The sequence below is a fragment of the Marinobacter sp. NFXS9 genome, from assembly GCF_040148665.1.
Classification (GTDB): Bacteria; Pseudomonadota; Gammaproteobacteria; order Pseudomonadales; family Oleiphilaceae; genus Marinobacter_A; species Marinobacter_A mangrovi.
In genome coordinates, this window is the sequence record NZ_JAGDDW010000010.1 from 1 (window position 1) to 113,556 (window position 113,556).

At 59.0% G+C, this 113,556-nt stretch carries 109 protein-coding genes, 5 tRNA genes, 1 rRNA gene and 1 riboswitch (1 of these 116 only partly in view); of the genes, 86 read left to right on the forward strand and 29 right to left on the reverse strand.

The features are described 5' to 3' along the window. The 54 genes from rrf to rplQ all read left to right on the forward strand — a co-directional run. Positions 1-102 (forward strand): 5S ribosomal RNA (gene rrf / locus J3364_RS15190); the annotation flags it as partial. Positions 103-505: 403 nt separating this feature from the next. Then, positions 506-1,696: a DUF6160 family protein gene (locus tag J3364_RS15195; RefSeq protein WP_349559159.1), complete on the forward strand. Its 1,191-nt coding sequence runs from the start codon at positions 506-508 to the stop codon at positions 1,694-1,696. A 25-nt stretch (positions 1,697-1,721) separates the two neighbouring features. Then, on the forward strand, positions 1,722-2,768 hold the full coding sequence (locus J3364_RS15200; RefSeq protein ID WP_349559160.1) for a hypothetical protein: 1,047 nt from the start codon (positions 1,722-1,724) through the stop codon (positions 2,766-2,768). Between the two features lie 56 nt (positions 2,769-2,824). Beyond that, positions 2,825-3,334 carry a hypothetical protein gene (locus J3364_RS15205; protein WP_349559253.1) on the forward strand — a complete coding sequence of 170 codons (510 nt, stop codon included), beginning with the start codon at positions 2,825-2,827 and terminating at the stop codon, positions 3,332-3,334. 11 nt (positions 3,335-3,345) lie between these two features. Next, positions 3,346-5,742, forward strand: coding sequence for a DUF6160 family protein (locus J3364_RS15210; RefSeq protein ID WP_349559161.1), 2,397 nt, complete (start codon positions 3,346-3,348; stop codon positions 5,740-5,742). Between the two features lie 98 nt (positions 5,743-5,840). Beyond that, complete coding sequence (locus J3364_RS15215; RefSeq protein WP_349559162.1) at positions 5,841-6,809, forward strand: biotin--[acetyl-CoA-carboxylase] ligase; 969 nt, start codon at positions 5,841-5,843, stop codon at positions 6,807-6,809. Then, the gene (locus J3364_RS15220; RefSeq protein ID WP_349559163.1) at positions 6,806-7,537 is read left to right on the forward strand and encodes a type III pantothenate kinase; all 732 of its coding nucleotides are present in this window, start codon (positions 6,806-6,808) and stop codon (positions 7,535-7,537) included. The genes J3364_RS15215 and J3364_RS15220 overlap by 4 nt, the downstream gene beginning before the upstream one ends. Then, entirely contained in the window at positions 7,534-8,265 is a 732-nt protein-coding gene (locus J3364_RS15225) for an SPOR domain-containing protein (protein ID WP_349559164.1), read from the forward strand. The genes J3364_RS15220 and J3364_RS15225 overlap by 4 nt, the downstream gene beginning before the upstream one ends. A gap of 31 nt (positions 8,266-8,296) precedes the next feature. Continuing rightward, positions 8,297-8,372 (forward strand) — tRNA-Thr (locus J3364_RS15230). Positions 8,373-8,410: 38 nt separating this feature from the next. Further along, positions 8,411-8,494, forward strand: a tRNA-Tyr gene (locus J3364_RS15235). An 11-nt stretch (positions 8,495-8,505) separates the two neighbouring features. Beyond that, positions 8,506-8,580: transfer RNA gene (locus J3364_RS15240), tRNA-Gly, on the forward strand. 22 nt (positions 8,581-8,602) lie between these two features. Then, positions 8,603-8,678 (forward strand) — tRNA-Thr (locus tag J3364_RS15245). A gap of 53 nt (positions 8,679-8,731) precedes the next feature. Then, positions 8,732-9,928, forward strand: a complete 1,197-nt coding sequence (gene tuf, locus J3364_RS15250) for an elongation factor Tu (protein WP_123634088.1) — start codon at positions 8,732-8,734, stop codon at positions 9,926-9,928. A gap of 21 nt (positions 9,929-9,949) precedes the next feature. Continuing rightward, a tRNA-Trp gene (locus J3364_RS15255) sits at positions 9,950-10,025 on the forward strand. 33 nt (positions 10,026-10,058) lie between these two features. Beyond that, a complete protein-coding gene (gene secE / locus J3364_RS15260) occupies positions 10,059-10,427 on the forward strand; it encodes a preprotein translocase subunit SecE (RefSeq protein WP_203143797.1) in 369 nt (122 codons plus the stop codon). A 13-nt stretch (positions 10,428-10,440) separates the two neighbouring features. Continuing rightward, entirely contained in the window at positions 10,441-10,974 is a 534-nt protein-coding gene (nusG, locus tag J3364_RS15265; RefSeq protein WP_123634090.1) for a transcription termination/antitermination protein NusG, read from the forward strand. A gap of 101 nt (positions 10,975-11,075) precedes the next feature. Next, the gene (rplK, locus tag J3364_RS15270; protein ID WP_123634091.1) at positions 11,076-11,507 is read left to right on the forward strand and encodes a 50S ribosomal protein L11; all 432 of its coding nucleotides are present in this window, start codon (positions 11,076-11,078) and stop codon (positions 11,505-11,507) included. Between the two features lies 1 nt (position 11,508). After that, a complete protein-coding gene (gene rplA / locus J3364_RS15275; protein ID WP_349559165.1) occupies positions 11,509-12,207 on the forward strand; it encodes a 50S ribosomal protein L1 in 699 nt (232 codons plus the stop codon). 246 nt (positions 12,208-12,453) lie between these two features. After that, positions 12,454-12,984: a 50S ribosomal protein L10 gene (gene rplJ / locus J3364_RS15280; protein WP_123634093.1), complete on the forward strand. Its 531-nt coding sequence runs from the start codon at positions 12,454-12,456 to the stop codon at positions 12,982-12,984. Positions 12,985-13,023: 39 nt separating this feature from the next. Continuing rightward, on the forward strand, positions 13,024-13,401 hold the full coding sequence (gene rplL, locus J3364_RS15285; RefSeq protein ID WP_123634094.1) for a 50S ribosomal protein L7/L12: 378 nt from the start codon (positions 13,024-13,026) through the stop codon (positions 13,399-13,401). A 202-nt stretch (positions 13,402-13,603) separates the two neighbouring features. Continuing rightward, on the forward strand, positions 13,604-17,680 hold the full coding sequence (rpoB, locus tag J3364_RS15290; protein ID WP_349559166.1) for a DNA-directed RNA polymerase subunit beta: 4,077 nt from the start codon (positions 13,604-13,606) through the stop codon (positions 17,678-17,680). A 78-nt stretch (positions 17,681-17,758) separates the two neighbouring features. After that, positions 17,759-21,973: a DNA-directed RNA polymerase subunit beta' gene (gene rpoC, locus J3364_RS15295; protein WP_349559167.1), complete on the forward strand. Its 4,215-nt coding sequence runs from the start codon at positions 17,759-17,761 to the stop codon at positions 21,971-21,973. Between the two features lie 139 nt (positions 21,974-22,112). Continuing rightward, a complete protein-coding gene (gene rpsL / locus J3364_RS15300) occupies positions 22,113-22,487 on the forward strand; it encodes a 30S ribosomal protein S12 (RefSeq protein WP_123634097.1) in 375 nt (124 codons plus the stop codon). A gap of 110 nt (positions 22,488-22,597) precedes the next feature. Then, on the forward strand, positions 22,598-23,068 hold the full coding sequence (gene rpsG / locus J3364_RS15305; protein ID WP_111498316.1) for a 30S ribosomal protein S7: 471 nt from the start codon (positions 22,598-22,600) through the stop codon (positions 23,066-23,068). A gap of 18 nt (positions 23,069-23,086) precedes the next feature. Beyond that, positions 23,087-25,192 (forward strand): elongation factor G, encoded by a 2,106-nt coding sequence (gene fusA / locus J3364_RS15310; protein ID WP_349559169.1) that lies wholly within the window; start codon positions 23,087-23,089, stop codon positions 25,190-25,192. A 34-nt stretch (positions 25,193-25,226) separates the two neighbouring features. Further along, positions 25,227-26,423, forward strand: coding sequence for an elongation factor Tu (gene tuf, locus J3364_RS15315; protein WP_123634088.1), 1,197 nt, complete (start codon positions 25,227-25,229; stop codon positions 26,421-26,423). A gap of 188 nt (positions 26,424-26,611) precedes the next feature. Further along, positions 26,612-26,923 (forward strand): 30S ribosomal protein S10, encoded by a 312-nt coding sequence (rpsJ, locus tag J3364_RS15320; RefSeq protein WP_004580743.1) that lies wholly within the window; start codon positions 26,612-26,614, stop codon positions 26,921-26,923. A 76-nt stretch (positions 26,924-26,999) separates the two neighbouring features. Further along, the gene (rplC, locus tag J3364_RS15325) at positions 27,000-27,638 is read left to right on the forward strand and encodes a 50S ribosomal protein L3 (protein ID WP_123634099.1); all 639 of its coding nucleotides are present in this window, start codon (positions 27,000-27,002) and stop codon (positions 27,636-27,638) included. Between the two features lie 11 nt (positions 27,639-27,649). Beyond that, positions 27,650-28,255: a 50S ribosomal protein L4 gene (gene rplD / locus J3364_RS15330; protein ID WP_123634100.1), complete on the forward strand. Its 606-nt coding sequence runs from the start codon at positions 27,650-27,652 to the stop codon at positions 28,253-28,255. Beyond that, on the forward strand, positions 28,252-28,545 hold the full coding sequence (gene rplW, locus J3364_RS15335) for a 50S ribosomal protein L23 (RefSeq protein ID WP_349559170.1): 294 nt from the start codon (positions 28,252-28,254) through the stop codon (positions 28,543-28,545). Before rplD ends, rplW begins: the two co-directional genes overlap by 4 nt. Before the next feature lie 17 nt (positions 28,546-28,562). Beyond that, a complete protein-coding gene (gene rplB, locus J3364_RS15340; RefSeq protein ID WP_349559171.1) occupies positions 28,563-29,390 on the forward strand; it encodes a 50S ribosomal protein L2 in 828 nt (275 codons plus the stop codon). A gap of 23 nt (positions 29,391-29,413) precedes the next feature. Beyond that, positions 29,414-29,689 carry a 30S ribosomal protein S19 gene (rpsS, locus tag J3364_RS15345; protein ID WP_123634102.1) on the forward strand — a complete coding sequence of 92 codons (276 nt, stop codon included), beginning with the start codon at positions 29,414-29,416 and terminating at the stop codon, positions 29,687-29,689. A gap of 16 nt (positions 29,690-29,705) precedes the next feature. Further along, positions 29,706-30,038, forward strand: a complete 333-nt coding sequence (gene rplV, locus J3364_RS15350; protein ID WP_123634103.1) for a 50S ribosomal protein L22 — start codon at positions 29,706-29,708, stop codon at positions 30,036-30,038. A gap of 11 nt (positions 30,039-30,049) precedes the next feature. Then, a complete protein-coding gene (gene rpsC / locus J3364_RS15355; protein WP_123634104.1) occupies positions 30,050-30,733 on the forward strand; it encodes a 30S ribosomal protein S3 in 684 nt (227 codons plus the stop codon). Between the two features lie 12 nt (positions 30,734-30,745). Continuing rightward, positions 30,746-31,159, forward strand: a complete 414-nt coding sequence (gene rplP, locus J3364_RS15360; RefSeq protein WP_092025516.1) for a 50S ribosomal protein L16 — start codon at positions 30,746-30,748, stop codon at positions 31,157-31,159. Then, entirely contained in the window at positions 31,159-31,350 is a 192-nt protein-coding gene (gene rpmC, locus J3364_RS15365) for a 50S ribosomal protein L29 (RefSeq protein ID WP_123634224.1), read from the forward strand. Before rplP ends, rpmC begins: the two co-directional genes overlap by 1 nt. A 1-nt stretch (position 31,351) precedes the next feature. Further along, a complete protein-coding gene (gene rpsQ / locus J3364_RS15370; RefSeq protein WP_123634105.1) occupies positions 31,352-31,618 on the forward strand; it encodes a 30S ribosomal protein S17 in 267 nt (88 codons plus the stop codon). A 58-nt stretch (positions 31,619-31,676) separates the two neighbouring features. Then, on the forward strand, positions 31,677-32,045 hold the full coding sequence (gene rplN, locus J3364_RS15375; RefSeq protein ID WP_123634106.1) for a 50S ribosomal protein L14: 369 nt from the start codon (positions 31,677-31,679) through the stop codon (positions 32,043-32,045). 16 nt (positions 32,046-32,061) lie between these two features. Next, positions 32,062-32,382, forward strand: a complete 321-nt coding sequence (gene rplX / locus J3364_RS15380) for a 50S ribosomal protein L24 (RefSeq protein WP_203143802.1) — start codon at positions 32,062-32,064, stop codon at positions 32,380-32,382. 24 nt (positions 32,383-32,406) lie between these two features. Continuing rightward, positions 32,407-32,937, forward strand: coding sequence for a 50S ribosomal protein L5 (gene rplE / locus J3364_RS15385; RefSeq protein ID WP_502882523.1), 531 nt, complete (start codon positions 32,407-32,409; stop codon positions 32,935-32,937). Between the two features lie 12 nt (positions 32,938-32,949). Next, positions 32,950-33,255, forward strand: a complete 306-nt coding sequence (rpsN, locus tag J3364_RS15390) for a 30S ribosomal protein S14 (protein ID WP_123634109.1) — start codon at positions 32,950-32,952, stop codon at positions 33,253-33,255. Positions 33,256-33,333: 78 nt separating this feature from the next. Then, positions 33,334-33,726, forward strand: a complete 393-nt coding sequence (gene rpsH / locus J3364_RS15395; protein WP_123634110.1) for a 30S ribosomal protein S8 — start codon at positions 33,334-33,336, stop codon at positions 33,724-33,726. Positions 33,727-33,735: 9 nt separating this feature from the next. Further along, positions 33,736-34,269, forward strand: coding sequence for a 50S ribosomal protein L6 (gene rplF / locus J3364_RS15400; protein ID WP_123634111.1), 534 nt, complete (start codon positions 33,736-33,738; stop codon positions 34,267-34,269). Between the two features lie 9 nt (positions 34,270-34,278). Beyond that, on the forward strand, positions 34,279-34,626 hold the full coding sequence (gene rplR / locus J3364_RS15405; protein WP_123634112.1) for a 50S ribosomal protein L18: 348 nt from the start codon (positions 34,279-34,281) through the stop codon (positions 34,624-34,626). 12 nt (positions 34,627-34,638) lie between these two features. Next, positions 34,639-35,139, forward strand: coding sequence for a 30S ribosomal protein S5 (gene rpsE / locus J3364_RS15410; protein WP_123634113.1), 501 nt, complete (start codon positions 34,639-34,641; stop codon positions 35,137-35,139). A 4-nt stretch (positions 35,140-35,143) separates the two neighbouring features. Beyond that, positions 35,144-35,329, forward strand: a complete 186-nt coding sequence (rpmD, locus tag J3364_RS15415) for a 50S ribosomal protein L30 (protein WP_123634114.1) — start codon at positions 35,144-35,146, stop codon at positions 35,327-35,329. 1 nt (position 35,330) lies between these two features. Beyond that, positions 35,331-35,765, forward strand: coding sequence for a 50S ribosomal protein L15 (gene rplO / locus J3364_RS15420; RefSeq protein ID WP_349559173.1), 435 nt, complete (start codon positions 35,331-35,333; stop codon positions 35,763-35,765). 17 nt (positions 35,766-35,782) lie between these two features. Next, complete coding sequence (gene secY, locus J3364_RS15425) at positions 35,783-37,102, forward strand: preprotein translocase subunit SecY (protein ID WP_123634116.1); 1,320 nt, start codon at positions 35,783-35,785, stop codon at positions 37,100-37,102. A gap of 36 nt (positions 37,103-37,138) precedes the next feature. Beyond that, on the forward strand, positions 37,139-37,252 hold the full coding sequence (rpmJ, locus tag J3364_RS15430; protein WP_004580765.1) for a 50S ribosomal protein L36: 114 nt from the start codon (positions 37,139-37,141) through the stop codon (positions 37,250-37,252). A 139-nt stretch (positions 37,253-37,391) separates the two neighbouring features. Then, the gene (gene rpsM, locus J3364_RS15435; RefSeq protein WP_123634117.1) at positions 37,392-37,748 is read left to right on the forward strand and encodes a 30S ribosomal protein S13; all 357 of its coding nucleotides are present in this window, start codon (positions 37,392-37,394) and stop codon (positions 37,746-37,748) included. A gap of 13 nt (positions 37,749-37,761) precedes the next feature. Continuing rightward, on the forward strand, positions 37,762-38,151 hold the full coding sequence (gene rpsK, locus J3364_RS15440) for a 30S ribosomal protein S11 (protein ID WP_007153992.1): 390 nt from the start codon (positions 37,762-37,764) through the stop codon (positions 38,149-38,151). An 18-nt stretch (positions 38,152-38,169) separates the two neighbouring features. Beyond that, positions 38,170-38,790, forward strand: a complete 621-nt coding sequence (gene rpsD / locus J3364_RS15445) for a 30S ribosomal protein S4 (RefSeq protein WP_123634118.1) — start codon at positions 38,170-38,172, stop codon at positions 38,788-38,790. A gap of 36 nt (positions 38,791-38,826) precedes the next feature. Continuing rightward, on the forward strand, positions 38,827-39,831 hold the full coding sequence (locus J3364_RS15450; RefSeq protein ID WP_203143804.1) for a DNA-directed RNA polymerase subunit alpha: 1,005 nt from the start codon (positions 38,827-38,829) through the stop codon (positions 39,829-39,831). A 37-nt stretch (positions 39,832-39,868) separates the two neighbouring features. Then, on the forward strand, positions 39,869-40,264 hold the full coding sequence (gene rplQ, locus J3364_RS15455) for a 50S ribosomal protein L17 (protein ID WP_123634120.1): 396 nt from the start codon (positions 39,869-39,871) through the stop codon (positions 40,262-40,264). A gap of 97 nt (positions 40,265-40,361) precedes the next feature. On the opposite strand, the gene uvrA is transcribed toward rplQ, so the two are convergent. From uvrA to pomA, 3 genes are all read right to left on the reverse strand, one after another. After that, a complete protein-coding gene (gene uvrA, locus J3364_RS15460; RefSeq protein ID WP_349559174.1) occupies positions 40,362-43,229 on the reverse strand; it encodes an excinuclease ABC subunit UvrA in 2,868 nt (955 codons plus the stop codon). 124 nt (positions 43,230-43,353) lie between these two features. Continuing rightward, positions 43,354-44,262, reverse strand: coding sequence for a flagellar motor protein MotB (locus J3364_RS15465; RefSeq protein ID WP_349559175.1), 909 nt, complete (start codon positions 44,260-44,262; stop codon positions 43,354-43,356). Positions 44,263-44,275: 13 nt separating this feature from the next. Continuing rightward, positions 44,276-45,049, reverse strand: coding sequence for a flagellar motor protein PomA (gene pomA / locus J3364_RS15470; RefSeq protein ID WP_349559176.1), 774 nt, complete (start codon positions 45,047-45,049; stop codon positions 44,276-44,278). A 532-nt stretch (positions 45,050-45,581) separates the two neighbouring features. Between pomA and J3364_RS15475 the strand changes: the two genes are divergently transcribed. Then, positions 45,582-47,027, forward strand: coding sequence for an MFS transporter (locus J3364_RS15475; protein ID WP_349559254.1), 1,446 nt, complete (start codon positions 45,582-45,584; stop codon positions 47,025-47,027). Between the two features lie 68 nt (positions 47,028-47,095). Next, positions 47,096-47,629, forward strand: coding sequence for a single-stranded DNA-binding protein (gene ssb / locus J3364_RS15480; protein WP_349559177.1), 534 nt, complete (start codon positions 47,096-47,098; stop codon positions 47,627-47,629). A gap of 63 nt (positions 47,630-47,692) precedes the next feature. Here the strand turns inward: ssb and glnG are convergent, their stop codons facing one another. The 4 genes from glnG to glnA all read right to left on the reverse strand — a co-directional run bounded on the left by glnG (position 47,693) and on the right by glnA (position 52,739). Beyond that, a complete protein-coding gene (glnG, locus tag J3364_RS15485) occupies positions 47,693-49,126 on the reverse strand; it encodes a nitrogen regulation protein NR(I) (protein WP_349559178.1) in 1,434 nt (477 codons plus the stop codon). Beyond that, positions 49,123-50,193 carry a nitrogen regulation protein NR(II) gene (gene glnL / locus J3364_RS15490; protein WP_349559179.1) on the reverse strand — a complete coding sequence of 357 codons (1,071 nt, stop codon included), beginning with the start codon at positions 50,191-50,193 and terminating at the stop codon, positions 49,123-49,125. Before glnL ends, glnG begins: the two co-directional genes overlap by 4 nt. Before the next feature lie 418 nt (positions 50,194-50,611). Beyond that, positions 50,612-51,145, reverse strand: coding sequence for a DUF4124 domain-containing protein (locus J3364_RS15495; protein ID WP_203143812.1), 534 nt, complete (start codon positions 51,143-51,145; stop codon positions 50,612-50,614). 190 nt (positions 51,146-51,335) lie between these two features. After that, positions 51,336-52,739, reverse strand: a complete 1,404-nt coding sequence (gene glnA / locus J3364_RS15500) for a glutamate--ammonia ligase (protein WP_203143814.1) — start codon at positions 52,737-52,739, stop codon at positions 51,336-51,338. Positions 52,740-53,299: 560 nt separating this feature from the next. Here glnA and typA point away from each other — a divergent pair. From typA to J3364_RS15525, 5 genes are all read left to right on the forward strand, one after another. After that, entirely contained in the window at positions 53,300-55,111 is a 1,812-nt protein-coding gene (gene typA / locus J3364_RS15505) for a translational GTPase TypA (protein ID WP_123634225.1), read from the forward strand. A 105-nt stretch (positions 55,112-55,216) separates the two neighbouring features. Then, on the forward strand, positions 55,217-56,188 hold the full coding sequence (gene pip, locus J3364_RS15510; RefSeq protein ID WP_349559180.1) for a prolyl aminopeptidase: 972 nt from the start codon (positions 55,217-55,219) through the stop codon (positions 56,186-56,188). A 193-nt stretch (positions 56,189-56,381) separates the two neighbouring features. After that, positions 56,382-56,825 carry a D-aminoacyl-tRNA deacylase gene (gene dtd, locus J3364_RS15515; RefSeq protein ID WP_349559181.1) on the forward strand — a complete coding sequence of 148 codons (444 nt, stop codon included), beginning with the start codon at positions 56,382-56,384 and terminating at the stop codon, positions 56,823-56,825. Positions 56,826-57,444: 619 nt separating this feature from the next. Next, positions 57,445-58,443: a porin gene (locus J3364_RS15520; protein WP_349559182.1), complete on the forward strand. Its 999-nt coding sequence runs from the start codon at positions 57,445-57,447 to the stop codon at positions 58,441-58,443. Between the two features lie 121 nt (positions 58,444-58,564). Next, positions 58,565-59,404, forward strand: coding sequence for a CYTH domain-containing protein (locus tag J3364_RS15525; protein ID WP_349559183.1), 840 nt, complete (start codon positions 58,565-58,567; stop codon positions 59,402-59,404). Between the two features lie 15 nt (positions 59,405-59,419). On the opposite strand, the gene J3364_RS15530 is transcribed toward J3364_RS15525, so the two are convergent. After that, positions 59,420-60,583 (reverse strand): potassium channel family protein, encoded by a 1,164-nt coding sequence (locus J3364_RS15530; protein ID WP_349559184.1) that lies wholly within the window; start codon positions 60,581-60,583, stop codon positions 59,420-59,422. A 105-nt stretch (positions 60,584-60,688) separates the two neighbouring features. Between J3364_RS15530 and glnE the strand changes: the two genes are divergently transcribed. The 3 genes from glnE (at position 60,689) to J3364_RS15545 (ending at position 65,108) form a co-directional block, all read left to right on the forward strand. Further along, the gene (gene glnE, locus J3364_RS15535; protein WP_349559185.1) at positions 60,689-63,613 is read left to right on the forward strand and encodes a bifunctional [glutamate--ammonia ligase]-adenylyl-L-tyrosine phosphorylase/[glutamate--ammonia-ligase] adenylyltransferase; all 2,925 of its coding nucleotides are present in this window, start codon (positions 60,689-60,691) and stop codon (positions 63,611-63,613) included. 93 nt (positions 63,614-63,706) lie between these two features. Then, positions 63,707-64,633, forward strand: a complete 927-nt coding sequence (locus tag J3364_RS15540; protein ID WP_349559186.1) for a branched-chain amino acid transaminase — start codon at positions 63,707-63,709, stop codon at positions 64,631-64,633. 67 nt (positions 64,634-64,700) lie between these two features. Next, the gene (locus J3364_RS15545) at positions 64,701-65,108 is read left to right on the forward strand and encodes a DUF6165 family protein (protein ID WP_123634136.1); all 408 of its coding nucleotides are present in this window, start codon (positions 64,701-64,703) and stop codon (positions 65,106-65,108) included. Between the two features lie 78 nt (positions 65,109-65,186). Here J3364_RS15545 and J3364_RS15550 read toward each other — a convergent pair whose 3' ends face one another. Genes J3364_RS15550 through J3364_RS15565 form a run of 4 tightly spaced genes read right to left on the reverse strand, consistent with a single transcriptional unit; the run spans position 65,187 to position 69,510 of the window. Next, entirely contained in the window at positions 65,187-66,152 is a 966-nt protein-coding gene (locus J3364_RS15550; RefSeq protein WP_349559187.1) for a glycosyltransferase family 8 protein, read from the reverse strand. 7 nt (positions 66,153-66,159) lie between these two features. Next, the gene (locus tag J3364_RS15555) at positions 66,160-67,089 is read right to left on the reverse strand and encodes a glycosyltransferase family 8 protein (protein WP_349559188.1); all 930 of its coding nucleotides are present in this window, start codon (positions 67,087-67,089) and stop codon (positions 66,160-66,162) included. After that, entirely contained in the window at positions 67,082-68,476 is a 1,395-nt protein-coding gene (locus J3364_RS15560; protein WP_349559189.1) for an O-antigen ligase family protein, read from the reverse strand. The genes J3364_RS15555 and J3364_RS15560 overlap by 8 nt, the downstream gene beginning before the upstream one ends. Then, positions 68,473-69,510, reverse strand: coding sequence for a glycosyltransferase family 9 protein (locus J3364_RS15565; RefSeq protein ID WP_349559255.1), 1,038 nt, complete (start codon positions 69,508-69,510; stop codon positions 68,473-68,475). The genes J3364_RS15560 and J3364_RS15565 overlap by 4 nt, the downstream gene beginning before the upstream one ends. Before the next feature lie 132 nt (positions 69,511-69,642). On the opposite strand from J3364_RS15565, the gene J3364_RS15570 reads away from it, so the two are divergent. From J3364_RS15570 to J3364_RS15605, 8 genes are all read left to right on the forward strand, one after another. After that, the gene (locus J3364_RS15570; protein ID WP_349559190.1) at positions 69,643-70,389 is read left to right on the forward strand and encodes a 3-deoxy-D-manno-octulosonic acid kinase; all 747 of its coding nucleotides are present in this window, start codon (positions 69,643-69,645) and stop codon (positions 70,387-70,389) included. A gap of 289 nt (positions 70,390-70,678) precedes the next feature. Beyond that, positions 70,679-71,740, forward strand: a complete 1,062-nt coding sequence (gene rfbB / locus J3364_RS15575; RefSeq protein ID WP_349559191.1) for a dTDP-glucose 4,6-dehydratase — start codon at positions 70,679-70,681, stop codon at positions 71,738-71,740. A gap of 77 nt (positions 71,741-71,817) precedes the next feature. Beyond that, positions 71,818-72,729, forward strand: a complete 912-nt coding sequence (rfbA, locus tag J3364_RS15580) for a glucose-1-phosphate thymidylyltransferase RfbA (RefSeq protein WP_349559192.1) — start codon at positions 71,818-71,820, stop codon at positions 72,727-72,729. After that, complete coding sequence (locus J3364_RS15585) at positions 72,719-73,765, forward strand: TDP-N-acetylfucosamine:lipid II N-acetylfucosaminyltransferase (protein ID WP_349559193.1); 1,047 nt, start codon at positions 72,719-72,721, stop codon at positions 73,763-73,765. The genes rfbA and J3364_RS15585 overlap by 11 nt, the downstream gene beginning before the upstream one ends. 2 nt (positions 73,766-73,767) lie before the next feature. Continuing rightward, positions 73,768-74,340 carry an acyltransferase gene (locus tag J3364_RS15590; RefSeq protein WP_349559194.1) on the forward strand — a complete coding sequence of 191 codons (573 nt, stop codon included), beginning with the start codon at positions 73,768-73,770 and terminating at the stop codon, positions 74,338-74,340. Beyond that, positions 74,327-75,463 carry a dTDP-4-amino-4,6-dideoxygalactose transaminase gene (gene rffA, locus J3364_RS15595; RefSeq protein WP_349559195.1) on the forward strand — a complete coding sequence of 379 codons (1,137 nt, stop codon included), beginning with the start codon at positions 74,327-74,329 and terminating at the stop codon, positions 75,461-75,463. The genes J3364_RS15590 and rffA overlap by 14 nt, the downstream gene beginning before the upstream one ends. 279 nt (positions 75,464-75,742) lie before the next feature. Continuing rightward, positions 75,743-76,870 (forward strand): glycosyltransferase family 4 protein, encoded by a 1,128-nt coding sequence (locus tag J3364_RS15600; protein WP_349559196.1) that lies wholly within the window; start codon positions 75,743-75,745, stop codon positions 76,868-76,870. Positions 76,871-76,891: 21 nt separating this feature from the next. After that, positions 76,892-77,953 (forward strand): UDP-N-acetylglucosamine 2-epimerase, encoded by a 1,062-nt coding sequence (locus J3364_RS15605; protein ID WP_349559197.1) that lies wholly within the window; start codon positions 76,892-76,894, stop codon positions 77,951-77,953. On the opposite strand, the gene J3364_RS15610 is transcribed toward J3364_RS15605, so the two are convergent. The 3 genes from J3364_RS15610 to J3364_RS15620 all read right to left on the reverse strand — a co-directional run bounded on the left by J3364_RS15610 (position 77,950) and on the right by J3364_RS15620 (position 81,299). After that, positions 77,950-79,587 (reverse strand): glycosyltransferase family 2 protein, encoded by a 1,638-nt coding sequence (locus tag J3364_RS15610; protein ID WP_349559198.1) that lies wholly within the window; start codon positions 79,585-79,587, stop codon positions 77,950-77,952. The two genes, J3364_RS15605 and J3364_RS15610, sit on opposite strands and share 4 nt — an antisense overlap. A gap of 71 nt (positions 79,588-79,658) precedes the next feature. Beyond that, positions 79,659-80,555, reverse strand: coding sequence for a lysophospholipid acyltransferase family protein (locus J3364_RS15615; protein ID WP_349559199.1), 897 nt, complete (start codon positions 80,553-80,555; stop codon positions 79,659-79,661). 90 nt (positions 80,556-80,645) lie between these two features. Further along, the gene (locus tag J3364_RS15620; RefSeq protein ID WP_349559200.1) at positions 80,646-81,299 is read right to left on the reverse strand and encodes a YrbL family protein; all 654 of its coding nucleotides are present in this window, start codon (positions 81,297-81,299) and stop codon (positions 80,646-80,648) included. 77 nt (positions 81,300-81,376) lie between these two features. On the opposite strand from J3364_RS15620, the gene J3364_RS15625 reads away from it, so the two are divergent. Then, positions 81,377-82,048, forward strand: a complete 672-nt coding sequence (locus tag J3364_RS15625) for an SGNH/GDSL hydrolase family protein (RefSeq protein ID WP_349559201.1) — start codon at positions 81,377-81,379, stop codon at positions 82,046-82,048. Here the strand turns inward: J3364_RS15625 and J3364_RS15630 are convergent. Genes J3364_RS15630 through lpxL form a run of 4 tightly spaced genes read right to left on the reverse strand, consistent with a single transcriptional unit; the run spans position 82,023 to position 86,087 of the window. Further along, a complete protein-coding gene (locus J3364_RS15630) occupies positions 82,023-83,072 on the reverse strand; it encodes a glycosyltransferase family 4 protein (protein WP_349559202.1) in 1,050 nt (349 codons plus the stop codon). The two genes, J3364_RS15625 and J3364_RS15630, sit on opposite strands and share 26 nt — an antisense overlap. Next, a complete protein-coding gene (locus tag J3364_RS15635; RefSeq protein ID WP_349559203.1) occupies positions 83,069-84,187 on the reverse strand; it encodes a glycosyltransferase family 4 protein in 1,119 nt (372 codons plus the stop codon). Before J3364_RS15635 ends, J3364_RS15630 begins: the two co-directional genes overlap by 4 nt. Continuing rightward, positions 84,184-85,128: a mitochondrial fission ELM1 family protein gene (locus tag J3364_RS15640; protein ID WP_349559204.1), complete on the reverse strand. Its 945-nt coding sequence runs from the start codon at positions 85,126-85,128 to the stop codon at positions 84,184-84,186. Before J3364_RS15640 ends, J3364_RS15635 begins: the two co-directional genes overlap by 4 nt. Next, complete coding sequence (gene lpxL / locus J3364_RS15645) at positions 85,125-86,087, reverse strand: LpxL/LpxP family Kdo(2)-lipid IV(A) lauroyl/palmitoleoyl acyltransferase (protein WP_349559205.1); 963 nt, start codon at positions 86,085-86,087, stop codon at positions 85,125-85,127. Before lpxL ends, J3364_RS15640 begins: the two co-directional genes overlap by 4 nt. A gap of 209 nt (positions 86,088-86,296) precedes the next feature. On the opposite strand from lpxL, the gene waaA reads away from it, so the two are divergent. Continuing rightward, positions 86,297-87,556 carry a lipid IV(A) 3-deoxy-D-manno-octulosonic acid transferase gene (gene waaA, locus J3364_RS15650; RefSeq protein WP_349559206.1) on the forward strand — a complete coding sequence of 420 codons (1,260 nt, stop codon included), beginning with the start codon at positions 86,297-86,299 and terminating at the stop codon, positions 87,554-87,556. A 42-nt stretch (positions 87,557-87,598) separates the two neighbouring features. Here waaA and J3364_RS15655 read toward each other — a convergent pair whose 3' ends face one another. Continuing rightward, entirely contained in the window at positions 87,599-88,981 is a 1,383-nt protein-coding gene (locus J3364_RS15655; protein ID WP_349559207.1) for a TolC family outer membrane protein, read from the reverse strand. A gap of 216 nt (positions 88,982-89,197) precedes the next feature. Beyond that, positions 89,198-89,302: riboswitch (TPP riboswitch) on the forward strand. A gap of 119 nt (positions 89,303-89,421) precedes the next feature. Here J3364_RS15655 and thiC point away from each other — a divergent pair. The 7 genes from thiC to J3364_RS15690 all read left to right on the forward strand — a co-directional run bounded on the left by thiC (position 89,422) and on the right by J3364_RS15690 (position 95,844). Beyond that, positions 89,422-91,302 carry a phosphomethylpyrimidine synthase ThiC gene (gene thiC, locus J3364_RS15660; protein WP_349559256.1) on the forward strand — a complete coding sequence of 627 codons (1,881 nt, stop codon included), beginning with the start codon at positions 89,422-89,424 and terminating at the stop codon, positions 91,300-91,302. Between the two features lie 114 nt (positions 91,303-91,416). After that, positions 91,417-92,046 (forward strand): ADP-ribose diphosphatase, encoded by a 630-nt coding sequence (gene nudF / locus J3364_RS15665; RefSeq protein ID WP_349559208.1) that lies wholly within the window; start codon positions 91,417-91,419, stop codon positions 92,044-92,046. Beyond that, entirely contained in the window at positions 92,046-92,534 is a 489-nt protein-coding gene (locus J3364_RS15670) for a DUF1249 domain-containing protein (protein WP_349559209.1), read from the forward strand. Before nudF ends, J3364_RS15670 begins: the two co-directional genes overlap by 1 nt. Positions 92,535-92,665: 131 nt before the next feature. Then, positions 92,666-93,490 carry a 3',5'-cyclic-AMP phosphodiesterase gene (gene cpdA / locus J3364_RS15675; protein WP_349559210.1) on the forward strand — a complete coding sequence of 275 codons (825 nt, stop codon included), beginning with the start codon at positions 92,666-92,668 and terminating at the stop codon, positions 93,488-93,490. A 5-nt stretch (positions 93,491-93,495) separates the two neighbouring features. Continuing rightward, positions 93,496-94,086 carry a YqiA/YcfP family alpha/beta fold hydrolase gene (locus J3364_RS15680; protein WP_349559211.1) on the forward strand — a complete coding sequence of 197 codons (591 nt, stop codon included), beginning with the start codon at positions 93,496-93,498 and terminating at the stop codon, positions 94,084-94,086. 72 nt (positions 94,087-94,158) lie between these two features. Beyond that, complete coding sequence (gcvH, locus tag J3364_RS15685; protein ID WP_349559212.1) at positions 94,159-94,551, forward strand: glycine cleavage system protein GcvH; 393 nt, start codon at positions 94,159-94,161, stop codon at positions 94,549-94,551. A gap of 99 nt (positions 94,552-94,650) precedes the next feature. Further along, on the forward strand, positions 94,651-95,844 hold the full coding sequence (locus J3364_RS15690) for a class I SAM-dependent rRNA methyltransferase (RefSeq protein ID WP_349559213.1): 1,194 nt from the start codon (positions 94,651-94,653) through the stop codon (positions 95,842-95,844). On the opposite strand, the gene J3364_RS15695 is transcribed toward J3364_RS15690, so the two are convergent. Together J3364_RS15695 and J3364_RS15700 are read right to left on the reverse strand one after the other, a co-directional pair. After that, positions 95,824-96,954, reverse strand: coding sequence for an imelysin family protein (locus J3364_RS15695; RefSeq protein WP_349559214.1), 1,131 nt, complete (start codon positions 96,952-96,954; stop codon positions 95,824-95,826). The two genes, J3364_RS15690 and J3364_RS15695, sit on opposite strands and share 21 nt — an antisense overlap. 5 nt (positions 96,955-96,959) lie before the next feature. Beyond that, complete coding sequence (locus J3364_RS15700) at positions 96,960-97,616, reverse strand: histidinol-phosphatase (RefSeq protein ID WP_349559215.1); 657 nt, start codon at positions 97,614-97,616, stop codon at positions 96,960-96,962. Positions 97,617-97,879: 263 nt separating this feature from the next. Between J3364_RS15700 and J3364_RS15705 the strand changes: the two genes are divergently transcribed. The 3 genes from J3364_RS15705 (at position 97,880) to J3364_RS15715 (ending at position 102,093) form a co-directional block, all read left to right on the forward strand. Then, positions 97,880-98,401 (forward strand): RNA pyrophosphohydrolase, encoded by a 522-nt coding sequence (locus tag J3364_RS15705; protein WP_123634162.1) that lies wholly within the window; start codon positions 97,880-97,882, stop codon positions 98,399-98,401. A gap of 6 nt (positions 98,402-98,407) precedes the next feature. Next, positions 98,408-100,690: a phosphoenolpyruvate--protein phosphotransferase gene (ptsP, locus tag J3364_RS15710; protein WP_349559216.1), complete on the forward strand. Its 2,283-nt coding sequence runs from the start codon at positions 98,408-98,410 to the stop codon at positions 100,688-100,690. A gap of 164 nt (positions 100,691-100,854) precedes the next feature. After that, the gene (locus tag J3364_RS15715) at positions 100,855-102,093 is read left to right on the forward strand and encodes a patatin-like phospholipase family protein (protein ID WP_123634164.1); all 1,239 of its coding nucleotides are present in this window, start codon (positions 100,855-100,857) and stop codon (positions 102,091-102,093) included. Between the two features lie 18 nt (positions 102,094-102,111). Here J3364_RS15715 and J3364_RS15720 read toward each other — a convergent pair whose 3' ends face one another. The 6 genes from J3364_RS15720 to J3364_RS15745 form a co-directional block, all read right to left on the reverse strand. Next, the gene (locus J3364_RS15720) at positions 102,112-102,492 is read right to left on the reverse strand and encodes a gamma-butyrobetaine hydroxylase family protein (RefSeq protein WP_123634165.1); all 381 of its coding nucleotides are present in this window, start codon (positions 102,490-102,492) and stop codon (positions 102,112-102,114) included. 61 nt (positions 102,493-102,553) lie between these two features. After that, positions 102,554-103,885 (reverse strand): ATP-dependent protease ATPase subunit HslU, encoded by a 1,332-nt coding sequence (hslU, locus tag J3364_RS15725; protein ID WP_349559217.1) that lies wholly within the window; start codon positions 103,883-103,885, stop codon positions 102,554-102,556. Positions 103,886-103,895: 10 nt separating this feature from the next. Then, complete coding sequence (gene hslV, locus J3364_RS15730; RefSeq protein ID WP_123634167.1) at positions 103,896-104,426, reverse strand: ATP-dependent protease subunit HslV; 531 nt, start codon at positions 104,424-104,426, stop codon at positions 103,896-103,898. Between the two features lie 234 nt (positions 104,427-104,660). After that, a complete protein-coding gene (locus J3364_RS15735) occupies positions 104,661-105,317 on the reverse strand; it encodes an SPOR domain-containing protein (protein WP_349559218.1) in 657 nt (218 codons plus the stop codon). A gap of 37 nt (positions 105,318-105,354) precedes the next feature. Further along, on the reverse strand, positions 105,355-107,040 hold the full coding sequence (argS, locus tag J3364_RS15740) for an arginine--tRNA ligase (protein WP_349559219.1): 1,686 nt from the start codon (positions 107,038-107,040) through the stop codon (positions 105,355-105,357). 206 nt (positions 107,041-107,246) lie between these two features. After that, a complete protein-coding gene (locus J3364_RS15745) occupies positions 107,247-109,424 on the reverse strand; it encodes a primosomal protein N' (protein WP_349559220.1) in 2,178 nt (725 codons plus the stop codon). 194 nt (positions 109,425-109,618) lie between these two features. Here J3364_RS15745 and rpmE point away from each other — a divergent pair, with 194 nt between their 5' ends. Next, a complete protein-coding gene (rpmE, locus tag J3364_RS15750) occupies positions 109,619-109,837 on the forward strand; it encodes a 50S ribosomal protein L31 (protein ID WP_123634171.1) in 219 nt (72 codons plus the stop codon). Between the two features lie 317 nt (positions 109,838-110,154). Continuing rightward, positions 110,155-111,420, forward strand: coding sequence for a malic enzyme-like NAD(P)-binding protein (locus J3364_RS15755; RefSeq protein WP_203143894.1), 1,266 nt, complete (start codon positions 110,155-110,157; stop codon positions 111,418-111,420). A gap of 78 nt (positions 111,421-111,498) precedes the next feature. Here J3364_RS15755 and J3364_RS15760 read toward each other — a convergent pair whose 3' ends face one another. Further along, a protein-coding gene (locus J3364_RS15760) for a penicillin-binding protein 1A (RefSeq protein WP_502882522.1) crosses the window boundary here: on the reverse strand, positions 111,499-113,556 show its 3' portion. 396 nt of this gene lie beyond the right edge of the window; the window shows 2,058 of its 2,454 coding nt (coding positions 397-2,454); its start codon lies beyond the right edge, outside the window; it ends in the stop codon at positions 111,499-111,501.

Sequence of the window (113,556 nt, forward strand, 5' to 3'; positions counted from 1 at the left end):
CGGTTCGGAACCACCTGATCCCATCCCGAACTCAGCAGTGAAACGAACCAGCGCCGATGGTAGTGTGGCATCTGCCCATGCGAGAGTAGGTCATCGTCAGGCTCCTAAATCCGAAACCCCAGCACGGCAACGTGTTGGGGTTTTTTATTGGCTCTACAAAAGTGACCTGCGGCGCCGACCTGAGGGCGGCCACTACTGGCCCTTAGCAGACCCCGCCAGGGTCTCGCACCTGCCGGACCAAAATCCGCCCCGGCTAACAACGAATCTCGAAAGCACTCAAAATCCGCCAGTCATCCCTCATCCATCCAGCTCCCGAAAACCATTGTCAGACAATCCCCTGAAATTTCCATTCTATGACGCCGCGCACAGTGGCTCCTTCTAATTTCCACTACCATTGCTCAAGAACTAGTCAAAAAATAATAAGACAATTCAGAGACACTCATGCTTATCACACGATTTTTCCGGCGCCTGACAATAACAAGACGCCGAGGGATGAGATGTCAGTATGTACAAGCAGATCTGGGTCGTGCCGCTCCTTTTAATGAGTGCGGTTACGGTGCATGCGGAGTTGAAGCCGATCAGCGATGAAGCCATGTCCGAGGTCACCGGTCAGGCCTTTATCTCCGTTGACCGGCAACAAAACCCGTCAGTCGACAACGACACGTCCTATACGCGAGTCAATCTTGGTATGGATATCGAAATCCAGACCAATGCCGACACGTTCGAGCTGGGGCGATACGAACGAGCTGGGGAAGTAGAAGGGTCGTCAGACGTCCTGATCAACAATTTTTCGCTCGGCTACATCTATGATTCCTCCTACTACGAGCGGAACCCGGATGCCGCACGTGAGCTCAAGGATGATGGTAGTGCTTACCAGGATGGTGAAATCGTGCCTTTCAAGATTTCCAATCCCTATCTTGAGTTTGCCTACGATGAATCCAGCGAAGAGATCGTCGGCTTTCGGTTCGGTTTTGGTAAGTCACAGGGCATTTTGTCGGGCGCTATCCAGCAGCTGACCGGCAATATCAATATCGACATCCTGGATCGCGGGGAGGGGCTGAGCACGGCCGACTCCAACGGCAACCTGTTTGATCAGATGGTGGGTTTCCTGACGCCGGTCCTGGCGGGCAGCAGCCCTCTGAAGACAAAAGCCAAGCTGGTCCAGGGGGACCCGGATCGAGACAATTACGGTGCCCTGGATCCGATACGGTCTGAATACATCGGCGTCCCGAACGGGGAAAAGTTTGTCCTCGAGGACGTCAACTATCTGGTTGCCGGACTGATCGACATTATTTCGCCCACGCTGAGCTCCGAACTGTATACCGAGAACTGTTCGTTGTTTGGAGGGTGTGACGTGGTGGTGGTTGCCCAGCAATGTGAGGTGCTCGGCATCCAGGCCTGCTTCGATCTGGGAATCTACAACAGTATGCCAGTGGGCGAGATTGAGGAGGTCAACGGCGAGCGGACCATCACCGGTCCTTCCGATGGTGCCTTTATCTCGTTCCAGACCAAAGATCTCGAATATCTGGCGGATGTGGCCAAATCAGATCCTTCGCCGGAGGAATTTATCAAGGCGACGGCGGGCGCGTTTTTCAATATCCCGAATGGTGCCGTCACCGTAAACCTGGAAGAGGCGTTGTCGGGGATTGAAGGTCAGCGCCGGGAATACATAGACCGGGGTGTCGGGTTGTTCTAGTCCACCCGGCCATGGAGAGAATCGCTTGAACCGTAAATGGCTGATGACAAAACTCGCTACACTGCTGGCTGTCTCGATGCCGGGGCTGGCCTGTGCAGAAATGCAGAGCCTGTCTGAAAGCGAGCTGTCCAAAGTGAACGGCGCCGGCATAGGTCTGGTTCTGGAAGATTTCAAGTTTGCTCATGGCACTGACGTCGAAAATGGTCAGATATTTCGTATCGGTGGCATCAAGAATTCCCAGGGCGAGGATGTGGAGATCGTCGTCAACAAGCTTTATATCTCCGGCGCCGGCAGCAACTACGGCGAGACCCTGACGCCGGTCAATCTGGGACGTCTGGTCAATCCTTATTCGATCGATGTGGTCGACGGCAACGATATCGGCGTGCAGGACAAGGCCGTCCTGCAATTCGCCGCGCCGCATATGGTGGACGCCTCCCAGGGTTATGACTGCATGAGCGCATCGGCAACGGCCGGGTCAGGGACTTGTGCCAGCCGCCCGGCGAGCGCGGACCTGCCGCAGGGCGAGCGCCCGGACATTGGTCTTCAGCTCAACCTCACCGTGGGCGACCAGGATACCGCCAATATCAATATTCACGCGCAAAGTGCGGTTATCGACGGCAGCTACATCCGCCTGTGGGGTGACAACGAGCGCAAGCAAATGGTGGGGCAGTTCAAGCTCAACTTCTACACACCGGAACTGTCGATCAACGCCTGCGATCAGGAGACGGCGGTGTGTGGCTCCCGCATCGTGATGCAGAACTTCGCCCTGGAGCTGGCGTTGGGCAATTCCCTTCAGCCCGTGTATTTCGATGTGGATGGCACCGGCAATTTCGTGCTGGAAGTGGCGGCTATCGAGCAGCCCGGTGCTGGCACCATTGGCAACGACGGTCTGCGGGACAGCAGTGATGCTGCGACCTGGGATTTCTACGAGGACTACTACACGAACCCGGATTACCGGAGCAACCTCACCATCGGCAACCTGTCGGTGGGTGACCGTGACTTCGGGTCCGGCCGCATCGAGGGGATGCTGATCCAGCACCTCAAGATAGAGACCAAGGACCTGGCCCAATGAGCGAGTATCGAATGAACCGTCTGTCGCGTATGGCTGCCGTGGCCTTGGTGGGGGTGATGGCCGGTCTGGTTTCTCCGGCATGGGCGGACCTGAACCGGCTCGATGACAGCACGTTGTCCGACATCTCCGGGCAGGGCGGGATCTACCTGTCTGGCGACATCAGCATTAATGAAGACGGTGGCCCGATCCAGAATACCTATTTTGGAAGCTGCTCAGACGCGAGTAAGCGTTGCGGTGCTCGACTGGCCTATCAGCTGAAAGAGGGCGGCGGCTGGATGGTCCTGGATGACATCCGTGGCAAGTTTTCATTCGAAGGCCTGACACTGCGGGTGCGCAAGATCGACTCCGGCTTTGGCGGTGATGGCGCGCTGTTCAATCGGGATGTGTTGGAAATCGGTCTCCCCAATATCGTTCGCTATGATTCAGTGACCTTCAAGCTGGCGACCAGCAGTACGGCGCGCCCAACAGACCCGGGCTTTCAGCAGACCGACATCTTTTCAGTTGAGATGCAGGGGGATGTGGTCCTGGAAGGAAACCTGCTCGTCTTCCCCACTGGTAATCCGTGATGAGAGCAGCCATGACATCATCCTCCAGCTTCTTGGTTAAAGTGCCGCTTCTCGCCCTGCTGGTGCCGTTGAGCCCCTTGGTCCAGGCTGATCTGCAAAGCCTGGATGATTCCGATATGGCCGGAATCAGCGGGCAGTCGGGGATTACCATGGAGCTGGATCTGGCGGCCACCGCAAACAGCATTTCCTACTTCGATGACGGCAGCGGTATCCACCTGGACGGTTTCCGTATCGGTGCGGCCTCGGATCCCAATGCCCGAGCGCATCAGATCTACAAGATTGATATCCTGGCAGACGCCAGCCTGAACCTGGACTTTCTGGTCCAGGACCGTCGCATCGAATTCACGGATGTCCACCTGGATGACAACCCTTCCGCCAGTATGGGGGGCGTCTTCTTTGACCATGATCTTGATGGCAACCTGAGGCTATCGCCGGGCGGAGCCCTCGGCAGCGCCGGCTACACCTATGATGTGAACTACCAGATGACCAACGGTCGCCTGGGTTATCGGACCAATGGCAACGAAGTGTTTCTCGACGGCATCAGCATGGACGTGAGCGCGCCGGGCATGACGCTGGATGTCGATGGATCAACGCTGGTGCTCGCTTCGCCCTCGGTGACCGGTTCATACAGCGTCGATGCCATCCGCTACAGTAATAACCCTCTCAATCATGGTGTCAGCCGCGACGTCACCAGTGGTGAGCTCCTGCCCAGCTATGGTTCCCTCAGTGGCGACTTTGATCTGTCCAGCGAGACTCGTATCACGGCCGGCGGCCGATTTGGTGATGAAGGGATCCGGATTGACGGCAGCACCACCATTAATAGTGCCAACTTTATTTACAGTGACGATGGCAATTCGATCGCACTGCTGGGCATGACCGGGGCCAGCACCATCAATAATTTGCGCCTCGATGTCGCCCCGGATTGGCAGGGACGGCAATCCCTGGCGCTGACCGTCGACAGCATCAGCGGCAATCTGGATATCCAGCGGGTTCAGTTGGGTGGTAACGGTAAGAACCTTGGGCAGATCAACCTGGATTACCTGTTCGCAGACCAGACCATTAACGGTCAAGCATACACTAACGCGGTGTATCTGCAGGGCGGAGGCAATGCTGATGCCGGCAACCAGGGGCTGAGACTGGCGGCGCAATGGAGCCTGGCCAACGCCAACGTGGCATACACGGAAGATGGCAACCGGGTGGTGTTCAGTGGGCTCCAGTCCTGGGGGCAGGGTGACCTCACCGTCGACGTGACCCGCAACGAGATGCGGAACGGAACCCAGTTCTACGATGGCCTGCGGATTGGCTTTGAAGGCGTCAAGGGCGGTTATCGGATCAACGGCCTACGGGTTGGCGACAACGATGCGCCGCTTCAGGGGGGGACTGAACTGCTGCTCGCCCTGGGCGTGTTCCCGTCCTACGATTTCGAGATTGATGGCCAGATCACGCTGGGCGCCGGCGGGGCTTCGGGTGAAGGGCTGACCATTAACTCGGACATCCAGATCACCAACGGTCGTGCCGCGCTGGTCGCTGCCCCCTATGACGAAGGCAGCGGCGAAGTGTCTCAGAAGGGATTGTGGGCCACCGAACTGAACTACGACAGCCATGTGCGTGACATGACGGTGGATGTCACTGATGACGGTTTGGCCATCATCAAGGGCGAAGCCTGGGGCACCATGGACATCGGCAATCTGCGGGTTGGGGATAAGACCGACGGTGGCAGCTTTGGGCGCTTTGTGGTCCAGAATTACGAGAAAGGCAGCAGCATGACCATCAGCCCGGGCGGTGCTGGTAATGTCTGTGTGGGTGGCTCCGGAGCCGATGCCAGCAGCTGCGCGGCGTCGGGAGGAATGTGGGAGATGCGCGGTGATGAAGGCGTCACCGTCGGCCTGAAGCAGGTTTTCGCCCGCGCCGTGAGCGACACCAAGCGCAACGCCTTTATCTGGGAGACCAACCGTCATCAGGGCGCCGATGGCCCTGAAAATGGAACCGGGACACAGCTGGTGCTCAATGATATCTACACCAGCGACGGCGAAGACCTGGATGGCGATGGTGTCGAAGATAATACCTTCGGCATTCAAACAGACTTGTCCGTGGATATCTATCGCACCAAGGTGGTTAAAAAGGGCGATGGTGCCGATGCGAATGGCGTGGTCGGCAATCGGGGCGACGAGAAAATAATGGATGATTCTACGGCCGCCGGCTATCGCTATGTTGCTTCGCCAACGGAGACAGAAAAGGCAGATCGACCGCTCGGCTTTGCGGTACAAGCCCACTCCCGCTTCAAGGAGCTCTCCGTCAACAATATCGACCTTGTACATCCCACCGGCGGTGCGGCAACCGCCATTTACGGTGTCAAGCTGCAGAATATGGACATCAAGGCCAACCTCACCGCAACGCCCATCCAGTAAACTGGCGGGTGACGTTCGGTCGCCCGTTTTGTCTTTTCCGCCCAGCTGTTGTTTAATCCGGGCCATATCCAGTCTCCCGGCACGCGAGTCGTACTCCCATGAAAAAAGAGAAAGCACTGTTGTCGATCCTCTCTGACGGGGAGTGGCATTCAGGCGAGGATCTGGCCCAGACCCTGGGAGTCAGTCGGACGGCCGTCTGGAAGCAGCTCAATCGACTGATGGACGACGGCGTCTCTGTTGAGCGGCTGCGTGGCAAGGGATACCGATTGACCGACACCATCGACCTGCTGGACGGTGACGTGATTGCAAGCCGCTTGCCGACAGCCGTCCGGGACGTACTTCATCTCGACGTGTTTGATACGATCGATTCCACCAATGCTTATCTGATGCAGGGTCAGGAGCGGCCTGATAAGACGGTTCGTGCCTGTGTGGCTGACCGCCAGGAGCAGGGGCGGGGGCGCCGCGGCCGGGCCTGGTCGAGCCCGCCGGGGGAGAATGTCTATTTGAGCCTGGCATTGCGGCTGCAGGGCGGCTTTGCCGCGTTGGAAGGCTTGAGTCTGGTGGTCGGGGTTGCGGTCGTGCGAGCGCTGGACAAGTTGGGGCTGGGCCGGGCTCGGCTGAAGTGGCCGAACGACGTCCTGGTCGATGCCCGCAAGCTGGCCGGTATCCTGATTGAGCTCCAGGGTGAGCTGGAAGGCGCCGCCCGGGTCATTATCGGTATTGGGATCAACGTCCATATGAGCGACAGCGAGCGGGTGGTGGATCAGCCCTGGATTTCCCTGGATCGTGCTGAACCCCGGGTAACCTGGGTTCGCAACGAGGTGATTGCCGAGGTGATTAACGAAACCCTTTCCGTGCTTGATGTATTCGAACGGAATGGCTTTGATGCGCTACGGGATCAGTGGCAGTCGCTGGATGCGCTTTATGGACAGGCGCTGCGGACAGAGCCGGATGGCGATGAGGGTATCGGCGCCGGTATCGATCACACCGGCGCCTATCGACTGGAAACCGGCGACGGCGAGAAGACGCTGCGCGCCGGCGAAATCAGTATACGGCGCCAGCTATGACTCATCTGTTGATCGATGTCGGCAACACTCGACTCAAATGGCGAGCCACGCAGTCCGGCAGCGCTGCTGTCGAGGGCGTCGGCGCGCTCGGGGATCGGGATCTTTTCACTGGCATTGGTCCTGGCACGGTCGAGCGGGTTTCGGTCTCGACCGTCATCTCGGAAAGTGCCCGCCAGACGCTCCAACAAGAGTTGCTGGCGCGATTTGGCGTGGCTCCGGATTTCTATTGGACTCGTACGGAGCAGTGCGGGGTACGATGTGCCTATGAGCGCCCGCAAACCATGGGCGCTGATCGCTGGCATGCGTTGATCGGCGCCTGGGCGCACTCGCGCAAGCCTTTGCTGGTCGTCGACGCCGGCAGTGCGCTGACGCTTGATCTGCTCGATGCCCATGGATATCACCTCGGGGGCTATATTCTTCCGGGCCACCGGCTAATGCGGGAGTCCCTCGAAGACAAAACCGCAAGGGTGTTTTTCGGCCAGTCTCTCTCACTCGATACCGCCCCGGGGCAGAGTACGGATGCCTGCGTTCGCAACGGTTTAAGCTGGCTCTGGTCGTCAGTCATCGACCGGATTGAGGCTATGCGGGACACCTATCGCTACGAAGACACCTTCGTCACGGGAGGCGACGGTGAGGATTTGATCCGGTTGGGGCTGAAGGGGCAGTGGCGGCCGTCCCTCGTGTTGGACGGCCTTGAGATCGTAGCCGGTTCTGAGGCGTCCGTATGAAGTGGGCGGTAACGTTGCTGGTTGTGCTCAATATAGTGCTGGGTATTGCGGCCATCAATTGGTCGCCGCCGGGCAAGCAGGCGCCGGCGGGTGGCGAGGGGCGACTTCCACGGGTGGCAGACCTCAAGTTAAATGACGCCCCGAAACCCCGCGAGCCAGAGCCCGCCTCTTCCCAGTCCCCGGAATCACCCCTGGCCAACGAGCACAATGACCCGGCGCCGCCGCGCGGTTCCCGGAAGCGGATCTGTGGCCGGATGACGGGATTCCAGTCGCAAGCGGCGGCTGAGCATCTCCTGCGATCCATCAGCGTCACGTTGCAAACGGTCGCTATCGAGAAAGTCGAAGACGAGCGTCCTCCTTATCACTGGGTCCTGATTCCGCCATTCCCCTCGCGCGAAGACGCCCTGAAGCGGCTTGAAGAATTGCAGCGTGCAGGTGTCGACAGCTTCCTGGTGACTGAAGGGGCCTACCGCAACGCCATCTCCCTTGGCCTGTTTGAGTCGCAAAAGCTCGCCGAGGATCTAAATGCTCGATTCCAATCAAGAAATATTGAAACCGTACTGGTCAACACCGACCGGAATCAGATAAGCTACGCCCTCGTTTTTGCGGTCGCCTCAAAGGCTGATTTTGATCGGCTTTTGAGCGACGCGAAGCGGGTGCCCGGTGATTTGCCGTCGGTTGAAAAAGCTGCCTGTGAAGGTGTTGCATCACCCGATAAAAATCCGTAGTATACCGGCCTCGCTGATGAGGCGAATGTGGGCTGGCGTAGCTCAGTTGGTAGAGCAGCTGACTTGTAATCAGCAGGTCGGGGGTTCGATTCCGTCCGCCAGCTCCACTTTTAAGTTTTCAGTCTGTGCGGGCAAGCACAGATCTGGAGGGGTTCCCGAGTGGCCAAAGGGATCAGACTGTAAATCTGACGCGAAAGCTTCGCAGGTTCGAATCCTGCCCCCTCCACCACTTAATTGCTCGCGGGCATCGTATAGTGGCTATTACCTCAGCCTTCCAAGCTGATGACGCGGGTTCGATTCCCGCTGCCCGCTCCAGATTTGGCAAGTTAAGTTGTGTGCTCATGTAGCTCAGTCGGTAGAGCACATCCTTGGTAAGGATGAGGTCACCGGTTCAATTCCGGTCATGAGCTCCATTATTTGTCCGGTCAACGTTGCTAGCGAAGAGTTGATTAGGGAGATTGGTCGAATGTCTAAAGAAAAATTTGAGCGTAATAAACCGCACGTGAACGTGGGCACGATTGGCCACGTTGACCATGGTAAAACCACGCTGACTGCAGCCCTGACTCGTGTGTGTCACGAGGTTTGGGGTACTGGTACTGCAAGTGCTTTCGACCAGATCGATAACGCACCGGAAGAGAAGGCGCGTGGTATTACCATCGCGACGTCTCACGTTGAGTACGATTCCCCGACGCGTCACTACGCACACGTTGACTGCCCGGGTCACGCCGACTACGTGAAGAACATGATCACAGGTGCGGCGCAGATGGACGGCGCGATCCTGGTTTGTTCCGCGGCTGACGGCCCGATGCCGCAGACGCGTGAGCACATCCTGCTGTCCCGTCAGGTCGGCGTTCCGTTTATCGTTGTGTTCCTGAACAAAGCGGACATGGTTGATGACGAAGAGCTGCTGGAACTGGTTGAAATGGAAGTGCGTGACCTGCTGAGCCAGTACGACTTCCCGGGCGACGACACGCCGATCATCACCGGTTCCGCGCTGATGGCGCTGGAAGGCAAGGATGACAACGAAATGGGTACGACCGCTGTCAAGAAGCTGGTTGAGGCCCTGGACGAGTACATCCCTGAGCCGGAGCGTGCGATCGATCAGCCGTTCCTGATGCCGATCGAGGACGTCTTCTCCATCTCTGGTCGTGGTACCGTTGTGACCGGTCGTGTTGAACGTGGCATCATCAAGGTGGGTGACGAAGTGGAAATCGTGGGTATCCGCGACACCACCAAGACCACCTGTACCGGTGTTGAGATGTTCCGTAAGCTGCTGGACGAAGGTCGCGCGGGTGAGAACGTTGGTGTTCTGCTGCGTGGTACCAAGCGTGACGACGTTGAGCGTGGTCAGGTCCTGGCGGTGCCGGGTTCCATTACCCCGCACACCAAGTTCGAATCCGAAGTTTACGTGCTGAGCAAAGAAGAAGGTGGTCGTCATACACCGTTCTTCAAAGGCTACCGTCCGCAGTTCTACTTCCGTACCACCGACGTAACGGGTGCGTGTGAGCTGCCGGAAGGTGTTGAGATGGTTATGCCGGGTGACAACGTCAAGCTGGTTGCCACTCTGATTGCCCCGATCGCCATGGAAGAAGGTCTGCGCTTCGCGATCCGCGAAGGTGGTCGTACCGTTGGCGCGGGTGTTGTAGCCAAGATTATTGAATAAGCACCAGGCAAGTTTCGGTGCAGGCCAGTAGCTCAATTGGCAGAGCAGCGGTCTCCAAAACCGCAGGTTGGGGGTTCGATTCCCTCCTGGCCTGCCATTTTCAATCCTTGGGATACAAAAGCTGATTCCTATGGAGTCTAAAGCACAGCAAGCAACTAGCCGCTTCGATGTTCTGAAGTGGCTGGTTGTTTTTGTCTTAATTGCCGCCGGTGTTGTTGGCAACCTGTATTTTGGGGCGGAGTCGCTCCTATACCGCGTGCTGGGTCTTGTGGCCTTGGCGCTGGTTGCTGCCTTCGTCGCGCTGCAGACTGAGCGTGGTCGTCGCTTTGCGATGCTTCTTAAAGAGGCGCGCGTCGAGATCCGTAAGGTCGTATGGCCGACACGCCCCGAGCTGGTGCAGACCACGTTTATCGTGGTGGCGTTTGTTCTGGTGGTCGCGCTCCTTTTGTGGATTATGGACTCGTTGATCAGTTGGCTGGTCTCCGGGGTAATTGGGTAACAGGAGAGAGGCAATGGCTAAGCGCTGGTACGTCGTGCACGCTTACTCAGGCTTTGAGAAGCACGTAATGCGCACTCTCCTTGAGCGTGTTGCCCTGAATGGCCTGGAAGAGAAATTTGGTGAGATCCTGGTTCCGACCGAAGAGGTGGTCGAAATGCGGGATGGCAAGAAGCGCAAGAGTGAGCGTAAGTTTTACCCGGGCTACGTACTTGTCCAGATGGAAATGGACGATGAGACGTGGCATATGGTGAAAAATACGCCTCGCGTTCTTGGCTTTATCGGTGGTACTAAGGATAAGCCCGCGCCAATTACCGAAAAAGAGGCCGAGGCGATCTTGCGGCGCGTCGAGAGTGGCGTCGATAAGCCGAAGCCGAAGACGCTGTTTGAGCCGGGTGAGATTGTGCGCGTCATTGAAGGGCCGTTTGCCGACTTCAATGGTGTTGTTGAAGAGGTTGACTACGACAAGAGTCGTGTTAAAGTCGCGGTCCTTATTTTTGGTCGCTCGACGCCGGTCGAGTTGGAGTTTGGTCAGGTCGAAAAAGACTAACTCGCAGAATTTAGCGGAAAGCTCGCGCACAACAGTGACGCGGGCTTTTTGTGTCTGAGAAAGGGGAGCCGAAAGGCGTTTGGACCCATTAGGAGTAAATCATGGCAAAGAAGATTGAAGCGTATATCAAGCTTCAGGTTGCTGCCGGTCAGGCCAACCCGAGTCCGCCCGTCGGCCCCGCGCTGGGTCAGCACGGTGTCAATATCATGGAATTCTGTAAGGCGTTCAACGCGCAGACCCAGGGTATTGAGCCGGGTCTGCCGACGCCGGTTGTTATCACTGTATACAGTGACCGTAGCTTTACCTTTATCACCAAGACTCCGCCGGCTTCCGTTCTGCTGAAGAAGGCTGCTGGTCTGAAGAGTGGCTCGGCTCGTCCGAACACCGACAAAGTCGGTACCGTGACCCGTGAGCAGCTCGAGGAAATTGCAAAGACCAAGGAGCCGGATCTGACGGCTGCCGACATGGACGCTGCGGTCCGCACGATTGCGGGTACCGCGCGTAGCATGGGTCTGAACGTGGAGGGCCTGTGATATGGCGAAGCTGAGCAAACGTCAAAAGCTGATTCGTGAAAAGGTTGAGTCCACGCGCGCTTATTCCGTGGATGACGCTGTATCCCTGCTGGTCGAGCTGGGCGGTTCCGTCAAGTTCAAGGAATCGATCGATGTGTCCGTCAACCTGGGCGTTGACGCACGTAAATCCGACCAGGTGGTTCGTAGCTCGACGGTCCTGCCGCACGGCACCGGCAAATCGGTTCGTGTCGCTGTGTTCACCCAGGGCGCCAATGCCGAGAAGGCAACAGCCGCGGGTGCGGACATTGTGGGCATGGACGATCTGGCTGAAGAAGTCAAAAAAGGCAACATGGATTTTGACGTTGTCATCGCAACGCCGGACGCCATGCGTGTTGTCGGTCAGCTCGGTCAGATCCTGGGCCCGCGCGGCCTGATGCCGAACCCGAAAGTAGGCACCGTAACGCCTGACGTTGAGACTGCGGTCAAAAACGCCAAGGCCGGTCAGGTGCGCTACCGTACTGACAAGAACGGCATTATCCATGCTCCGCTGGGTAATGTTGAGTTCTCTGCTGCATCCATCAAGGAAAACCTTGAGGCGCTGCTGGCAGATCTGAAAAAGGCCAAGCCCTCATCGGCGAAGGGCGTGTACCTGAAGAAGGTCACACTGTCCTCCACCATGGGGCCGGGCCTGACTATCGATCAGAGCGCTCTGAACATCTGATCGGTAGAAACTTTGTAGTCTAGGCGGAAGCCAAGGCTGTCAAAGACCGCAGGCCCCCGACCGCCACAAGGCGGACAAGGGTTAAAGCAACGCCTGCGCAGACGGTGTGAAGACGTTCTCTGAACCCAAACACCGTATGGCGCCCTGAATGGCACCGGATTGAGAAGGCTTTTCTTCAATGTCTGGTGTCGCGAGGGGCTGAGATGGGTTTGCTGGCATTTGCCAGCGAAATCAAGGAGAAAACCAGTGGCAATTCGACTCGAAGACAAGAAGGCGATCGTCGCTGAAGTCAACGAGACTGCCGGTGGTGCTCTGTCTGTGGTCCTGGCTGACTACCGTGGTATCACCTCTGGTGATATGACGGCCCTGCGTGCCAAGGCTCGTGCCGAGCAGGTTCGCCTGAAGGTTGTTCGTAACAACCTGGCGAAGCGTGCGATTGAAGGTACCGAGTTCGAGTGCATCCGGGAAGCTCTGGTTGGTCCGACCATTCTGGCATTCTCCATGGAAGATCCGGGTGCGGCCGCGCGGCTGCTGAAGGATTTTGCCAAAGAGAAAGAGGTGTTCGAGATTAAAGGTTTGGCCGTCGGCGGTGAGCTGATGGGCGCAGACCAGATCGATCGCCTGGCCAAGCTGCCGACGCGTCACGAAGCGCTGTCCATGCTGGCCGCCGTTACTCAGGCACCGATCACCAAACTGGCACGGACCCTCAACGAATTCCCGTCGAAGGTTACCCGTGCTGTTGCGGCAGTTCGCGACCAGAAGCAAGACGCTGCTTGATTCTGTTGAATACGATTTTTTTAACATTGGGAGAAAGTCATGGCTCTGTCTAACGAAGACATTTTGAATGCAATCGCCGAAATGAGCGTAATGGATGTTGTTGCGCTGGTTGAAGCGATGGAAGAGAAGTTCGGCGTTTCTGCCGCTGCTGCTGTTGCCGCTGCGCCGGCTGCTGCTGGTGGCGAAGCCGCAGCTGCTGAAGAGCAGACTGAATTTGACGTTGTTCTGACCGGTGCCGGTGAGAAGAAAGTTAACGTCATCAAGGCCGTTCGTGAACTGACAGGCCTGGGCCTGAAAGAAGCGAAAGAAATGGTCGACAGTGCTCCGTCCACCGTTAAGGAAGCTGCTTCCAAGGACGACGCTGAAGAAGCCAAGAAGAAGCTTGAGGAAGCAGGCGCTTCAGTTGAGCTCAAGTAAGGGCTGGCTGTTGACCGCATACGTGCCTTAGGCATGAAAATGGCTGGTGGCAAGAGCCACCGGCCTTTTTCTGTTGTATATGCTATAACCTACAGCCCGAGTCTTGTTCAAGACGGCGCAGTTAGCCGAGCAATTCGGCCCCGAAGCAGGTAAATGGTTGCTTCTTGATACCAGGTATCAGGTCTAAAGCTGGGGAATGCAGATGACTTACTCCTACACTGAGAAAAAGCGGATCCGCAAAGATTTTAGTAAATTGCCTTCCGTGATGGATGTCCCCTATTTGCTGTCTATTCAGCTCGATTCTTACAGGGACTTCCTTCAAATGGAAGCGGCTTCGGATGCGCGCCAGGAAACTGGTTTGCACGCCGCCTTCAAATCCGTATTCCCGATTGTCAGTTACTCGGGCAACGCGGCGCTCGAATACGTGAGCTACCGCATTGGCGAGCCGGTATTTGATGTCAAGGAATGTCAGCTGCGGGGCGTGACCTATGCTGCACCGCTGCGGGTGAAGGTTCGTCTTATTATCTACGACAAAGAGTCGTCCAATAAGGCGATCAAGGACATCAAGGAACAGGAAGTCTACATGGGCGAAATGCCCCTGATGACGGAGAACGGTACCTTTGTTGTTAACGGTACCGAGCGGGTAATCGTATCCCAGCTGCACCGTTCACCGGGTGTCTTCTTCGATCACGACAAGGGCAAGACCCATTCTTCCGGGAAGCTGTTGTACTCAGCCCGGGTGATTCCTTACCGTGGTTCCTGGCTGGACTTCGAGTTCGATCCCAAGGACAGCGTCTTTGTCCGTATCGACCGTCGTCGTAAGCTGCCGGCCACGATTCTGTTGCGTGCCCTGAATTTCACCTCCGAGCAGATGCTGGAAATGTTCTTCGACACCAGCAAGTTCCGTCTGGGTGAAGAGTTCTGCATGCTGGAGCTGGTGCCGAGCCGCCTGCGTGGTGATATCGCGACGTTCGACATCAAGGATCCGGACGGCACGGTCATCGTCGAGGAAGGCCGTCGTGTCACCGCACGCCATATCCGTCAGCTGGAAAAAGCGGGTATCAGCGAGCTGGAAGTTCCGACTGAATATCTTTACGGCCGCGTCACCGCCCGTGACATGGTTGATGAATCCACCGGTGAGCTGATTCTGGAGTGTAACTCCGAGCTGACCGAGGAATCCGTAGAGAAGCTGCTCAAGGCCGGCATCAAGGAACTTGAGACACTCTACACCAATGATCTGGACTGCGGTCCGTTCATGTCCGACACCCTGCGCAACGATCCGACCCGCAACCCGCTGGAAGCGCTGGTCGAGATCTATCGCATGATGCGCCCGGGTGAGCCGCCCACCAAGGAGTCGGCTGAAAACCTGTTCAACAACCTCTTCTTCTCGGAAGAGCGTTATGACCTGTCTGCGGTCGGCCGCATGAAGCTGAATCGTCGTCTGGGTCGCGAAGAATCCACGGGTCCGGGAACCCTGACGAACGACGACATTATCGACGTTCTGAAGACCCTGATCGCCATTCGTAACGGCCAGGGCAATGTCGATGACATCGATAACCTGGGGAACCGTCGTATCCGTTCCGTCGGTGAGATGGCCGAGAACCAGTTCCGTGTGGGGCTGGTCCGGGTTGAGCGCGCGGTACGCGAGCGTCTGAGCCTGGCCGAAAGCGAAGGCCTGATGCCGCAGGATCTGATTAACGCCAAGCCGGTCGCTGCAGCCGTTAAAGAGTTCTTCGGTTCCAGCCAGCTGTCCCAGTTCATGGACCAGAACAACCCGCTGTCCGAGGTCACGCACAAGCGTCGTGTGTCGGCTCTGGGTCCCGGTGGTCTGACCCGTGAACGTGCCGGCTTCGAAGTGCGGGACGTACACCCGACCCACTACGGTCGTGTCTGCCCGATCGAAACGCCGGAAGGCCCGAACATCGGTCTGATCAACTCGCTGGCTACCTATGCCCGCACCAATTCCTACGGTTTCCTGGAGTCTCCGTACCGGAAGGTGGTCGATGGCATGGTCACGGACGAGATCCAGTATCTGTCCGCGATCGAGGAAAGCAACTACGTCATCGCTCAGGCCAGTGCGGCGACCGATGAGAACGGCAAGCTGGTCGACGAGCTGGTGACCGTGCGCCACCAGAACGAATTCACTGTGACGCCGCCGGAAAATGTCCGCTTTATGGACGTGTCTCCGCGCCAGGTTGTGTCCGTGGCGGCATCGCTGATCCCGTTCCTGGAGCACGATGACGCGAACCGGGCCCTGATGGGGGCGAACATGCAGCGTCAGGCGGTGCCGACCCTGCGTGCCGACAAGCCGCTGGTGGGTACCGGTATCGAGCGCATCGTGGCGCAGGATTCCGGTGTCTGTGTCACCGCGCGTCGTGGTGGCCTGGTCGAAAGTGTCGATGCGGCCCGTATCGTTATCCGGGTCAATGACGACGAGACCGAAGCCGGTGATGCCGGTGTGGACATCTACAACCTGACCAAGTACACGCGCTCCAACCAGAACACGTGTATCAACCAGCGTTCCATCGTCAAGCAGGGCGAAATGATTGCCCGCGGCGATGTCCTGGCCGACGGTCCGTCCGTCGATCTGGGTGAGCTGGCTCTGGGTCAGAACATGCGTATCGCGTTCATGCCCTGGAACGGCTACAACTTCGAGGACTCCATTCTGGTGTCCGAGAAAGTTGTTCAGGACGATCGCTTCACCACGATCCACATCCAGGAACTGACCTGTGTGGCCCGTGACACGAAGCTGGGCAGCGAGGAAATCACCGCGGATATCCCGAACGTCGGCGAGAGCGCTCTGTCCAAGCTGGACGAGTCCGGTATCGTCTACATCGGTGCTGAAGTGGGTGCCGGCGATATCCTGGTGGGCAAGGTGACGCCGAAAGGCGAAACCCAGCTGACACCGGAGGAAAAGCTGCTGCGTGCCATCTTCGGTGAGAAGGCGTCTGACGTGAAAGACACGTCCTCTCGAGTGCCGACCGGCACACGCGGGACGGTCATTGACGTGCAGGTCTTCACACGCGACGGTATCGAGAAAGACCAGCGTGCCCTGTCCATCGAGAAAGATCAGCTGGACCAGTTCCGCAAGGATCTGAAAGACGAGTACCGCATTGTTGAAGGCGCAACCTATGAGCGTCTGACCAATGCCCTCAAGGATCAGGAAGTGATCAGCGGTCCGGGTCTGAAGAAGGGTGCCAAGCTGGATCAGGCGTTCCTGGCCGAGCTGCCGAAGGACGACTGGTTCAAGCTGCGCATGAAGGATGAGGCTCTGAACGAACTGCTCGAGAAATCCGAGCAGGGTCTGGAAGATCGCCGCAAGGTGCACGAAGAGCGTTTCGAAGACAAGAAGCGCAAGCTGCAACAGGGTGATGACCTGGCGCCGGGCGTTCTGAAGATCGTCAAGGTGTACCTGGCGATCAAGCGCCGGATTCAGCCGGGTGACAAGATGGCCGGCCGTCACGGTAACAAGGGTGTTATCTCCGCCGTTATGCCGGTGGAAGACATGCCCTATGACGAGCAGGGCAATCCGGTCGATGTGGTTCTGAACCCGCTGGGTGTTCCGTCGCGGATGAACGTCGGTCAGGTCCTGGAGACGCACCTGGGTGCGGCCGCCAAAGGCCTGGGCCACAAGATCAACGCCATGATCGAGCAGCAGAAGAAGGTGGCTGAGATTCGCGAACTGCTGGACGCGATCTACAACCACAGCGACAAGACCTTTGCGGTCCCGCTGGATTCTCTGTCTGACGACGAGATCATGGAGTTGGCGCGTAACCTGCGCGAAGGGGTTCCGATGGCGACCGCCGTCTTCGACGGTGCCAAGGAAGCTGAAGTGAAGCGCATGCTGGAGCTGGCCGATATGGACACCAGCGGCCAGGTCACGCTTTATGACGGCCGTACAGGTGATGAGTTTGATCGTCCGGTGACCGTGGGCTACATGTACATGCTGAAGCTCAACCACCTGATCGACGACAAGATGCACGCCCGTTCCACCGGTTCGTACAGCCTTGTCACCCAGCAGCCGCTGGGCGGTAAGGCGCAGTTCGGTGGTCAGCGCTTCGGTGAGATGGAAGTCTGGGCCCTTGAGGCTTATGGCGCAGCTTACACGCTGCAGGAAATGCTCACCGTCAAGTCTGACGACGTGAACGGTCGGACGAAGATGTACAAGAACATTGTCGATGGCGACCATCGCATGGAGCCGGGTATGCCCGAATCCTTTAACGTTCTTGTCAAGGAAATCCGCTCGCTGGGTATCGACATCGAGCTGGAATCCGACTGAGCCGAATTGTTTTTTGGCAGCGTGAGCGGGCACGGTGACGTGCCCGCCCGAGATTAACGCCATCCGGAGCTGTTACTGATGAAAGATTTGCTGAATCTTCTCAAGAGCCAGAACCAGAAGCAGGAATTTGACGCCATCCGCATTGGTCTGGCGTCGCCTGACATGATTCGCTCGTGGTCCTTCGGCGAGGTCAAGAAGCCGGAGACCATCAACTACCGTACGTTCAAGCCTGAGCGTGACGGTCTTTTCTGCGCCAAGATCTTCGGTCCGATCAAGGATTACGAGTGTCTGTGCGGCAAGTACAAGCGCCTCAAGCACCGCGGGGTTATCTGTGAGAAGTGCGGTGTTGAAGTCGCACTGGCCAACGTGCGCCGCGAGCGCATGGGCCACATCGAGCTGGCCAGCCCGGTCGCCCATATCTGGTTCCTCAAGTCGCTGCCGTCCCGTATCGGCCTGATGATGGATATGACGCTGCGCGACATCGAGCGCGTACTGTATTTTGAATCCTTTATTGTGATCGATCCGGGCATGACCACGCTGGAGCGCGGTCAACTGCTGAACGACGAGCAGTACTACGAAGCTCTGGAAGAGTTCGGCGACGAATTCGACGCCCGCATGGGTGCCGAAGCGGTCAAGGCCCTGCTGGAAGACATCGACCTGCAGGCGGAAGTGGATCAGCTGCGTGAAGAAATTCCGCAGACCAATTCCGAAACCAAGATCAAGAAGCTGAGCAAGCGCCTGAAGCTGCTCGAAGCGTTCCTGTATTCCGGCAACCGTCCGGGCGACATGATCATGACCGTTCTGCCGGTCCTGCCGCCGGACCTGCGTCCGCTGGTGCCGCTGGATGGTGGCCGTTTCGCAACCTCCGATCTGAACGATCTGTATCGTCGCGTCATCAACCGGAACAACCGTCTCAAGCGCCTGCTGGAGCTCAACGCACCGGACATCATCGTGCGTAACGAGAAGCGGATGCTGCAGGAAGCGGTGGATGCGCTGCTGGACAACGGCCGTCGCGGCCGTGCCATTACCGGCACCAACAAGCGCCCGCTGAAGTCCCTGGCTGACATGATCAAGGGTAAGCAGGGCCGCTTCCGTCAGAACCTGCTGGGTAAGCGGGTCGACTACTCCGGCCGTTCCGTCATCGTGGTCGGTCCGTACCTGCGCCTGCATCAGTGCGGTCTGCCGAAGAAGATGGGCCTGGAACTGTTCAAGCCGTTTATCTTTGCGAAGCTCGAGCACCGTGGACTGGCGACCACTATCAAGGCCGCCAAGAAAATGGTCGAGCGCGAAGAAGCGGTGGTCTGGGATATCCTGGACGAGGTGATCCGTGAGCACCCGATCCTGCTGAACCGGGCGCCGACCCTGCACCGTCTGGGTATCCAGGCGTTCGAGCCGGTCCTGATCGAAGGCAAGGCCATCCAGCTGCACCCGCTGGTGTGTGCGGCGTACAACGCCGACTTCGACGGTGACCAGATGGCGGTCCACGTACCGCTGACCCTGGAAGCCCAGCTCGAAGCCCGTGCGCTGATGATGTCCACCAACAACGTGCTGTCGCCGGCCAACGGCGAGCCGATCATCGTGCCGTCACAGGACGTTGTACTGGGCCTGTATTACATGACCCGTGAGCGCAAGACCGCTCTGGGCGAAGGCCGTACCTTTGCCGATACCAAGGAAGTGCATCGCGCTTACGGTGCCGGCAAGGTCGACCTGCAGGCGAAAATCAAGGTCCGGGTCAAGGAAGTGGTCCGTGACGAAGAAAGCGGCGAGCTGAATGAAAGCTACAACATTGTCGACACCACCGTCGGCCGTGCGCTGCTGTTCGACATCGTGCCGGACGGCATGCCGTTTGAAATCGTCAACAAGCCGATGGTCAAGAAGGCGATCTCCAACCTGATCAACGTGTGCTACCGCACCGTGGGTCTGAAGGAATCTGTCATCTTCGCCGATCAGCTGATGTACACCGGTTTCCATTACGCGACGGTGTCCGGCACCTCGATTGGTGTGAACGACTTTGAAATTCCGCCCGAAAAATACGAGATGATCAGTGCGGCCGAAGACGAGGTTCTGGAGATCGAATCCCAGTATGCCTCCGGTCTGCTGACACAGGGTGAGAAGTACAACAAGGTCATCGATATCTGGTCCCGTGCCAACGACAAGGTGTCCAAGGCGATGATGGAGCGCCTCTCCAAAGAGGAGGTGTTCGACGCCGACGGCAAGCAGGTCATGGGCGAAGACGGTGAGCCGGAGTATCAGGAATCCTTTAACTCGGTCTACATGATGGCTGATTCCGGTGCGCGGGGTTCCGCCGCCCAGATCCGTCAGTTGGCCGGTATGCGGGGTCTGATGGCCAAGCCGGATGGCTCCATCATCGAGACGCCGATTACCGCGAACTTCCGTGAAGGTCTGAACGTACTGCAGTACTTCATCTCGACCCACGGTGCTCGTAAGGGTCTGGCGGATACCGCTCTGAAGACCGCGAACTCCGGTTACCTGACCCGTCGTCTGGTTGACGTGTCACAGGACCTGGTCGTGACCGAGAACGATTGCGGTACCGATGAAGGTCTGCTGATGACGCCGCACATCGAGGGTGGCGACGTGGTTGTACCGCTGGGCGATCGTGTCCTGGGTCGTGTCACGGCGCGTGACGTGTTCACGCCGACCGACAAGGAAAACGCGGTGGTTCCGGAAGGTACGCTGCTGGACGAGAAAACCATCGAGATGGTCGAGAAGGCCGGTGTCGATGAAATCTGGGTGCGCTCCGCCATCACCTGTGACACCAAGCACGGCGTGTGCTCGATGTGTTACGGCCGCGATCTGGCCCGTGGTCATCAGGTCAACGTGGGTGAGGCCGTCGGTGTTATCGCGGCCCAGTCCATCGGTGAGCCGGGTACCCAGCTGACCATGCGGACATTCCACATCGGTGGTGCGGCCAGCCGGGCGTCTGCGGTGGACAACATCCAGGTCAAGCACGGTGGCACGGTCCGCCTGCACAACCTGAAGTCCATCGAGAAAGCCGACGGCACGCTGGTGGTTGTGTCCCGCTCCTCCGCTCTGGCGATTGCCGACGAGCAGGGTCGTGAGCGCGAGTGGTACAAGCTGCCTTACGGTGCGATGTTGTCCGTGAAGCAGGGCGATGTGGTCGAAGCCGGCGCCGTTGTGGCCAAGTGGGATCCGCATACGCACCCGATCATCGCGGAAGGCAACGGTACCGCCAAGTTCGTAGGTATGGACCAGGGCATCACCGTTCGCACGCAAACGGATGAAATGACCGGTCTGTCCACCGTTCAGGTGATCGACCCGAAAGAGCGTCCTGCCGCGGGTAAAGATATCCGCCCGATGGTCCAGGTCGTTGACGACAAGGGCGAGGAGATCGAGTTGCCTGGCGGTAGTCCGGCGCAGTACTTCCTGCCGGCCAATGCTCTGGTGACCCTGAGCAACGGCGGCAAGGTCGAGATTGGTGACGTGGTTGCCCGTATCCCGCAGGAGAGCTCGAAGACCCGGGACATCACCGGTGGTCTGCCGCGGGTTGCCGACCTGTTCGAGGCGCGTCGTCCGAAAGAGCCGTCTATCCTGGCGGAAATTTCCGGCACCGTGTCCTTCGGTAAGGAAACCAAAGGCAAGAAGCGTCTGGTGATCACGCCGAAAGACGGTGATCCGTATGAAGTGCTGATTCCGAAGTATCGCCAGCTCAACGTGTTCGAAGGTGAAACCGTTGAGAAGGGTGAGGTCATCGCGGATGGTCCGTCCAACCCGCACGATATCCTGCGCCTGCTGGGTGTGGTGGAACTGGCCAAGTACATCACCAACGAGATCCAGGACGTTTACCGTCTGCAGGGTGTTGTGATCAACGACAAGCACATCGAGGTGATTGTTCGCCAGATGCTGCGCAAGGTCGAGATCACGGATCCGGGCGATACCGGATTCATCTCCGGTGATAACGTCGAGTATCACCTGGTGGTGGAAGCAAACGAGAAGATGGACGCCGAGGACAAAGAGCCGGCCAAGTTCGAGCGTTTGCTGCTGGGTATCACCAAGGCCTCGCTGGCGACCGACTCCTTCATCTCAGCCGCATCGTTCCAGGAAACGACGCGCGTATTGACCGAAGGGGCCGTCACCGGCAAGCGGGATTACCTGCGTGGCCTGAAAGAGAACGTTGTTGTGGGCCGCCTGATTCCGGCAGGTACCGGTCTGGCTTACCACAATGAACGCCGTCGCAAGCGCGACACCGTCGACAGCCAGGGTGTAACGGCTGAAGACGTGGTCGAAGCGCTGAGTGCGGAGCTTAACCGCTAGTCCCGGAAACTACGGACCGGCGGTTGGTCAAAAAGGAAGCAGTCTTCTTGACTGACCAGGGGCGCAGGCTTACACTTGCGTCCCTTAATTTTGCCCCTAGGGGCGATATCAATGATCCAGTATTTTGGAGTTTGCTTACATGGCAACGATTAATCAGTTGGTACGTAAGCCTCGTAAACGCAAGATGGCGAAAAGCGACGTCCCGGCGCTTCAGAGCTGTCCGCAACGTCGGGGTGTATGTACTCGTGTATACACCACCACGCCGAAGAAGCCGAACTCAGCACTGCGTAAAGTGTGCCGTGTTCGTCTGACCAACGGTTACGAGGTGTCTTCCTACATTGGTGGTGAAGGCCACAACCTGCAGGAGCACAGTGTTGTGCTGATCCGCGGCGGTCGAGTAAAAGACTTGCCGGGTGTTCGCTATCACACTGTTCGCGGTACTTTGGATACCCAGGGTGTTCAGAACCGTAAGCAGGGCCGTTCCAAGTACGGTACTAAACGACCCAAGTCCTAATTTCCCTAAGCGGGTCTTTTATCGTTGCCAAACGACGATAAGAGTAAGGCTGAGTAGTCGAATGGCTATCTCAGGGGTTCCTGAAGACCTTTTTTACAGAGGGCTTATCGATGCCTAGAAGAAGAGTTGCAGCAAAACGGGAAATCATCCCGGATCCTAAATTTGGCAGCCAGCGTCTGGCCAAATTCATCAACCACGTTATGGAAAGCGGCAAGAAAGCCGTAGCCGAGCGCATTGTTTACGGCGCGCTCGATATCGTGGCTGATAAGTCCAAAGAAGAGCCGATCGAGATGTTCGAAAAGGCTCTGGAGAACATCCAGCCGATGGTTGAGGTTAAGTCCCGTCGTGTTGGTGGTGCAACCTACCAGGTGCCGGTTGAAGTGCGTCCTTCTCGTCAGAATGCACTGGCTATGCGCTGGTTGGTTGAGTTCTCACGCAAGCGTGGTGAAAAGTCCATGGCCCAGCGTCTGGCCGGCGAAATTCTGGATGCTGCCGACAGCAAGGGTGCGGCAGTCAAGAAGCGCGAAGACGTTCATCGCATGGCCGAAGCCAACAAGGCTTTCTCTCACTTCCGTTTCTGATAAGCCGAGGTTTTTACTGTGGCACGCAAGACCCCAATTAAGCGCTATCGCAATATCGGGATTTGTGCGCACGTTGATGCGGGCAAAACCACGACCACCGAGCGCGTTCTGTTCTATACGGGTATCTCTCACAAGATCGGTGAGGTACACGACGGTGCGGCGACCATGGACTGGATGGAGCAGGAGCAGGAGCGTGGTATTACCATCACCTCTGCTGCCACCACTTGTTTCTGGAGTGGCATGGACCAGCAGTACGATGAGCACCGTATCAACATCATCGATACCCCGGGACACGTTGACTTTACCATCGAGGTAGAGCGTTCCCTGCGGGTTCTGGATGGTGCCGTTGTTGTTTTCTGTGGTTCTTCCGGTGTTGAGCCCCAGTCCGAAACGGTATGGCGCCAGGCCAACAAGTACGAAGTGCCGCGCATGGTCTTCGTCAACAAAATGGACCGTGCAGGTGCCAACTTCCTGCGCGTCGTTGATCAGATCAAGACCCGTCTGGGTGCTTCGCCGGTACCCATTCAGTTGCCGATCGGTGCTGAAGATGAGTTCGCGGGCGTTATCGACCTGATCCGTAACAAGGCCATCTACTGGAACGAAGACGATGCTGGTGCGACCTACGACCAGCGCGACGTCCCGGAAGATATGGCGGACGAAGTGGCGATGTACCGCGAGCAGATGGTCGAAGCTGCTGCTGAAGCCAACGAAGAGCTGATGGAGAAGTACCTCGAAGAAGGCGAGCTGTCGATCGAGGACATCAAGAAAGGCCTGCGTCTGCGTACTATCGCTAACGAAATCGTTGTCGCGACCTGTGGTTCTGCCTTCAAGAACAAGGGCGTTCAGGCGGTCCTGGACTCCGTTATCGAATTCCTGCCGGCGCCTGACGAAGTCAAGGCGATCCGTGGTGAAGTCGATGATGAAGGCACTGAAGAAACCCGTCCGGTTGATGACAATGCTCCGTTCGCGGCTCTGGCGTTCAAGATCGCCACTGACCCGTTCGTGGGCACGTTGACCTTCTTCCGCGTGTACTCCGGTAAGCTGGAGTCCGGTCAGTCCGTCTACAACTCGGTCAAGCTCAAGAAAGAGCGTGTCGGCCGTATGGTCCAGATGCACTCCAAAGAGCGTCAGGAAATCAAAGAGGTTCTGGCGGGTGACATCGCAGCGGCTATCGGTCTGAAGAGCGTCACCACCGGTGATACTCTGTGTGACGAAAGCGCCAAGATCGTTCTTGAGCGCATGGAATTCCCGGAGCCGGTTATCTCCGTTGCGGTTGAGCCGAAATCCAAGGCTGACCAGGAGAAAATGGGCGTGGCTCTCGGCAAGCTGGCGCAGGAAGATCCGTCTTTCCGTGTCCGCACCGATGAAGAGTCCGGTCAGACCATCATCTCCGGTATGGGTGAGCTTCACCTGGACATCATCGTTGACCGTATGCGTCGCGAGTTCAAGGTGGAAGCGAACATCGGTAAGCCTCAGGTGGCTTATCGTGAGTGCATCCGTAAAGCGGTTGATGTCGAAGGCAAGTTCGTTCGTCAGTCCGGTGGTCGTGGTCAGTACGGTCACGTTCACGTGAAGTTCGAGCCGATTCCGCTGGATGACGAAGATGCTGAAAACTTCATCTTCGTGAACGAAATCGTAGGTGGTGTGGTTCCCAAGGAATACATCCCGGCGGTTTCCCAGGGCATCGAAGAGCAGATGCAGAACGGTATCCTGGCGGGCTATCCGCTGCTGGGTATCAAAGCGACGCTGCACGATGGTTCCTATCACGATGTTGACTCGAACGAGATGGCGTTCAAGATCGCTGGCTCCATGGCGCTGAAGAAAGCCGCCGAGCAGGCGAGTCCGGCGCTCCTCGAGCCGATGATGAAGGTCGAAGTCGTTACCCCGGAAGACTACATGGGTGACGTCGTGGGTGACCTGAACCGTCGTCGTGGTCTCGTTCAGGGTATGGAAGATAGCCCTGCGGGCAAGATCATCCGTGCCGAGGTTCCGTTGTCGGAGATGTTCGGTTACGCCACCGATCTGCGTTCTGCAACGCAAGGTCGTGCGTCCTACGCGATGGAGTTTGCTGGTTACTCAGAAGCTCCTTCGAACATTGCCGAAGCGATCATTAAAAAGGGTTGATACCCGGATCTAAGAAACAGGAAGAGGTGTAACCGTGTCTAAAGAAAAATTTGAGCGTAATAAACCGCACGTGAACGTGGGCACGATTGGCCACGTTGACCATGGTAAAACCACGCTGACTGCAGCCCTGACTCGTGTGTGTCACGAGGTTTGGGGTACTGGTACTGCAAGTGCTTTCGACCAGATCGATAACGCACCGGAAGAGAAGGCGCGTGGTATCACCATCGCGACGTCTCACGTTGAGTACGATTCCCCGACGCGTCACTACGCACACGTTGACTGCCCGGGTCACGCCGACTACGTGAAGAACATGATCACGGGTGCGGCGCAGATGGACGGCGCGATCCTGGTTTGTTCCGCAGCTGACGGCCCGATGCCGCAGACGCGTGAGCACATCCTGCTGTCCCGTCAGGTCGGCGTTCCGTTCATCGTTGTGTTCCTGAACAAAGCGGACATGGTTGATGACGAAGAGCTGCTGGAACTGGTTGAAATGGAAGTGCGTGACCTGCTGAGCCAGTACGACTTCCCGGGCGACGACACGCCGATCATCACCGGTTCCGCGCTGATGGCGCTGGAAGGCAAGGATGACAACGAAATGGGTACGACCGCTGTCAAGAAGCTGGTTGAGGCCCTGGACGAGTACATCCCTGAGCCGGAGCGTGCGATCGATCAGCCGTTCCTGATGCCGATCGAGGACGTCTTCTCCATCTCTGGTCGTGGTACCGTTGTGACCGGTCGTGTTGAGCGTGGCATCATCAAGGTAGGTGACGAAGTGGAAATCGTGGGTATCCGCGACACCACCAAGACCACCTGTACCGGTGTTGAGATGTTCCGTAAGCTGCTGGACGAAGGTCGCGCGGGTGAGAACGTGGGTGTTCTGCTGCGTGGTACCAAGCGTGACGACGTTGAGCGTGGTCAGGTCCTGGCGGTGCCGGGTTCCATTACCCCGCACACCAAGTTCGAGTCCGAAGTTTACGTGCTGAGCAAAGAAGAAGGTGGTCGTCATACCCCGTTCTTCAAGGGCTACCGTCCGCAGTTCTACTTCCGTACGACCGACGTAACGGGCGCGTGTGAGCTGCCGGAAGGTGTTGAGATGGTTATGCCGGGTGACAACGTCAAACTGGTTGCCACTCTGATTGCCCCGATCGCCATGGAAGAAGGTCTGCGCTTCGCGATCCGCGAAGGTGGTCGTACCGTTGGCGCGGGTGTTGTCGCCAAGATCATCGAGTAATCGATCGGTCTTCGGGAAAAGGGGCTGCTTTGTGCAGCCCCTTTTTCTATGAAGATAGGTAATTATCCGACTTTAGGGGTAGATGGTGTCGCACGCCTGCTTGACAGGGTTGTGCGTTCTGCATACAATGCGGCTCCTTTTTTTAAGGTCGGCTAACAGTAGCTGCTACGAGTGGAGTTTGGTGCAACATGCAAAGCCAAAAGATCAGAATTCGGTTGAAGGCGTTTGATTATCGCCTGATCGACCAGTCCACGCAGGAGATCGTCGATACCGCGAAGCGGACCGGCGCTCAGGTGCGTGGTCCGATTCCTCTGCCGACGCGCAAGGAAAAGTACACGGTATTGATCTCTCCGCACGTCAACAAAGACGCGCGCGATCAGTATGAAATTCGTACGCATAAGCGTCTGCTCGACATTGTTGAGCCGACGGAAAAGACAGTAGATGCATTGATGAAGCTTGATCTGGCTGCCGGTGTAGACGTTCAGATCAGCCTCGGCTAACGCGCAACGCGTTGGTTTGTGTAACTGTCGTAAGGCCATAGAGGGTGAGAGCCCCGTACACTTTAAGAGGTGAAACATGGCAATTGGTGTTGTCGGTCGTAAGGCCGGTATGACCCGTATTTTTACGGATGACGGGCGCGCAGTGCCCGTAACGGTGATTGAGGTTGAAGCCAACCGTATCACCCAACTCAAGACACTCGAGTCAGATGGCTACCGTGCAGTCCAGGTGACTGTTGGTAAGCGTCGCGCTTCCCGTGTAACCAAGAGTGAGTCCGGACATTTCGCTAAGGCTGGCGTAGAGGCTGGTCGTGGCGTATGGGAATTTCGTTTGGCAGACGGCGAAGGTGAAGATCTTCAGGCCGGCGGCGAAATCGTAGCTACTACCTTTGAAGCGGGTCAGTTCGTTGATGCAACGGCGACCTCCAAAGGTAAGGGCTTTGCCGGTACCGTCAAGCGCTGGAACTTTTCCATGCAGGACGCCACTCACGGTAACTCCCTGTCGCATCGGGCGCCTGGTTCAATTGGTCAGAACCAGACTCCGGGTAAAGTTTTCAAAGGCAAGAAGATGGCTGGCCAGATGGGCAATGAGCGGGTCACCGTTCAGAACCTGGAAGTGGTCCGCGTCGATGCTGAGCGCAACCTGCTGCTCGTCAAAGGTGCCGTTCCTGGCGCTACTGGCGGCGACGTTGTCATCAAGCCTGCAGTTAAAGCCTGAGGAGCGATGCGATGGAACTGAAAATTACTGGTAGCAGCGAAGGCGTTTCCGTATCTGACGCCGCATTCGCGAAAGATTTCAACGAGTCGCTGGTCCATCAGGTCGTTACGGCTTATATGGCCGGCGGTCGTCAGGGCACTCGTGCCCAGAAGACCCGCTCTGAAGTGAGTGGCGGTGGTAAGAAGCCATGGCGCCAGAAGGGTACTGGTCGCGCCCGTGCGGGTACGATCCGTAGTCCGATCTGGCGTAGCGGTGGTGTGACGTTTGCTGCCAAGCCGCAAGATCACTCCCAGAAAGTGAACCGCAAGATGTACCGTGCGGCACTGCGCTCTATTTTCTCTGAGTTGGTGCGTCAGGAACGTCTGGTCGTGGTTGACGACGTCGTTGTCGACTCTCCCAAGACCAAGGCATTCAGCGCCAAGCTCAAGGATCTGGGTGTGTCCAACGCGCTGATTCTGGCAGACACCGTTGAGCAGAACCTGCACCTGGCTTCACGCAACATTCCGCACGTTGACGTGCGTGACGTTGCCGGTCTGGATCCGGTGAGCCTGGTTGCTCACGAGAACGTTGTGGTTACCGTGCCGGCTCTGAAGAAGATTGAGGAGATGCTGGGATGAATCAGGAACGTATTTATAGGGTCCTGCTGGGACCGCATGTTTCCGAGAAGGCCTCCTTGGTCGCCGAAAGCAACCAGGTTGTGTTTCGAGTCGCCGCTGACGCGACGAAGCCGGAGGTTAAACGCGCTGTTGAGCAGCTGTTCAACGTCAAAGTCGAAGGTGTTCAGATCCTGAACCGCAAGGGTAAGTTGAAGCGCACGGTGCGTGGCTTCGGTAAGCGCGATGATCTTCGCAAAGCTTACGTTCGTCTTGCGGAAGGTCAGGAAATCGACTTTGTGGATGTGGAATAAGGTAAAGGGGTCGTAAAATGCCGATCGTCAAAACCAAGCCAACATCGCCCGGCCGCCGTCACGTTGTAAAGACTTACAACCCTGACCTGCACAAAGGCAAGCCTTTCGAGCCGTTGGTTGAATCTCTGAGCCGCACCGGTGGTCGTAACCATTTCGGTCGGATCACCACGCGTCACGTCGGTGGTGGCCACAAGCGTCATTACCGCCTGATCGACTTCAAGCGGACCAAAGATGGTATCCCGGCCGTTGTAGAGCGTCTGGAATACGATCCGAACCGCTCTGCGCACATTGCGCTGCTCAAGTACGCCGATGGCGAGCGTCGCTACATCATCGCTCCCAAAGGTGTCGTAGCAGGGCAGGAAGTGCGCTCTGGCATCGACGCGCCAATCAAGGTGGGTAGCACGCTGCCGCTCCGGAATATTCCGGTCGGTTCCGTTATCCACTGCGTCGAACTCAAGCCTGGAAAGGGCGCTCAGCTGGCTCGCAGTGCGGGCGCATCCGTACAGCTGGTCGCTCGTGAAGGCGCGTATGCAACGCTGCGTCTTCGTTCAGGTGAAATGCGTAAGGTGCTTGTCGAGTGTCGTGCAACGTTGGGCGAAGTGTCCAACAGCGAACACACCCTCAAGCAGCTTGGTAAAGCGGGTGCATCACGTTGGCGCGGCAAACGCCCAACAGTACGTGGTGTTGCTATGAACCCAGTTGACCACCCGCATGGTGGTGGTGAAGGGCGTACCTCTGGCGGGCGTCACCCGGTTACTCCGTGGGGTGTTCCGACCAAAGGGCATAAGACTCGTAAGAACAAGCGTACTGACCGAATGATAGTACGTCGTCGTTCAGCCAAGTAAACGACTACATAGAGGTATTTGCTGTGCCACGTTCTTTGAAGAAAGGTCCTTTTATTGACCTGCATCTGTTGAAGAAGGTTGAGGCAGCTCTGGAATCCAACGACAAGCGACCGATCAAGACCTGGTCGCGCCGGTCGACGGTTTTCCCGGAGATGGTAGGCCTGACCATTGCAATCCATAACGGCAAGCAACACGTGCCGGTCCATGTCTCTGAAGACATGGTGGGTCACAAGCTGGGTGAGTTCGCTGCTACGCGTACTTACCGCGGTCATGCTGCCGACAAGAAAGCTAAACGCTGATTGAGGGTATAGAGAAATGGAAGTAGCGGCTAAGTACAAAGGCGCTCGCCTCTCTGCTCAGAAAGCGCGTCTTGTCGCAGATCAGGTCCGCGGCAAGGCAGTAGAGGAAGCCCTGAATATTCTGACTTTCAGCCCGAAAAAGGCGGCGGTAGTGATCAAGAAAGCCTTGGAATCTGCCATTGCCAACGCTGAGCATAACGAAGGTCTGGACGTTGACGAGTTGCGGGTAGCCACCATCATGGTGGACGAGGGCCCGACGCTCAAGCGAATCAAGGCTCGAGCTAAGGGGCGCGCTGATCGTATTTTCAAGCGCACCTGTCATATCACCGTCAAGGTCGCCGACAAGTAGGAGATGCTCAGATGGGTCATAAAGTAAATCCAACCGGTATTCGGCTGGGTGTGATTAAAGAGCACAACTCAGTCTGGTATGCCGAAAAAGGGGAATACGCGAAAAACCTCCTGAACGACATTCAGGTGCGTGAATTCCTGCAAAAGCGTCTGGTGAAGGCGTCTGTAAGCAAGATTGTGATCGAGCGCCCTGCTCAGAACGCCCGTATCACGATCCATACTGCCCGTCCCGGTATTGTTATCGGTAAGAAGGGTGAAGATGTTGACCGTCTGCGTCGCGAAGTCAGCGGCATGATGGGCGTGCCTGTGCACATCAACATCGAAGAGGTCCGTAAGCCGGATCTGGATGCCAAACTGGTTGCCCAGAACGTGGCTGGCCAGCTGGAGCGTCGTGTGATGTTCCGTCGCGCCATGAAGCGTGCGGTTCAGAACGCCATGCGCCAGGGCGCAAAAGGTATCAAGATCCAGGTCGGCGGCCGTCTGGGTGGCGCGGAAATCGCGCGCTCCGAATGGTATCGCGAAGGTCGGGTGCCGCTGCACACACTGCGTGCAGACATCGACTACGCAACCTACGAAGCGCAGACCACCTACGGCATCATCGGCGTCAAGGTATGGATCTTCAAGGGCGAGATTCTTGGCGGCATGGAACAAGTCCGTGCTGAGAAGGATGCCTCTCGCAAGAAAGGTTCTAAGTAAAGGGGCACTCGTATGCTGCAGCCAAAACGTACGAAATTTCGCAAGGTAATGAAAGGCCGTAACACCGGTCTCGCTCAGCGCGGTAACAAGGTGAGCTTCGGTGAGTACGGATTGAAAGCGACAAGCCGTGGCCGTATAACTGCGCGCCAGATCGAAGCGGCACGTCGGACAATGACCCGTCGTATCAAGCGGGGCGGTAAGATCTGGATCCGGGTTTTCCCGGACAAGCCGATCACCGGTAAGCCGCTGGAAGTACGGATGGGTAAAGGTAAGGGTTCTGTCGAGTACTGGGTTGCTGAGATCCAGCCGGGCAAAATGCTGTATGAAATGGAAGGTGTTGCTGAAGAAGTAGCGCGTGAAGCGTTCACCCTGGCCGCCGCCAAACTGCCTGTTTCGACAACCTTCGTTACGAGGACGGTGATGTGATGAAAGCAACAGAGCTGCGCGAAAAATCAGTCGAGGAGCTGAACAAAGAGCTGATCGACCTCCTTAAGGAGCAGTTCAACCTGCGCATGCGCAAGGCGACAGGTCAGCTGAATCAGTCTCACCTCCTCAGCAAGGTTAAGCGCGACGTTGCTCGCGTGAAAACAGTATTGAACGAAAAGGCAGGACAGTGACATGACTGAAGCTACTAATACTGCCAGAACCCTGAGCGGCAAGGTCGTGAGCAACAAGATGGATAAGTCCATCGTGGTTCTGGTGGAGCGCCAGGTGAAACACCCGCTGTACGGTAAGTACATCAAGCGCTCAACCAAGATTCACGCTCACGACGAAAGTAACCAGTGCAACATCGGCGACACCGTTCGGATCGAGGAAACTCGTCCGATCTCCAAGACCAAGAGCTGGGCTCTGGTTGATGTCGTCGAACGCGCTTCGAAGGTGTAACTCGCCCGGACGGTGAGTCTTGTCGTAACGGCAAAGTGGTTTCTGCTGGAGAACAACCATGATTCAGACTCAAACAATGCTTGAGGTCGCGGACAACAGTGGTGCCCGTCAGGTGATGTGCATCAAGGTCCTGGGCGGTTCACACCGGCGTTACGCCAGCGTGGGAGATATCATCAAGGTGACCGTTAAGGAAGCCATCCCCCGCGGGAAAGTGCGCAAAGGCCAGGTCCTCAAGGCTGTCGTAGTGCGTACCGCCAAGGGCGTTCGTCGCCCGGACGGTTCGTTGATTCGCTTCGACGGTAACGCAGCTGTACTTCTGAACAACCAGGACGCGCCGATCGGCACCCGGATCTTTGGACCGGTGACCCGTGAGCTGCGTAGCGAAAAGTTCATGAAGATTATTTCACTGGCACCCGAAGTACTGTAAGGACTAGAGGCCGGTTATGAAGAAGATCAAACGAGATGACGAAGTCATCGTCACCACGGGAAAAGATAAGGGTAAGCGCGGCAAGGTCCTCAAGGTCCAGGCCGACGGAAAGGTGATTGTTTCCGGGATCAACATGATCAAGAAACACACCAAGCCCAACCCGATGCTCGGCACGCCGGGTGGCATCGTCGAGAAAGAAGCACCTATCCAGGCTTCCAACGTGGCTATTTTTAATCCGCAGACCGGCAAAGCCGATCGCGTCGGCTTCCAGAGCAAGGAAGACGGCAGCAAGATGCGGATTTTCAAGTCCACGAAAGAAGCTGTCGATAACCAGTAAGCGGTGGTGGTTACGATGCTTAACATGAAAGAGATGTACAAACAGGACGTGGTACCCGCGCTGCAACAGGCGTTCGAATACAAGAACCCGATGCAGGTGCCGCGTATTGAAAAAATCACCCTGAACATGGGTGTCGGTGAAGCCGTCGGCGACAAGAAGCTGATCGAGAATGCGCTTGCAGATCTTGAGCAGCTGGCTGGTCAGAAGCCGGTGGTCACCAAGGCGCGTAAATCCGTCGCGGGCTTCAAGATTCGTGAAGGTTGGCCGATCGGTTGTAAAGTCACGCTGCGCGGTGAGCGTATGTGGGACTTCTTCGATCGCCTGGTTCACATCGCGATTCCCCGTGTGCGTGACTTCCGTGGCCTGAATCCGAAGTCTTTTGACGGTCGCGGCAACTACAGCATGGGTGTGCGTGAGCAGATCATCTTCCCGGAAATCGAGTACGACAAGGTCGACAAGATTCGCGGGCTGGATATCACCATCACCACCAGTGCGGGTAGCGATGAAGAAGGCCGTGAACTGCTGAAAGCTTTCGGCTTTCCGTTCAAGAAATAAGGAACGAGCGTAATGGCTAAGGTATCGATGAAGAATCGCGAGCTGAAGCGCCAGAAGACTGTCGAGAAATACGCAGTCAAGCGCGCTGAGCTCAAGGCGATTATCAAGAACCCGAATACCAGCGACGAAGAACGTTGGGATGCGCAGATCAAACTGCAGAAGCTCCCGCGTAATGCCAGCCCGGCACGTCTTCGTAACCGTTGCCAGGTCACTGGTCGTCCGCACGGCGTTCTGCGCAAATTCCAGCTTTCTCGCATCAAGTTGCGTGAAGCCGGCATGCGTGGTGACGTACCGGGCCTGACCAAGTCGAGCTGGTAAAGGTAGGCACTTCGGTGCCTGTTGGTAAGCGGTGCGGCAAGCCGCTGCACAACTGAAAAGATCAGGAGCCTCATACCAATGAGTATGCAAGACACGCTTGCGGATATGATTACTCGCATCCGCAATGCTCAGATGGCATCCAAAGCTGATGTGACGATGCCGTCATCAAAAATGAAGGTCTCCGTAGCCCAGGTCCTGAAGGACGAAGGCTATGTCGAGGACTTCTCCGTTACAGCTGACGCCAAGCCGGAACTGACTGTGACCCTCCGTTATTTCGAGGGCAAGCCGGTTATCGAGTCTATCAAGCGGGTCAGCCGTCCGAGTCTGCGCCAGTACAAAGGCGCTGGGGAACTGCCGAAGGTAGCCGGTGGTCTGGGAATCGCCATCGTGTCAACGTCCAAGGGCGTTATGACCGATCGCGCCGCGCGTCAAGCCGGCGTTGGTGGCGAAGTCATCTGCACCGTATTTTAGGAGTTACACATGTCCAGGGTTGCCAATAATCCTGTCGTGCTGCCTTCCGGTGTTGAGGTTAAGCTGAGCGGACAGGATATCAATGTGAAGGGCTCCAAGGGAGCGCTTCAATTCACCATTCATGACGCGGTAGAAGTGAAGCAGGAAGAAAACGTCCTGCGTTTCGCTGCGCGTGATGGCGCAAAACAGTCTCGTGCCCTTGCCGGTACTACCCGTGCACTGGTTAACAATATGGTGACTGGCGTCAGCACCGGCTTCGAGCGCAAGCTTCAGCTGGTGGGCGTGGGTTATCGTGCCCAGGCACAAGGGAAAAAGCTCAATCTGACTCTGGGTTTCTCTCACCCGGTTGAGTACGAGCTGCCCGAAGGTATCACGGCTGAAACACCGTCGAATACGGAAGTCGTGATTCGGGGTATCGATAAGCAACAGGTTGGTCAGGTCGCAGCGGAAATCCGCGCCTACCGTCCGCCCGAGCCTTATAAAGGTAAGGGTGTACGTTATGCGGACGAGCTGGTCAGACGTAAAGAGGCCAAGAAGAAATAAGGCGGGACTATGAGCGCGAATAACGAAAGATTGCGTCGCGCACGTAAAGTGCGTATGAAGATCCGTGAACTGGGCGCCAACCGTCTCTGCGTACATCGTACGCCGCGGCACATGTATGCCCAGGTCACGACTGCTGATGGTAGTAAGGTTCTGGCATCTGCCTCCACACTGGACAAGGAATTGCGCCAGGGTGCGACCGGCAACGTAGACGCTGCCAAGCAAGTCGGCAAGCTCATTGCAGAGCGTGCCAAGGCAGCCGGTATTGAGCAGGTTGCATTCGACCGTTCCGGCTATCGCTATCATGGTCGCATCCAGGCTTTGGCCGATGCGGCACGTGAAGCTGGCCTGCAATTCTAAGAGGTGGAGAAGATGAGCGTGAACGAACAGAAAGCGCCTGAGCTCCAGGAAAAGCTGGTTCAGGTCAACCGCGTCGCGAAAGTCGTGAAGGGTGGTCGTATTTTCGCCTTCACTGCGCTGACTGTGGTAGGTGATGGTAAAGGTCGTGTTGGCTTCGGTCGTGGCAAGGCGCGTGAAGTGCCGGTCGCTATCCAGAAAGCTATGGAAGCAGCACGTAAGAACATGGTTGATGTACCGCTGAAGGGCAACACCCTGCAGTACCCGGTCCAAGCGGCCCACGGTGGTTCCAAGGTGTACATGCAGCCGGCTTCAGAAGGTACCGGTATCATCGCCGGTGGTGCGATGCGTGCGGTACTGGAAGTGGCAGGTGTTCAGAACGTCCTGTCCAAGTGTTACGGCTCGACCAATCCGGTCAACGTAGTCCGTTCCACTATCAAGGGTCTCCAGGCCATGAAGTCGCCTGAAGACGTTGCAGCCAAGCGCGGCAAGACCGTGGAAGATATTCTGGGTTGAAGTCATGGCGAACAAGACAATGAAAGTCACTCTGACCCGCAGCCCGATCGGCTGTCAGCCCAAGCACAAAGAGTGCGTCAAGGGCCTGGGTCTGCGTAAGATCGGTCACACTGTCGAGGTTGAGGACACAGCGTCCACGCGTGGCATGGTGAACCGTATTAATTACCTGGTACGGGTTGAGGAGAACTAAGATGCGTTTGAACGAGCTTAGTCCTGAAGCCGGTTCTCGCCCGGACGGCAAGCGTGTCGGTCGCGGTATCGGTAGTGGCCTCGGCAAGACCGGTGGCCGCGGTCACAAGGGTCTGAAGTCCCGCTCCGGCGGCAGCGTAGCACCCGGTTTCGAGGGCGGTCAGCAGCCGTTGGCCCGTCGTCTGCCGAAGTTCGGTTTCACCTCCCGTCAGCAGCGTTATGAGGCGGAGATCCGTCTGAACGAACTGGCCAAGGTTGAAGGCGATGTTGCAGACCTGGATGCGCTGAAAAAGGCGGACATTATCCGTGAGGAAATCCGTGCAGCGAAGGTGATCCTGTCTGGCGAGCTGACCCGTCCGGTCACCGTCAAGGGTCTCAAGGTCACCAAAGGCGCGCGTGAAGCCATCACGGCTGCAGGCGGTAAAATCGAAGAATAAGGCGAGTCGGGGACATAATGGCCAAGACAGCATCAATGCCGGCGGGAGCCGGGAAGGGACTGGCGGAGCTGCGTTCGCGGCTCTGGTTCGTATTCCTGGCGCTACTGGTGTACCGCATCGGTGCCCACATTCCGGTACCGGGTATTAATCCTGATCGCTTGGCAGCACTGTTCGAACAGAACCAGGGCACGATCCTGGGTCTGTTCAACATGTTCTCCGGCGGTGCCCTCGAGCGAATGAGTATCTTCGCGCTGGGCATCATGCCTTACATCTCGGCCTCGATCATCATGCAGCTGATGACGGCTGTGAGCCCTCAACTTGAGCAGTTGAAGAAGGAGGGTGAAGCCGGACGCCGCAAGATCAGTCAGTACACGCGTTACGGTACGGTACTTCTGGCCCTGGTTCAGGGCCTTGGTATTTCTGTCGGGCTGGCTTCTCAGGGAGTCACGTTCAATGACAGTTTCAGCTTCCACTTTGTGGCAGTTGTGTCGTTTGTGTGTGGTGCCGTCTTCATGATGTGGCTGGGCGAGCAGATCACAGAGCGGGGTATCGGCAACGGTATTTCCCTGCTGATCTTCTCCGGTATCGTCGCGGGTCTTCCCGGGGCGATCGGCCAGACTCTGGAGCAGGCGCGCAGTGGTGAAATGAGTCTGCTGGTGGTTCTGGGTATTGCGATCCTCGCGGTTGCGGTCATTGGCTTCGTGGTGTTCATGGAGCGCGGCCAGCGCCGGTTGACGATCAACTATGCCAAGCGCCAACAGGGACGCCGGGTATTTGCCCAGCAGTCCAGCCATCTGCCGCTGAAGGTCAATATGGCGGGTGTCATTCCACCGATCTTCGCGTCCTCCATTCTGCTGTTCCCGGCATCTTTGGGGCAGTGGTTCGGCCAGGGCGAAGGCATGGAATGGTTGAGCAGCATTTCTCAGGCCCTGGCGCCGAGTCAGCCGCTCTATATCATCCTGTTCGCGGCAGCGGTCATGTTCTTCTGCTTCTTCTACACGGCGTTGATGTATAACCCGCGTGAAGTGGCGGACAACCTGAAGCGTTCCGGCGCGTTCATCCCGGGTATTCGTCCGGGTGAGCAGACGGCGAAGTACATCGATGGTGTTCTGACCCGGTTGACCCTGTTCGGTGCGCTGTACATTACGGCAGTCTCTCTGTTCCCGCAGTTCCTGATGGTGGCCGGTAACGTTCCGTTCTACCTGGGGGGGACGTCGCTGCTGATCGTGGTTGTGGTCGTGATGGATTTCATGGCACAGGTTCAGTCTCATCTGATGTCCCATCAGTATGAGTCGCTGATGAAAAAGTCCAATCTCAAGGGCTATGGTCGGGGCTGATTTCGGTCAGTCCCCCCGGTAACACTGGAGTCGACAATGAAAGTACGCGCTTCGGTAAAGAAAATTTGCCGTAACTGCAAAGTCATTCGTCGCAATGGCTCAGTCCGAGTCATTTGCACGGAGCCTCGTCACAAGCAGCGTCAAGGCTGATATCGAACCCGATATCAATCTGAATCGCGAGGGGGCGAAATGGTGGTGCTTGATCTTTCTCTGATCAAGCGCTATCATTTCGCGCCCTTTTTGTGGCGGAAAATTCACACAGCAAAGCTTTGAACGCGGAGTAATTTGGATGGCACGTATAGCCGGTGTCAATATACCCGACAACAAACATGCTGTTATCTCACTGACTTACATCTTTGGAGTCGGTAAGACAACAGCTCAGAAGCTTTGCGATGCAGCCGGCGTCAAGCCGGACGCCAAGGTCAAAGACCTGAGCGACGATGAAGTTGAATCACTTCGTACCGAAGTGGGCAAACTGAGCGTCGAAGGTGATCTGCGTCGTGAAGTTCAGATGAACATCAAGCGTTTGAAGGATCTGGGCTGCTTCCGTGGTCTGCGTCATCGTCACGGCCTTCCGGTCCGTGGCCAGCGCACGAAGACCAACGCTCGCACCCGCAAAGGTCCTCGCAAACCGATTCGTAAGTAATAGGTAGGCAAACATGGCAAAGCCAGGTACACGTACCCGTAAAAAGGTGAAAAAGACGGTTGTTGATGGCGTCGCGCACATCCACGCGTCCTTCAACAACACGATCGTGACCATCTCTGACCGTCAGGGCAATGTCTTGTCCTGGGCCACCTCCGGTGGTTCTGGTTTCCGTGGCTCACGCAAGAGCACACCTTTTGCTGCGCAGGTAGCAGCTGAAAGAGCCGGTAATGCGGCTGCTGAATACGGCCTTAAAAACCTGGATGTAGAGGTTAAGGGTCCTGGGCCCGGACGTGAATCCGCTGTACGCGCGCTGAATGCTTGCGGGTACAAGATTACCAACATCACTGATGTCACGCCGATTCCGCATAACGGCTGCCGTCCGCCCAAAAAGCGCCGCGTGTAAGACAGGAGACAGTGAAGTATGGCACGTTACATAGGTCCAAAATGTAAGCTGTCTCGTCGTGAAGGGACAGATCTTTTCCTGAAGAGCGGCGTCCGCGCACTGGATTCCAAGTGCAACATCGAAACGCCTCCGGGTATGCACGGTGCGCGCCGCGGTCGTCTGTCCGAGTACGGCGTGCAGCTCCGCGAAAAGCAAAAGGTTCGTCGTATCTACGGCGTCCTGGAAAAACAGTTCCGGAACTACTACAAGGAAGCCGCCCGCATCAAGGGTGCAACAGGTGAGAACCTGCTTCAGCTTCTGGAAGGTCGTCTGGACAATGTCGTATACCGCATGGGTTTTGGTTCGACCCGTGCTGAAGCCCGTCAGCTTGTGTCGCACAAGGCCATTCTGGTGAATGATAGCGTCGTGAACATTCCGTCCTATCAGGTCAAGCCGGGTGACGTGGTCAGCGTTCGCGAGAAAGCTAAAAACCAGCTGCGTGTTAAAGGCGCTCTGGATCTCGCGGGCAATCGCGCCCCTGTGAGCTGGGTAGAGGTCGACGCCAACAAGATGTCAGGCGTTTACAGTTCAGTGCCTGAGCGGACTGAACTGCCGGCCGACATCAACGAGAACCTCATCGTCGAGCTTTACTCCAAGTAAGGCCTGAGTTAGCAACGAGAGCAGATAGGGGCGTCTATGCAGCGTTCAGTACATGAGTTATTGACACCTCGTACCATCGACGTAAAAGAATTGGGCAAGACGCACGCCAAGGTCACGCTGGAGCCGCTTGAACGCGGTTTCGGCCATACCCTGGGCAGTGCACTGCGCCGCATCCTCTTGTCGTCCATGCCGGGCTGCGCCATCACTGAGGCGCAGATCGACGGTGTGCTGCATGAGTACAGCGCAATTGAGGGTGTCCAGGAAGACGTTATCGAGATTCTGCTGAATCTCAAAGGCGTTGCCGTCAAGATGGGTAGCCGCGACGAAGCTGAGCTGTCAGTCAGCAAGAAGGGCCCTGGTGTTGTAACCGCAGCTGATATTCAGCTGGATCACGATATCGAGATTGCCAACCCGGAGCACGTGATCTGTCACCTGAGTGAAAAGGGTGAACTGAACATGCGCCTGAAAGTGGCACGTGGTCGTGGTTATGAAGCCGCTGATCAGCGCGGTCTTGAAGATGACGAGACCCGTGCGATCGGGCGCCTTCAGCTGGACGCTACTTACAGCCCCGTGCGTCGCGTTTCCTACGCCGTAGAGAACGCGCGTGTCGAGCAGCGCACTGACCTGGACAAGCTGGTTATTGATCTGGAGACCAACGGTACGATCGACCCTGAAGAGGCGATCCGTCGTGCCGCGACCATTCTCCAGCAGCAGCTGGCTGTCTTCGTCGACTTCGATCATGAGAAAGAGCCTGAGCGTGTTGAGGAAGAGGAAGAAGTTGATCCGATCCTCCTGCGTCCGGTCGATGATCTGGAGTTGACTGTGCGTTCAGCGAACTGCCTGAAAGCTGAAAACATTTACTACATCGGCGATCTTATTCAGCGCACCGAAGTGGAGCTGCTGAAGACGCCTAACCTGGGTAAAAAGTCGCTCACCGAAATCAAGGACGTACTGGCCTCTCGTGGCCTGTCCCTGGGTATGCGACTGGACAACTGGCCGCCGGCTAGCCTTCGTGGCGATGACCGGGTCCTGGGCGGTTGATCGCCGTATTGGTAGTTTAAGGTAAGGAATCAGAGCAATGCGTCATCGTAAGAGTGGTCGTAAGTTCAGCAGGACCAGCGCGCATCGCAAGGCCATGTTCCGTAACATGACCGCGTCGCTGGTTGAGCATGAGTTGATCAAAACCACTCTGCCCAAGGCGAAAGAACTTCGCCGTGTGGCAGAGCCGTTGATCACACTGTCAAAAAACGATTCAGTTGCAAACCGTCGTCTGGCGTTCTCACGCCTGCGTGACGATGCAGCTGTTGCCAAACTGTTCAATGAACTGGGTCCGCGTTACAGCGAGCGCCCGGGTGGATACCTGCGCATTCTGAAGTGCGGTTTCCGTGCCGGCGATAACGCGCCTATGGCTTTCGTTGAGCTGGTTGGTCGTCCGCTGGACGTCGAAGCAGAAGAGATGGGCGACGACGACTAAGGTCGATTGTTTTGCCCAAAAAAACCGGAGCCAAGGCTCCGGTTTTTTTATGCCCGGAGAAAAGCCTCTGTAGAGGCTCCACTCCGGTTGGATTTCCTCAGTCGGTTTCAGCCGGTTCGCGTTTGGTCGTTCCCTGGCGGCTTGGCTTCTTCAGCATGGGTTTGAGGTAGCGGCCGGTGTGAGAGCGCGGATTGTCTGCGACCTCCTCCGGCGTGCCTTCGGCAATGATCTCACCACCCCCAATGCCGCCTTCGGGACCCAGATCGACGATCCAGTCCGCAGTCTTGATGACATCCAGGTTGTGCTCGATGACCACGATGGTGTTGCCGTGGCCCCGCAGGCGCTGCAGGACGTTCAGCAGCTGCTGGATGTCATAGAAGTGGAGGCCGGTAGTAGGCTCGTCCAGGATATACAGGGTCTTGCCGGTATCGCGCTTGGACAGTTCTCGCGCGAGCTTGACCCGCTGGGCTTCACCACCGGACAGCGTGACGGCAGACTGGCCCAGGCGAACGTAGGCGAGACCTACGTCGATCAGGGTTTGCAGCTTGCGCGCCAGGAACGGGACCGCATCGAAAAATTCCCGTGCTTCCTCGACGGTCATCTCCAGGACTTCGTGAATGTTCTTGCCCTTGTACTGGACCTCCAGTGTCTCCCGGTTGTAACGCTTACCCTTACAGATATCGCAGGGCACGTAGATGTCCGGCAGGAAGTGCATCTCCACCTTGATCACCCCATCGCCCTGGCAGGCCTCGCAGCGCCCTCCTTTTACGTTGAAGGAGAAGCGGCCCGGTTTGTAACCCCGGGAGCGGGCTTCCTGGGTGCCGGCGAAGAGTTCCCGGATGGGCGTAAACAGGCCGGTGTACGTGGCCGGGTTGGATCTGGGCGTACGACCAATCGGACTCTGATCGATGTCGATAACCTTGTCCAACTGGTCGAGGCCTTCCAGCTTCTCATACGGTCCGTGGGACAGCGTGGTGGCCTTGTTGAGCCGGCTGGCTGCGACCGGGTAGAGCGTGCCGTTGATGAGGGTCGACTTGCCCGAGCCCGATACCCCGGTAATGCAGGTCATTACACCCAACGGGAGAGTCAGGTTGGCGGACTTCAGATTATTGCCGGTGGCGCCAAGCAGGCGCAACGACTGGCCGGATCCCTTTTCCCGGGTTTGCGGCACGGCAATCTCACGCGTTCCGCTAAGGTACTGCCCCGTCAGGGACGCCTGGCTCGCGATAATGTCGTCCGGCGTGCCTTCGGCGATGATCTCGCCACCATGCACTCCGGCACCGGGGCCGATATCGATCACGTGATCGGCGGCCCGGATGGCGTCTTCGTCATGTTCGACCACGATAACCGTATTACCGAGATCCCGCAGGTGGGTCAGGGTGGCCAGCAGACGGTCGTTGTCGCGCTGATGCAGGCCAATCGAGGGCTCATCGAGAATGTACATGACACCCACCAGGCCGGCACCGATCTGACTGGCCAGTCGGATCCGTTGGGCCTCCCCGCCGGACAGGGTGTCGGCGCTGCGTTCCAGGGTGAGGTATTCCAGGCCGACATTCACCAGGAACTGCAGTCGCTGGCGAATCTCTTTCATGATCTTTTCGGCAATCTCGCCGCGGCGACCCGGCAGCGCCAGGTTTTCGAAATAGTTGTACGCCTGACCCACCGGCAGATAGGTAATGTCCGGCAGGTTGTGCTCATCGATGAACACATGACGGGCACTGCGCCGCAGGCGTGATCCGCCACAGTCCTTGCACGGTTGCTGGCTCAGGTGTTTGGCCAGCTCTTCGCGCATGCTCTGCGATTCCGTCTCCCGGTATCGGCGCTCCAGGTTGGGCAACACCCCTTCGAACGGGTGGGCCTTCTCCATGATGTGGCCCCGGGAGTTGACGTACTTGAAGGTGATCTCTTCCTTTCCGGAGCCGTGCAGCACGACATTGCGGAAGTCCTCCGGCAGGTCGACGAACGCCGTGTCCATATCCACGCCGTAGTGTTCGGCCACGCTGTTCAACAGCTGGAAGTAGTAGACGGCCCGGCGGTCCCAGCCGCGGATGGCGCCTTCGGCGAGGGTGGCCTCCGGGTGCTGGACGATCTTGTCCGGATCGAAAAACTGTTTGACGCCCAGGCCATCGCAGGTTGGGCAGGCGCCGGCTGGATTGTTGAAGGAGAACAGTCGCGGCTCCAGCTCGCTGAGAGAGTAGCCGCACTGGGTGCAGGCATAGAGGGCAGAAAACGTTTGATCCTCACCCTCGCTGTCCATGGGCGCAACCAGGGCGATGCCACTGGCCAGCTCCAGGGCCGTTTCAAAGCTTTCTGCCAGGCGTTGCTCCAGACCGGGCTTCACCTTGAAGCGGTCCACCACGACTTCGATGGTGTGCTTGCGCTTTTTGTCGAGATCGGGAAGGTCGTCAATGTCGTAGACGCGCCCGTCCACCCGGGCGCGGATAAAGCCCTGGGCGCGGACGTTGTCGAACACCTGCAGGTGCTCGCCTTTGCGGTCCCGGATCACCGGCGCCAGGATCATCAGTCGGCTGCCTTCCTCCATAGCGAGGACCTGGTCCACCATCTGGCTGACGGTTTGCGCTTCCAGCGGTTGGCCGTGATCGGGGCAGCGAGGCTCGCCGGCCCGCGCGAACAGCAGACGCAGGTAGTCGTAGATCTCGGTGATGGTGCCGACGGTGGAGCGCGGGTTGTGGGAGGTCGACTTCTGTTCGATTGAAATGGCCGGTGACAGCCCTTCGATATGGTCGACGTCCGGCTTTTCCATCATCGACAGAAATTGACGGGCGTAGGTCGACAGGGACTCCACATAACGACGCTGGCCTTCGGCATAGAGCGTATCGAACGCCAGTGAAGATTTGCCGGAGCCCGACAGCCCGGTGATCACGATCAGCTTGTCCCGGGGGATATCGAGATCGAAATTTTTCAGGTTGTGGGTGCGTGCGCCTCTGATCTGGATGGAATCCATGACACTCCTCGGACAGGAAATGGGTACGGCTTGTCGCCCGGAAATTCACCAGTATACCGCGTCAAACCGGGTGCGACGACGTGTTTGAATGCGACGTGTCGGTGGGGGCCTGAGGATGGCGGATCTACCAGTTCAGGTTGTCTTCCGGTGTCGTCTCTGCCGGGGTTCTCCGGTCTTGCGAAGGCTCGGCCAGATCCTGAAGGCGCACCTGCGTTTCGGCGTGGGATTCCGACAGGTCGATGATAATCTCTACGCGCCGGTTGAGGGCGCGGTTCATCGGGCTGGAGTTGGGGACCCGGGGGCGGGTGTCTGCAAAGCCCTGGACCGTGACCCGGTTGGCCTCGATACCGCCGCCTTTGATCAGCACGTTGGCCACGGCCGCGGCGCGATCGGCCGAGAGGTTCCAGTTGGAGTCGTAGCGCGTGCTGTGGATCGGCACATCGTCGGTATGACCTTCGATCGTCAGTTCGCCCGGCGTGCCTTTCAGAACGTCGGCCATGCGATACAACATGTCTTCAAAGGAGTAGGTGAGCTGGGCTGACCCGGAAGGGAATGAGCCCTTTTCCTCAATCCGGATGACGATGCGCTCATTTTCCTTTTTCAGATCCAGGCGGCCTTCCTGCAGCTCGTCGCGCAGGACGTTTTCAAGTTGCTGGAACTGTTTGTCCACGGCCTGGTCGCGGGCTTCGGCGATTTTTGCCTCGACCTCCGACTGGGTGGTGTTGGTTTCCAGCTCGGGTTGGTCCGTTGTGGTTTCCTGGCGAACTTCGTTGAGGACGGTGGGCTCGGGTTTACCCGCCGAAAAGTGATCGAAGACCGGTGTAGTGCCCTTGGGGATTTCCATGGCAGGCACCTCGCGCTGAACGCCAAACGCCTTGGAAAGCTCATCGGCGATCTGCTTGAACTTGTTGGCGTCGATTTCAGAGAACGACAGCAACAGCACAAAGAAACACATGAGCAGCGACATCAGGTCGGCAAACGTCACGACCCAAGCCGGTACGCCAGGCTGTTCCTCTTCGGGCAACTCGTCCATCGCTCGTCAACTCCTAGGACGCGGTTTCCGCTTCGCCGCTTTGCTCGCGCTTGGCCGGCGGCAGGTAGCTGGACAGCATCTGTTCGATGACCCGCGGATTGCGACCCTCCTGAATAGCAATCACGGCGTCGGTGATCAGCGCTTGCATGCGGGCCTCTTCGGTCATGCGAAGCTCGAGCTTGTCCGCGATCGGACTGGCCACCATGGTGGCCAGAACGGCGCCATAGAGCGTGGTCAGCAGGGCGACGGCCATGGCGGGGCCGATGGATTTCGGATCCTCCATATTGGAAAGCATTTGCACCAGGCCCACAATGGTACCGATCATGCCCATGGCCGGGCCGACGTCGGCCATGGCCCGGAACACTTTGGCGCCCATCCGGTTGCGGTCGAGAGTCAGCAGGCGTTCTTTCTGCATCAGTTTCTCGATGGTTTCGGCCGGCTGGCTCTCCAGCAAATACTGGATGCCCTGGCGAAGAAACGTGGAACTGACCTCTTTCTCCTCAAGTGCGAGCACGCCCTGCTTGCGGGCGACATTGGCGATATCGACGATTTCGTTGATCAGGTCTTCGGTGTCCGGCAATTTGAAGGAGAAGGCGCGGCTGGCCGCCTTGAAGGCCCCCAGAAACTGCCCGAAGCTGAATTTGGCCAGAACGACGCACAGACTGCCGACGATCACGATCAGCACCGACGGCATGTTGAGAAACACTTCGCTCGACGCGCCGAGGACGATGGCAGAGCCAATAACGAGCATGGCGCCGACGAGGCCAAAGAGGGTCGCGAAATCCACAGATGTCCCTATGAAGTTGAGTGTCGAGTAACGATCCGGCGCAGCCCTTTATTGTACTGCGCGAGCGATGTCGCCGGTGAGCCCGTCATGACTGCGGCGACGAGCCTCGATTGCTGGCTATATTACGCGGAGTTGCCGGCGGACTGAACGTTTCCCGCGTGCAAATGTCGGGGAATTTTGTCAGAAACCGTCATCTAACGTAATCGACTGTTGTGGCCAGCGCCAATCTTGTGTCCCGTCTGGTGAATTCGCTGATCTACTGCGTACCGCTGACGTCTTTGGCCAAGGCGCCAGCCCGCCGGTGTGGTGGTTCCACATCCACGGTTAGCAACGCAGGTCCAGAGGCGTCAGCGGTGCGCCCTTCGGGAGCGCCTGAACGCTTTGATAGCGGTGTTGCGGCAGCTCGATTTGGAACCACCGGAGCGCCGGCCGCCAAACCTTCGCTACCGCGCCTTGCTCTCAAAGCCTCAAAGCATTCAGGCGCTCAGTAGATCAGCGAATTCACCAGACGGGACACTAGTAATTGATCTGTGTGGCCTGTTGCCTCCTTCACGGGAAGGGCGTTTGGTACAATTATGCATCAATTTCCATTTTTACCGTTCAGAGTGACCGTTGTTCCATGAATTCACTTGAGAAACGATCCATTGCCGCCCTGGCTTCCGTGTATGCGATGCGGATGCTGGGGTTGTTCATGGTCTTGCCGGTATTCATGCTGTTGGGTGAAAAGCTCGACGGCGCCACGCCGGCATTACTGGGCCTGGCCATCGGCGCCTATGGCCTGAGCCAGGCTCTGCTGCAGATTCCCTTCGGGATGCTGTCTGATCGCCTGGGGCGCAAGCGGCTGATCTTTTTCGGCCTGCTCCTGTTTGCGGCCGGCAGTTTCATCGCCGGCTCTTCCGAAAGTGTCTACGGCGTGATTGCCGGGCGAGCGTTGCAGGGCGGCGGGGCGATTGCCAGTGTCCTGATGGCGCTGCTCAGCGACCTGACCCGTGAAGAGAACCGCACCAAAGCGATGGCCCTGGTGGGCATGTCCATCGGCATTGCCTTTTCTGCGTCCCTGTTTATTGGGCCGCTGCTGGGCTCGGTGGCCGGCCTGTCGGGAATATTCTACGTCACTGGCGTACTGGCGCTGGTGGGTATCGGTCTGGTGTATTGGGTCGTGCCGTCACCGGCATCCCAGTCCCAGCACCTGGACACGCAGCCGGCCCGCGAAAAGCTCAAGCAGGTCCTGACGGACGGTCGTCTGCTGCGGCTTGATTTTGGTATTGCGGCGCTGCACCTGGTGCTAACGTCCGCGTTTCTCGTGATTCCCGTCCTGCTGCGGGACCAGGTCGGGCTGGCGCCGACCCATCACTGGTGGGTCTACTTGTCCGTTATGGCGGTGGCGTTCTTTGCGATGGTGCCGTTTATCATCATCGGCGAGAAGAAACGCATGATGAAGCAAGTGCTCTGTGGCGCTGTGGCCACGCTGACCGTCTCGTGCATGGCACTGGCTGAATTGCCGCACACGCTGTCGGTCATGTGGATCTGCCTGTTCTTCTTCTTCATGGCGTTCAACCTGCTGGAGGCGAGCCTGCCATCGCTGATCAGCAAGGAATCGCCGGCAGCGGCCAAGGGCACAGCCATGGGGGCGTATTCCACCTCCCAATTCCTGGGCGCCTTTGTCGGTGGGGCGCTGGGCGGCACGCTGTTGCAGCACTTCGGCGTGAACGGTGTGTTCGGTCTGATGGTGTCGGTCCTGGTGATCTGGCTGGGGCTGGCCATCACCATGAAGAGGCCGAGCCATACCTCCAGTTTCGTGGTACAGTTGGTCGACATTGACGGGCGTGGCGTTTCTGCGGTGGACCATGCGCTGAGAGGCATTGCCGGCGTTGAGGATGTGGTGATCCTGGCCGATGCCGGCGCGGCCTATCTCAAGGTGGATAAAGAGCAGTTCGATGCCGCCGATCTGGGGCAGTTCACCTTCGTCAGGCCCTGACGCAAACACTGAATTCAGACGGCCAGCCATGGAGGGCTGGCCACGACAGAGATTATTGGGAGTCGAGCATGGCAAGAGGCGTAAACAAGGTCATCCTGATCGGTAATCTGGGTAACGATCCGGAAACCCGTTACACCCCCAACGGTAACGCGGTGACCAACCTGAACCTGGCGACCGACGAGAGCTACAAGGACCGCCAGAGTGGGCAGATGGTGCCCAAGACGGAATGGCACCGTGTGGTCATGTTCGGCAAGATCGCTGAAGTGGCCGGTCAGTACCTGCGCAAAGGGTCCAAGGTCTATATCGAAGGCAAGCTGCAGACCCGCAAGTGGCAGGGGCAGGATGGCCAGGACCGCTACACCACGGAAGTCGTGGTGGACATCAACGGCCAGATGCAGATGCTGGACAGCCGCGGTGGCGGTGATAACCAGGGCATGGGGGCGCCGTCTCGGCCGCAGCAGCAACCGCAACAACAGCCGCAGCAGAACTATGGCAATCAGGGCGGCCAGGCGTCCGGTGGATACAGCCAGCCGCCGCAGAATCAGGGCGGTAGTAGCATGCCGGAACCAGTGGATGACTTCGACGACGATATCCCGTTCTAGGGGACGTCCCGCCAGAATTGAGAAGGCCCGCCATTGGCGGGCCTTCTTGCGTTTCGGGACGGGTTAGTCCTCGTCGTCATCTACCGGCGAATCTGCCATGCCCAGTTCCTTGATCTTGCGGGTCAGGGTATTCCGGCCCCAGCCCAGCAGGATCGCGGCATCCCGGCGGCGCCCGCCGGTGTGTTTGAGTGCGGTTTCGATCATCACCTGTTCGAACTCCGGCACGGCCACATCCAGGATGCCCTGTTTGCCCCGTTTGAGCTCCTGTTCGGCCCAGGCGCGGAGGCCTTCCTGCCAGGTCTGGCCGGTCGGCGGCGTATCGGCCTGATCCAGCAATTCCGGCGGCAGGTCGCTGACGTGGATTTCCCGGCCGCTGGCCATCACGGTCAGCCAGCGACAGGTGTTTTCCAGCTGGCGGACGTTGCCAGGCCAGGGCAGGGTGGTCAGGTATTCCTCGGCTTCCGGGCGCAGCAACTTGGGCTCGACGGACAGCTCCTGGGCCGCCCGCTTCAGGAAGTGGCGCATCAGGCGCGGGATGTCTTCACGCCGTTCCGCCAGTTTGGGCAGGTGCACCCGAATCACGTTCAGGCGGTGGAACAGATCTTCCCGGAAGGTGCCGGCCTGGACCAGCTTTTCCAGATTCTGGTGCGTCGCCGCGATGATGCGAACGTCCACCTTGATGGGGGTGGTGCCGCCGACCCGATAGAACTCGCCGTCGGCGAGGACGCGCAACAGGCGGGTCTGGGTATCGGCCGGCATATCACCGATCTCGTCCAGGAACAGGGTGCCGCCGTTGGACTGCTCGAAGCGCCCCTGGCGTGCCGCCCCGGCACCGGTGAAGGCCCCTTTCTCGTGGCCGAACAGTTCTGATTCGATCAGGTCCTTGGGGATGGCCGCCATGTTCAGGGCGATGAACGGGTGGTTGGCCCGCGGGCTGTGGTTGTGCAGTGCCTGAGCGACCAGCTCTTTCCCCGTGCCGCTTTCCCCGTTGATCAAAACGGTGATGTTGGAGTGGGAAAGGCGGCCAATGGCGCGAAACACTTCCTGCATGGCCGGCGCTTCACCGATGATTTCGGTATGCCGGGTGCCGGCGTCGGCCTGGGGTTCGGTGCTGGCGCGGCGTTCACGGCTGTGATCGACCGCTCGCTTGACCAGTTCCACCGCGTCGTCGACGTCGAAGGGCTTGGGCAGGTATTCGAATGCCCCCGTCTGGTAACTGGCGACGGCGCTTTCCAGGTCGGAGTGGGCCGTCATGATGATGACGGGAATGTCCGGGTGATCCTGAACGATCTGCGAAAGCAGTGCGATGCCATCGATACCCGGCATGCGGATGTCGCTGATGATGGCATCGGGCTGCTCCCGGTCGAGTCGCATCATAATGCCTTCGCCGCTCTCGAACACGCGTGGTTGCATGTTGGCCTGCGTCAGGGCCCGTTCCAGGACCCAGCGAATACTCCGATCATCGTCAATTATCCAGACGTTGGCCGATTGGCTCATGCTTTCAGCTCCAGAGGCAGGAAAATGATGAAATCGGTCCAGCCGGGCGAACTCTCGCATTCCACGAGGCCCTGATGTTGACCGATGATGCTTTGCGTAATCGAAAGACCCAGGCCTGTTCCGTTGGCCCGGCCGCTGATCATGGGATAGAAAACGTTCTGCAACAGGTCCTGTGGAATGCCGGGCCCGTTATCAATGATGTCGACGCGGCACACCAGCCGGTAACGGCGATGGCCGATGGTGAACTGGCGCAGCGCCCGGGTGCGGAATGTGATGCAGGGCGTTTCGTCATTGGTGTGGTCGGCTGCCGCTTCCATGGCGTTACGTGCCACGTTGAGGAAGGCCTGGATCAGCTGTTCCTTGTCGCCGGGGAACTCGGGCAGGCTGGGGTCGTAGTCGCGTTCCAGTTTGACGCGGCCCTTACTTTCGGCTTCCAGCAGCGTTCTCACCCGTTCCAGCACTTCATGGATGTTGGTTGAGCTGAACTGGGGCGCCTTGTTGGGACCGAGCATGCGGTCGACAAGCCCACGCAGACGATCCGCCTCGTCGATGATGACCCGGGTGTATTCCTTCTGACTCTCGTCGGCCAGTTCCCGGTCGAGCAATTGCGCCGCGCCACGGATACCGCCCAATGGGTTCTTGATCTCGTGGGCCATGCCGCGCACCAGGATTCGGGTGGTTTCCTGCTGGGAGAGCATGTCCTCTTCGCGCGTGATACGCAGCAAGCGGTCGCGCGGCTGCAGCTCCAGCAAGAGCGTTTCCGTATCGGCACCAATTTGGGACACGGAATAGTCCACCGTAAACCGGGAGCCGGACATCAGGGTGAATTCGGCTTCCCGCTTGGTGAAGGGCTGCCCGGTTCGAGATGCATCATTCAGCGTCTCGAAGGCCTCGGCGGAGCCGATAAACAAGTCGCCCAGGCGCGTGCCGACAATGCGCGAGCCGCTGGCTTCCAGCAGGTACTCCGCAGCGGCATTGATGTACAGAATGGTCAGATCCATATCCAGCACCAGTGTGGCGGTGGTCAGATGATCCAGGATCTGCCGGTAGACGATATCTCTAGACATGATGTCCCTCTTGTTCCGATACCTTGTTTGCAAAAAGCGAACCAGATGCGAACGTGCGGACAGCGAGCTGCGCCTTTTTGGTTAGCCCGTCGCCATTGAAGATAGATTCGGTGCCGTATTTCGGTGCCCCACCGGTGGTGTTTGATCGACACGGCCTCGCACCCAGGCCGGGTCCCGGCGCTGAAAACGCCGGCAACAGGGGCTTCAGGCGCTTGTTATGCCGGGCAATTCCTGTGACGACGCAGAAGCGGCGGACGATATCCACCGTGACGGTAGCCGTGAGGCCGTTGGCCGGTTGGCCTGGATGCTGTCAGCGTATCGCCCTGCTTTTGAACGAAGGTTAGGTGCTTTTTGGTGCTTTCGCACTGTTTTGGTGCGGCGCTCCGAGCCTCATGGCTCGGAGGTTGTTCGGGAGGGGTTAATTCTGGACCGAGGGCCGGTGGATGGTGAACGTAATGGTCTGGCCTTCCTGGACGATGCTGCCGTCCTTGTCGACGATCCGGACCGACGCATTGTGAGTTCCGCGAAACACGTTGCTGATGGGGAACTGGCCTGAGGCGTTCTGTCCAATCGGCTGGCCATCGAGTGACACTTCAAACAGATCGCCGGGGCGCAGGGCTGGTTGGCTGGAGACGGCAAACGTCATGTCGCCACTGCCGCTGTGGAAAGCGCTGTCGTTTTCCGGGGAATTAAACGCAACGCGGCTGTAGCGGGCCGAGGCCTTCTGCTTGCTGCCTTCTTCCTTTTTCTGGCGTTCTTCAAACGCCTTGACCTGTTCGGCCTTGGGCAGGGTCACCGTGGTCACCGGCTTGACGTCCACGGGCTCACCGCCTGATGAGGCCTCGTCGGTGTAGGTCACGTTGCCGTGCTCATCCACGCTTTTATAGACCTGGGCCTGGGCGCCGGTTGCCGCCAGGGCCAGGAGGCCAAATACAACCACAAGTTTCTTCACGGGGGCTCCCTGTTTTCTCTTTTATTCCCGATTATTGGCAGGTGGGGCGCTGCAATGCAACCGCCTCACGGTGTTCCTTGCGGGATTCTAATGTAGCGGTCGGCGGCACGGCTGTTAAGCCGAATTTTGTGTCTTCCTGAAACGAAAAAAGCCCCGCCGGAGCGGGGCTTTGCTGTCAGAGCGGTGGCTCTTAGACAGAGTAGTACAGATCGAACTCGACCGGGTGAGTCGTCATGTTCAGACGCTCGACTTCGGCACGCTTCAGATCGATGTAGCCGGCGATCATGTCTTCAGTGAAGACGCCGCCGCGAGTCAGGAACTCGTGGTCGTTCTCGAGAACGTCCAGCGCTTCCTGGAAGGTTTCGCACACGGTCGGGATGTTCAGTGCTTCTTCCTTCGGCAGATCGTACAGATCCTTGTCCATGGCATCGCCCGGGTGGATCTTGTTCTGGATGCCGTCAAGGCCGGCCATCAGCATGGCGGCGAAGGCCAGGTACGGGTTGGCAGACGGATCCGGGAAGCGCACTTCGATACGACGCGCTTTCGGGCTGTTTACGTACGGGATACGGATGGAAGCGGAGCGGTTACGGGCGGAGTAGGCCAGCATAACCGGTGCTTCGAAGCCCGGCACCAGACGCTTATAGCTGTTGGTGGACGCGTTGGTGAAGGCGTTGATGGTCTTGGCGTGCTTGATGATACCGCCGATGTAGTACAGGGCGGTTTCGCTCAGACCGGCATAGCCGTCACCCGCGAAGACGTTCTTGCCATCCTTGTTCAGGGACATGTGAACGTGCATGCCAGAACCGTTATCGCCAACCACCGGCTTCGGCATGAAGGTCGCGGTCTTGCCGTAAGCGTGGGCCACATTGTGGACGCAGTACTTCAGAATCTGGACTTCGTCCGCCTTGCGGGTCAGGGTGTTGGCGCCAACGCCGATTTCACACTGGCCGGCCGTACCCACTTCGTGGTGGTGAACTTCGATTTCCAGGCCCATGGATTCCATGGCGGCACACATGGCGCCACGCAGGTCGTGCAGGCTGTCGACCGGCGGAACCGGGAAGTAGCCGCCTTTCACGCCCGGACGGTGACCGATGTTGTTGCGCTCGAAATCCTCGCCGGAAACCCAGGCGGCCTCTTCAGAGTAGATTTCGTACATGGAACCCTGCATGTCGGTGTTCCACTTCACGGAATCGAAAACGAAGAATTCCGGTTCCGGGCCGAACAGGGCACCGTCGGCGATGCCGGTGGACTTCAGGTATTCCTCGGCACGACGGGCAACGGAGCGCGGATCCCGCTCATAACCCTGCATGGTCGACGGTTCAACGATGTCGCAGGTAATGTTCAGCGTGGTTTCTTCGGTGAACGGGTCGATCACGCCCGTCGCGTCGTCCGGCATAAGGATCATGTCGGATTCGTTGATGCCTTTCCAGCCGGCGATGGAAGAGCCATCAAACATCTTGCCGTCTGAGAAAAAATCTTCATCCACTTCAGAAGAAGGCAGGGTCACGTGCTGCTCTTTACCGCGACTGTCGGTAAACCGCAGGTCGATCCATTTGACTTCGTGCTCTTTGATCAGGTCAAGCGTCTTGGACATTACGCATACTCCGTCAGTTTATGTCTTTTATGGAGCCGGCTCGGCTGAACGATATTCGTCCAGCGTCCGATTCATTCGACAGGCGCATGGCAGCTTATCAAAACAGCTGCGCGCGTGCCTGCAAATTCGGCTGCAATCAGATAAGCAAAGCGCTTGCCAAGATCAGAGAATCGTTCGATGGTGGTGCAGAGTGGGCATTTAAGGGGCGGGAGGGACGGTGCGCTTGTGTGCAATGTCACACGTGTGGTGCACGATGCGCTCTATTAAGGTGCGTTATTTCGAAAAATGACCCAAAACAGTGCGCATTATCATTCGAGTGTTTTTGCAAAACTACGGTTGTTCACTCTTTAACCGTAGTTGTGCCTTGCTGTTTTCGATATACTGCGCGCGCCCGAAGCCCGTCGTCATCCGTCGCGGGCTTCCATTTCCCAGGGTGAGCCTGCTGTGTCCGGAAACCATGGTCTGGCCCCCGACTAACATTTTTCAGATTTGAGATGGCATGCCGGACTGCGTTGTCCCTTCAATCGTCTCAGGTCAGTTGCATGCCTCAGGATTATCTTGTGATCGAAAAACGCCGAAATATCGCCATTATCGCCCACGTTGACCATGGTAAGACCACGCTGGTTGACAAGCTGCTCGAGCAGTCCGGAACCCTGGACCGCAAAGAAAGCGGCGCCGAGCGCATCATGGACTCCAACGACCAGGAGCGTGAACGTGGTATCACGATTCTGGCCAAGAACACCGCGATCCGCTGGAACGAGTACCAGATCAACATCGTCGATACGCCGGGCCACGCCGATTTCGGGGGTGAGGTCGAGCGCGTCATGTCGATGGTGGACTCCGTGCTGCTGCTGGTGGACGCTGTCGATGGGCCGATGCCCCAGACCCGTTTCGTGACCCAGAAAGCTTTCGATCAAGGCCTTAAACCGATCGTTGTGGTTAACAAGGTGGACCGCCCGGGTGCGCGTCCGGATTGGGTCATCAACGAAGTATTTGATCTGTTCGATCGCCTCGGTGCCACCGATGAGCAACTGGATTTCCCGATTGTCTACGCGTCGGCACTGAACGGCATCGCCGGCCCGGAAGCGGATCAGCTGGCGGACGACATGACCCCACTGTTCGAGGCGATCGCCGAGCACGTGCCGGCGCCGGATGTCGATGTCAGCAGCCCGTTCCAGATGCAGGTGTCGCAGCTGGACTACGACAGTTATGTCGGCGTTATCGGGATCGGTCGAATCACCCGCGGCAAGCTGCGCCCCGGGCAGCAGGTCACCGTCATTGATCGTCACGACAAGAAGCGCAACGCCAAGGTGCTTGAGGTCAAAGGCTTCCACGGCCTGCAGCGGGTGCCGGTCGAAGAGGCGAGTGCCGGTGACATCGTCTGTATCAGCGGCATCAGCGAGCTGTTTATTTCCGATACCCTGTGCGATCCGCAGAATGTGGAGCGTCTGCCGGCGCTGACGGTCGACGAACCGACCGTGAGCATGACCTTCCAGGTCAACGATTCCCCGTTCGCCGGTAAAGAAGGCAAGTTCGTCACCAGCCGCAACATCAAGGAGCGTCTGGATAAAGAGCTGCTGCACAACGTGGCACTGCGCGTTGAGCCGGGCGAAACCGCTGAGAAGTTCAAGGTCTCCGGCCGGGGCGAACTGCACCTGTCGGTCCTGATCGAGAACATGCGCCGCGAAGGCTACGAGCTGGGCGTGTCCCGTCCGGAAGTCGTTCAGCGCGAAGTGGACGGCGAGCTGCAGGAGCCGTACGAGTTTGTGGTCATCGACGTCGAGGACCAGCACCAGGGCTCCATTATGGAAGTCATGGGCCTGCGTCGTGCCGAACTCAAGAATATGGTGCCGGACGGTCGAGGCCGTACCCGCCTGGAATTCATCATGCCGGCACGTGGCCTGATCGGTTTCCGCAACCAGTTCCTGACGTTGACGTCCGGTACCGGGATCATCACCAACGTCTTCGAGCACTACGGACCGGTTAAAGGCGGCGACATCGAGCACCGCAACAACGGCGTGCTGGTGTCGATGGTCGACGGCAAGGTGCTGGGCTACGCCCTGATGACCCTGCAGGAGCGCGGTCGCCTGTTCGTGGATCCGGGCACTGAGGTCTACGAGGGCATGATCATCGGTATCCACAACCGCGACAACGACCTGGTGGTCAACCCGACCAAGGCGAAGCAGCTGACCAACATCCGGGCGTCCGGCTCGGACGAGAACGTGATGCTGACCCCGCCGATCCGGATGTCACTGGAGCAGGCGCTGGAGTTCATCGATGACGATGAGCTGGTGGAAGTCACGCCGGAATCGGTCCGCATCCGCAAGAAGCTGCTCAAGGAAAACGAGCGCCGTCGGGCCCACAAGAAGTAAGTCCGCACGCACCACCCTCGCCGGCCATTCGGCGAGGGTGGTAATTCCCTGCCCAATCTCCTACATTCAGAAGTCTGCCCGATCCACCGACTTCCGGATGTCACCATGCTGACGCTCTATCCCGAAATAAAGCCCTACGCCGAGCATCGACTCAAGGTCGACCCGCCTCACGAACTCTATATAGAAGAAAGCGGCAACCCGGATGGCATTCCGGTCGTCGTGGTCCATGGCGGCCCGGGTGGTGGTTGTGAGGACTATTACCGGCGCTTTTTCGATGCCGAGCGGTTCCGGATCATCCTGTTCGATCAGCGTGGCGCCGGTCGCTCCACGCCCCTGGCGGAGCTTAACGGCAACGACACCCAGGCCCTGGTCGAGGATATGGAGCGTATCCGCCAATTCCTTGGCATCAAGCAGTGGGTGCTGTTTGGTGGCAGCTGGGGCTCGACCCTGAGTCTGGTCTATGCCGAGACGCATCCGGATCAGGTGCTCGGGCTGGTATTGCGAGGCATCTTCCTCTGTCGGCCGCAGGATATCCGCTGGTTCTATCAGGACGGCGCCGGACGGATATTCCCGGATTACTGGGAAGACTATCTCGCGGTAGTGCCCAAAGACGAGCGTGGCGACATGGTTGGCGCCTATTACCGGCGCCTGACCAGCACCAACGAATTGGAGCAGATGCAGGCGGCGAAAGCCTGGTCCGTCTGGGAAGGGCGTTGTGCCACGCTACACCCCAATCCCCGGGTGGTGGAGCATTTTGGTCACCCCCACGTGGCGATCGCCCTGGCCCGGATCGAGTGCCATTATTTCATGAACAATGCGTTTCTGGAGCCGGACCAGATCGTTCGGGATGCCGGTCGCCTGCAGGGCATTCCGGGCCACATCGTCCACGGCCGATACGACATGGTGTGTCCGCTCGACAACGCTCACGCCCTGCGCGAGGTTTGGCCTGAAGCGGAGTTCTCGATCATCCGCGATGCGGGCCACTCGGCGTCAGAGCCGGCCATCGTCGACGCCCTGATACGGGCCTGCGAGAAAATCGCCGAGCACTACGCGCACTCACATCACCGTCCGGTTTAGGGAGCGCATTGTAGGCGCCTTGAGCCGTTTGGATCTCATCTGCATTTGTCTATTTATGTAACCGCCGCTTGCCGTGCTGAATGGGGATAATTAGAATCCCGATCAGTTCGTTGCAGTACTGTCATGTGTTGGTCACATTTCAACCATGGCCATGCCTCAGCAGTTCGAACCGGAAAAGGGACAAGGAGTTGATTTGAAAGCCCTCATCCAGCGGGTGACTCACGCCAACGTGGACGTCGACGGCCAGACGGTCGGTCGCATCGACGACGGCATCCTCCTGTTTCTCGGTGTTGAGCATGAAGACACTGACGAAACCGCCCGGCTTCTCTGTCAGCGTGTCCTCAACTATCGTATCTTTTCCGACGACGCCGGTCGTATGAATCTCAGCCTCCAGGATCGCGGAGGCAGCCTTCTCGTTGTTCCCCAGTTCACCCTCGCCGCGGATACCCGTAAAGGCCAGCGCCCCAGTTTTTCGTCTGCGGCGCCACCGGAGCAGGGCGATGCACTGTTTCGCGCTTTTGTCTCAAGTGCGAAGGAACTTGTTGGAGAGGCTCGGCTGGCAACGGGAACATTCGGCGCCGATATGGCGGTGTCGCTGGTCAATGACGGGCCCGTTACGTTCCTGCTGGAGGCGTGAGGCCAAGGTGATCCAGGCAATGGGCGGGAAGAGTTGTCACAAAACCGTCATGGTGGCCATGATTCAATGCCGCCCGATGGTGGCCGAAAGTATCACTTGATTGAGTGAATAGTTGTGCTACTTTCCGATGCTTCGGTGTCAGGTTCGATTACAGTGCAGTCAATCGACGGTTGCTTCATCTTGGCGCAACCTGAAACAGAAAGATAATGCACTGAGTAGCATAACCGCATAAAAAGTTTAATTTTTTTCGAGTTGGCCTGAAAATTGTTGGTTGGATTCGGAAATCGGCGGAGCTAAACGCTTAAAAAATCGCCAAAAAAATTTGCAAAATAAGATTGTCTGTATTAAAACCATGTCATCATGCAGCGCTTTAAGAAGCGTCTGTAAGTGACTGACCTTGAAGGTGTAGCTGGGTCGAGACCGGCAGGAGCTGAGACGATTCAGGCCGCCCGAAAGGAAACGTATCACGCATGTCCCTGTTGTCGCTCAGGATTTTCCACGAGGCGTAACAATAATGACATGTTTGATTCACATAATGGGCCCGTCAAAAGGCCCAACACTAAAAACGGGTAAAAACCCGCGGCTAAAACCTGAGTTAACTCAAGAAGGAAGACGCAACATGAAAAAGACTCTGATCGCATCAGCTGTAGCGGCGGCTACTTTTTCCGGCGCGGCGCTGGCGCAAGAAGCCAACCTGCCGGAAGTTTACGGCAACATTCAGCTGGTATACGTGAACTCCAATGCAGACGGTGACAGCAACCAGCTGGCAGACAACGGTTCTACTCTGGGCGTAAAGCACAGCCACGAACTGATGCCGGGCGTTGAGGGCTTCTTCAAGGCTGAGCTTGAATTCGATGCTGACAATAAAGCTAGCAATGGTGGCCTGAACTCTTTCGATGAAGCCTACGTTGGTGTTAAAGGCGACAGCTTCGGTCAGGTATGGGTTGGTTCTGACGACTCCACCTACGAGTCTGCGATCGACGAAATCGCCAACTACTACGAGTATGCTGGTCAAAGCCAGGGCGGTTCTTACAGCACTGGCGAAGGCGACCTGATCCAATACCGCACTCCTTCTTTCGGCGGCCTGACCTTCGGCGCAGCTGTTCAGATTAACGGCAGCGGCGACGACCAGTACAACGGCACCAACAGCTACCCGTATCAGCTGGCAGCCATGTACGAAATGGGCGGCCTGGAACTGGCGGTGGCCATGGATTCCAATGACGGTGCCACCAAATACTCTAAGTCTTTCGACGCTGTAGATCCCGCCAACAACGACGTGAACAACGAAAACACCTATGGTGTTCGTGCCAGTTACAGCATGGACAACCTGCGTCTGACCGGTGAATTCCAGACTCGTAAGGATGTTAGCGACGTATACGGCCTATTCGCCGGCTACAACATGGGTTCCAATACCTTCGCCGTGTCCTGGGAGCGCACTGCTCCGGATGCAGACGGTGCTGACGACATCGACGTATACACCGTTCAGGCCCTGCACAACCTGTCTGATCACATGTACGTCTACGTAGAAGGTTACCTGGGACAGGGTGACGACAACTACGCCTACGCCGACGAAGATCAGCAAACTGATCTGGCCATCGGTACTACCTACTACTTCTGATTCAGCGCTTAGCTGACTCGAAGCAGTAACCTAATAAACCGGCTCTTTTCAGGGCCGGTTTTTTTGTGTCTGAAGGATTGGCAACTTATCCTGAGCCTCTCGAAGACAATCCGGGTGGAAAATGGCTGAGGAACTGGAAATCAAATTGACGCTGGGTAAAGGCGGCACCGACGCGGCACGAGCCTGGCTGGATGAGAGGGCGTCTGAGGAAACAACGCAGAAGCGTCTGGTCAATCGGTATTTCGATACACCGGATCAGGCCCTCAACCACGAGCGGGCAGCCCTGCGGGTGCGGCAGGCGGATACCCACTACATACAGACGCTCAAGACGCAGGGCGAGTTTGTGGATGGCGCTCACAAGCGGCAGGAGTGGGAGTGGCCGCTGCCTGGTGCGGATCTGAATCTGGGGCTGTTGGCGGATACGCCGATTGCCGAAAACGTCAATCTTGCCGAGCTGGCGGTGATCTTCGAAACCAACTTCGACCGGGAAGCCCGATTGCTGAGCCACGAAGGCGCCATGATCGAGTGTGCGCTGGACCACGGGGCGGTCCTGGCCGGTGATCGTCGGCGAGAGCTGGCGGAGCTGGAACTGGAGCTGAAATCCGGTCCGGGTTCAGCCCTCTTATCGCTGGCTTCTCAATTGGTGGGGCGTGTGCCGGCCTTCCTGAACCTGGTCAGCAAAGCGGAACAGGGCTACGACCTGGCCGGGCTTGGCCGACCGGAGAGCCGGGCAGCCGGGGATCCTCCAGTGACTGCCTGGTTGCGCGCCATCTCGGTTCACTGGCTGACGGGTACGGCGGAAACGGCCTGTCGTGAGACGTTGGCGGCCCTCGAAGACAGAGCCGTCGACGCCGGTCTTGAGGACGAATGGCACTGGGCCTCAAGTCAGGATTTCACGTCGGTGGACTGGCTGTTCGATGACCGGATGCTGCGCCTGCAGCTGGGGTTGCTAGTGCACTAGAGGCCTGAGTCGCCGCTACTCCGATTTTGCGGTATCGCCGTCGCTGGCCGCGTGCAGGTTGTGCCAGCGTTCCAAGAAAGCGCGATAGCGATCCAGCGCATCAATCAGCTCTTCCACCGGCGGCGTCTCGCTGGATTTGACCAGCACAATGAGCGCTTTGCCTTCCACTTCCTGGTTGGGATCCGGGTGGCAGACCACGTCGTCGTTCTCGTCGATGTAGGCGAGAGCCGTCCCGATGCCATGTCGGATCAGGGCGCTCACAATATCCGCCCAGTTCAGATCATCCAGCGGTAGCTCATAGCGGTGCGGATGGTCCTGCTGGTAGTTGAACAGATCTTCCAGCACTTTCTCCGAGCCAGGTGAGATTACCGCCCGCACCATGATTTCCGGGTAGGTGCGGACCGGCCGGATAACCGTGCGGATGCCCAGATCCCGATAGCGCGGCCGGTCTTCGTCCCTGACACATTCCAGTGTGACCCGATGCCCCAGCTGCAAATCACTCAGCCGGGAGGCGATACTGAACGTTACGCTGTCGGAATCCGGATCCGCCTCATCCGGCGCCAGCACGATGATGTAGCGGGCGTCGATCACATTAACGGCGCGCAGGGCCTGCGGGTCGTTGCCGGAGCCGTGATAGTGCACCAGTCCGGCGTCGCGCAGCTCCGTCGGCAAACCCTCCGGATAGTGCTGGGTGACGATCTGGATGGGGATGGTCTCGTAACCCGGAACGGCCCGAATCTGGCTCGACAGGCGCAGGAAGTAGGCGCTACCGCCGTGCATGGGCGTGTTGATAATGACAATGTGGTTTTTCATGTTGTATCTCCAGCGGCCGGTAATGATGCGCTCGCGCCGGTAGAACCGGTATTCAATATAGTCGCTGACGATCAGGGTGAGTACGGTAATGGCGAGAATATACATCACCGCCACCGTAATCAGTCGCCCCATGGCGGTTGTGGGTGACAGGTCGCCGTAGCCGACGGTGGCGAGGGTGGTGAACGTCAGCCAGAAGGCGTCGAGGAACGACAGCTTCTCGAACACCATCATCGCGACCAGGTGGAAAGCGACCAGACCAACCAGGATCAGCATCAACCGCTTGAGGCGTTGGCGGATCACCCCTGACATGGGAAGATGCGTAAAGTGGTGCTCGGCGGTGACGGCGCGTCTGTCTTTGTTGAGCATCTGTGGTGTTCCGGGTTTAGAGTCAGGTTGTCGTCGAGTTCCAGTCTAGACGGATTACCTGGCAAGCCCAAGGAAGTTGCTGAGCTATAAGGTGATTTTTAGGTTATGACCGCTGCCCCCCATGCTGGACCTGCCATTCCCGATCCGCTTCGTGAGGACGCCGACGCGGTGACGCGTCTGCTGGCCGACCTGCCGGCGCTGCCAAAGGACAAAGTGGTCGCGCAGGCCCACTGGCAGCGCGCGCTGGTTGGCAGCTTCTTCCTTCGGGAGGTGGTTGAGCGTCACCCCGAGTGGCTGTTCGAGTGCCTGAAGCGTGAACCCCTGTCGCGTCCGCTGGATCACGCCTTTCTCACGCTTCGCTGGCAGGCCTATCTGGAAGACGTCGCCGACGAATCGTCGCTGCATCGCTCCTTGCGTCTGTTTCGTCGTGAGGTCATGTTCCGCATCATCTTTCGTGATTTCCTGCGCCTCGCGGATCTCAACGAAACCATGGTCGCGGCCAGTGCCATGGCCGATGTGGCGATTGATGGTGCGCTGGACTGGCTCTATCAGGATGCCTGCGCCCAGATGGGAACCCCGTGGGGCATCGATCCCGTCACGGGCGAGGAAGCGCCGCAGCGGCTGGTGGTCCTGGGCATGGGCAAGCTCGGCGGCCATGAGCTGAACGTGTCGTCCGACATTGACCTGATTTTCGGCTTCCCGTCCAACGGCGAGACCCGGGGCGGTGCGCGCGCCATGGACAACCAGCAGTTCTTTATCCGACTGGGGCAGCGTCTGATCCAGGCGCTCGATCAGTTGACTGCCGATGGCTTTGTTTTCCGGGTGGATATGCGCCTGCGTCCATATGGCCAGAGTGGGGCGCTGGCACTCAGTTTCGGCGCCCTGGAATCCTACTATCAGGATCAGGGTCGGGATTGGGAGCGCTACGCCATGGTCAAGGCCCGCGTGGTCGCTGGCGACAAGAAGGCGGGGGACGTGTTGATGGCCACGCTACGCCCGTTTGTCTACCGCAAGTACATCGATTTCAGTGCCTTTGAATCCCTGCGCAGCATGAAGTCCATGATCAGTCGGGAAGTGCGTCGCAAGGGGATGGAGAACAACATCAAGCTGGGCAATGGCGGGATTCGCGAGATCGAATTCGTGGTGCAGGCCTTCCAGCTGATCCGGGGCGGGCGCGATCGCGAGCTCCAGCAACGGGAGCTGCTGCTGATCCTGCCGGAACTGGTGAATCTGGAGTTGTTACCGCAGGCCGTTGCCGATGAGTTGGCCGACGCCTACGTCTTCCTGCGCAACCTTGAACACGCCTTGCAGGGCATCGCCGACCAGCAGACCCAGGAGCTACCGGAGACCCCGGCGGCTCAGTCCCGGGTGGCCATGATCATGGGCTTCGACGGCTGGGACGACTGCCTGGCGGAACTCAATGGCCATCGCCAGCGCGTGGCTCGGCACTTTGCCGACATCATCGCTTCCGATGACGACGAGACGGAAGAAGAGGAGGCCAGCGCCCGCTGGCAGGAAATCTGGCTGGCAGAGCTGGAACCCGAGGCGGCGGTAAAGCGGCTGTCCAAGGCCGGTTTCGAGGTCCCGGAACAGAGTCTGGAACAGCTGGTGACCCTGCGCAGCAGCCGCACCGCGCAGATGATGCAGACCGAGGGCCGGCGTCGCCTGAACCGCTTTGTCCCGGTACTGCTGGAAGCTTTGAGTCAGGTGGAGCAGCCGTCGGAGACCCTGTCCCGGGTACTCCAGCTGGTCGAGTCTGTCCTGCGCCGGACGGCCTATCTGCTGCTGTTGCTGGAAAACCCCGGCGCTTTGCGCGAGCTGGTGCGGCTGTGCAGTGAAAGCCCCTGGATTGCACGGCAGCTTGCGGAAACCCCGCTGCTGCTGGACGAGCTGCTGAATACCGAAAGCCTCTATCATCCGCCCAGTCGCGAACAGTTGCAGGATGACTTGCGTCAGCAGTTGTTGCGTATTCCGCTGGAAGATCTGGAAGAGCAAATGGAGGTCCTGCGCCACTTCAAGAAGGCGCACGTCCTGCGCGTTGCCGCGTCGGAGCTGCGCGGCACGCTGCCCCTGATGAAAGTCAGCGATTATCTCACCTGGATCGCTGAAGTGGTGCTGGATCACGTGGTGGAGGTGGCCTTCTCCAACCTGGTGAGCCGGCATGGCTATCCGCATCACGGCGACGGTTCCGCCTGCGACAGCGATTTCGCGATTGTCGGTTACGGCAAGTTGGGCGGCATCGAGTTGGGCTATACCTCGGACCTGGATCTGGTTTTCATTCATACCGCTGATCCCAATGGTTCCACCAACGGCGACAAGCCCATCGACAACGCCGTGTTCTACACGCGTCTGGGTCAACGCATCGTCCATATCCTGAGCACCCAGACGCCGTCGGGGCAGTTGTACGAGGTGGATATGCGCCTGCGGCCGTCCGGCAACTCCGGATTGTTGGTCAGCAGTCTGTCGGCCTTCGAGAAATACCAGCGTGAAGATGCCTGGACCTGGGAGCATCAGGCACTGGCCCGCGCCCGGGGGGTGGCCGGCAGCCGCGAGGCGCTGGAAGCGTTCGAAACGCTTCGGCACGACATCCTTTGCCAGTCCCGCGATCGTGATGCGCTGCGCCAGGACGTGCTGAACATGCGGGAGAAGATGCGTGCGAGCCTGGGCACGCCGACCAAGGAGGGCGAAACGCCGGAAGCGTTTCACATCAAGCACGACCAGGGCGGCATCGTCGATATGGAGTTCATGGTGCAGTACCTGATGCTGGCGTACTCCAGCGAGCATCCGGAGCTGACCCAATGGTCGGATAACATCCGGCAGATGGAGGCGCTGGGCAAGGCGGGCGTCCTGCCAGAAGAAGATGCGGAACAATTGCGTGAGGCCTACATTGCATTGCGCTCGACGATACACCGCCGGGCGCTGCAGAACCTCAACAGTCGCGTTGAGGCGGAGGCCTTCCCGGAGGAGCGGGCTTATATCTGGTCGGTCTGGAACCGGGTGATGGGCGCATCGGGCGCGCCAGGGCGGTAAGCCCCTACTGCGTCGGTCGCGGGTTTCCTGCTAGAATAGCGGCTTTTCCGGGCCCGCTGGCGGGCTCTCCACAGCTTTATCAGGAGCAAAATGATGTCGATGGCGGATCGTGACGGCCTCATCTGGCTGGACGGAGAAATGGTGCCCTGGCGCGAAACCAAGGTGCACGTCCTCACCCATACGCTGCACTACGGCATGGGCTGTTTCGAAGGTGTGCGTGCCTACAACACCGAGAAGGGCCCGGCGATTTTCCGTTTGCAGGAGCACACGGACCGTCTGTTCCGCTCTGCCCACATCCTCAACATGAAAATGCCGTTCACCAAAGAACAGGTGAATGAAGCCCAGCGCCGCGCTGTGCGCGAGAACAATCTCGACGAAGCCTACATCCGCCCGATGGCCTTTCTGGGTTCTGAAGGCATGGGCCTGCGCGCCGATAATCTCAAGGTGCATTTGATGGTGGCCGCCTGGCACTGGCCGTCCTATATGGCGCCGGAGGCTCGTGAGCTGGGGATCAAGGTGCGCACGTCGTCCTACACCCGCCACCATGTGAACATCACCATGTGTAAGGCCAAGGCGAACGGCAACTACATGAACTCCATGCTGGCACTGAACGAAGCGATCGCCAGTGGTTGTGAAGAGGCGCTGCTGCTCGATAACGAAGGCTACGTTGCGGAAGGATCCGGCGAGAACGTCTTCATCCTGCGCGATGGCGTCCTGCATACTCCGGAGCTGACCTCCTGCCTGGAAGGGATCACCCGTCAGACGATCCTGGATTTCTGCAAGGAGCTGAATGTGCCGGTGCGCGAGCGCCGTATCACCCGGGACGAGGTCTATATTGCCGATGAAGCCTTTTTCACCGGGACGGCCGCCGAAGTCCTGCCGATCCGCGAGCTGGATGGTCGGGTGATTGGCGCCGGCAAGCGTGGCCCGTTGACCGAGAAGCTGCAAACCATGTACTTCGATGCGGTCAAGGGCAAGCGTCCCGAGAATGCCAACTGGCTGACCCTCGTTAACGATTGATCCGTGATGGCCGGCGCTGCCGGCCATGAACCCGTAACGCTAACCCACGAGTCTGCGGAAGAACACTATGGCCGATGTCATCACCGTACCCGTCTCCTTTGGCGAGGTACTCGACAAGATCACGATCCTCGAAATCAAATCCGAGCGTATCGAGGACGCCGATAAGGTGCGCAACGTGCGCCTGGAACTCGATGAGCTGAGCAAGACGTGGAACGAGGCCGTTCCGGATCAGTCCGCGATTGGCGAATTGCGTCAGCAGCTCAAGGCCGTCAACGAAGCGCTCTGGGAAATCGAGGACGATATCCGCGACCAGGAAGCCGCTCAGGACTTCGGGCCACGTTTCATCGAACTGGCTCGCGCGGTCTATGTCACCAATGACAAGCGTGCTGCGATCAAGAAAGAGGTGAACCTCGCCCTGGGTTCCCGTTTCGTCGAAGAGAAGTCCTATAAGGACTACACCGCCGGCCAGAAGTGATCGGCCACGGGCTTTCCCTGCACCATCAAAAACGCCGGCCTGTTAGCCGGCGTTTTTGATTCCTGCCTCAATTTCGGCTTATTCGTACAGGCTAAAACCGTTAGCCCGGTACCAGCGTTTGTTTTTCTCGCAGCGCCAGAGCTTCTTCAGGCGAGAGATGGAGGCGTAGGCCTGGAAATAGTCAGCCAGCGTCGGTTTCGGGCGGGGCGACTCGGCCAGTTGGTCCGCATAGCGGTCATACTCACCGGCCAGCGGATGGAAGCGCACCTTGCGCCAGGGTTTGTCCCAGCCAATGTAATGGATGATGCCGGGGTTCAGATTGGCCTCGCGGATTTCCTTCGGGTCGAATCGCGCAATTTGCTCGCTGTGGCGGTACAGGCCGGTCTGGTGATTCCAGCGCAGCGGTAGGTGTTTCCATCGGGTGTGCAGAATGCCATTCAGGGCGCACTGGTCGTTGGTGCTGATCCGGTGCGGGTTTTCCTGCTTGAAGCGAATCACCTCGTTGGAGATATCGTCCCGGCGCCACAGTTCCAGATTCAACAGCAGCACGCCGGAGTTGAAGTACTCGTCCTGCGGAATGCCCAGCTGCTTGTAGGTGTGGCCAGACAGGTTCTCAACCGCGGCGACGTGGTAGTCGGATATATCCGTCGCGGCCAGCTCCAGTATGTCGCCGAGGACAATGACGTCGCAGTCCAGGTAAACCACCTTCTTCACCGACTCATCGAATATCTCGGGGATGGCGATGCGGTAGTAGGCCGACGCGGTGATGTGTTTGATGGTCGGCAGATGTTCGAACCGGGATTTGTCGAAAGTGACAAAGTCGATGCCTTTACCCCCGGCCTTTTTCACTTCTTCTTCCATCACTGTCTTGGTGCTATCCGCAATCCCACCGTCAATGCAGTAGAGATAGACCTGCGCTGGATCCGAGCAGTTACGAATCAGTGAGGTGAACATTACCGTCAAGTGCATGGCGTAGTTCTGGTCGGAGCTTGCAACGACGGCAACGGCATCGGCCGGTAGAGATCGGGATTGCTGGTTACTCATGTTCGAATCATTTCCCCTGGTAGTGCGCCGAGAGCTGACTGCGGCGTTTCAGGAATTTCCAGTGACTGCGGAGCGCAAAGAAATAGCGGCGCCGAGTGGTTGTATCGTCACCGACAAGAGGCTGGCCTGCCCACGGCGTCTCATTGAGAACCTTACGATAGTAGGTCTTGAAGGGGTGGAAGCAGTAACGCTTCCAGGGTTTCTTCTCACCCGTGAAGTGAACGATGGCTGGATGCAGCATGGCGTCATTCATATCGCCCCGACTGTAGGTGCAGCCCTCATGGTATTTCCGGATCACCTTGTAAACATCGGACTGAACATTCCACTTCAGCGGCAGTCGGACCCAATCATTCTGCAATACCGCGTTCAGGCTGCACTGATCCACGAATTGAAGGGAGTTGGCATGTTCGCGGGCGTACTCGGTAACCTGCCGGTGCAGCTGGCGTTCTCTCCAGGCGGCCAGGTCCATGACGAGCAGGCCTGAGTTGAAATACTCGGTACGATCGACTTCGATGTCCTTGCAGGCTTTGGGTGACAGGTTCTCGACAGCGGCGGTGGAATTCCCCTCAAGATCCAGATTCCAGAGCTCAATCAGGCTTTGCAGAACGACGGTGTCTGCATCGATGTAGATGATGCGCCCAACATTGGATGGGATGTATTCGGGTAGATTGATGCGCTGGTAGACTGCCGAACCGTAACGATGCGTTGGTAGCCCTTCATAGAGCCGGTCATCCGGGCTGTAAGTGGTTAATGTGCTGCCCAGTGCCTCCAGCATGCCGCCCAGTCGTTCCAGGCTGGCGCCGGAAATGCCGCAGTCGATCAGGTGGAAATGAATGGGCGCTTCCGGGGTTGCCTTGACGGCCGAGCGCATCATCACTGCAGCATAGGCAATGTAGTTCTCGTCGCAACAGGCGGCCACTGCAATGGCGTCAGACATGGGGTTGGGCATCTTCAAGTCGACGGCGGAAATGGAATGAGTAGACGAACCCGACAATCACGGCGTTCAGATACTGGCCAGTCGGGTAGAGTATATAGGATTCGAACATGTTGATCACAATCCAGAAGGCGAGGAAGCACCAGGCAAAGACAAACACATCCCAGGGCAAGTCGCCTCCGCGGAAGGCTCGAACGGTTGCGATGCCGATCCAGACAATCAGGGCGACCAGGATTGCCGTGCCGATGAGGCCCTGAGCGACCAGGGTTTCCATGAAGGTATTGTGGAGATGGCCAAAATTCTGCTTAAACGACGCACCAAAGTAATCCGAGTGCTGAATCATTTCTTTTGTTGAGCCCGCGCCCCATCCCAGTAACGGACGCTCGCCAACCCAGCCCATCGCCACGCGCCAGGAATAGAGTCGTACCCCACTGCTGGTCTTTGGATCGACGTTTTCACTGGGCGCCTCCAGGATTTTGTCGATCTGGATATCGGTCGTTGAGAATCGCTTTTCCACCGTCTGGGAGGAGTTCAGGGTGAGACTGATGGTCACTACAAACGCGCCAGCAACCAAGGCCAGTAGCAGGCTAAGTTTGCGCTTTTCCCCTTGGGTATCTCGACTCGTCAATAAGCGGCCGATCAACAGGATGACCGCAACGAGAGAGGCCTGGAGCAATCCCAGCCACACGGCACGAGTCTGTGAAGCCAGGGTCCCTTCAATCGCCAACAGGAGGGCGGCTAACAGGAGTGGAAAGACGGCAATGGATACCAGCCAGCCACGGTGACAACTCCAGCGAATGAGGCGTGGAGACAGGCAAAGCAGACAAAGCAGGTAGGTGCCGAAGAACATGCCGGTGTGTTCGGCGTTGTGTATGCCGAAGTCGACCCTGTAGCCCTTGAGTGCCCGGATCCATTCAGCCGCTCTGAATTCAAGTCCCAGATAAACGTAGAGTCCCGCCAAAGCCAGGAGCAGGACAGGCCATGCCCTTGCGGGCCGAAGCATGCTGACTCCTGCCGCGACCAGTAAAACCATGAGCGGTTTGAGGTAATGTCGGGTGACCTTGGCGCTGGGGTCTACGTATTCCGGCAGCGATACGTGATACCAGAGTTGTACGAGCAACAGGTACGCGAGCAGAACCAAACAGATCCGAAAAATGGGGTCGGTCAAAATGACTCGTTTCAATGGGCTGCTGTTGCGCCCCAGAGCCAATATGCCGACCAGCAACACGACCAGCAGGGTTTCCGCCGTCCGGTAAGTGGAAAACCAGGGCAGGAAGCAAAAGACATAGGCGGCCAGCACCGTGAGGTAAGTCTTCCTCAACCCGTTCAAAGACGTGCCGGCGATTGTGGTCCAGAAACGGTTGGCGATACCCGGAGACACCTGATTCATGCCGTGGTCCTGTTAGCAATCCACTCATCAAACTTTTGGCAGACCTCGTCGGCGGTGATCAGTTCCATCGCGCCTTCAAATTCCGCTTTCATGCCCCAGCGGGCTGTATCCACAGTTTTTCCGGTGAATTTTTCCAATGCTTCCGGATAACGATCGACACACCACGGCAGTGAGTTGTAGGGGCCCGAGCGATTTGGGTTGCTTGCCGCAAACAGACCCAGCACATCGGTACCCATGGCGCTGGCGATGTGCGCGGGACCCGTGTCCGGGGCGATCAGCAGGTCCGCCCCATCAAGCAGGGCCGTCAGCTGTTTGAGCGTGTCCTGGCCACACAGGTTGAGCGCCGGTTGGGTCATGGTCGAAGCGATGCGTTCGCAATATTCTCGCTCATAGGGTGCCGGACTGCCGACCAGAATCAGGCGAGCACCATGCTGTGCGACGATATGGTCGGCCACGGCTGCATAGCGGTCAGCACTCCAGTTGCGTAATGTGTGGCTGGCGCAGGGACTGATTACGACATTAGGCCGGTCGTTTGCCAGATGCTCGCTGGCGAACGCATGATCCGACTCGCTCAGGGGGATCGTCCAGCGTGGTGGGGCAGCTTCCAGCCCCAGGGGCACGAGAAAGCTGGCCAGGCAGTCGCGAACGTGCTGATTGGGAGCTGCCGGAATCCGACGATTGATAAACAGGCTGTGGAGATCCTTGCTGCGAGCCCGGTCGTAGCCGACCTTGGTTCTGGCCGGTATCACCGCGGCGGCCAGGTTGGCACGGAAAGCCACCTGCATGTGAAGCAGCGCATCGAACTGTCGACCACGGAGTTGCTGTCGCAAATCGCGGTAGCCCTGTAAGCCGCTTTTCTTGTCGAAAACGATAAACTCGACGCCGGGCAGATCGCCAACCAGCTTGGCTTCGATCTTGCCAATAATCCAAGTGATCTTAACGTCCGGGAGTTGTGCCTGAAGGCTGAGCACCACAGGTATAACATGCGTGACATCGCCGATGGCCGACAGGCGCATGATGCAGATTGACTTGATCAAGGAAACATCCGTTAGTGCTGACAACACGGGCTATCTGGAGCCGCGATGGTGTTCGTTGTTAAACTCGGCGTATTCTAGCGCACTTGGAACCGGGCGTCTTTGCTGTCCGCCGGGCTGCGGGTTCGAGTCATGTCAGAGGGAGAAGCGGTCAGCACCGTCATGATCATGCAGAAAGAAAAGTATGTTCCGGGGCACGGTGCAGCGCTGCTGGTTAATCCGGATTACGGTGAGGTGACGCCAGACTGGTTTCTGCCCGCTTTCTGGGGCACCCGGGCGGTATCCGTCAGCAGTGGCGGGCGAGGAAGTGCCTGGTTTATCGACGGGCCCAGGGGCGGAATGGTGCTGCGCCACTATCTCCGCGGCGGTTATGTCGCCAAAGTTTCCCGTGCGGCCTATCTCTACACGGGGGAGGAGCGGACGCGTTCCTTTGCCGAATTTCGATTGCTGAGTCAACTGCGGGATCTGGATTTACCGGTTCCAGAGCCCGTGGCGGCCCACTACAGGCGAGTTAACGGTCTTTTCTATGAGGCGGCCATTCTCATTGGGCGCATTGAAGATGTCATTCCGCTTGGGGATTGCGCCGGCGATCTCAGCGAGGATGGCTGGAGTCGACTCGGTCAATTGCTGCGCCGATTCCATGACGCCGGAGTCAATCATGCGGATCTGAATTGCTTCAACATTCTAATCCAGCGACAGTCATTCTATGTGATCGATTTTGACAAGGGCCGAATTGAACCCAATCGCGAATCAACGGCTTCCTGGCGGAAACGGAATCTGGATCGTTTGTATCGCTCTCTGGCAAAGCTTGACGTCGGGTCATTCGACCTGAAGGCGCGTTGGCAAGCGCTGGAAAATGGCTATGTCCGGGGCCGGTGACTCAAAGCTGATGGTGGTTGCCATTGGCCGGGAAGTGGCCGACCTCGATGTGATGTCATGAATGCCCCCAGTGGGCAATGATTGCAGATCTGGGATTGACGACCGTTCAATGGCTCTCCACGACCATGTAGCCGAGGAGAATACGGCAGAGACAGCCGTCAGCTTCAGAGCAAGCGTTACGACATCTTCTATGCGTACATCCAACAGGCCTCTCGTTTTGCCTTATCACTTTTTCAGCATGGACAGGCTGTCGTAGTCCTATGTCTATGGAATCAAAGGTAATATCCTGATGAAAATTCTCGTGACAGGTGGGGCCGGTTTTATCGGATCCGCGGTTATTCGATACATTCTGACCCACACTGATGACAGTGTGGTCAATCTCGATAAATTGACTTATGCCGGCAATCTGGAGTCGTTGGCCAGTGTGAGTCACCATCCGCGATACGCCTTCGAGCAAGCCGATATTTGCGACCGGGCTGCTCTGGAAGAGATCTTCGTAACGCATCGGCCGGATGCGGTCATGCACCTCGCTGCAGAAAGTCATGTCGATCGTTCTATCGACGGCCCATCGGCGTTTATTCAAACGAACGTTGTAGGGACTTATACACTGCTCGAGGTATCCAGGTCCTACTGGCAGGGGCTTGGGGCCATCGAGAAGAATCAATTCCGTTTTCATCACGTCAGCACGGACGAGGTTTTTGGCGATCTCGGGCAGTCAGCAGATCTGTTCACTGAAAACACCTGTTATTCGCCCAGTTCACCCTATTCGGCGAGCAAAGCGAGTTCCGACCATCTGGTTCGTGCCTGGTATCGAACCTATGGTTTTCCAGTGCTTGTTACCAATTGCTCCAATAACTACGGCCCCTATCACTTCCCCGAGAAGCTGATTCCGTTAATGATCCTGAATGCGTTGGAAGGTCGAACACTTCCGGTGTACGGACAAGGCAATCAGATACGCGACTGGTTGTACGTGGAAGATCATGCGCGCGCGCTCTATCGAGTCATTTGCAATGGGCGTCTCGGAGAGACATATAACATTGGCGGATTTAACGAAAAGACGAACATGGAAGTCGTTTGTGGAATATGTGATCTCTTAATGGAGTTGTCGCCGGAAAAACCGAAAGACATCTGTCATTATCGGGACCTGATTGTCCACGTTCCTGACCGACCGGGGCACGACCTGCGCTATGCCATCGATGCGACCAAGATAAAGAGCGAGTTGGGCTGGTTGCCGGATGAAACTTTCGAAACCGGTCTGCGTAAAACCGTTGAGTGGTATTTGAACCATCTGGAGTGGTGTCGGCGGGTTCAGGATGGCAGCTATCGACGTGAGCGTCTTGGCATTGGCTGACATGGCTCATACTTCGGTATCACAGTGAGCGGGCTGCAATGGTTGGAATGAAGATCCGAAGAATTCAAGGATAACGAATGAAAGGCATCATACTGGCCGGGGGCACGGGCAGCCGGTTATTTCCGATCACACTGGGTATGTCCAAACAGCTGCTTCCGATCTACGACAAGCCGATGATTTACTATCCGTTGTCGGTCTTGATGCTGGCGGGCATCCGTGACGTTTTAGTGATCACAACCCCGGAAGATCAAGCGGCTTTTCGTCGGTTGCTTGGAGACGGTAGCCAATTCGGTATCCAGCTGGATTACGCCGTACAATCGCAGCCTGCGGGTTTGGCTGAAGCCTTCACCATTGGCGAATCGTTTATCGGCAACGATCCCGTTTGTTTGGTCTTGGGCGACAATATCTATTACGGGCAGGGATTTACTCCAAAACTCAAGGAAACGGTCAAGCGTGTGGAATCGGACGGAGGTGCGGTAGTATTCGGCTATCCGGTCAAGGATCCGCATCGGTTTGGCGTCGTTGAATTTGATGCCGACATGAAGGCTCTGTCTATTGAGGAGAAGCCTCAGAATCCCAAATCTCACTGGGCTGTCACCGGACTCTATTTCTACGATAACCGGGTCATCGATTTTGCCAAACAGACAACGCCCTCAGCTCGAGGCGAACTGGAGATTACGTCGATCAATCACGATTACCTTTTGCTGAGCGAACTTCACGTTGAGATGCTGGGGCGAGGCTTTGCATGGTTGGACACTGGAACTCATGAAAGCCTGCTCGAAGCCGCCCAGTTTGTAGAAACGATTGAAAAACGTCAGGGGTACAAAGTGGCGTGCCTGGAAGAAATCGCCTGGCGCAACGAATGGCTGACGGATCAACAGATGCTGGATGCGGCTGCTTACTATGAGAAAAGTGGATATGGCCGCTACATTGAGGATCTTGTCCGGGAGCAGTCCCTGAGTAAACAGGGAGAGACCGGTGCGCAATAAGGTTGTCCATATCTGCCGAATGGAGAAATTTATCCCTCCATTCATTCAATTGGTGGAATCGAACTTCGGCTTGCGTGACCATCACTTTGTTCTGTTTGGTGATCATGCTCGCTATCCGGTTGCCAGTCGAAAAGGGATCGATAAGGTTGAAAAGAGTCCATTGGCAAAGTTGGGCGCGCGCTTTCGCTTGATGGTGGCAATGCATCGAGCCGACAAGATCATCCTGCATGGTCTATTTAACCGCTCCGTTACTCGGCTTCTGTGGTTAATGCCGTGGCTGCTCAAGAAATGCTACTGGGTGATGTGGGGCGATGACCTATACCGCTATCAGTCCATCGCCGCAAAAGGGAAATGGACGTTCAAAGAGTCCGTTCGATGTCGTGTTATCCGTCGTATGGGGCATCTCGTGACACACATCCCGGGGGATGTCGAACTCGCGCGTCAATGGTATGGCGCGACCGGGCAATTTCATCCCTGTCTGATGTATCCGAGTAACGTCTTCAGGGATATTGAGATCTCCCCAAGACAGGATCAGCGAATCAATATTCAGATAGGCAATTCGGCCGATCCCAGCAACAATCACTTTGAGATACTGGATAAACTCGCACCATACAAAAATGAAGAGATTTCGATCTACGTGCCGTTATCCTATGGAAGCTCAGAGCATGCCAAAGCAGTGGTGGATTACGGTGAGAAACTCTTTGGTGACAAGTTCAGGCCGATCCTGGATTTCCTGCCTTATGACAAATACCTGAAGTTTCTGTCCGATATTGATATTGCCGTCTTCAATCATCGACGGCAGCAGGCCATGGGTAACACCATTAACTTATTGGGGCTGGGGAAGAAGGTCTACATCCGGGATGATGTGACGCCCTGGCCGGTCTTTCAATCGCTGGGCATCCGGATATTCGATGTGAATTCACTCAGCCTTGAGCGTTTGGACTCTGAAGACGCTCTATACAACCGAAAGGCAATCAAATCTGCATTTTCGGAGGAAACGCTGGTGAATCAGTTAAAAGGCATTTTTGAGAACTGAGTATGGCCTATTACACCGACGAACAACTGCGCCAGATGAATTTCAAGCGACTTGGACGCAACGTGAAAATCAGTGAGAAAGCCAGTCTCTACGACACAGCTGAGATGGAAATCGGTGACTGTTCTCGGATTGATGATTTTTGCATTGTGTCCGGCCGGATCACCATTGGCGCCTTTTGCCACGTGACGCCGATGTGCCTCCTGGCCGGTGGCACCCCGGGCATCACATTGTCGGACTTCAGTACATTGGCCTACGGCGTAAAAATCTTTGCGCAAAGCGATGACTACAGTGGCGCGACGATGGTGAACTCGCTAATTCCCAAGAAATTCAAAGATGAGTACATGGCCCCGGTTTTTCTCGGGCGGCATGTGATCGTTGGTACAAACGCGGTTGTGTTCCCGGGTGTCACGATTGAAGAGGGCTGTTCGATTGGGGCCATGACGCTGGTTAACAAATCAACCGATGCTTGGGGGATGTATGTGGGCACTCCAGCCAGATGGGTCAGAGAGAGAAAGCGGGACTTGTTGGAACTGGAAGCCCAATTCAGGGATGAGGTCCGCAATGATTCCCTTTAACAAGCCACCCCATACCGGTCTTGAAGAGAAATACGTGCTTGAGGCGATGGGCAGCGAGAAAATTTCCGGCGACGGGCCCTTCAGCCGACGCTGCCAGTCCTGGTTTGAGTCCTCCCTGGGGTGTCCGAAAACGCTGTTAACACCTTCCTGTACCCATGCCCTGGAAATGGCGGCGCTGCTGATCGACGTCCGGCCGGGAGACGAGATCATCATGCCCAGCTATACGTTTGTCAGCACGGCAAACGCTTTTGTTTTGCGGGGCGCCCGAATTGTGTTTGTCGACATCCGGCCTGACACCATGAACATTGACGAGCAGCTGGTTGAAGCCGCCATAACGTCACGAACGCGGGCCATCGTGGTTGTTCATTATGCTGGTGTTGCCTGCGAGATGGACACGATAATGGCGTTGGCCAGCCGGCACCAACTGGCGGTCATTGAAGATGCCGCGCAAGGCATGATGGCCACATATAAGGGGCGACCGCTTGGGACCATTGGGCACATTGGAGCCTACAGTTTTCACGAAACCAAAAACTACACGAGCGGTGGCGAAGGTGGTCTTTTGCTGATCAACGATCCGCAGTACATCACCCGATCGGAAATTATCCGGGAGAAAGGGACCAATCGCAGTCAGTTTTTCAGGGGCGTGGTCGACAAATACAGTTGGGTGGATTTGGGCAGCAGCTATCTGCCCAGCGAGATACAGGCGGCCTATCTTTGGGGGCAGCTGGAGAATGTGGACGAGATTCACGAAAATCGGCTGCAGAGTTGGCGGGCCTACTGGAAGGGGTTGCGTTCTCTGGCGGACTCCGGGCACCTGACGCTCCCGACGATTCCGCCAGGTTGCGAGCACAACGCCCACATGTTCTATCTGAAACTGTCCACTGCGGATGAGCGTGACGCATTGCTGGCACATTTAAAGGCAGAGGGCGTCATGGCGGTTTTCCATTACGTGCCTTTGCACAGTGCTGAGGCGGGTCGTCAGTTCAGTACTTTTCGGGGTGAAGACCATTATACGACACAGGAAAGTGAACGCTTGATTCGCTTGCCCCTCTGGTATGGGCTTGAATCCCGGGATGTTGCGCACATCATTCAATCGGTAAAAAAGTTTTTCGACAAAGCCTGAAGAACATCGCTGATCCAGCGGTTCAATGAGCCGAGGGTTTAGCGAAGGTTTGGGTCTTGCACTGCCTGGTGTGCTGTCTGGCATGGCGGATGACTGCAGATATTGATCATTAGGGGAGCATGCTGCAGCTAATGAGCTTATGCGCGGCATGGCAGGGAATGGGGCGTTTTGCGCCAGGGAGCCTTCGGACAGACACCGTTCGCCGGTCGTCTTTGGCCGGACCAGCGGCTAAACTAGTGCCCACTTCTGACTGATACCACTTTCACAAGGAAACCCGGTTTGACTGGAACCTCCGATGCCCCGCTTCGTGTCCTTTGCCTGACGGACTCCTGCGATCGCCCGGAATCTGAATTGTTCATTGGCCTAAAGGCGGCGGGCGTTGATATTGACGTCATGTGCAATCCCAAAGGTCGAAACTATCAGCGGCTTGTGGAACAGGATCTGGTTGTCGCTCCCTTGGCGCTCCAGGGGCGGTTTGACAAGGAAGGCACGGCGGCCATCCGGCGTCAGCTTGAAATTAAGCCGTATGATGTGATCCATGCCTACAATCCGCGCGCGCTGGCCTGCGGGTTGAGGGCGTCGAAAGGGATGGATGTCCGGGTGGTGGCCTATCGCGGCGTCATCGGCAATGTCGGGGTTATGCATCCCGAGTCCTGGATTACCTTCCTGCATCCGCGAGTCGACAAGATCGTCTGCGTCGCCGATGCCATTCGCGATCATCTTGAGGGGCTTGGCTTCCCCTGGTCGCGCCTGACGGCCGACCGGCTGCAGCGAATCTACAAGGGGCACGACCTTTCCTGGTATCAGGCGGAGCCGGCGGATTTGCGGCCGCTGGGGGTGCCGGAAGGCGCCTTCGTGGTGTGTTGTACGGGCCGGGGTGTGCCGCGCAAAGGGTTCGATGACCTGGTGCGGACGGCCCTCTATTTGCCGGAGGACGTCGAGGTCCACTACCTGTTGGTTGGCGATGTGGATCGCAACGAGGACATCCGCAAGGAGGTGGCCGCCTTGCCGCATCCGGAACGCGTACACTTTGCCGGTTATCGCACCGATGCGCCTCAGCTCGCGGCGGCCAGCGACGTGATTGCATTGCCTTCCAAGTCGCAGGAAGGATTACCTCGAGCGGTCATTGAGGCCATGGCCTACGCTGTACCGGCGGTCGTTACCCGGGTGGGTGGTATGCCCGAGTTGGTCGACGATGGCGTGACGGGGCTTGTCGTCCCTCCGTGCGACGAGAAGTCGTTGGCAGAGGCGATTCTCAAGCTCTATCGATTGTCGCCGGAAGAGCGGCGGGCCATGGGTGCGGCCGGACGCCAGCGGATCAGCGAGCACTTCCATACCTCGCAGACTGTTCGCGAAACTGTTGCCATGTATCGGTCCCTGGTCGACGGCAAACGCCGCTCACGCTGAACCCGAATTGACGAGTCTCGAATGCCCAAACGCTATCTCTTCTATGTGAGCCAGCCATACTCCTACGCGATCCTGCGTCCTCTGCAGGCCGCGATTCGTGCACGGGGTGATGAGGTGGTCTGGTTCGTTCAGGGCTGTACCGCCAAGCCGCTGCGGGAGGATGAAACCCGCCTGCGGACGTTGAGTGAGGTCCGGGCGTTCGATCCGGGCGCCGTCTTCTGCCCCGGCGACTGGTTGCCTTACTACTTCCCAGGGATCAAGGTGAAGGTTTTTCACGGCCTGCCCATCAACAAGCGCGGCAAGGATACCCATTACCGGGTGCGCGGCTGGTTCGATCTCTATTGTACGATGGCACAGACCGACACGGCCCGTTATCAGGCGTTGGCTGAGGCTGATCCCCACTTCGATGTGGCCAAGACCGGATGGCCAAAGCTGGATGCCATCCTGAAATCCGGGGCGTCAGCGTGCCGGCAAGACGATCGCCCGACGGTGTTCTATGCCTCGACGTTTACCCGCGACATCACGTCGGCGCCCGTTCTGGTGGAGACCATCCGCCGCATGAAGGATTCCGGCGATTGGCGGTTTATTGTGACGCTCCATCCCAAAATGCCGCAGCACATTGTCGAACAGTATCGGGCCATGGCGGATGATAATCTGACGTTTATCGAGAGCGACGTGGATTTCATTCCGTACATGGGGCAGGCGGATGTGATGCTCTGTGATACCTCGTCCATCCTGTTCGAGTTCATGTTCCTCGATATTCCCGTGGTCACGTTGCGCACGAATATGCCAGGGCCTTACCTGATCGATGTGGATTCGGTGGAGAAGGTAGAGCCGGCGCTGCGAACGGCGCTGTCCAGGCCGTCGGCCCTGATGGACAACATGCGCGCATTTGCCGACGAGCTGCATGAATTCCGGGACGGTAAGTCCAGCGAGCGGGTGCTGGATGCCGTGGAGCGATTCCTCGAGCAGCCACCGAAGCTCAAGCGAAAACCGCTCAACTTGTTCCGGAAGCTTAAGCTGCGCCGACGACTGGCGCGGGAAGCCAAGGAACAGGTTGCGATCGATCGGGGCGACGCCTAGTCCGCGATGTTTGCCTGGCTTTCGGCGCGAGAGAGCGTCCAGAGTCCGGCGTATTTGTTGAACGAGCCTTGGGCGTACGTGACCGCGACCAGGAAGCCTACCGAGCCGTCCAGGAAACCAAACCGAATCAGATACACCTGGATGAACGTGAGGAAGCCTCGAAACGTGGCGTAGGTCAATGTCTGCGCGCGTTTACCGCGACGGAACTTCTCTCTCGATCCCAGCCAAGCATATTTCGCGCTTTTCTCCAGCGCATGACCGAAGTCCCGATGGGTAAAATGGGTCAGGCGACCACGTAGGGTTTTCGTGGTGCGGCCCTCTGGAATCAGGATGCGTTCATGCACCAGGGCATCGGAGAAGCGAACGCCTTCCCGGCGGAACAGCCGCAACGGCGCCCGACCGCTTCGCCCAAAGTCCAGTCTTGTGCCATAGAGCGTCACTGCCCAGGGGAGTTTGTAGGCATCGGCGTCCGGTGCCGAGAGCCGGTCGTTGATCTCCCGGGCCAGCGCGGGGGTAATGCGTTCGTCCGCATCAATGGACAGAACCCAGTCGCCCGTCGCTTTCTCCAGCGCCCGCTGTTTCTGGATGCCGAAGCCCGGCCAGTCGGTCACTTCGACAACGTCGGCCAGGGCACGTGCTTTGTCCACGGTGTCGTCGCTGCTGCCGCTGTCCAACACGATAATCTCGTCCGCTACGGCGCGCACCGAGCGCAGGCAGTCTTCGATGTTGTCGGCTTCGTTCTTGGTGATGACGGTGGCCGAAACCCGCACAGCCCGCGGCCGGTGATCGCCCCGATCGAGTTCCACGAACAGGCACGCCATGATCGGGGCCATCAGCAGCAGATTGATGATCAATGACGTGGGGCCCGCCAGGCCGCCAAGTACGCTGATAACGAGAAACAAAGTGGTGATCAGGGCGGCCACGGCCATAGCGCGGGCCGCCCGATGCCTGGACGTCGTGAACGGAATGCTGACGGATACCGGAATGGCAAACAATAGAATCCAGCCGAGGATCTGAAGTGCGCCCATGTCGCCGAGAGCCGACAGTACCCAGACTTTATCCTGGGTACCCTGGGATTGATTCAGGATCAGCCCGCTGGCCACCAGCCCGGCGACGGCGCCCGCGACACAGAACAACGCGCGCATCGTCACGCTCTCGCGGAACAACATCCAGGCGCCCCAGCCGCTCAGTGCCGTCAAGAGGAGAGTGACCTGGACGGTTTCCCGGGCCGGATGTGTCACGGCGCTGGATAAGAGTGCCAACAGGCCCGCTGCTGCGGCAGCGGTGAACAGATCCCTTGCCGCCAGGCGAATGGCGGTCATGCCGGTTGCCAGTGGCCAGAACAGGAGCAGAAGCAGGGCTGGCCAGGTCGAATAGATCAAGGGTTCGTTCGAAACCGGGAAAACGGTGGCAATGGCAATAATGAGGACAAAGCCCCAGAAGGCAAAATGCACCAGGCGCAACTCACGGGGAATCTCCCAATCGCCGGCCCGACGACGGGCTGCAATTCCGCCCATTGCCATGCCAATGGCGGCCGCGTAAAGAACGGCCGGATGAATCAGGGCGCCCGCCAGGCCTATGGACATCAGGCCCAACAGCAGTGGTCGTAAACGCTCGGCGGAGAGGCTGGTCACAGAGAGGATCCTTCTGGGTTGTGCATGGGTCCGCGCATCCGTTTAGTGTAGTGAATTCCGGCGCTCGCCGGTTATCGGGCTTTGTAGGGATTGGGCTGCCCCGGTGGCCGATGGCGCATGCGCTTGTATTCCCACTGGTACTGCGTCGGAATCTCACGGACACACTGCTCGACCGAGGCATTGAGGGCGCCTGTGGCCACGACCGGATCGGCGTCATCCAGCCCGGGCTCGCACTCCCGGATCACGATGCGGAAACCCTCGGCATCCGGCAGACGCTCGGCATAGGTGATCAGCACCGCTGCGCCGGATTTCTGGAGCAGTTTTGCTACCAGCGTCATGGTCCGTACTTCCATGCCGAAGAAGGGCGCATAGGCATTGCCTTTGCCCCGTGGGCTCTGATCCGGCAGGATGCCGGCGACGCCGCCTTCCCGCAGCAGCCCGATGAGCCGGGCAAGGCCGCGACGGTCGCCCCGGACCAGTTCCGAACCCAGGCGGCCACGGACCTGAATCATGTAATCCTCGAATTCCGGCAGGTGGGGCGGGCTGTACAGAGCGGCCATTTTGTAGCGCGATGAAAAATACAGGCCGGCCAGTTCCCAGTTGCCCAGGTGCGGTGCCAGCAGAATCAGGCCGCGTCCTTCGGCCCGGTACTGTTCCAGCAGCGCCTCGCCTTCGATCTCGCGAATCAGGTCCAGGCAGCGTTCGACCGGCCATTCCCACATGAGCGGGATTTCCAGCAGCGTCCGGCCCGTCTGCTTCATGCTTTCCCGGCCCAGGGCCTTACGATCGGCGTCGGGCATGTCGGGAAAACAGATATCCAGGTTGACCTGGGTAACCCGCCTCGATTCCGTTGGTAGCTTCCAGCCGAGCAGGCCCAGGATGGCCCCCAAATTCTGGGCCGAGCGCAATGAGAGTTTGCCGGCCAGTTTCAGCAGGCCAGTCAGCAGCGAGATTCTAGACAGGGCCATGGTCCCGTTGATTTCCAAGGTCGATAGAGTCAGGGCAGGAAACTACATCATCCGGTGCGACAGTGCCACTCCGCGGATACCCTTGGTTTGCTAGAGCTTTTCAGCCCGGGCCCAGCTCCCGGGCCGGCCATGCACTTCCCAGTCGATGCGCTGCTGGAATCGCGCCAGCTTACGCTCGATGTAACGCCGCCGATAAGCCGGGACCGCGGCCAGTTGCGTTGGAACGGCGGGTGCGCCCAGGCCATCGACCAGGTAAAGCGTGAGCTGTTGGTCGCGACGGGCTACGACAAGGTTGTGGGGCAGCAGATTGCGGGTCAACAGGCCAAGCTGTCGCAGCCAGTCGGTGAATTGGGCGATGGCCCGTTCAATGTCCGGTGTCCGACCGTTGGTTTCCAGATAGCGCTCCAGGGTGATGCCGGGGCCGCCGTCGGCCTCGGTGATCAGCTCGCTGACGTTGGCTGGACCAAGCGTGGTGTCGACGCTGCCGTGGAATCGGGGCAGGTGACGCCAGGCCTGTTCCGGATCGGGTAGCCCTTTGATCTGGCGATGCGCGATGATTTCCTGTCGATTATCATTGATGCGATCCCGGCCCAGCAGCTTCTTGTACCAGGGTTGCCGTGCGAAACGGGCCTCGATATTTTCCGGGCGCAATACCTTGAGGCAGAGTTGGGGATCCCCCGGATGTCGGTAGCAGGTTCGGTTGTAACCTGCGGCGAAAGGCGGCTGGTGGTCGAGGTTGATCATGCAGATGGCCGGGCTCGAAGGTTCGTGTGTAATCTAGCACGATACGGCGGTTGTTAAAGAGTATGGAGAGGGGGCGGATGCCGGACAGAGGCTGCATCGCATACGGTGACTGCAATACCGAGGGCATTGCCGGATTTTCCGGTGAGCTCTGGCCCGATCGGGTCGCCCATGCCTTGGGGCTGCCGCTGGTCAACTGTGGCCATACCATGAGTACCACCCGGGAACTGCGCCGCTATACGCGAGCGTTTCCACCATCGGATTACCGGTTTGCGTTTATCCAGTATGGGCTGGTGGACTCCTGGCTGACTTTCCGGGGGGCGCCCTACGTCCTCTATTACCCGGATAACCCGCTGCGCAAGTTTGCGCGCAAATGGGTGAAGACACTCAAGAAGCGGGCCCGCCGCTGGCACTTGCAGGATCGGTGGGGGCCTGTCGAGCAGGTGCCGCTGGGGGAATATCTCAGTCATCTGCGTGCGGTGATCACGTCGGCGCCGGCCACTCAGTTCGTGCTCGTCGGCACGGCCCCGAACCTGGATGAGCCCCGCAATCCCCGCATCCAGCGCTATAATCGGGCGCTCGCCGAGCTGGCGGAGCGGCTGGATAATGCCGTCTATGCCGATGCCTACGTCGCGATATGGGCCGATCGGGAGCGCACGCTGATGAACGATGGCACTCATCTGGCCGATGAAGGCCATCGCATTCTCGCGGATGCGGTACTCGATGTTATCCGTCGACGTGTTGCGGCGTGAGGTCCGCATAGAAAGCGAGCGTCCTTTCCGTCATGGCCTCCAGCGTCAGCGTCTGGCGGGCCTGCTCGAAGCTGGCTTGCTGGCGTTGACGCAGCGTCGACGCGTTCGCCAGATTCTCCTTGAGCAGCGCGGCCAGGTCTTCCGTTGCCGTTGACGCGGCGATGCCGCTTTGGGGCAGGAAGCGCGCCACCCCGCTGACCGGCGTGGCCAACACCGGGCAACGATTCATCAGGGCTTCGACCATCAAGTAGGGGAAGCCCTCACGCTCAGAACTGATGACGCAGGCGCTGGCCCGGGCGAGCCAGCCGGCGACGTTGGATTCATAGCCCGGCAGGTGAATGGTGCGGGTTTGGCCGGAATCGCGGATCAGCGCTTCCAGGCAGGGCCTTTCGCTTCCTTCACCCAGGATCACCAGTTGGGCACTTCCGTTGGGAATCGTGGACCAGGCCCCGATCAGCCGGTCGAAGCCCTTGACCGGTTCCAGGCGCCCGGCGGCGACAACCAGGGGCGAGGCGTCCGGAATGGGAAGTCCTGTCTCCTCCTGCGGCGGTTGCGGATCAATGCCGTTGTAGATCACCCGAACCCGCGGGTGAGACAGATCGGCGGCCAGTTCGTCGCTGACGGCGATGACGCCGTCAAGACGTTCCAGCCCGCGGTGGGCGGACTTGGTGCCATGGACCGTGCCGACGTAACGGGATTCGCGGTTCCCCTGGCGTCGTTTGACGCCAGCCAGCAGTTGGATCGCCTTGTTGCCCTGGGCGTGGCAGATGTCCGGCTGCAGGCGCGCCAGAATCCGTCGCAGTCGCAGCCCCAGCCAGGGATGCCGGCGACTGAAGTGAACCGGTAGGGGGTGAAAATGGGCGAACGGGATGAAACGGTCGTGGTAGCGGGCATCGGCCAGCACGTGGACTTCGTGGCCCCGTTGGGCCAGGCTGCGGGCCAAATCCAGGGTGTGTGTTTCCATGCCGCCCCAGATGGTACCCGGCGTGGCCAGGATCAGCGCAATCCGCAGCGGCTCATTCACGTAACGGCCCTGCCGTGGCGCGTCAATAGCTCGCGATAGACTGAGAGGGTGGCCTCGGTTTGGGCGGCGAGGTGAAACCGCTCGGGAATCTCGATGGCCGGACGGGGCTGCGCCAACAGGGTTTGGGTGGTTTGCACAAACGCGTGGGTGTCGTCGGGCGCCACCAGGCCGGCCGGGAAACAGGCGCGCAGGGTTTCCGCGGCACCGCCACGCTCGAAGGCAACCACCGGCGTGCCCGACGCCAACGCCTCGGTCAACGTACGTCCAAAGGGTTCGGGCTTGGTGGACAGATGGCACACCAGATCCGCGAACAGGTAGAGCTCGTGCATGTCGCTGCGCTGGCCGAGAAACGTGATGTGGTCGTGCAGCCCAAGCTCGTCGATCCGTTTATCCAGTTCGTCCTGGTAGCGCTGTTTGCCGCCTTCGAGCCCGCCGACGATGACGCCATGCACCTTGTCATCCTCCCGGACCAATTGGGCGATCACCTCAAGAAACGTCAGCTGGCCTTTCCAGCGCGACAGGCGCCCGGGCATCAACAGGATGCGGCGGTCGCGCAGTTGCGGGTAGTTCGCCAACAATTGAGTGCGCCATGCCGGATCCAGCGGTGACTCGCAGAACTGGTGGGTGTCGACGCCGCGTTGGATCACTGTGATCCGGTCATCGGTCACGGTGTAGTTCCCGAGAATATAGCGGCGCACGCAGTCCGACACGGCAATCAGGTGCTCCGCCTTGGTCATAATGGCGCTGTAGGGATTGACCGAATACATGCCGTGAAAGGTGCTGACCAGCACCGGGCGTTCCCCGGCGGGCAGTCCCTTCCAGGCCAGGTAGATCACCCAGGCGGGCATGCGCGACCGGACGTGGATCACATCGGGTTTTAACGACTGCAGGAGTCGGCGGACCGGCCGTACCTGCCCCAGCGTGAACAGCGACTTGCGGTGAATCGGCCGGGTGATATGCCGGGAGCCCGCGGCCTCAAGCGGTGCGACCATGGGGCCGCCGGCGGAGAGCACCGTGGAGGTGTGTCCGCGCTTCACCAGTTCGGCGGCAAATTCCACCGTGCCCCGTTCGACGCCGCCGCTCTTCAGTGCCGGAAGGACCTGCAGGATCTTCATAACGAGACACCCCGACAGCGCTCCAGCAGCCACTGGGCGGCCCGGTCCGCTTCCCACAGGGGCGGGGAAACAGGTGCGGTCGCGGCCATCACCGATGACGCCTCCGGCAGGGTATGCAGTCGGCGACTTTCCAGCAGCGCTTCCACCCCATCCGCCACCCGGCTTCCCGAAACCGGGGGCAGACTGAACAGGCCCGTAGGGATGCCGGCGGTGAGGCTTTCGTACACCATCGAGGCGCTGTCGGGCGTGATCCAGGCGGCGCGGCTGGCGGACAGCGTGTGCGCCAGCCATTGATCGTGGGTGTCCCGATGATCGCGAATACGGACGTGATGACTTTCGCGCTTCTGCAGGGCGCTGATCAGCTCGATCGGCGTGCGCCGGCTGGATGTGACCGTCCAGTGCCAGTCCGGGTATTCCTGAAGCAACTGATCGAACTGGCGCAGGATCGCTTCGTCGTCCCAGCGATAATGTCTGGATGGGCCGCCGATCAGAACAACGCCGTGCTTTCGCTCGGTCAACTTCGCCATGGGTGTCAGGGTGTTCAGGACGCCGGTGGTGATCAGGGTATCGAGAAGCGGAGTGGGGTGATCGTGTTGCGGGATAATCCGGCAGTCGATCCAGCGCTGGGGGAAAGACGGGCGCATGAGCAGTGCGGTCAATGCCCCCGGGGTGCGGCGCAGCGCCAGCAGCAGTCGGTGAGTGCGGGTACCGGCCGCGACGATCAGGGCCGGTCGGCGCAGGTTGTCCGGGAGGTCTAAGGTCGGTCGCACGCCCAGTAAGGCGCGCCAGAGCGGCACCGACAAGGATCCTGCGTCGAGCCAGTGACAGCGCGCATCGGCGCGAGCCTTGAGGCGACTGGCCAGGCCCCGGAGCTGGTTGCGGTGACCGGGTTTGTCGTCGTGGATCAGCCAGACCACCGGGGGCTTGACGCCGTCGGTCATGGCCGCTTCCTGCGGTAGAACCCCGGATCGTCCCGGGACGGGCGTGTTTTGAAGCGCCGGTGCATCCACAGATACTGATCCGGGTGTTTGCGCACCTCGCGTTCGATGGTCGCGTTCACCCGGGTGGCGTCCACTTCGTCGTCGCCGGACGGAAAATCCTCCAGCGGCGGATGGAAGTAGATGTCGTAACCGATCTCGTCGTCGCGCCGGAAGTGGCTGAAGGGAATCACGACGCACTCGCTGCGCTCGGCAATGCGGGCCGTGGCAGTGATGCTGGCGGCTTCGACACCGAAAAACGGCGCGAACACGATACCTTTGCGGCCGTAGTCCTGGTCGGCTGCGTACCAGACGATGCGATTGGCCCGCAGGCGCTTGAACAGGCCCCGCAGATCCTTGCTGTTCAGCGCGACGCCGTACCGTTTCTCCCGCGAGCGGGTCATCACGGCGTTCATCAGCGGGTTGTTGTGGTCACGCTGCATCACGTCGGCATCGATAAACAGGGACACCAGGCTGCCGCCCAGATCCAGGGTGCTGTAGTGACCGCCGAGCAACAGGATGCCTTTGCCTTTCTCTAGCGCATCGTTCACGTAATCAAGGCCGTGGACCTGGGTCAGGTGGCGCAGGGATTCCGGATCCCGGAACCAGGCCAGGCTGATTTCCATGATGCCAATGCCGTTGGAGTGAAAGGTTTTCCGGACCAGTTCCTCCCGCTCGGCATCGCCCAACTCCGGGAAGCAGAGGTCAATATTGACCCGGCAGATATGGCGACGGCTCGACAACGTGCGGTAGGCCAGTTCGCCAATCAGGCGCCCCGCGCCCCATTGCACGCGCAGCGGCAGCTTGGCCAGCAGCCAGATCAACCCGATGGTGATCCAGGTCGGCCACCAGCGGGGGTGTCGGTAATGGGCGAAATTGGTATCGCGGACGCGTTTGCGTTTCTTTAACTTCGAATGACTCACGGTTCGTCCAGATCTCGGGGTGGAATCGTCCCTGCCTGGGGACAAGTTTATCAGCTATTGATGCGTTGATAAGGCCAGGTCATTGTCCGGGTTCAATTTATCGGCTGCGAATGTGACCTGTGCGGCCGTCGCAAGGAAAGACGCGGGACGCAACCCGACGCACATTTCGGTAGAATCCTGACAACTTCTGATCCCGCACCGGAGTGCTGATGCTGCGTTTCGTCTATTCCACCCTTTTTCGCCTGATCCTGCCATTCGTGCTCATACGACTGTGGTGGCAAGGGCGGACGACGCCTGAAGCCGTTGCACACTGGCAGGACCGTATCGGCCTGATCCCGCGCAGCGACAAACCGGTGATCTGGGTGCATGCGGTATCGGTCGGGGAGACGATTGCCGCAGCGCCACTGGTGCGCTCCCTGCTGGCGCGGCGGCCTGACGCCCGCATTCTGATGACCGCCATGACGGCCACCGGCCGGGCGCGTGCCAACGCTCTTTTCGGGGATCGTGTGAGCTACGCCTATTCGCCCTACGATACGCCGGGCTCGGTACGTCGTTTCTTGCGACGGGCCCGGCCACAGGCCCTGGTCATCATGGAGACGGAACTCTGGCCGAACATGATCTACCAGACCGCCGCCGCCGGCACGCCGGTCTATCTGATCAATGCGCGCCTTTCCGAACGCTCCGCCCGCAGTTATCAGCGCTTGCCTGGGGCCAGCCGACAGCTCCTGCGGCAGATCGACTGGATTGCCGCCCAGGCAGACGGCGACGCCCAGCGTTTCGTCGAAACCGGCGCAAGAGCGGATTCGGTCTCCATTACCGGTAGCGTCAAATTCGATGTGGAGGTCACCGATGCTTTGCGGCAGGCGGCCGCGGCTTTGCGGTCACAACTGGGCGGGGAGCGACCGGTCTGGATTGCCGCCAGTACTCATGAGGGCGAGGATGAGCAGATTCTGGACGCGCACCAGCAGGTGCTGGCCGGCACTCGTGACGCGCTGCTGGTGCTGGTGCCCCGACACCCGGAGCGATTCGACGACGTCGCGGCTCTGGTTCGGCAGCGGAATCTGGGCTTGGTGCGCCGCTCCGAGGGCGGTGATGCGTCGGATTGCCAGGTGTACCTGGCCGACACCATGGGGGAGCTCATGATGCTCTACGGCGCGGCGGATGTGGCCTTCGTCGGTGGCTCGCTGATCGAGCGGGGCGGGCACAACCCGCTGGAGCCGGCGGCCTGGGGCATGCCGGTCATGACCGGTCCCCACGTGTTTAATTTCGATGACATCTATGAGCGGCTGGAGAGCGGCGAGGGACTGGTTCGTGTTCAGGGTTCAAGCGAGCTGGCGGAGGCGCTCAGCGGCTGTTTCGCGGATTCAACCTATCGCCAACAGCTGGGGAGAAATGCGCTGGCCGTCGTCGATGCCAATCGCGGGGCGCTGAAACGGGTGGTGGCCGGGATTGTCGAAAAGCTGGGGTAGGGGATGCTGGCGCCCGGGGATAGGGCGCCAGCGGGTCAGGCTTCAGGGAGATTTGGTCGGGTCGACGGTCTTGGTGTCGTTGGCGATAGCGCCGATGCCCGGTGCCGAACTGCTCAGCCAGCGGTTGAGATCCACCAGATCCTGCGGGCTCAGGGTGCCGGCGACCAGTTTCAGGTTCAGCGTGTTCACCACGTAGTCGTAGCGGGCGTTGGCGTAATCACGCAGAGACTCGTAGTAATTCCGCTCGGCATCCAGCACTTCCACGATGTTGCGTGTGCCCACCTCGTAGCCGGCGCGGGTCGCATCCAGCGCACTGCGGCGGGACACGATGCTTTGCTCCTGGGAGTTGACCGTCTCGATGTTCGAGTTGACCGTACGGTAGAAGCTGCGCGCATTCACGCTGACATCACGGCGCACCGTCTTCAGGTTCTGGTCCGAGGCTTCCAGTTGCGCGCGCTGCTGACGAATGCTGGCTTCGGTGCCGTTGCCCTCATACAGCGGAACGTTCAGTTGCAGGGCCAGCACGCCCTCGGTTGTCGTACCATCGACGGTGCTCTGGTTGGGCGAGACCTGGCCAACGCCGTCCAACTCGGTGTTGCCGTATTTGGCGCTCAGATCGAGGGTCGGATAGTGCCCGGCTTTGGCCACATCCAGCAGCGACCGGTTGGCCTGCAGCGTGTAGGCGGCTGACTGCACGCGCCAGTTCTGTTGCAGGGCGATTTTTTCCCAGGCGGCCGGGTCGGTTGGCTGCGGGCGGGAGAGCGGGAATTCCTGCTGCAGGTTTTCCAGGTCGCCGGCATTCTCGCCGATCAGTCGGCTCAGCTGTTCGCGCGCGATATCCAGGTCGCTTTCGGCGGAAATCCGCTCGCTCTTGCTGGCGTCGTAGCTGGCGCGGGATTCATACACTTCGGTGATGGCGATCAGGCCTACGTCGAAGCGTTCCTGTGCCTGGTCGTACTGACGCTCGAAGGCGGCTTCGGCGGCGCGCACTGTGGTCAGGTTGTCCTCGGCGCGCAGGACGTTGAAGTAGGCGGTGGCCACGTCGAGGATCAGTTGCTGTTGGGCGAGGCTGTAATCGGCCCGGGCGCTTTCGCTCTGGAACTGGCTGGCGTCGTAGTTGAACCAGTTCTCGGCCCGGAACAGCGGCTGGGTCAGTTCCACGCCGTAGCCGTAGGACTTGTAGGAGTCGTCGGTTCGCGGGCCATCGGTATCGATGTGCTGGGCGTTACCGTAGGCATCGATCTTGGGCAGGAGCTGGCTTCGGGTGACATCGACGTTCGCCTGCTGGGCTTCGTAGGAGGCCCGGGCGGACGCAATGCCGGAATCATAGGCCAGTGCCTTCTCATAAGCATCGATGAGGTCGGTCGCCATGGCCGGCTGGACAACCAGCAGTCCGACCAGGCCGGTGAGCACGGATTTCTTCATGGATTCTCCTGCCTACGCATTGTTGGGGCGAGCCTCGTCCCTGAGTGTGGGGCCGCGAACCCTGCGGGTCGGGCTGGACAGAAGTCGGGAGGCTCAAGGAAGCGGTCCTCATTATGGACAAAAATCCATCTGATCTCTACACTTGCGAAAATCACCTTTAAGGGCCCGTACGCACTGTACAGTGCGATTTGCGAGCCCTTGGGTCGATCACTCAAATGCGTCTTGACGGGGTGCCGGAAAAACCGGCTGAGATTGCCCAGGGCAAAACCCGCGAACCTGATCCGGTTAATACCGGCGTAGGAATCTAAGACAAGCTGTCCAGTGCACCTCAGGCTTTATGCCGATGTTGTACCGGATCCCTCCTCGTCAAACGCGCCCCGTCCATCCAGGACACTTTGCCGTCGATCCACTGGATCGGCCCCGACAAGAGGGACGCCATGATGACTACCGAGAGCATCGAATTCCTGAAGGATGCCGCCGCCGTTGATGAGGCTGCGGTTCAGCCGCTGCCCTGTTCCCGTAAAATCTACGTAACCGGAAGTCGCCCGGACCTGCGGGTGCCGATGCGGGAAATCAGCCTGAGTGACAGCGTGACCGACAGCGGAAGGCACGCCAACGAGCCGATGGTGGTTTACGACACCTCCGGGCCCTACACCGATCCGCAGGCCCGTATTGATCTGAGGCAGGGTCTGGCGCTGGTTCGCCAGTCGTGGATCGACGAGCGTGACGACACGGAAACCTTGCCGGGCTATTCCTCCGAGTACACCTTGCGGCGCCTGAAAGATCCGACGTTGGACGTGCTGCGGTTCGAAGAACGACGCAAGCCATTACGGGCGAAACCGGGCCGTAACGTCAGCCAGATGCATTACGCCCGCCAGGGCATCATCACGCCGGAGATGGAATTCGTCGCCATCCGCGAGAACATGAAACTGCAGGAAGTCCGGGCCAAGGGTTGGCTCGACAGCCAGCATCCTGGACAGTCCCACGGGGCGGCCCTGCCGGCCGAGATCACCCCGGAATTCGTGCGGGAGGAAATCGCCCGTGGCCGGGCGATCATTCCCGCCAACATCAATCACCCGGAACTGGAACCGATGATCATCGGCCGCAACTTCCTGGTGAAGATCAACGGCAACATCGGGAATTCGGCGGTCAGTTCGTCCATCGAGGAAGAGGTGGAGAAGCTCACTTGGGGCATCCGCTGGGGCGCCGATACCGTGATGGATCTGTCCACCGGCAAGAACATCCACGAAACCCGCGAGTGGATCATTCGCAACTCGCCCGTTCCGATCGGCACCGTGCCGATTTATCAGGCGCTGGAAAAAGTGAACGGCGTGGCCGAAGACCTGACCTGGGAGATCTTCCGCGACACCCTGATCGAGCAGGCGGAGCAGGGCATCGACTACTTCACCATCCATGCCGGTGTGCGGTTGCACCATGTCCCGCTGACGGCCAAACGGGTCACCGGTATCGTTTCCCGCGGTGGGTCCATCATGGCCAAGTGGTGTCTGGCGCATCATCAGGAAAGCTTCCTGTATACGCATTTCGAAGAGATCTGCGAGATTATGAAGGCCTACGACGTGTCCTTCAGTCTGGGTGACGGCCTGCGGCCCGGCTGCATCGCTGACGCCAACGACGAGTCCCAGTTCGGCGAGCTGGAGACTCTGGGCGAATTAACCAAGATCGCCTGGAAGCATGATGTCCAGGTGATGATCGAGGGGCCGGGACACGTCCCCATGCACCTGATCAAGGAAAACATGGACAAGCAGCTCGATTGCTGCGATGAAGCCCCATTCTACACCCTGGGCCCGCTGGTGACCGACATCGCGCCGGGGTACGATCACATCACGTCCGGCATCGGGGCTGCCATGATCGGCTGGTACGGCTGCGCCATGCTGTGCTACGTGACGCCCAAGGAACACCTGGGGCTGCCCAATAAAGACGATGTGAAGACCGGCATCATCACCTACAAGATCGCCGCCCACGCCGCCGATCTGGCCAAGGGGCACCCGGGGGCGCAGGTGCGGGACGATGCCCTGTCCCGGGCCCGGTTCGAGTTCCGCTGGGAAGACCAGTTCAACCTCGGCTTCGACCCGGACACGGCGCGCGCCTATCACGACGAAACCCTGCCCAAGGATTCGGCCAAGGTGGCGCACTTCTGCTCCATGTGTGGGCCCAAGTTCTGCTCCATGAAGATCACTCAGGAAGTGCGTGATTACGCAAAAGAGCAGGGGCTGGAAACCCGGGATGCCATTGAACAGGGCATGCGGGACAAGTCCCGGCAGTTCGTGGACGGCGGCGCGAAGATCTATAACAAGGTCTGACGGCGCCACCCTGGGCCCTGTCCGGTGGGGCAGGGCCTGTCGCCTGCCAGGGGACTTGCCAATCCGGGCGCCGGCCTTCTATTGTTCGGCTTCACTCTCCCAAACAGGTGATTCATGTCAGGGCAAAAGGTTGCTCCGTTCCAGTTCGGTGCTGAAGATGTCGAAATCGAAAGTCGGGAAACCCTGTTCAAGGGCTTCTTCGGCATGGAGCGGTTGCGCCTGCGCCACGCTCGTTTTGCCGGTGGTTACACCGAAGCCTTCGATCGGGAGATTTTTCAGCGTGGGGACGCCACCTGTGTGTTGCCCTATGATCCGGTTCGCGACGAAGTCGTATTGTTGGAACAGTTCCGCCCCGGTGCCTTGGGGCGGAACCAGTCGCCCTGGCTGCTGGAGCTGGTTGCCGGCATGGACGAGCCCGGTGAAACACCGGAAGACGTGGCCAACCGGGAAGCGGAGGAAGAAGCCGGGCTGACTTTCAAGCGGCTGGAAAAAATCTGCCACTACCTGGTGTCGCCGGGAGGTACCACCGAGATGGTGTCCTTGTTCTGTGGTCAGGTGGACGCGTCCGGCGCCGGTGGGCTGTACGGAATTGAGGCAGAGCATGAAGATATTCGCGCGCATGTAATGGCGGCGGATGAGGCTTTGCGTATGATATCGGATGGGCGGATCAATAACGCCGCCGCCATTATCGCCCTGCAGTGGCTGGCCATGCAGCGGCAGAGATTGAAGCAAGAGTGGTCCTGATGTCAGAGAACGTGGAAATGCCCCTGCGGCGCAAGAAAGCCTATGTGCCCGACCTCAGACGCTTCGGCGCGCTGTGTGAGGGGAACTATAGCCGGATCCGGCGGTTGCGCCTGTTGGCGGAGTCGCAGCCGGATGTGGCGGAGTTCGAACTGTGCGACGGTGACGCATACTTCGGTCGGGTCCGCATTGAGCAATTGCAGCAGTCCCGCTTTACGGAGACGTTGCTGCTGGAGCAGATCCACAACGCCGGGCGCTGGCTCAACGATCCGCACCTGACCGTCCGCGTCTACCACGACGCCGGCATGGCGGAAGTGATCAGCTGCTACCGTTACAACCGCATCGAAGCGATTAACGACTACCCCAACCGCTTCATGCATCACCCGGACGAGAAAACCCAGGTCAACGCCTTCCTGGCGGACTGGCTGGATTTCTGCCTGCGTTTTGGCCATGTGCCTGCGGACCGCATTGCCTGGCCTCTGACTGACTGAGCCTCCGGCCTTTGATACGGCGGCGACGTCGAATGTGACAGTCCTTCAGGAAATTGTGCAAACTATCCGCTACTATCTCGGTCAATACCGTTGTTAATGGATATCATTCATCCTGGAGTCGCGGCCCGTTCATGCCTTCCCCTGTTCTGTCTGACAAGCCATCGTCCGTTCCGCTGCGGATCCTGCAGATCACCGATCCCCACCTCATGGCGGATCCCGACGGCGTACTGTTGGGCATGAATACCCGGGAAAGTCTTGAAGCGGTACTGGCGCTGGCGGCGGAGGCTGAAGACGGCGCCCCGGACCTGGTGCTGGCCAGTGGCGATATCTCACAGGATGGTTCCGAGGCCGCTTACCGGCTGTTCCAGCGGCTCATGTCCGGTTTCACCTGTCCGGTGATCTGGTTTCCCGGAAACCACGACGATGCCGCAGCCATGCGCAAGGTCATCGCCGGGACCGGAGCCGACGAACGCCGGGTGCTGGCGGGCGGTTGGCAGGTGGTCTGCCTCGACTCTTCGGTCCCCGGGCAGGTGCACGGGCAACTGGCGGACAGCGAGCTGGATTTCCTGCGCGATTGTCTCGCCGAATACCCGGACACGCCCACCCTCATAACCTTCCATCATCATCCGGTGGATATCGACTGCAGCTGGATGGCCGATATTGGATTGGTCAACCGTGATGCCCTCTACCACGTACTGGCCGAGCAGCCGCAGGTGCGCGGATTGCTCTGGGGTCACATCCACCAGGCCTGGGATGAGGATCGTGATGGCCTGCGACTGATGGCGACACCGTCGACCTGCATCCAGTTTGCCCCCGGGTCGACGGATTTCTCCCTGGACGACAAGGCTCCCGGTTACCGCTGGCTGGCGCTGTACCCGGATGGCTCGCTGGCCTCGCACGTGCGTCGCGCGGAGGATTACGCGTACACTGTGGACCTCAACAGCCACGGTTATTGATCGTTATGTCCGAACAACCCCGCCTGATCTATCTGCATGGATTCAGAAGTTCGCCCCAATCCCAGAAAGTCACCGAACTGAAAGAATGGCTGGCTGACAGCGGCCTGCCTGTGGAGCTGGTGGTGCCCGAGCTTGGCTTTTCGCCGGACGAAGCGATTGCCCATGTCGAGCAGGCGGTGGCGGGCGCCGGCGATCGCCCCTGCGGGCTGATGGGAAGCTCTCTCGGCGGTTACTACGCCACCGTTGTGGCGGCCCGGCACGGTTTGCGGGCGGTCCTGATCAATCCGGCGGTGGCACCCTACAATTTGCTGCGGCCCTACCTGGGCGTGCAGGAAAACCTGTACACCGGCGAACGCTTCGAAGTGACGGAGGCGCACATGCACCAGCTGCAGGCCATGGACCCGGGACCACTGGTGAACCCCGAACACTTCATGGTGATGCTGCAGACCGCCGATGAGACCCTGGACTTCCGCGAAGCGGTCGCCCGTTACGCTGGCGCGCCCACGTGGTTGCAGCCAGGCGGCGACCATCGTTTCCAGGATTTCCCGCGGGTCCTGCCAGCTGCGCTGGCGTTCCTCGGTATGGCGGCGAGCTGACGCGACGGCTATTCAGTGCCGGCCCGCAATTGCGGTAAACTCCCGGGAAAATGCAAACAAGGACATCCCATCATGAGTCAGATCCCTACGGACCTGAAGTACATCGAAACGCATCAGTGGGTTCGTGTGGCCGGTGACGGCACCGCGACGGTCGGGATCACCGACTTCGCCCAGGACCAGCTCGGTGACGTGGTTTTTGTCGAGCTGCCGGAGGTTGGCGCCAGCGTCAACGGCGGCGAGGAAGCCGGTGTGGCCGAATCGGTTAAATCCGCCTCCGACGTCTTCAGCCCGGTCAGCGGCGAGGTTATCGAGGTGAACGAAAGCCTCGAGGAAGAGCCGGAAAAGCTCAACGAAGACCCGTATGGCGAAGGCTGGTTGTTCAAGGTACGCCTGAGCGACAGCGGTGAGCTGGATGGCCTGATGGAGGCCGACGCTTACGCCGACCTGGTTGCCGATACCGAATAACCAGTCTCTGAATGACTGCCCGGGGAAATCCCGACTGTCCCCGGGCAGCCTGCCTCCGTATAATTCCGCCACTTTCCCATCTTTGGTTGTGGTCTGCCTATGTTCTCCCAGCTTTTCCTGCGCAAAGGCGCAGAGCGTCGTATTCGCGCCGGACACCTCTGGATCTACAGCAATGAGGTCGATACCAAGCGTTCGCCGCTGACCGCGTTTCAGCCCGGTGATCAGGCGACGTTGACGGCAGCCAACGGCAAGCCCTTGGGTACAGTGTTCGTGAATCCCCATGCCTTGATCTGCGGGCGACTGATCAGTCGCAACCCGGAGCAGGGCATGACTCCGCAGCGTCTCAGCGAGCGTCTGGAAACGGCGTTGCACCTGCGCGAACGCCTCTTCGAGCGCCCCTTCTATCGCTGGGTGTTTGGGGATGCCGATGGGTTGTCCGGACTGGTGATCGATCGTTTTGACGATGTGGTGGTGGTCCAGATCTCCACCGCGGGAATGGAGACGCTGAGCGAATCCCTGGTGCGGGCGATCCAGAAGCTGGTGCACCCGCGTTCCATCGTCTTCAAGAACGACGGCAAGATGCGTGAGGTGGAAGGGCTGGACAGCTATGTGTCCGCCGCGCTGGGCGACTTGCCGGAACACCTGGCCGTGGAGGAAAACGGCGTGCTGTTCAGGGCGCCGCTGGCGACCGGCCAGAAAACCGGCTGGTTCTACGATCACCGGATGAACCGCAAGCGCCTGCAGGCCTACGCGCCGGGTAAGCGGGTGCTCGATGTGTTCAGTTATGTCGGGGGCTGGGGCGTTCAGGCCGCGGCGGCCGGTGCGAGTCAGGTCACCTGTGTTGACAGTTCCGCGCAGGCCCTGGATAGCGTCGGCGAGAACGCCCGACTGAACGGGCTCGACAACGTGGACACGCTGGAAGGCGATGCCTTCGCCGTGCTCAAGGACCTGTGCGACCAGAAAGAAAAGTACGACATCGTGGTGCTGGACCCACCGGCCCTGATTCCGCGCCGGCGTGACCAGAAAGCCGGGGAGCAGGCCTATGCGCGGCTCAATCAGCTCGGGCTGAGACTGTTGGAGCGAGACGGTCTGTTGGTCTCGGCTTCCTGCTCCATGCACCTGTCCACGGAGCGACTGGTGGACATCATCCGCGGTAGTGGCCGGCGCATCGATCGATTTGTGCAGTTGCTGGAGCAGGGGCATCAGGCCCCGGATCACCCGGTGATTCCGGGCATCCCGGAAACCGACTACATCAAGAGCTGCTTCGTTCGCTCACTCACCGGCTTCCTCTGAGGATTCGGCCGGCGCCTTCAGGCTGATCCTGGCCAACGTCTCGCGGACCTGAGCCAGGGCCTGTCGCGCGGCGTCCAGGGCGTCGGTATTGATCGGTGCCTGGGTCATGTCGATCGCCGCCAGTTGCTTCGCCAAAGCCTGCATTTGCTGATCGAGCGTATCTGCAGAATCCACTCCGGCCAGCAAGGCCTCGTTCCACTCCGTCGCCAGATGGCGCACAAGAGCGGCCAACTCGCTGAAATCCGTTGCCGCCTCGGGGCTGTGGGCCAGTGGCATGCCGTTGTGGTCTTCGCCATCCGGTGACTGAGTCCAGGCGGCGAGTGGTTTCCCTATCTTCGCTCCCAGGGCTTTGTCGAGCGTTGCCGCGGCTCGGCCTGGGTGGCCATCGAGTTCCACCAGGCCGGTTACCAGATACGCCGTGTTCTGCGCCGTGCAGAGGGTCTGGATGTCCCGGTCCAGGGCGTTGGCAATCAGGCGCAGCAGGTCGTGGCGCCGCTCGGGGGCATTCACCGTTTCCTCCGGTGGCTTTTCCGGCCGCTGGTAGCGCTGGATCGTCTCGTCGGTGCCGTCCGCGCCAGCCGGCCAAAGCAGACTTTCCAGCGGATGGAAACCCAGGGTCAGGTAATAGAAGTCAGTGGATTGATGCTCCTTGCGCAGGTAATCCGGGGTTAGCGGGACCTCCGAATAGGTCAGCCCGCTGTGGGGGTAGCCGGGCACCTGGTCCAGATAGCCGGGAAGCAGAGGGTGGGCGTCGATCGGATCCCGGTCGTTGTGCTGCTGGGGCATGGGTTGACCGGCCAGCGCGTAAAGGAAAGCGAGCTGGCGATAATCGCTATGGGCCTCGCGCCAGGCCCGCCGGGCAGTTTCCAGGTTGTCGTCGTTCGGGGCGTCGAGAAACCCGGTGATGGCGTCATTAAGGGCATCCGCCGCCTTGCAGGTGGAGGTGGTCGCTTGCTCGACGCCGTCCTGCAGCGGCTGGGAGATCCGGGCGGCCGGCGCCGCTTCGTTTTTTGCAGCGTCCTTGTCGGCGGGCGTCTTGTCGGAGCAGCCGGCGATCAGCATGCCGGCACCGAGCAAAACAGCGAGCCCGCGGTCTGCCTTCCTTGCCATACCGTTCAATCCCTGAGGGTAATGATGGGCCAGTCCCGCTCCCGGGCGAGATCCGCCAGTTTCGGGTCCGGGTCGACGACAACCGGATGGGCTACCTGTTCCAGCAACGGCACGTCGTTGTGCGAATCGCTGTAGAACCAGGCATCATCGGCGGTGCGTTTGTGCTGTTCCAGCCAGGCGCTGAGGCGAGTGACTTTGCCGGCCTGGAAGCTGGGGACCCCGGCGATCTGCCCGGTATAGCGGCCATCCTTCCATTCCGGCTCCGTGGCGATCAGGTCGTCGACGCCCAGCAGGTCGGCGATCGGCTGGGTGACAAAGCGATTGGTGGCGGTGATGATCAACAGGTAGTGGCCCTGGCGTCGGTGCTGTTCCAGCAGTTCAAAGGCCTTTTCCAGCAGCATCGGGCGCACCCGCTCCTCGACGAAACGTTGCCGCAACTGATGCAGGACGTCCGGTTCATGTCGGGTCAGGGGTTCGAGGGCAAACGTCAGGTAGCGGTAGATGTCCAGGTCGCCGTTCAGGTAATCCTGGTAGAAGCGGTTGTTGGCGGCTTCGTATTCCCCGGCGTCGACGATCCCTTCCGAGACGAGAAAGTCGCCCCAGGCGTGGTCGCTGTCACCGTTGATGAGCGTGTTGTCCAGATCAAAGATCGCAAGCGTCAAGCTGAGTATCCCCTCAAATCACAGTGTTCGGAGTGGCCTGCCAGTTCGCCCGGAGACGTTCTGAAAGGGGCCGAATTCTAGCATGTTGTAGGGCAACAGGCGCAGTTTGCCCGCCGGTACGCTTTCTGCAAGAATGAAGGCAACTTAGGCAAATTGCGGGCCTTTATCATCAACACGGCGACGGCGGATAGCGCGAGACGTCATCCGATCCGGTCAGCCTGATAGTAGGGCCGCTGCTGAAAAATTCAGATAGGTATATAACGGTGATCGACTCCGACGGTTTCAGACCCAACGTCGGAATCATTCTGGCCAATGATCGGGGAGAAGTTCTCTGGGCAAGACGCATCGGACAGGACGCATGGCAGTTTCCCCAGGGGGGGATCGACAACAATGAATCCCCTGAGGAAGCGCTCTATCGCGAGCTGGGCGAAGAAGTCGGGCTGGGGCAGCGGGATGTGGAAATCATCAGCTGTACCCGCGGCTGGCTAAGGTATCGTCTGCCCCGGCGAATGGTTCGCCACCATTCGCACCCGGTCTGCATCGGGCAAAAACAGAAATGGTTCCTGCTGAGGTTGTTATCTCCCGACGCCAGTGTCTGCGTCGACAGGACGGATTCTCCGGAATTCGACGGTTGGCAATGGGTCAGTTACTGGTATCCGCTGGGACAGGTGGTGTCGTTCAAGCGGGAGGTTTACCGGCGGGCCCTGCGCGAGCTGGCCCCGCGATTATTCCACAATATGGAACGGTGGCAGGGATCGCCGCCGTTCTCGGACAGGATGGATTAACGGTCTATGTTGAGCACGCTGCGAAGTATCGTTCAGGAAGTCAATGGTGCCCGGGACTTGCAGGAAGCCCTGGAAATCATTGTCTCCGGTGTGCAGCGTGCCATGGGAACCGAAGTCTGTTCTGTCTACCTGCTGGATCCCGACTCCAATCGCTACATCCTCATGGCCACCGAGGGTCTCTATAAGGAGGCCGTCGGTCGGGTCAGCATGGCGCATTCCGAGGGCCTGATCGGCCTGGTGGGTTCCCGGGAGGAACCCATCAATCTGGAAGATGCCACCGCCCATCCTCGTTACCGCTATTTTCCGGAGACCGGTGAGGAGCGTTTCCGCTCGTTTCTCGGGGTTCCCATCATTCACCATCGCCGGGTGCTTGGCGTGCTCGTCGTGCAGCAGCGGGAAAGTTCGCGTTGCTTCGACGAGGGCGAAGAGGCCTTTCTGGTTACGATTTCCGCCCAGTTGGCGGGGGTCATCGCCCATAGTGAAGCCACCGGGGCCATCAGCGGCCTGTCGCTGACCGGTCAGGAAGCGCATGACATCAGCTTCAAGGGCGTGGCTGGTGCTCCCGGCGTGGCGATTGGTCAAGGTGTGGTGGTGTATCCGCCGGCGGATCTGGATGCGGTGCCGGACAAGGCCGTCGACGATCCCGACGCTGAGCGGGAGCTGTTTCTGCAGGCGGTTGGTGCGGTGCGTGAAGACATTCAGCTGGTTGCGGAACGGCTGGCGCCGCAACTGCGTCCGGAAGAGCAGGCCCTGTTTGAAGTCTATCTGCGCATGCTGGACGACAACGCGCTGCCCGCCGAAGTCATGAACCGCATCGCCGACGGCCAATGGGCCCAGGGTGCCCTCAAGCAGGTGGTGCAGCAGTACGTGCGGCACTTTGAAATGATGGGTGACCTGTACCTGCGTGAACGGGCGGTGGATATCCGGGATCTGGGGCGTCGACTGCTGTCGCACCTGCAGGAGGGTGATCATCAGGCACTGAATTACCCCGAGAAGACCGTGCTGGTCAGCGATGAGCTGACGCCGGCCATGCTGGGCGAAGTGCCTCGTGGCCAGTTGGTGGGTCTGGTTTCGGTACGCGGCTCCAGCAACTCCCACGTGGCGATCCTGGCCCGGGCAATGGGGGTGCCGACCGTGATGGGCATGATCGATATGCCCGTTAATCAGCTGGACGGACGGGAACTGATCGTGGATGGCTTCGAGGGGCAGATCTACGCCTCGCCGTCCGCGGACCTGCGCTCGTTCTACCAGGAGATCTGTGAAGAGGAAGCGGCGCTGTTCCGCGGCCTCGAAGAGCTGCGTGACAAGCCCTGCGTGACCACCGACGGCGTGCGGGTCTCGCTGCTGGTCAATACCGGTCTGATGACCGATGTGGTGCGCTCACTGAGCCACGGCGCGGAAGGCATCGGCCTGTACCGCACCGAAGTGCCGTTCATGATCAACGAGCGCTTCCCGTCGGAGCAGGAGCAGCGGGAGTATTACCGCGAGCAGCTGGAAGCCTTCGCGCCCAACGACGTTACCATGCGCACGCTGGACATCGGCGGCGACAAGGCGCTGACCTATTTTCCGATCAGCGAGGAAAACCCGTTCCTGGGCTGGCGGGGGATTCGCGTAACCCTGGACCATCCGGAAATTTTCCTGGTGCAGGTGCGGGCCATGCTCAAGGCCAGCGAAGGGCTCAACAACCTGCGCATCATGCTGCCGATGATCAGTAATGTGTCCGAAGTCGAGGAGTCACTGCACCTGATTTATCGGGTCTACCACGAGGTGCGTGAGGAAGGCTACGACATTCACATGCCCAAGGTGGGTGTGATGATCGAGATTCCAGCGGCGGTTTACCAGATTCGCGAGCTGTCCAACCGGGTCGATTTCCTGTCCGTGGGTTCCAACGACCTGACCCAGTACCTGCTGGCGGTGGACCGCAACAACCCGCGGGTGGCGTCCCTGTATCACTCGTTCCATCCGGCAGTCCTGCAGGCGTTGGTCAAGATTGTTGACGACGCCCACGCCGTCGGTACGCCGGTCAGCATTTGTGGCGAGCTGGCGGGAGACCCCGGCGGTGCGGTGCTGCTGATGGCCATGGGTTACGACGCGCTGTCCATGAATGCGGCCAACCTGCCGAAGGTCAAGTCCGTCATCCGCAGTATCGATTCAATGTGGGCCCGCAAGCTGCTGGACGATGTGCTGGATCTGGATTCGCCCCATGTCATCCGCAGCTGTGTGGATCTGGCGCTCCGGAGCGCGGGGTTCGGCCGCTATCTGCGTCCGGGGCGTTCGGCCAGCAGCTGATTTGTAGCGACCAGTGGTGAACGGTCGGCCGTAATAGTGTGTTTATTCTAGAATCGGGTGCTACCGTCCAAGGCATCTATCGGATCGTATCGCAGCCCTTCGGAATTGGGGCCGACATTGACGATCGTGGCGCCTGAATGGGGCTGCGTCAGGCAAGGGCAAACATGGCTGTAAACAAGACGGACATTAAGGATAAACCCCGCATCGGCCTCGCCCTTGGTGGTGGTGGCCCTTTGGGGGGAATCTATGAGATCGGGGCCATGCGGGCGCTGGATGAGGCGCTGGACGGCATCGATTTCAATGACCTTGATGTCTATGTCGGGGTGAACGCCGGCTCGTTTGTGGCGGCCAATCTGGCCAATCAGATGACGACCGCCCAGCTGTGCCGGATCTTCGTCAAGAACGAAGCGGAAGTGCATCCGTTTCACCCGGAAGTCTTCTACCGGCCAGCGTTCCGCGAGATCGGGCGCCGTTTGATGGCGGTGCCAGGGCTCCTGGCCAGTGCCATGGGCCGCTTCGTCAACAATCCCTACGACCAGAGTTTTCTGGAAGCGCTGACCATCCTGGCCCAGGCGGCACCATCCGGGTTGTTTGACAACGAAGGGCTGAACGATTATCTGGCCCGAACCTTCAGCATGCTGGGTCGCACCAACGATTTCCGGCAACTGCGGCGCAGTCTCTATATCGTAGCGGCGGATGTCGAGAGCACGGAAGCGGTCTGTTTCGGGGCACCGGGCTTCGATCACGTTCCGATTTCACGCGCGATCCAGGCCAGTACGGCCTCTCCGGGACTCTATGTGCCGGTCCAGATCGATGGTCGTTATTACGTGGATGGCACCCTGCGTAAGGGGCTGCACGCTTCGGTGGCGTTCGAGGACGGCGCGGATCTGGTGCTCGCAGTCAATCCCCAAGTGCCGATCGACGCCAGCGCCGCCGTAAGGGCCGGTTCCATGACCCCGGGCGCGTTGACCCAGGCAGGCATGCCCAACGTGTTGGCCCAGACCTACCGCACCATGGTCTATTCGCGGATGCAGTCGGGCATTGCCCAGTACGGTCGGGATTATCCGGACAAGGACATCCTGCTGTTTGAACCGACCCGGGACGACGCCAAACTCTTCTTCTCCAACGTCTTCAGCTTCCAGTCGCGACGGATGGTTTGCGAACATGCCTATCAGATGACGCGCCGTGATCTGCTGGCCCGGGCCGATCAATTGGAGTCGAAGCTGGCGCCATACGGCATCCGGTTGCGTCGCGATCGCCTGGAAGACGACCAGCGCACCATCAGTACGAGTCTTTACGGGGAAATGCTGCCATTGTACGTGGCGAAAGGTCGCCGCTCAGCGCGTGACCGCCTGAGTTCAGGCATCGACAACGTGACTGATATTCTGCAGAAGGCCCTGTAGTTTTTCGTCGGCCCTGGTTCAGTGGTATCGGACGCTGCCGTCCCGCGAACCCCCTTCCTTATCCAACCGGTCCAGATAGTCCTGCCAATAACGGGACTTCTCCCTTCCCAGTTCCTGCAGATAGGCCCAGGTGAACAGACCGGAATCGTGGCCGTCGCTGAAACTCAATTTGATCGCGTAGTTGCCAACCATTTCGGCGCCGGTCACCAGCACATCCCGTTTGCCGGTCTGCAACGTGCCGGGGCCGGCTCCATGACCGCGAACTTCGGCTGACGGAGAATAGACCCGCAGGAGTTCGAAGGGCAGTTCTAGTACTTCGCCATTCTCATAACTGAGCACGAGCAGGCGGCTCTGTTTGCGGATGCGGATATCACTGGGGCGTTGGGCTTCGGTGGACATGGGGTTGGCATCGACCGGTGACTGGGGGAGTGGGAGGCGAATGACTCGCCTCCCACAGGTTTTACAGGATATATCGGCTCAGGTCTTCGTCTTCGGACAGATCGCCGAGTTTTTCGTCAACGTAGGCGGCCGTAACCTGGAATTCGCCGGTGGATGAATCGCCCGCATCAAACGAGATGGTCTCCAGCAGGCGCTCCATGACGGTGTGGAGGCGACGGGCACCGATATTTTCGGTGGTCTCGTTCACCTTCCAGGACACCTGGGCGATCCGCTCGATAGCATCAGCGGTGAAGTTCAGTTGCAGTCCTTCGGTGTTCATCAGGGCTTCGTACTGCTGCACCAGGGACGCATCGGGCTCGGTCAGGATGCGCTTGAAGTCCTCCGGCGTCAGCGCTTGAAGCTCGACGCGGATCGGCAGGCGCCCCTGAAGTTCAGGAATCAGGTCCGATGGCTTGGACAGGTGAAACGCGCCCGAAGCGATAAACAGGATGTGATCAGTGCGCACCATACCGAACTTGGTGCTCACGGTGCTGCCCTCGATCAGCGGCAACAGGTCGCGCTGCACGCCTTCCCGGGACACATCCGCTGAGCCGTTTTCGGAGCGCTTGGCCACCTTGTCGATTTCATCGATGAAGACAATGCCGTTCTGTTCCACCACCTGGATGGCTTTCTGCTTGATCTCTTCCTCATTGACCAGCTTCGCGGCTTCCTCTTCGCGCACCGCGACCAGGGCATCCGCCACTCTCATTTTGCGGGTCTTTTTCTTGTCGCGGGACAGGTTGGAGAACATGTTCTGCAGTTGGCTGGTCATCTCCTCCATGCCCGGCGGGGCCATGATCTCGACGCCGGCGCCTGAGCTGCTCAGGTCCACTTCGATTTCCTTGTCGTCCAACTCGCCTTCCCGCAACTTCTTGCGGAACAGCTGCCGGGTGGACGAGTCGCCGGAGGAACGCTGGCTGTCTTCCTCGAAGCTGCGGGCCGGTGGGAGCAGGGCGTCCAGGATACGATCCTCGGCGGCGTCTTCGGCACGATGCTCGTTACGCTTGATCTCTTTCTCACGCAGCATCTTCACGGCCATATCCGCCAGGTCGCGAACGATGGACTCGACATCGCGGCCCACGTAACCCACCTCGGTAAACTTGGTGGCTTCCACTTTCAGGAAGGGCGCGTCCGCCAGTTTGGCCAGGCGACGGGCGATCTCGGTCTTGCCCACACCGGTGGGGCCGATCATCAGGATGTTCTTGGGCGTGATTTCGTCCCGCAGCGCCGGTTCCAGCTGCATGCGGCGCCAGCGGTTGCGCAGGGCAACGGCGACGGCCCGCTTGGCCTCTTCCTGGCCGACGATGTGTTTGTTGAGTTCATGAACGATTTCACGAGGGGTCATTGCAGACATGATGGCTCCGTCACTCTTTGCCGGACAGCACTTCGAGCGTGCGGTTATGGTTCGTGTAAATGCAGATGTCAGCGGCGATGTCGAGACCCTTCTCCACGATCTCGTCCGCCTTGAGCTCTGTGTTTTCCAGCAGTGCCCGTGAAGCGGCCTGGGCAAAAGGCCCGCCGCTGCCGATGGCAATGAGGCTGTCTTCGGGTTCGATGACGTCCCCGTTACCGGTGATGATCAACGAGGCGGTGTGATCGGCTACCGCCAGCAAGGCTTCGAGTCGTCGCAGGGCCCTGTCCGTTCGCCAATCCTTGGCCAGTTCCACGGCGGCTCGGGTCAGGTTGCCCTGATGCTTCTCCAGTTGCGCTTCGAAGCGCTCGAACAGGGTGAAGGCATCGGCCGTGCCGCCAGCGAATCCGGCCAGGACCTGGTTGTTGTACAGGCGGCGCACTTTTCTGGCGTTGCCTTTCATCACGGTGTTGCCCAGGGAAACCTGACCGTCACCGCCCATGGCCACCGTGTCGCCGCGTCGTACCGAAAGAATCGTTGTCATGTGAGCTCCAAGTGCAAATGAGCCTGTTGGGAAGGTGCCTCTGAATACGTCCCGAACACCGGGGCAGGATCAGGACTTATTCAGAGGCCCCTTGAGATTCCTTAGATATGGCTATGACAGGGTGATTTTCAAGGGGATAGACGGGATGGCCCATCGTGACAATTCGGCAATTATACGATGGGGCCGGATGGCCGGGTAACGTTGCCCGGCCGTGCGACGACCGGGCTCAGAGGATTAGCCTTCCTTGGGGACCTTGCGGACCAAAGGCTCGATATTGATGCTGACCAGTTTGTCGACGACGCTGTTCATCTTGCTGCGGGAGTCGAACGGGCCGATGTTGACCCGATACCAGATGACGCCACTGTCCAGCTTGATCTGCTCGATGGAGGCGTGCAGCCCCTGGAAGGCCACCTGGGCGCGCTGGCGCTCGGCATCGCTGCGGCCTTTGAACGATCCGGTCTGGATCATGTACTGGTACTTGCGTTCGGCCGGGGCTGGTCCCGGGTCGTAGGCTTCCACCTTGGGTGGCACCACTTCCGATTCCGGCAGCATGTCGTAGAACTGGAAAGATTCCTTTTTTTCTTTCTGGGCCGGTGTCGTCTTGGGGGTGGTTTTAGCCGTCTGTGCCGGCTGACTGCCCCGGGACGAACCCGCCGGGCCGTTACCCGGCGCGGGCAGCGAGTTCAGGTAGGCAATAAAGCCAATGAACCCGCCCACCAAGGCGAGAGACAGTATCCAGCGCAGCGACAGGCCGCCGGACTGCTTCCGGGGGCTGGCCTTCTTGCTGCGTTCCGGCTTTTGGGTGCCCTTGGCCCGTCGCGGCGCAGGCCGGCTGGTGCTGGTGGCTGCTGCGCCCTTGGGGCGGGACTTCTTGGCGTAATCACGGGACATCGGTGATGGGCCTCGCGCTGGACTGCTGTCCTGTGGGTTACATCTCTTCCGGTGCGCCGACGCCGATCAGCGACAGGCCGTTGACCAGCACCTGCTGAACCGCCAAGCACAGAGCAATGCGTGCATCGCGGATGGTCTCGTCTTCCACCAGGACCTTGTGAGCGTTGTAATACGTGTGGAACTGCCCGGCCAGGTCGCGCAGGTAATGGGTGACGTGGTGCGGTTCGCGCGTGGCGGCCGCATTGGCGATCAGTTCCGGATACTGGGCCAGGCGATTGGCCAGATCCCGTTCCTCTTCCAGCCCCAGGCCGTCCAGGCGTTCCACCAGCGCCTGGCGGTCGGCCTGGATACCTTCGGCGGCCAGCTTGCGCAGCACGCTGCAGATCCGGGCATGAGCATACTGGATGTAATAGACCGGGTTTTCATTGGTCTGGGAGCGGGCCAGGTCAATATCGAAGGTCAACTGGGAATCGACCCGGCGCGCCGCCAGGAAGAATCGCGTGGCATCACGGCCGACTTCGTCGATCAGGTCGCGCAGGGTGACGTAGCTGCCGGCGCGCTTGGACAGTTTCACTTCCTCGCCGGAACGGGTGACCAACACCATCTGGTGAAGGACATAATCCGGCCAACCTTGTGGAATGCCGGTTTTCAGGGCCTGGAGGCCGGCGCGCACCCGCGTGACCGTAGAGTGGTGGTCAGCACCCTGTTCGTTGATCACGGTGGTGTAGCCACGGCGCCACTTGTCCAGGTGATAGGCGACGTCCGGCAGGAAGTAGGTGTAGCCGCCGTCGGTCTTGCGCATGACCCGGTCCTTGTCGTCACCAAACTCGGTGGTGCGCAGCCAGGTGGCGCCTTCCTTTTCATAGGTGTAGCCGTTGTCCGTCAGCATGCGGACGGTTTCTTCCACCTTGCCATCGCTGTACAGGGACGACTCCAGGAAATAGACGTCGAACTCGACGCCGAAGGCCTTGAGGTCCAGATCCTGCTCGCGGCGCAGGTAGGCCACGGCAAAGGCTTTGATCGCGTCCAGGTCGTTCGCATCCGCCTTGGCGGTCACTTCCCGATCGTCGGCGGTCACCGTCTCGCCGGCCAGGTAGGCCTTGGCCACATCGACAATGTAGTCGCCGCGATAGCCGTCAGCGGGCCAGCCTTCGTCCTCAGGGGTCTTGCCCTGGGCGCGGGCCTGAACAGACAGCGCCAGGTTGTCGATCTGGGCGCCGGCGTCGTTGTAGTAGAATTCTCGGGAAACCTGATACCCGTTGGCTTCCAGCAGTCGCGCCAGGCAATCGCCAATCGCCGCACCGCGACCGTGACCGACATGCAGCGGACCGGTCGGATTGGCTGAGACGAACTCGATCTGTACCGATTCGCCCTGGCCACTGTTGTTGCGGCCGTAGGTTTCACCGGACTCAATGATCGTGCGCACAATGTCGAAGCTGCTGGCGTCACTCATGAAAAAGTTGATAAAGCCCGGACCGGCAATGTCGACTTTCTGGACGGCCGGGCTGTCCGGCAGCTTGTCGATCAAGGCCTCGGCCAGTTGTCGCGGTGGCTTCCCAGCAGCCTTGGCGGTGGCCAGGGCGACGTTTGTAGCGAAATCGCCGTGGGCCTTGTCGCGGGTGTTGTCGACATTCGGCGTGAACGTCTGGTCGGCCGGCAAAACGCCGTCGGCCTGGAGCGCCGCAATGGCGGCTTCAAGTAGCTGGGTTACCGTGTCTTTCATGCTGGCAGATGACTCTGTCGGATCGGAGCATTGAATGGGCTGAAAGAGCCTCTGATGAACCCCGGAACGGCCTCGGCACGTTGTTTCAGCCGGAGGCTAGTCAGTAGCTCATCAGAGGCCCCGGAACGAGCCCTCTCGAGGATCGCGTATTATCGCGGAAAGCCCGGCCTTTCTCAATGTGGTGGACCACTATCGGGTGTCCGGGACTACCCGGTTTCCAGGGGATCGATATCCACCTGCCATTTCAGTGTGGCCGGCTTCTTTTCATTCTCAAGGAAATAACACAGGTTCGCCAATGTCGACTGCATGGGCCCGCGTCGATCGCTGAGGAAGATCAGCTGTGCCCGGTGGCGGTCCGCGCGTCGGGCAATCAGCGCCGGCAAAGGCCCCCAGGTTTCGATGCGATTGTCCCGGATCTGTGCCTTGGCGGCATCGAGCAGGGACAGGCTTTCCTCCATGGAGGCGGCTTCTGCCCGAAGCAGGGCCATGGCCCGGAAGGGCGGCAAGCTGAGCGCCTCGCGTTCTGCCAGGATGTGCTCGGCAAGCGCCGGATAGTGGCCGTCGCAGAGCTGGTTGAGAAGTGGGTGCTCGCTGTGGCAGGTCTGGATCAGAACGGTGCCGGGGATGACGCCGCGGCCGGCGCGACCGCTGACTTGCAACAGCGTCTGTACCAGCTGTTCCGGTGCCCGGAAGTCCACGCTGAACAAGCCGCCGTCGGCATTGACCACCACCACCAGTGAGACGTTGGGGAAGTCATGACCCTTTGCCAGCATCTGGGTGCCCACCAGGATGCACGGCTCACCGGTATTCACGCGTTCGAGGATGCGATCAATGCTGCCGCGATTGCGCGTACTGTCCCGGTCCACCCGGATCACCGGGGTGTCGGGAAAGGCTGATTGTAGCACGTCTTCCGTCCGCTCAGTGCCCTGGCCAATGGGTTTATAGGCGTCGCTGTCGCAATTCGGGCAGGTTTGTGGCGCGGCGGTCTGATAGTCGCAGTGGTGGCAGCGCAGGGCCCGATCGCGGCGGTGAAAGGTAAGCCGGGAGTCACAGCGTGGGCATTCGCTGGTGTGACCGCAGTCAAAACACATCATCACCGGAGCAAAGCCACGGCGGTTGACGAAGACCAGTACCTGCTCCTGGCGTTCGATCCGTTCGCGGACGGCCTGCAGTGCGCGAGGTGACAGGCCGCCCTCCAGCGGTCGGCTGCGGATGTCGAGCAGCCGCATGGTGGGTGGCCGGGCCTCGCCGGCCCTTTCCTCCAGTCGAATCAGGCGGTACTTTCCGGATGTGGCGTTGTGCCAGGATTCGATCGACGGCGTGGCTGATCCGAGGATCACCGGGCATTGGTTCAGATGGGCCCGATACACAGCGAGATCCCGGCCGGAATAGCGAAAACCGTCGCCCTGCTTGAAGGACGTATCGTGCTCCTCGTCGACAATCAGGGCTCCCAGCTTCGTAAAGGGCAGGGTGACCGCCGAGCGGGTGCCGATGACAATGACCGGGTCGCCCTGGCGGATGCGTAGCCACGTGTGCAGGCGTTCGCCGTCGTTCAGGGCTGAATGCCAGACGGCAATGCGGTCGCCGAAGTAGCGGGTAAAGCGTCGCACAGTCTGGGGGGTGAGGTTGATTTCCGGGACCAACACCAGGGCCTGCTGATCGTCGGAGAGATACCGCTCTATATAATGAAGATAGAGTTCGGTCTTGCCGCTGCCCGTGATGCCATAGAGCAGTGAGGCGGTAAATCCCTCGTCCGGGCGGGGGAGTTGTCCAAAGGCCACGTTCTGGGCGGGGGTTAGCTCCGGCAGGGTGTCGACAGGCGTGGGCTTGCGGGAGCTGAGCCGCTCTTCGGCGTAGGCTTCACGGATCAGTTCGCGGTCCGCCAGGGCTTTCAGCTGGGTGCGAGAGAAACCGGCCGCCAGGATGTCCTTCTGCCCCATCGGCTCGCCGAGATCCGACAACCAGTCGAGCAAGGCCTTTTGGCGCTTTGCCTGGGCCGGCAATGGCGTGGTACTGGCGTCGGGGACTATGGTCCATGCTTGCTCGGCGGGTTGCGACGCGGGTCGCCCCCGGCGAAGTGCCGGAGGCAGCCCCATAAATAGACACTCGCCGAGCGGATGCTGGTAGTAACTGGCGGCCCACTGCAACAGGGTACGAGTCTCATCGGGCAACGCTGGCCAGTCTTCGAGGACGGCGCTGATGGGTTTGAGCTTGATACCTTCTGGCGGCTGGACGCCGGTGTCCACGACAAGGCCGACCAGCGACTGGCGGCCGAACGGAATACGGACTCGCTGACCTGGTTGCACAACCATGCCGTCGGGAATCCGGTAGTCGAACAGTCGTCGCAGGGGGCGTGACAGCGCAATGCGTGCCGTCTGGGTCACAGGGTCTCCGTCATTGGGAAAAGGAAAGGCGCAGTATAAGGGAACACTGCTACAGGCTCATCTATTGCGAATCAAGGGAATTCTGATATGATTCGCCGTCTGATTTTGGCGGCATTTTAACCGCCATGGCCATTTTACCCCATGCGGTGCCTGGCAGATGATCAGGTGGCGGCATATGCAAAGAGGGTTTTCCCATGAAAGAAGGTATCCACCCGAAGTACGAAGAGATTACTGCAACCTGCAGCTGCGGTAATGTCATCAAGACCCGTTCCACGATCGCCCGTGACATGCAGCTGGACGTTTGTTCCCAGTGTCACCCGTTCTACACGGGTAAGCAGAAGGTGATGGACACAGCGGGTCGTATCGACCGGTTCCAGAAGCGTTTCGGCGGCCGTATCAAGAAAGGCAGCTGATCCGCGGATCCATTCCGCCGATAGCGGTGGAACAAGCAAAAAAGGCGCCAAATGGCGCCTTTTTTGCTTATGTGAGGCATGAAAAAATTCATGGTTACGGCTGGTCAGTATTTGCGCAGCCGCCCTTGTTTGAGCTGGGTAGTCACGCCATAATGTCGCGCTCGCGCCAGCGCTGGCGGAGAACTATAAAGTGAGAGTGGGGCCGGGGCTATGCCGTTCATTCGGGCATTGTCCGTGTCGATCGTTGACCGGATCGTTCACCTTCGGCCCATATAATGACGCTCCACCCGATTAACGTGACAAACGGAACAGTGGCAATGTCTCAAGATCTGAAAGCAGCGGCCCTCGATTATCACGCCAACCCCCGCCCGGGCAAGCTGAGCGTTGAAATCACCAAGCCGACGCGGACATCCCGCGATCTTTCCCTGGCCTACAGCCCGGGCGTGGCTGAACCGGTCCGCGAGATCGCGAAAGACCCCGAGAATGCGTACAAATATACCGGCAAGGGTAACCTGGTTGCTGTCATTTCGGATGGTACGGCCATTCTCGGGTTGGGCAACCTGGGTCCTCTGGCGAGCAAGCCGGTCATGGAAGGCAAGGGCGTTCTGTTCAAGCGCTTTGCCGGTATTGATGTCTTTGACATTGAAGTGAATTCCGAAAGTCCGCAAGCGTTTATCGAGACCGTGGCCCGGATTGCCGATACTTTCGGCGGTATCAATCTGGAAGACATCAAGGCGCCCGAGTGCTTTGAAGTTGAGCGTGCGCTGAAAGAGCAATGCAACGTGCCGGTATTCCACGACGACCAGCATGGCACGGCCATCGTGACGGCGGCCGGCATGCTCAATGCGCTGGAGCTGCAAGGCAAGAAACCGGAGGAGGCCCGGGTGGTTTGTCTGGGGGCCGGCGCCGCCGCGATTGCCTGCATGAAACTCCTGATCAGCTGCGGCATGAAGTCCGAGAATATCTTCATGCTGGACCGCAAGGGCGTGATCCATGCGGGTCGTGACGACCTGAACCAGTACAAGGCCATGTTCGCGACGGAAACCGAGTTCCGCACCCTGGATGACGCGATCGACGGAGCGGATGTCTTCGTGGGTGTATCCGGTCCGGACCTGCTGTCGGCTGAGCAGCTGAAGAAAATGGCTCCGAACCCCATCGTCTTTGCCTGTTCCAACCCGGATCCCGAGATCAGTCCCGAAGTGGCCCTGGCTGCGCGCGACGACCTGATCATGGCGACCGGCCGGTCGGACTACCCGAATCAGGTCAACAATGTCCTGGGCTTCCCGTTCATCTTCCGTGGTGCGCTGGACGTTCGTGCAACGGCCATCAACGAAGAGATGAAGGTGGCCGCGGTTCATGCCATCCGCGATCTGGCAAAAGAGCCGGTTCCGAAGGAGATCTGCGAAGCCTACGGTGTGGAGAGCTTCGAGTTCGGCAAGGAATACATCATTCCCAAGCCGATGGATGTGCGTTTGCTCGAGTTCGTGCCGGCGGCGGTTGCCCGTGCGGCGGTCGATTCCGGCGTCGCGCGTCATGCCTACCCGGCACACTACCCGCTGAAGTCGATCGACGACATTCGGTAAGTCGCCGGGCACAAAAAAAACCGCCGAAAGGCGGTTTTTTTTGTGCCCGGAATACCGGTTGAGGTAAGCATTGGGGCGCTAGAACAGTTCCTGGGGCATGACCGCGTCGCCGTTGTCCTGGTTGCGAATGGTGTCGGCTGACTGCTGGGCCGGCACGTTTTCTTCCCGGAACAGTTCAAAGATGGCGTCGGAGTTGCCCGGCGCTGCGCGCTCGCCCGTCTCCGGATCGATCTTCACGGTCACGATGCCGTTGGGGCGGGGCATATACGACGACGGCGCATCCTTCAGGGCGACTTTCATGTAATCCAGCCATACCGGCAGTGCGGCAACGGCGCCGTATTCGCCGCGCCCCATCGGCCGAGGGGTATCGAAGCCCACCCAGGCCGTCGTGGCCAGGTCGTGATTGAAGCCGGAGAACCAGGCATCCCGCTGCTCATTGGTGGTCCCGGTTTTGCCGGCTACGTCCTTGCGGTTCAGGGCGAGGGCGCGGCGGCCGGTCCCTTTTTCGATCACGTCGCGCAATATTGAGTGCATGATGTAAACCGCGCGCTTGTCCGCCAGACGGGGTGCCGTGCGGATAGCCGGGAAGCCGGCATCCGGTGTGGGCGATCGGGCCGCCAGGTCGGCGCAGTCGTCGTCGCACTGAATGACGCTGGGAGCCGCGTAAAGGATATTGCCGCGGCTGTCTTCGATGCGGTCGATCAGATACGGCGCGACGTCATAGCCGCCGTTGGCAATGACCGCAAAGCCGCGGGCTACTTCCATCGGGGACAGGGTGCCACTGCCTAGAGCCAGCGTCAGGTTGTGCGGCATGCCCGACGTGTCGATTTTCAACTGCTGAAGGTAATCGAGGGTGTAGTCGATGCCGATCGAGCGCAGCAGACGGATTGAGACCAGATTGCGGGACTGGTACAGCGCCTTGCGCAGGCGGGTCGGCCCGGCAAAGCGGCTGCCCGAGTTTTCCGGACGCCAGACCGATTCCTGGTCGGCATCGTCCAGGACGATCGGGGCGTCATTAATGACCGTGGCCGCTGTCTTTCCCTTCTCCAGGGCGGACAGGTAAAGGAACGGTTTAAAGTTGGACCCCGGCTGACGTTTTGCCTGAATGGCGCGGTTGTACTTGGATTCCTCAAAGCTGTAGCCGCCAGTCAGGGCCTGAATGCCGCCGGTTTTTGCATCCAGCGAGATCAGCGCGCCTTCGACCTGGGGCAGTTGTTCAAGAGCCATGGACGGTTTGGCGACCGTTTCGGGTAATTCGTCATTCGACGCAGAGGAACTGGGGGGCAGTGATTGCGGGCGGGCGTACACCACATCCCCGACCTTGAGAACGTCCGCCGGTTTCGTCGGCTCGGATCCACGCCGGTTCTCATTACGGTACTCGCGCGCCCATTTCATGGTGTCGAACGGCATGGTGGTTTCACCGGTCGGCTGGCTGTATACGGTGGCTGAATCATCGCTCAAATTGGTGACAACGACCGGTATCAGGCCGGGATAGGCCGGGTAGCTGTCCAGCGCCTTGTCGAGCTCGCCGGCTTCCAGCGTTTCTTCGTCCAGGTGGCCCAGTGGGCCACGGAAACCATGGCGATGGTCGTAGGCTTCGAGGCCGGCCTGAAGAGCGTCGTTGGCGGCTTTCTGTTTCTCGCTGTCGACCGTCAGGTACACCTTGTAGCCGTCGGTGTAGGCGTCGTCACCGTAGCGTCTGACCATCTCCGAGCGGGCCATCTCGGCCACGTAGTCGGCTTTGAGCTCATGCTCTGCGCCGTGGAAGCTGGCGGTAATCGGTGCACGTGACGCCAGGTCGTAGGCGGTGTCCGAGATATAGCCCAGTTCGCGCATGCGCTGCAGGATCCAGTTGCGGCGGGACAGGGCGCGCTGAGGGTCGGCGAGTGGGTTGTAGGCCGACGGCGCCTTGGGCAGACCGGCCAGCATGGCCATCTGAGCCAGCTCCAGTTCATTCACCGGTTTGCCGTAATAAACCTGGGACGCGGCCTGGATACCGTAGGCCCGATTGCCCAAATATATCTTGTTTAAATACAGCTCCAGGATCTTGTTCTTGGGTAGTTCACGCTCTATCTGAAAGGCAAGCAGTATCTCGTTGAACTTCCGGATAAAGGTACGTTCCCGTGTCAAAAAGTA

Excerpts from the sequence above, each read along its gene's own strand:
- J3364_RS15195 (WP_349559159.1), top strand. The coding sequence starts at position 506 with ATGTACAAGCAGATCTGGGTCGTGCCGCTCCTTTTAATGAGTGCGGTT.
- J3364_RS15205 (WP_349559253.1), top strand. The coding sequence starts at position 2,825 with ATGGCCGGTCTGGTTTCTCCGGCATGGGCGGACCTGAACCGGCTCGAT.
- J3364_RS15210 (WP_349559161.1), top strand. The coding sequence starts at position 3,346 with ATGACATCATCCTCCAGCTTCTTGGTTAAAGTGCCGCTTCTCGCCCTG.
- J3364_RS15215 (WP_349559162.1), top strand. The coding sequence starts at position 5,841 with ATGAAAAAAGAGAAAGCACTGTTGTCGATCCTCTCTGACGGGGAGTGG.
- J3364_RS15220 (WP_349559163.1), top strand. The coding sequence starts at position 6,806 with ATGACTCATCTGTTGATCGATGTCGGCAACACTCGACTCAAATGGCGA.
- J3364_RS15225 (WP_349559164.1), top strand. The coding sequence starts at position 7,534 with ATGAAGTGGGCGGTAACGTTGCTGGTTGTGCTCAATATAGTGCTGGGT.
- tuf (WP_123634088.1), top strand. The coding sequence starts at position 8,732 with ATGTCTAAAGAAAAATTTGAGCGTAATAAACCGCACGTGAACGTGGGC.
- secE (WP_203143797.1), top strand. The coding sequence starts at position 10,059 with ATGGAGTCTAAAGCACAGCAAGCAACTAGCCGCTTCGATGTTCTGAAG.
- nusG (WP_123634090.1), top strand. The coding sequence starts at position 10,441 with ATGGCTAAGCGCTGGTACGTCGTGCACGCTTACTCAGGCTTTGAGAAG.
- rplK (WP_123634091.1), top strand. The coding sequence starts at position 11,076 with ATGGCAAAGAAGATTGAAGCGTATATCAAGCTTCAGGTTGCTGCCGGT.
- rplA (WP_349559165.1), top strand. The coding sequence starts at position 11,509 with ATGGCGAAGCTGAGCAAACGTCAAAAGCTGATTCGTGAAAAGGTTGAG.
- rplL (WP_123634094.1), top strand. The coding sequence starts at position 13,024 with ATGGCTCTGTCTAACGAAGACATTTTGAATGCAATCGCCGAAATGAGC.
- rpoB (WP_349559166.1), top strand. The coding sequence starts at position 13,604 with ATGACTTACTCCTACACTGAGAAAAAGCGGATCCGCAAAGATTTTAGT.
- rpoC (WP_349559167.1), top strand. The coding sequence starts at position 17,759 with ATGAAAGATTTGCTGAATCTTCTCAAGAGCCAGAACCAGAAGCAGGAA.
- rpsL (WP_123634097.1), top strand. The coding sequence starts at position 22,113 with ATGGCAACGATTAATCAGTTGGTACGTAAGCCTCGTAAACGCAAGATG.
- rpsG (WP_111498316.1), top strand. The coding sequence starts at position 22,598 with ATGCCTAGAAGAAGAGTTGCAGCAAAACGGGAAATCATCCCGGATCCT.
- rpsJ (WP_004580743.1), top strand. The coding sequence starts at position 26,612 with ATGCAAAGCCAAAAGATCAGAATTCGGTTGAAGGCGTTTGATTATCGC.
- rplC (WP_123634099.1), top strand. The coding sequence starts at position 27,000 with ATGGCAATTGGTGTTGTCGGTCGTAAGGCCGGTATGACCCGTATTTTT.
- rplD (WP_123634100.1), top strand. The coding sequence starts at position 27,650 with ATGGAACTGAAAATTACTGGTAGCAGCGAAGGCGTTTCCGTATCTGAC.
- rplW (WP_349559170.1), top strand. The coding sequence starts at position 28,252 with ATGAATCAGGAACGTATTTATAGGGTCCTGCTGGGACCGCATGTTTCC.
- rplB (WP_349559171.1), top strand. The coding sequence starts at position 28,563 with ATGCCGATCGTCAAAACCAAGCCAACATCGCCCGGCCGCCGTCACGTT.
- rplV (WP_123634103.1), top strand. The coding sequence starts at position 29,706 with ATGGAAGTAGCGGCTAAGTACAAAGGCGCTCGCCTCTCTGCTCAGAAA.
- rpsC (WP_123634104.1), top strand. The coding sequence starts at position 30,050 with ATGGGTCATAAAGTAAATCCAACCGGTATTCGGCTGGGTGTGATTAAA.
- rplP (WP_092025516.1), top strand. The coding sequence starts at position 30,746 with ATGCTGCAGCCAAAACGTACGAAATTTCGCAAGGTAATGAAAGGCCGT.
- rpmC (WP_123634224.1), top strand. The coding sequence starts at position 31,159 with ATGAAAGCAACAGAGCTGCGCGAAAAATCAGTCGAGGAGCTGAACAAA.
- rpsQ (WP_123634105.1), top strand. The coding sequence starts at position 31,352 with ATGACTGAAGCTACTAATACTGCCAGAACCCTGAGCGGCAAGGTCGTG.
- rplN (WP_123634106.1), top strand. The coding sequence starts at position 31,677 with ATGATTCAGACTCAAACAATGCTTGAGGTCGCGGACAACAGTGGTGCC.
- rplX (WP_203143802.1), top strand. The coding sequence starts at position 32,062 with ATGAAGAAGATCAAACGAGATGACGAAGTCATCGTCACCACGGGAAAA.
- rplE (WP_502882523.1), top strand. The coding sequence starts at position 32,407 with ATGAAAGAGATGTACAAACAGGACGTGGTACCCGCGCTGCAACAGGCG.
- rpsN (WP_123634109.1), top strand. The coding sequence starts at position 32,950 with ATGGCTAAGGTATCGATGAAGAATCGCGAGCTGAAGCGCCAGAAGACT.
- rpsH (WP_123634110.1), top strand. The coding sequence starts at position 33,334 with ATGAGTATGCAAGACACGCTTGCGGATATGATTACTCGCATCCGCAAT.
- rplF (WP_123634111.1), top strand. The coding sequence starts at position 33,736 with ATGTCCAGGGTTGCCAATAATCCTGTCGTGCTGCCTTCCGGTGTTGAG.
- rplR (WP_123634112.1), top strand. The coding sequence starts at position 34,279 with ATGAGCGCGAATAACGAAAGATTGCGTCGCGCACGTAAAGTGCGTATG.
- rpsE (WP_123634113.1), top strand. The coding sequence starts at position 34,639 with ATGAGCGTGAACGAACAGAAAGCGCCTGAGCTCCAGGAAAAGCTGGTT.
- rpmD (WP_123634114.1), top strand. The coding sequence starts at position 35,144 with ATGGCGAACAAGACAATGAAAGTCACTCTGACCCGCAGCCCGATCGGC.
- rplO (WP_349559173.1), top strand. The coding sequence starts at position 35,331 with ATGCGTTTGAACGAGCTTAGTCCTGAAGCCGGTTCTCGCCCGGACGGC.
- secY (WP_123634116.1), top strand. The coding sequence starts at position 35,783 with ATGGCCAAGACAGCATCAATGCCGGCGGGAGCCGGGAAGGGACTGGCG.
- rpmJ (WP_004580765.1), top strand. The coding sequence starts at position 37,139 with ATGAAAGTACGCGCTTCGGTAAAGAAAATTTGCCGTAACTGCAAAGTC.
- rpsM (WP_123634117.1), top strand. The coding sequence starts at position 37,392 with ATGGCACGTATAGCCGGTGTCAATATACCCGACAACAAACATGCTGTT.
- rpsK (WP_007153992.1), top strand. The coding sequence starts at position 37,762 with ATGGCAAAGCCAGGTACACGTACCCGTAAAAAGGTGAAAAAGACGGTT.
- rpsD (WP_123634118.1), top strand. The coding sequence starts at position 38,170 with ATGGCACGTTACATAGGTCCAAAATGTAAGCTGTCTCGTCGTGAAGGG.
- J3364_RS15450 (WP_203143804.1), top strand. The coding sequence starts at position 38,827 with ATGCAGCGTTCAGTACATGAGTTATTGACACCTCGTACCATCGACGTA.
- rplQ (WP_123634120.1), top strand. The coding sequence starts at position 39,869 with ATGCGTCATCGTAAGAGTGGTCGTAAGTTCAGCAGGACCAGCGCGCAT.
- uvrA (WP_349559174.1), bottom strand. The coding sequence starts at position 43,229 with ATGGATTCCATCCAGATCAGAGGCGCACGCACCCACAACCTGAAAAAT.
- J3364_RS15465 (WP_349559175.1), bottom strand. The coding sequence starts at position 44,262 with ATGGACGAGTTGCCCGAAGAGGAACAGCCTGGCGTACCGGCTTGGGTC.
- ssb (WP_349559177.1), top strand. The coding sequence starts at position 47,096 with ATGGCAAGAGGCGTAAACAAGGTCATCCTGATCGGTAATCTGGGTAAC.
- glnG (WP_349559178.1), bottom strand. The coding sequence starts at position 49,126 with ATGAGCCAATCGGCCAACGTCTGGATAATTGACGATGATCGGAGTATT.
- glnL (WP_349559179.1), bottom strand. The coding sequence starts at position 50,193 with ATGTCTAGAGATATCGTCTACCGGCAGATCCTGGATCATCTGACCACC.
- glnA (WP_203143814.1), bottom strand. The coding sequence starts at position 52,739 with ATGTCCAAGACGCTTGACCTGATCAAAGAGCACGAAGTCAAATGGATC.
- pip (WP_349559180.1), top strand. The coding sequence starts at position 55,217 with ATGCTGACGCTCTATCCCGAAATAAAGCCCTACGCCGAGCATCGACTC.
- J3364_RS15520 (WP_349559182.1), top strand. The coding sequence starts at position 57,445 with ATGAAAAAGACTCTGATCGCATCAGCTGTAGCGGCGGCTACTTTTTCC.
- J3364_RS15525 (WP_349559183.1), top strand. The coding sequence starts at position 58,565 with ATGGCTGAGGAACTGGAAATCAAATTGACGCTGGGTAAAGGCGGCACC.
- J3364_RS15530 (WP_349559184.1), bottom strand. The coding sequence starts at position 60,583 with ATGCTCAACAAAGACAGACGCGCCGTCACCGCCGAGCACCACTTTACG.
- glnE (WP_349559185.1), top strand. The coding sequence starts at position 60,689 with ATGACCGCTGCCCCCCATGCTGGACCTGCCATTCCCGATCCGCTTCGT.
- J3364_RS15540 (WP_349559186.1), top strand. The coding sequence starts at position 63,707 with ATGTCGATGGCGGATCGTGACGGCCTCATCTGGCTGGACGGAGAAATG.
- J3364_RS15545 (WP_123634136.1), top strand. The coding sequence starts at position 64,701 with ATGGCCGATGTCATCACCGTACCCGTCTCCTTTGGCGAGGTACTCGAC.
- J3364_RS15550 (WP_349559187.1), bottom strand. The coding sequence starts at position 66,152 with ATGAGTAACCAGCAATCCCGATCTCTACCGGCCGATGCCGTTGCCGTC.
- J3364_RS15555 (WP_349559188.1), bottom strand. The coding sequence starts at position 67,089 with ATGTCTGACGCCATTGCAGTGGCCGCCTGTTGCGACGAGAACTACATT.
- J3364_RS15560 (WP_349559189.1), bottom strand. The coding sequence starts at position 68,476 with ATGAATCAGGTGTCTCCGGGTATCGCCAACCGTTTCTGGACCACAATC.
- J3364_RS15570 (WP_349559190.1), top strand. The coding sequence starts at position 69,643 with ATGTCAGAGGGAGAAGCGGTCAGCACCGTCATGATCATGCAGAAAGAA.
- rfbB (WP_349559191.1), top strand. The coding sequence starts at position 70,679 with ATGAAAATTCTCGTGACAGGTGGGGCCGGTTTTATCGGATCCGCGGTT.
- rfbA (WP_349559192.1), top strand. The coding sequence starts at position 71,818 with ATGAAAGGCATCATACTGGCCGGGGGCACGGGCAGCCGGTTATTTCCG.
- J3364_RS15590 (WP_349559194.1), top strand. The coding sequence starts at position 73,768 with ATGGCCTATTACACCGACGAACAACTGCGCCAGATGAATTTCAAGCGA.
- rffA (WP_349559195.1), top strand. The coding sequence starts at position 74,327 with ATGATTCCCTTTAACAAGCCACCCCATACCGGTCTTGAAGAGAAATAC.
- J3364_RS15605 (WP_349559197.1), top strand. The coding sequence starts at position 76,892 with ATGCCCAAACGCTATCTCTTCTATGTGAGCCAGCCATACTCCTACGCG.
- J3364_RS15615 (WP_349559199.1), bottom strand. The coding sequence starts at position 80,555 with ATGGCCCTGTCTAGAATCTCGCTGCTGACTGGCCTGCTGAAACTGGCC.
- J3364_RS15620 (WP_349559200.1), bottom strand. The coding sequence starts at position 81,299 with ATGATCAACCTCGACCACCAGCCGCCTTTCGCCGCAGGTTACAACCGA.
- J3364_RS15625 (WP_349559201.1), top strand. The coding sequence starts at position 81,377 with ATGCCGGACAGAGGCTGCATCGCATACGGTGACTGCAATACCGAGGGC.
- J3364_RS15635 (WP_349559203.1), bottom strand. The coding sequence starts at position 84,187 with ATGAAGATCCTGCAGGTCCTTCCGGCACTGAAGAGCGGCGGCGTCGAA.
- J3364_RS15640 (WP_349559204.1), bottom strand. The coding sequence starts at position 85,128 with ATGACCGACGGCGTCAAGCCCCCGGTGGTCTGGCTGATCCACGACGAC.
- waaA (WP_349559206.1), top strand. The coding sequence starts at position 86,297 with ATGCTGCGTTTCGTCTATTCCACCCTTTTTCGCCTGATCCTGCCATTC.
- J3364_RS15655 (WP_349559207.1), bottom strand. The coding sequence starts at position 88,981 with ATGAAGAAATCCGTGCTCACCGGCCTGGTCGGACTGCTGGTTGTCCAG.
- thiC (WP_349559256.1), top strand. The coding sequence starts at position 89,422 with ATGACTACCGAGAGCATCGAATTCCTGAAGGATGCCGCCGCCGTTGAT.
- nudF (WP_349559208.1), top strand. The coding sequence starts at position 91,417 with ATGTCAGGGCAAAAGGTTGCTCCGTTCCAGTTCGGTGCTGAAGATGTC.
- J3364_RS15670 (WP_349559209.1), top strand. The coding sequence starts at position 92,046 with ATGTCAGAGAACGTGGAAATGCCCCTGCGGCGCAAGAAAGCCTATGTG.
- cpdA (WP_349559210.1), top strand. The coding sequence starts at position 92,666 with ATGCCTTCCCCTGTTCTGTCTGACAAGCCATCGTCCGTTCCGCTGCGG.
- J3364_RS15680 (WP_349559211.1), top strand. The coding sequence starts at position 93,496 with ATGTCCGAACAACCCCGCCTGATCTATCTGCATGGATTCAGAAGTTCG.
- gcvH (WP_349559212.1), top strand. The coding sequence starts at position 94,159 with ATGAGTCAGATCCCTACGGACCTGAAGTACATCGAAACGCATCAGTGG.
- J3364_RS15690 (WP_349559213.1), top strand. The coding sequence starts at position 94,651 with ATGTTCTCCCAGCTTTTCCTGCGCAAAGGCGCAGAGCGTCGTATTCGC.
- J3364_RS15695 (WP_349559214.1), bottom strand. The coding sequence starts at position 96,954 with ATGGCAAGGAAGGCAGACCGCGGGCTCGCTGTTTTGCTCGGTGCCGGC.
- ptsP (WP_349559216.1), top strand. The coding sequence starts at position 98,408 with ATGTTGAGCACGCTGCGAAGTATCGTTCAGGAAGTCAATGGTGCCCGG.
- J3364_RS15715 (WP_123634164.1), top strand. The coding sequence starts at position 100,855 with ATGGCTGTAAACAAGACGGACATTAAGGATAAACCCCGCATCGGCCTC.
- J3364_RS15720 (WP_123634165.1), bottom strand. The coding sequence starts at position 102,492 with ATGTCCACCGAAGCCCAACGCCCCAGTGATATCCGCATCCGCAAACAG.
- hslU (WP_349559217.1), bottom strand. The coding sequence starts at position 103,885 with ATGTCTGCAATGACCCCTCGTGAAATCGTTCATGAACTCAACAAACAC.
- hslV (WP_123634167.1), bottom strand. The coding sequence starts at position 104,426 with ATGACAACGATTCTTTCGGTACGACGCGGCGACACGGTGGCCATGGGC.
- J3364_RS15735 (WP_349559218.1), bottom strand. The coding sequence starts at position 105,317 with ATGTCCCGTGATTACGCCAAGAAGTCCCGCCCCAAGGGCGCAGCAGCC.
- argS (WP_349559219.1), bottom strand. The coding sequence starts at position 107,040 with ATGAAAGACACGGTAACCCAGCTACTTGAAGCCGCCATTGCGGCGCTC.
- rpmE (WP_123634171.1), top strand. The coding sequence starts at position 109,619 with ATGAAAGAAGGTATCCACCCGAAGTACGAAGAGATTACTGCAACCTGC.
- J3364_RS15755 (WP_203143894.1), top strand. The coding sequence starts at position 110,155 with ATGTCTCAAGATCTGAAAGCAGCGGCCCTCGATTATCACGCCAACCCC.